This window comes from Bacillus sp. ISL-78, assembly GCF_018613455.1.
Taxonomy (GTDB): Bacteria; Bacillota; Bacilli; order Bacillales; family DSM-1321; genus Peribacillus; species Peribacillus frigoritolerans.
This window is the reverse complement of the sequence record NZ_JAGGQC010000001.1, coordinates 1-90,060: the sequence shown is the minus strand read 5'-3', so window position 1 is coordinate 90,060 and position 90,060 is coordinate 1. Positions and strand designations below refer to the sequence as shown.

81 protein-coding genes and 15 pseudogenes are annotated in these 90,060 nt (G+C 36.7%); 52 read left to right on the top strand and 44 right to left on the bottom strand.

Going from position 1 to position 90,060, the window contains the following annotated elements; genetic code table 11:
• Positions 1–580: IS110 family transposase (locus tag J7I96_RS00465; RefSeq protein ID WP_215048036.1), on the bottom strand; the 580-nt coding region annotated here is incomplete at its 3' end.
• A gap of 372 nt (positions 581–952) precedes the next feature.
• On the opposite strand from J7I96_RS00465, the gene J7I96_RS00460 reads away from it, so the two are divergent.
• From J7I96_RS00460 to nagB, 10 genes and pseudogenes are all read left to right on the top strand, one after another.
• A complete protein-coding gene (locus tag J7I96_RS00460) occupies positions 953–1,096 on the top strand; it encodes a hypothetical protein (protein WP_214922303.1) in 144 nt (47 codons plus the stop codon).
• 363 nt (positions 1,097–1,459) lie between these two features.
• Positions 1,460–3,269 (top strand): annotated as a pseudogene (ltrA, locus tag J7I96_RS00455) (group II intron reverse transcriptase/maturase).
• 365 nt (positions 3,270–3,634) lie between these two features.
• Positions 3,635–3,790 (top strand): annotated as a pseudogene (locus tag J7I96_RS00450) (JAB domain-containing protein); the annotation flags it as partial.
• Positions 3,791–4,392: 602 nt separating this feature from the next.
• Complete coding sequence (locus tag J7I96_RS00445; RefSeq protein ID WP_214922299.1) at positions 4,393–4,881, top strand: hypothetical protein; 489 nt, start codon at positions 4,393–4,395, stop codon at positions 4,879–4,881.
• Positions 4,865–5,491, top strand: a complete 627-nt coding sequence (locus tag J7I96_RS00440; protein ID WP_214922297.1) for a hypothetical protein — start codon at positions 4,865–4,867, stop codon at positions 5,489–5,491. Before J7I96_RS00445 ends, J7I96_RS00440 begins: the two co-directional genes overlap by 17 nt.
• 402 nt (positions 5,492–5,893) lie before the next feature.
• Complete coding sequence (locus J7I96_RS28315) at positions 5,894–6,025, top strand: hypothetical protein (RefSeq protein WP_285289440.1); 132 nt, start codon at positions 5,894–5,896, stop codon at positions 6,023–6,025.
• Positions 6,026–6,746: 721 nt separating this feature from the next.
• Complete coding sequence (locus J7I96_RS00435; RefSeq protein WP_214772926.1) at positions 6,747–7,424, top strand: FadR/GntR family transcriptional regulator; 678 nt, start codon at positions 6,747–6,749, stop codon at positions 7,422–7,424.
• A gap of 14 nt (positions 7,425–7,438) precedes the next feature.
• Positions 7,439–7,720, top strand: a pseudogene (locus tag J7I96_RS00430) (MFS transporter); the annotation flags it as partial.
• Positions 7,692–8,087, top strand: coding sequence for a hypothetical protein (locus tag J7I96_RS00425; protein ID WP_311315151.1), 396 nt, complete (start codon positions 7,692–7,694; stop codon positions 8,085–8,087). The pseudogene J7I96_RS00430 and the gene J7I96_RS00425, both read left to right, overlap by 29 nt.
• Positions 8,088–8,143: 56 nt before the next feature.
• A pseudogene (gene nagB, locus J7I96_RS00420) lies at positions 8,144–8,897 on the top strand (glucosamine-6-phosphate deaminase).
• 518 nt (positions 8,898–9,415) lie between these two features.
• Here nagB and moaD read toward each other — a convergent pair.
• The 6 genes and pseudogenes from moaD to moaA all read right to left on the bottom strand — a co-directional run bounded on the left by moaD (position 9,416) and on the right by moaA (position 14,633).
• Positions 9,416–9,649: a molybdopterin converting factor subunit 1 gene (gene moaD / locus J7I96_RS00415; RefSeq protein ID WP_214772887.1), complete on the bottom strand. Its 234-nt coding sequence runs from the start codon at positions 9,647–9,649 to the stop codon at positions 9,416–9,418.
• Positions 9,646–10,116 (bottom strand): molybdenum cofactor biosynthesis protein MoaE, encoded by a 471-nt coding sequence (locus tag J7I96_RS00410; RefSeq protein ID WP_214772888.1) that lies wholly within the window; start codon positions 10,114–10,116, stop codon positions 9,646–9,648. Before J7I96_RS00410 ends, moaD begins: the two co-directional genes overlap by 4 nt.
• 65 nt (positions 10,117–10,181) lie before the next feature.
• Entirely contained in the window at positions 10,182–11,474 is a 1,293-nt protein-coding gene (locus J7I96_RS00405; RefSeq protein WP_214922292.1) for a molybdopterin molybdotransferase MoeA, read from the bottom strand.
• Positions 11,475–11,491: 17 nt separating this feature from the next.
• Positions 11,492–12,508 (bottom strand): molybdopterin-synthase adenylyltransferase MoeB, encoded by a 1,017-nt coding sequence (locus J7I96_RS00400; RefSeq protein ID WP_214772889.1) that lies wholly within the window; start codon positions 12,506–12,508, stop codon positions 11,492–11,494.
• A gap of 84 nt (positions 12,509–12,592) precedes the next feature.
• Positions 12,593–13,345 (bottom strand): annotated as a pseudogene (locus tag J7I96_RS00395) (IS6 family transposase).
• Positions 13,346–13,616: 271 nt separating this feature from the next.
• Positions 13,617–14,633 carry a GTP 3',8-cyclase MoaA gene (gene moaA, locus J7I96_RS00390; RefSeq protein WP_214772890.1) on the bottom strand — a complete coding sequence of 339 codons (1,017 nt, stop codon included), beginning with the start codon at positions 14,631–14,633 and terminating at the stop codon, positions 13,617–13,619.
• Positions 14,634–15,114: 481 nt separating this feature from the next.
• On the opposite strand from moaA, the gene J7I96_RS00385 reads away from it, so the two are divergent.
• From J7I96_RS00385 to J7I96_RS27805, 26 genes and pseudogenes are all read left to right on the top strand, one after another.
• Positions 15,115–15,363 (top strand): ferredoxin, encoded by a 249-nt coding sequence (locus J7I96_RS00385; protein WP_214810094.1) that lies wholly within the window; start codon positions 15,115–15,117, stop codon positions 15,361–15,363.
• Positions 15,364–15,718: 355 nt separating this feature from the next.
• Positions 15,719–18,355 (top strand): annotated as a pseudogene (gene pyc / locus J7I96_RS00380) (pyruvate carboxylase); the annotation flags it as partial.
• 125 nt (positions 18,356–18,480) lie between these two features.
• A pseudogene (locus J7I96_RS00375) lies at positions 18,481–19,293 on the top strand (biotin/lipoyl-containing protein); the annotation flags it as partial.
• Between the two features lie 132 nt (positions 19,294–19,425).
• On the top strand, positions 19,426–19,599 hold the full coding sequence (locus J7I96_RS00370) for an aspartyl-phosphate phosphatase Spo0E family protein (RefSeq protein ID WP_214772892.1): 174 nt from the start codon (positions 19,426–19,428) through the stop codon (positions 19,597–19,599).
• Positions 19,600–19,728: 129 nt separating this feature from the next.
• A complete protein-coding gene (locus tag J7I96_RS00365; RefSeq protein ID WP_214772893.1) occupies positions 19,729–20,898 on the top strand; it encodes a sulfite reductase subunit alpha in 1,170 nt (389 codons plus the stop codon).
• Between the two features lie 270 nt (positions 20,899–21,168).
• Positions 21,169–22,278, top strand: a complete 1,110-nt coding sequence (locus J7I96_RS00360; protein ID WP_214772894.1) for an XdhC family protein — start codon at positions 21,169–21,171, stop codon at positions 22,276–22,278.
• Complete coding sequence (locus tag J7I96_RS00355) at positions 22,263–22,895, top strand: nucleotidyltransferase family protein (protein ID WP_311315153.1); 633 nt, start codon at positions 22,263–22,265, stop codon at positions 22,893–22,895. Before J7I96_RS00360 ends, J7I96_RS00355 begins: the two co-directional genes overlap by 16 nt.
• Before the next feature lie 165 nt (positions 22,896–23,060).
• Positions 23,061–23,312 carry a hypothetical protein gene (locus tag J7I96_RS00350; RefSeq protein ID WP_214772895.1) on the top strand — a complete coding sequence of 84 codons (252 nt, stop codon included), beginning with the start codon at positions 23,061–23,063 and terminating at the stop codon, positions 23,310–23,312.
• Positions 23,313–23,372: 60 nt separating this feature from the next.
• Positions 23,373–24,533 carry an aromatic ring-hydroxylating oxygenase subunit alpha gene (locus tag J7I96_RS00345; RefSeq protein WP_214922288.1) on the top strand — a complete coding sequence of 387 codons (1,161 nt, stop codon included), beginning with the start codon at positions 23,373–23,375 and terminating at the stop codon, positions 24,531–24,533.
• A 98-nt stretch (positions 24,534–24,631) separates the two neighbouring features.
• Positions 24,632–25,114, top strand: a complete 483-nt coding sequence (locus J7I96_RS00340) for an aromatic-ring-hydroxylating dioxygenase subunit beta (RefSeq protein WP_214772897.1) — start codon at positions 24,632–24,634, stop codon at positions 25,112–25,114.
• 30 nt (positions 25,115–25,144) lie between these two features.
• Complete coding sequence (locus J7I96_RS00335) at positions 25,145–26,308, top strand: benzoate/H(+) symporter BenE family transporter (RefSeq protein ID WP_251029062.1); 1,164 nt, start codon at positions 25,145–25,147, stop codon at positions 26,306–26,308.
• Between the two features lie 24 nt (positions 26,309–26,332).
• Positions 26,333–27,583 carry an NADP-dependent malic enzyme gene (gene ystJ, locus J7I96_RS00330; RefSeq protein WP_214922286.1) on the top strand — a complete coding sequence of 417 codons (1,251 nt, stop codon included), beginning with the start codon at positions 26,333–26,335 and terminating at the stop codon, positions 27,581–27,583.
• Between the two features lie 77 nt (positions 27,584–27,660).
• A complete protein-coding gene (locus tag J7I96_RS00325; RefSeq protein ID WP_214922284.1) occupies positions 27,661–28,623 on the top strand; it encodes a CobW family GTP-binding protein in 963 nt (320 codons plus the stop codon).
• Positions 28,624–28,640: 17 nt separating this feature from the next.
• Entirely contained in the window at positions 28,641–29,345 is a 705-nt protein-coding gene (locus J7I96_RS00320; RefSeq protein ID WP_214772901.1) for an isochorismatase family protein, read from the top strand.
• Between the two features lie 29 nt (positions 29,346–29,374).
• Positions 29,375–30,178, top strand: a complete 804-nt coding sequence (locus J7I96_RS00315) for a DUF3891 family protein (protein WP_214772902.1) — start codon at positions 29,375–29,377, stop codon at positions 30,176–30,178.
• A 15-nt stretch (positions 30,179–30,193) separates the two neighbouring features.
• Complete coding sequence (locus J7I96_RS00310; RefSeq protein ID WP_214772903.1) at positions 30,194–31,333, top strand: zinc-dependent alcohol dehydrogenase; 1,140 nt, start codon at positions 30,194–30,196, stop codon at positions 31,331–31,333.
• Positions 31,306–32,073, top strand: a complete 768-nt coding sequence (locus J7I96_RS00305) for a maleate cis-trans isomerase family protein (protein WP_214772904.1) — start codon at positions 31,306–31,308, stop codon at positions 32,071–32,073. Before J7I96_RS00310 ends, J7I96_RS00305 begins: the two co-directional genes overlap by 28 nt.
• 232 nt (positions 32,074–32,305) lie before the next feature.
• Complete coding sequence (locus J7I96_RS00300) at positions 32,306–33,589, top strand: MFS transporter (protein WP_251025330.1); 1,284 nt, start codon at positions 32,306–32,308, stop codon at positions 33,587–33,589.
• A 228-nt stretch (positions 33,590–33,817) separates the two neighbouring features.
• Positions 33,818–34,189, top strand: coding sequence for a DsrE family protein (locus J7I96_RS00295; RefSeq protein ID WP_214796137.1), 372 nt, complete (start codon positions 33,818–33,820; stop codon positions 34,187–34,189).
• A gap of 152 nt (positions 34,190–34,341) precedes the next feature.
• The gene (locus J7I96_RS00290; protein WP_214772906.1) at positions 34,342–34,794 is read left to right on the top strand and encodes an SRPBCC family protein; all 453 of its coding nucleotides are present in this window, start codon (positions 34,342–34,344) and stop codon (positions 34,792–34,794) included.
• 32 nt (positions 34,795–34,826) lie between these two features.
• Positions 34,827–35,708, top strand: coding sequence for an FAD binding domain-containing protein (locus J7I96_RS00285; RefSeq protein WP_214772907.1), 882 nt, complete (start codon positions 34,827–34,829; stop codon positions 35,706–35,708).
• On the top strand, positions 35,705–36,223 hold the full coding sequence (locus J7I96_RS00280) for a (2Fe-2S)-binding protein (RefSeq protein ID WP_214772908.1): 519 nt from the start codon (positions 35,705–35,707) through the stop codon (positions 36,221–36,223). Before J7I96_RS00285 ends, J7I96_RS00280 begins: the two co-directional genes overlap by 4 nt.
• Before the next feature lie 19 nt (positions 36,224–36,242).
• On the top strand, positions 36,243–38,606 hold the full coding sequence (locus tag J7I96_RS00275) for a xanthine dehydrogenase family protein molybdopterin-binding subunit (RefSeq protein ID WP_214810102.1): 2,364 nt from the start codon (positions 36,243–36,245) through the stop codon (positions 38,604–38,606).
• Positions 38,607–38,787: 181 nt separating this feature from the next.
• The gene (locus J7I96_RS00270; protein WP_251029061.1) at positions 38,788–40,143 is read left to right on the top strand and encodes an MFS transporter; all 1,356 of its coding nucleotides are present in this window, start codon (positions 38,788–38,790) and stop codon (positions 40,141–40,143) included.
• Between the two features lie 188 nt (positions 40,144–40,331).
• Positions 40,332–40,937, top strand: coding sequence for a TetR/AcrR family transcriptional regulator (locus J7I96_RS00265; protein ID WP_251025332.1), 606 nt, complete (start codon positions 40,332–40,334; stop codon positions 40,935–40,937).
• 288 nt (positions 40,938–41,225) lie between these two features.
• A pseudogene (locus J7I96_RS27805) lies at positions 41,226–41,438 on the top strand (Tn3 family transposase); the annotation flags it as partial.
• On the opposite strand, the pseudogene J7I96_RS00255 reads toward J7I96_RS27805, so the two are convergent.
• Positions 41,377–41,637: pseudogene (locus tag J7I96_RS00255) on the bottom strand (DDE-type integrase/transposase/recombinase); the annotation flags it as partial. The pseudogenes J7I96_RS27805 and J7I96_RS00255 sit on opposite strands and share 62 nt — an antisense overlap.
• 577 nt (positions 41,638–42,214) lie before the next feature.
• Between J7I96_RS00255 and J7I96_RS00250 the strand changes: the two are divergent.
• The 6 genes and pseudogenes from J7I96_RS00250 (at position 42,215) to J7I96_RS00230 (ending at position 46,652) form a co-directional block, all read left to right on the top strand.
• Positions 42,215–42,769, top strand: a complete 555-nt coding sequence (locus tag J7I96_RS00250; protein ID WP_214810103.1) for a helix-turn-helix domain-containing protein — start codon at positions 42,215–42,217, stop codon at positions 42,767–42,769.
• A gap of 634 nt (positions 42,770–43,403) precedes the next feature.
• Positions 43,404–43,724, top strand: a complete 321-nt coding sequence (locus tag J7I96_RS27800) for a hypothetical protein (protein WP_251025334.1) — start codon at positions 43,404–43,406, stop codon at positions 43,722–43,724.
• Between the two features lie 505 nt (positions 43,725–44,229).
• Positions 44,230–44,511 (top strand): annotated as a pseudogene (locus J7I96_RS27790) (hypothetical protein); the annotation flags it as partial.
• Positions 44,430–44,666: a cupin domain-containing protein gene (locus tag J7I96_RS27785; protein ID WP_309487198.1), complete on the top strand. Its 237-nt coding sequence runs from the start codon at positions 44,430–44,432 to the stop codon at positions 44,664–44,666. The pseudogene J7I96_RS27790 and the gene J7I96_RS27785, both read left to right, overlap by 82 nt.
• A gap of 276 nt (positions 44,667–44,942) precedes the next feature.
• The gene (locus J7I96_RS00235; protein WP_214772912.1) at positions 44,943–46,184 is read left to right on the top strand and encodes a CynX/NimT family MFS transporter; all 1,242 of its coding nucleotides are present in this window, start codon (positions 44,943–44,945) and stop codon (positions 46,182–46,184) included.
• Positions 46,185–46,217: 33 nt separating this feature from the next.
• The gene (locus tag J7I96_RS00230) at positions 46,218–46,652 is read left to right on the top strand and encodes a universal stress protein (RefSeq protein ID WP_214772913.1); all 435 of its coding nucleotides are present in this window, start codon (positions 46,218–46,220) and stop codon (positions 46,650–46,652) included.
• A 144-nt stretch (positions 46,653–46,796) separates the two neighbouring features.
• On the opposite strand, the pseudogene J7I96_RS00225 reads toward J7I96_RS00230, so the two are convergent.
• Positions 46,797–46,919 (bottom strand): annotated as a pseudogene (locus tag J7I96_RS00225) (IS3 family transposase); the annotation flags it as partial.
• Between the two features lie 351 nt (positions 46,920–47,270).
• On the opposite strand from J7I96_RS00225, the gene J7I96_RS00220 reads away from it, so the two are divergent.
• From J7I96_RS00220 to xerS, 5 genes are all read left to right on the top strand, one after another.
• Positions 47,271–48,578 (top strand): MFS transporter, encoded by a 1,308-nt coding sequence (locus J7I96_RS00220; protein ID WP_311315150.1) that lies wholly within the window; start codon positions 47,271–47,273, stop codon positions 48,576–48,578.
• 906 nt (positions 48,579–49,484) lie between these two features.
• Positions 49,485–49,892 (top strand): type VII toxin-antitoxin system MntA family adenylyltransferase antitoxin, encoded by a 408-nt coding sequence (gene mntA / locus J7I96_RS00215; protein ID WP_214922280.1) that lies wholly within the window; start codon positions 49,485–49,487, stop codon positions 49,890–49,892.
• On the top strand, positions 49,882–50,286 hold the full coding sequence (hepT, locus tag J7I96_RS00210; RefSeq protein WP_214772916.1) for a type VII toxin-antitoxin system HepT family RNase toxin: 405 nt from the start codon (positions 49,882–49,884) through the stop codon (positions 50,284–50,286). Before mntA ends, hepT begins: the two co-directional genes overlap by 11 nt.
• Before the next feature lie 14 nt (positions 50,287–50,300).
• Positions 50,301–50,462 (top strand): hypothetical protein, encoded by a 162-nt coding sequence (locus J7I96_RS00205; protein WP_214772917.1) that lies wholly within the window; start codon positions 50,301–50,303, stop codon positions 50,460–50,462.
• 133 nt (positions 50,463–50,595) lie between these two features.
• Positions 50,596–51,723 carry a tyrosine recombinase XerS gene (gene xerS, locus J7I96_RS00200; protein ID WP_214772918.1) on the top strand — a complete coding sequence of 376 codons (1,128 nt, stop codon included), beginning with the start codon at positions 50,596–50,598 and terminating at the stop codon, positions 51,721–51,723.
• 64 nt (positions 51,724–51,787) lie between these two features.
• Here xerS and J7I96_RS00195 read toward each other — a convergent pair whose 3' ends face one another.
• The 17 genes and pseudogenes from J7I96_RS00195 to J7I96_RS00115 all read right to left on the bottom strand — a co-directional run bounded on the left by J7I96_RS00195 (position 51,788) and on the right by J7I96_RS00115 (position 69,732).
• The gene (locus J7I96_RS00195) at positions 51,788–52,651 is read right to left on the bottom strand and encodes a class II fructose-bisphosphate aldolase (protein ID WP_096340520.1); all 864 of its coding nucleotides are present in this window, start codon (positions 52,649–52,651) and stop codon (positions 51,788–51,790) included.
• 174 nt (positions 52,652–52,825) lie between these two features.
• A complete protein-coding gene (rpiB, locus tag J7I96_RS00190; RefSeq protein WP_214772919.1) occupies positions 52,826–53,263 on the bottom strand; it encodes a ribose 5-phosphate isomerase B in 438 nt (145 codons plus the stop codon).
• Between the two features lie 146 nt (positions 53,264–53,409).
• Positions 53,410–54,369, bottom strand: a complete 960-nt coding sequence (gene pfkA, locus J7I96_RS00185) for a 6-phosphofructokinase (RefSeq protein ID WP_214748193.1) — start codon at positions 54,367–54,369, stop codon at positions 53,410–53,412.
• A gap of 250 nt (positions 54,370–54,619) precedes the next feature.
• A complete protein-coding gene (locus tag J7I96_RS00180) occupies positions 54,620–55,381 on the bottom strand; it encodes an SDR family NAD(P)-dependent oxidoreductase (protein ID WP_214748189.1) in 762 nt (253 codons plus the stop codon).
• A 130-nt stretch (positions 55,382–55,511) separates the two neighbouring features.
• Positions 55,512–56,462: a transketolase family protein gene (locus J7I96_RS00175; protein ID WP_095394096.1), complete on the bottom strand. Its 951-nt coding sequence runs from the start codon at positions 56,460–56,462 to the stop codon at positions 55,512–55,514.
• Entirely contained in the window at positions 56,462–57,292 is an 831-nt protein-coding gene (locus tag J7I96_RS00170) for a transketolase (RefSeq protein WP_082854670.1), read from the bottom strand. Before J7I96_RS00170 ends, J7I96_RS00175 begins: the two co-directional genes overlap by 1 nt.
• A gap of 435 nt (positions 57,293–57,727) precedes the next feature.
• A pseudogene (locus tag J7I96_RS00165) lies at positions 57,728–59,067 on the bottom strand (gluconate:H+ symporter).
• Positions 59,068–60,174: 1,107 nt separating this feature from the next.
• Positions 60,175–61,515 (bottom strand): MFS transporter, encoded by a 1,341-nt coding sequence (locus J7I96_RS00160; protein ID WP_214922278.1) that lies wholly within the window; start codon positions 61,513–61,515, stop codon positions 60,175–60,177.
• Between the two features lie 175 nt (positions 61,516–61,690).
• Positions 61,691–62,716: a zinc-dependent alcohol dehydrogenase gene (locus J7I96_RS00155; protein ID WP_214922276.1), complete on the bottom strand. Its 1,026-nt coding sequence runs from the start codon at positions 62,714–62,716 to the stop codon at positions 61,691–61,693.
• 492 nt (positions 62,717–63,208) lie between these two features.
• Positions 63,209–63,919: a FadR/GntR family transcriptional regulator gene (locus J7I96_RS00150; protein WP_098866208.1), complete on the bottom strand. Its 711-nt coding sequence runs from the start codon at positions 63,917–63,919 to the stop codon at positions 63,209–63,211.
• A gap of 2,139 nt (positions 63,920–66,058) precedes the next feature.
• On the bottom strand, positions 66,059–66,247 hold the full coding sequence (locus J7I96_RS00145; protein WP_214772924.1) for a cold shock domain-containing protein: 189 nt from the start codon (positions 66,245–66,247) through the stop codon (positions 66,059–66,061).
• Positions 66,248–66,685: 438 nt separating this feature from the next.
• On the bottom strand, positions 66,686–67,147 hold the full coding sequence (locus J7I96_RS00140; RefSeq protein WP_214772930.1) for a CarD family transcriptional regulator: 462 nt from the start codon (positions 67,145–67,147) through the stop codon (positions 66,686–66,688).
• Positions 67,148–67,693: 546 nt separating this feature from the next.
• Positions 67,694–67,897: a cold-shock protein gene (locus tag J7I96_RS00135; protein ID WP_096340629.1), complete on the bottom strand. Its 204-nt coding sequence runs from the start codon at positions 67,895–67,897 to the stop codon at positions 67,694–67,696.
• Between the two features lie 235 nt (positions 67,898–68,132).
• Complete coding sequence (locus J7I96_RS28690) at positions 68,133–68,261, bottom strand: sporulation protein Cse60 (RefSeq protein WP_214775012.1); 129 nt, start codon at positions 68,259–68,261, stop codon at positions 68,133–68,135.
• A gap of 286 nt (positions 68,262–68,547) precedes the next feature.
• Positions 68,548–68,838, bottom strand: coding sequence for a hypothetical protein (locus tag J7I96_RS00125; protein ID WP_034311919.1), 291 nt, complete (start codon positions 68,836–68,838; stop codon positions 68,548–68,550).
• 21 nt (positions 68,839–68,859) lie between these two features.
• A complete protein-coding gene (locus J7I96_RS00120; RefSeq protein ID WP_214922274.1) occupies positions 68,860–69,132 on the bottom strand; it encodes a hypothetical protein in 273 nt (90 codons plus the stop codon).
• 102 nt (positions 69,133–69,234) lie between these two features.
• Positions 69,235–69,732, bottom strand: coding sequence for a hypothetical protein (locus J7I96_RS00115; protein WP_214773370.1), 498 nt, complete (start codon positions 69,730–69,732; stop codon positions 69,235–69,237).
• Positions 69,733–71,240: 1,508 nt separating this feature from the next.
• Between J7I96_RS00115 and J7I96_RS00110 the strand changes: the two genes are divergently transcribed.
• Together J7I96_RS00110 and J7I96_RS00105 are read left to right on the top strand one after the other, a co-directional pair.
• On the top strand, positions 71,241–71,693 hold the full coding sequence (locus J7I96_RS00110) for a DinB family protein (RefSeq protein WP_214773372.1): 453 nt from the start codon (positions 71,241–71,243) through the stop codon (positions 71,691–71,693).
• A 193-nt stretch (positions 71,694–71,886) separates the two neighbouring features.
• A pseudogene (locus J7I96_RS00105) lies at positions 71,887–72,120 on the top strand (homogentisate 1,2-dioxygenase); the annotation flags it as partial.
• Between the two features lie 136 nt (positions 72,121–72,256).
• On the opposite strand, the gene J7I96_RS00100 reads toward J7I96_RS00105, so the two are convergent.
• The 6 genes from J7I96_RS00100 to J7I96_RS00075 all read right to left on the bottom strand — a co-directional run bounded on the left by J7I96_RS00100 (position 72,257) and on the right by J7I96_RS00075 (position 78,834).
• Positions 72,257–72,751: a carbonic anhydrase gene (locus J7I96_RS00100; RefSeq protein WP_214773373.1), complete on the bottom strand. Its 495-nt coding sequence runs from the start codon at positions 72,749–72,751 to the stop codon at positions 72,257–72,259.
• A 97-nt stretch (positions 72,752–72,848) separates the two neighbouring features.
• Entirely contained in the window at positions 72,849–73,214 is a 366-nt protein-coding gene (locus J7I96_RS00095) for a Na-translocating system protein MpsC family protein (protein ID WP_214773386.1), read from the bottom strand.
• A gap of 175 nt (positions 73,215–73,389) precedes the next feature.
• On the bottom strand, positions 73,390–76,002 hold the full coding sequence (locus J7I96_RS00090) for a DUF2309 domain-containing protein (RefSeq protein WP_214922272.1): 2,613 nt from the start codon (positions 76,000–76,002) through the stop codon (positions 73,390–73,392).
• Positions 75,999–77,522, bottom strand: coding sequence for an NADH dehydrogenase subunit 5 (locus tag J7I96_RS00085; protein WP_214773375.1), 1,524 nt, complete (start codon positions 77,520–77,522; stop codon positions 75,999–76,001). The genes J7I96_RS00090 and J7I96_RS00085 overlap by 4 nt, the downstream gene beginning before the upstream one ends.
• A 414-nt stretch (positions 77,523–77,936) precedes the next feature.
• Positions 77,937–78,077: a hypothetical protein gene (locus tag J7I96_RS00080; RefSeq protein ID WP_214773376.1), complete on the bottom strand. Its 141-nt coding sequence runs from the start codon at positions 78,075–78,077 to the stop codon at positions 77,937–77,939.
• On the bottom strand, positions 78,064–78,834 hold the full coding sequence (locus tag J7I96_RS00075) for an aminoglycoside phosphotransferase family protein (protein WP_214922270.1): 771 nt from the start codon (positions 78,832–78,834) through the stop codon (positions 78,064–78,066). Before J7I96_RS00075 ends, J7I96_RS00080 begins: the two co-directional genes overlap by 14 nt.
• A gap of 448 nt (positions 78,835–79,282) precedes the next feature.
• On the opposite strand from J7I96_RS00075, the gene J7I96_RS00070 reads away from it, so the two are divergent.
• Entirely contained in the window at positions 79,283–79,444 is a 162-nt protein-coding gene (locus J7I96_RS00070) for a hypothetical protein (RefSeq protein ID WP_214773378.1), read from the top strand.
• Positions 79,445–80,010: 566 nt separating this feature from the next.
• Here the strand turns inward: J7I96_RS00070 and J7I96_RS00065 are convergent.
• The 8 genes and pseudogenes from J7I96_RS00065 to J7I96_RS00035 form a co-directional block, all read right to left on the bottom strand.
• Positions 80,011–80,214 (bottom strand): cold-shock protein, encoded by a 204-nt coding sequence (locus J7I96_RS00065; RefSeq protein ID WP_214773379.1) that lies wholly within the window; start codon positions 80,212–80,214, stop codon positions 80,011–80,013.
• A gap of 823 nt (positions 80,215–81,037) precedes the next feature.
• Positions 81,038–81,162: pseudogene (locus J7I96_RS28685) on the bottom strand (hypothetical protein); the annotation flags it as partial.
• Positions 81,163–81,218: 56 nt separating this feature from the next.
• Positions 81,219–81,797, bottom strand: a complete 579-nt coding sequence (locus J7I96_RS00060) for a hypothetical protein (protein ID WP_214922269.1) — start codon at positions 81,795–81,797, stop codon at positions 81,219–81,221.
• 22 nt (positions 81,798–81,819) lie between these two features.
• Positions 81,820–82,017: a hypothetical protein gene (locus tag J7I96_RS00055; protein WP_214922267.1), complete on the bottom strand. Its 198-nt coding sequence runs from the start codon at positions 82,015–82,017 to the stop codon at positions 81,820–81,822.
• A pseudogene (locus J7I96_RS28680) lies at positions 81,957–82,292 on the bottom strand (Kiwa anti-phage protein KwaB-like domain-containing protein); the annotation flags it as partial. The gene J7I96_RS00055 and the pseudogene J7I96_RS28680, both read right to left, overlap by 61 nt.
• A gap of 41 nt (positions 82,293–82,333) precedes the next feature.
• Complete coding sequence (locus J7I96_RS00045; RefSeq protein WP_214922265.1) at positions 82,334–82,729, bottom strand: hypothetical protein; 396 nt, start codon at positions 82,727–82,729, stop codon at positions 82,334–82,336.
• 278 nt (positions 82,730–83,007) lie between these two features.
• The gene (locus J7I96_RS28675) at positions 83,008–83,208 is read right to left on the bottom strand and encodes a stage II sporulation protein P (RefSeq protein WP_214922263.1); all 201 of its coding nucleotides are present in this window, start codon (positions 83,206–83,208) and stop codon (positions 83,008–83,010) included.
• 166 nt (positions 83,209–83,374) lie between these two features.
• On the bottom strand, positions 83,375–84,625 hold the full coding sequence (locus tag J7I96_RS00035) for a helix-turn-helix domain-containing protein (protein WP_251029059.1): 1,251 nt from the start codon (positions 84,623–84,625) through the stop codon (positions 83,375–83,377).
• Positions 84,626–84,982: 357 nt separating this feature from the next.
• Between J7I96_RS00035 and J7I96_RS00030 the strand changes: the two genes are divergently transcribed.
• Positions 84,983–86,128, top strand: coding sequence for a tyrosine-type recombinase/integrase (locus tag J7I96_RS00030; protein ID WP_214773382.1), 1,146 nt, complete (start codon positions 84,983–84,985; stop codon positions 86,126–86,128).
• Positions 86,129–86,472: 344 nt separating this feature from the next.
• On the opposite strand, the gene J7I96_RS00025 is transcribed toward J7I96_RS00030, so the two are convergent.
• A complete protein-coding gene (locus J7I96_RS00025; RefSeq protein ID WP_214747070.1) occupies positions 86,473–86,874 on the bottom strand; it encodes a type II toxin-antitoxin system death-on-curing family toxin in 402 nt (133 codons plus the stop codon).
• A 1-nt stretch (position 86,875) separates the two neighbouring features.
• Positions 86,876–87,121 carry an AbrB/MazE/SpoVT family DNA-binding domain-containing protein gene (locus J7I96_RS00020; RefSeq protein WP_048689328.1) on the bottom strand — a complete coding sequence of 82 codons (246 nt, stop codon included), beginning with the start codon at positions 87,119–87,121 and terminating at the stop codon, positions 86,876–86,878.
• Between the two features lie 655 nt (positions 87,122–87,776).
• Here J7I96_RS00020 and J7I96_RS00015 point away from each other — a divergent pair.
• Positions 87,777–87,914 (top strand): anti-repressor SinI family protein, encoded by a 138-nt coding sequence (locus tag J7I96_RS00015; RefSeq protein ID WP_214773383.1) that lies wholly within the window; start codon positions 87,777–87,779, stop codon positions 87,912–87,914.
• 207 nt (positions 87,915–88,121) lie between these two features.
• Here the strand turns inward: J7I96_RS00015 and J7I96_RS00010 are convergent, their stop codons facing one another.
• Both J7I96_RS00010 and J7I96_RS00005 read right to left on the bottom strand, forming a co-directional pair.
• The gene (locus J7I96_RS00010; protein WP_214922261.1) at positions 88,122–89,213 is read right to left on the bottom strand and encodes a GerAB/ArcD/ProY family transporter; all 1,092 of its coding nucleotides are present in this window, start codon (positions 89,211–89,213) and stop codon (positions 88,122–88,124) included.
• Between the two features lie 156 nt (positions 89,214–89,369).
• Complete coding sequence (locus J7I96_RS00005; RefSeq protein WP_214773385.1) at positions 89,370–89,894, bottom strand: GNAT family N-acetyltransferase; 525 nt, start codon at positions 89,892–89,894, stop codon at positions 89,370–89,372.
• Positions 89,895–90,060 lie beyond the last annotated feature (166 nt).

Sequence of the window (90,060 nt, the reverse complement as noted above, 5' to 3'; positions counted from 1 at the left end):
ATGATACGTCTTTAAACACTTCCCGGAGCTCGGGAAAGACCACATCCACCCAGCGATTAATTTGGTTGATGGAGCTAACAAGACGCTTAACGATCACATCTCGGTTAGCCATAAGCACACGAAGTTTTTCAAATGATTCTGAAGTGGAACGAACGAAGGCATAGTAGCCATTCTTCACCATATCAGCTATAACAAGGGCATCTTTTTTATCACTTTTGGATTGCGTATTATCACGATTTTCTTTGTTTCTTTTGACATGGTGAGGATTGACCGTGACGACATCCATGTTTTGTTTGACTAGCCACTTTGAGAGGTTTATCCAATAATGACCGGTAGGTTCCATTCCTACTATCGTGGTGTCTAAGTTTTTCATGTGTTTTAGTTCCTTGATCCAGTTTAGTAAGCTAGTAAAACCCTCTTCGTTATTTTCAAAAGACAAAGGTTTCCCGACCACAATGCCCCGATAGTTTACAGCACGGGCCACGTGTACGTGTTGGGCAATATCCACACCAACAACTAGATGTTGATCTGTAATTCTCTCAATTAGTTGATTTTGTTTGTTTTGCATTTTAAAATTCATAGTAGGGCTTCCTCCTTAAGACTTTGAGTTAGATTGGACTCTATACTCGTATCTTACTGAGGGGCTCTATTTTTTTCAAACCTGATATTTAACGATCTACAGGAATGCTAACGAGTGCTTTAGTTGTGCGAAATGTTTCTAACTTAAATTGAGAATGGTCACATTACTCAGGTAAAGGTTAGACAGTTCCTTACGGAACTGAAGGGTTATATCGGAGAATCAAATGATAGGGTAACGCCTTGAAGGGTTCTCTCTAAGTCGAATAGCATTGATTTAGTAAGAATGACAGTGTTATAAGCTCGGCAAAAAGGCGTAAGAATTTACCGTATCAGTTCGGCTGGCGAAAGCCTACCTGCGGAGGTGGTGTAAATCATGATGCTTGAGTTGAATGAATATGGTGAGAATGTAAATAAACCTAAATTAAAGGTTGAGCTGACGAACTTCCGAATGTACGGGTCTACACGCACAATACATAGAAATGTGTATATCACCAAATGTGAGGTTAGCAGTGGATAAGTAAGACTAGCTTATATGAAAATCCATGATATGTTACAGGCATATGAACGGCTAACAGGCTTAGAGGAAGCACCTAAGTTCTTTCTATAATAGATATAATTCAACGTTGTAAGCTGATAACGTGGAGGGCTTACTCCTAAAGAAGCGTTGATAAGGAAAACACTAGTGAGAATAGCTACTGTATAACTTATCTTTGTATCAGTGAAAGTGGTGGCACAGTACCGATGAAAGGTCTAATCAACCCGAAGGGATAGCCACTAGACTAGTGAAGAATCATTCAACCATGTAAGACAGTTCTTTATCGGTTAATAAGGTTCTTGTGAGACTAAAAGAGGTTCAACTCCCAAGGGAGTCACCGACTTGTTGAAACGAAAGAAACTGAGACACAGTGAGTATTACGATATGCAACATTGTTTTGACAACTTGTGCTCAAAGTGTAGATGGTCAAAATTTCTATGGCTTAATGAAACTGATTAGTTCCAATGAAAATATACGTCTCGCTTATCGAAATATCAAGAGAAATACAGGGAGTAAAACGGCAGGGACAAATAAGTTAACGATTGACGATATTAAACTTTTATCAGTAGAAAAGGTAATTGGACATGTCAAAAATATGTTTCAAGCATATAAACCAGAAAATGTTCGGCGTGTTTTCATTCCTAAAGCAAATGGGAAAGTAAGACCATTAGGAATCCCAACGATATGGGATAGAATTCTCCAACAATGTATCTTACAAGTATTAGAACCCATTTGCGAGGCAAAATTTCATAAACACAGTTATGGATTTAGACCGAATAGAAGCACTCATCATGCGAAAGCAAGATTGGAATCACTAGTAAATATGGTGGGTCTCTATCATTGTATAGATGTAGACATAAAAGGATTTTTTGATGATGTGCATCACAGTAAATTACTTAAACAAATATGGTCACTGGGAATAAAAGATAAACCATTACTCTCTATCATATCAAAGCTATTAAAAGCAGAGATTGATGGAGAAGGTGTACCAACAAAAGGAACTCCGCAAGGAGGTATTCTATCACCACTTTTATCGAATATCGTTCTAAATGAACTCGATTGGTGGGTAAGTAATCAATGGGAAAACTTTCAGAGCAACCATGTATATAAACATAATGGAAGCAAAGTAAAAGCACTCAAGAAATCAAACCTAAAAGAATGTTACATTGTTAGATACGCTGATGATCTCAAGGTATTATGCCGTACTCGCTCGCAAGCGATTAAAATGAATTATGCCATTAAGGATTTTCTTAATACTAGACTACACCTTGAGACAAGTGATGAAAAATCAAAGGTCATTAACTTAAAGAAGAATTCGTCAGAATTCCTTGGGTTCTCTTTCCGAGTGATTAGGAAAGGAAAGACAAGGATGGGATATGTAGCTCAATCTAATATGACGAAGAAAGCAAAGTCTAACGCACTCATAAAAATTAAGGATTCTATAAAAGAAATTCAGAAAAAGCCATGTGCTGAAACAGTTTGGCGTTACAATACTGTCGTAATGGGGATACAAAACTATTACGCAGCAGCCACTCAAATTTCTGAAAATCTAAGTGAGTTGTCCTCCCATCTAAACAAGGCTTTATATAATCGATTGAAGAATATCAGAACAGAAGCTAAGTTTGATGACATGACTAACACACTACAAAAACGCTATAAAGGTTACTTACCACAATACTTTAAAATACAAGACATGGTGTTTGTGCCCATTTATGCCCAACGGCATAAAACAAACCTATGTTTTTCTCAAGAAACGTGTAACTATACTGCCCGAGGCAGAGCGAAAATACACAACAACCTCAAAGCGATTAACAAAAGAGTGTTAAGCAATGTCATGAAAAAATTCATTCCAAATCGAACGATTGAATACAACGATAACCGCATTAGTAAGTTCATAGCCCAATACGGGAGGTGTGCCATAACAGGAGTTGAGCTAGGTGCAAATGACTGGCACTGTCACCACAAGAATCTGTTTCATTTATCAAAAGATGATAGGTTTTCCAATCTGACAGTGCTTCATGAAGCAGTCCATCGACTTGTACATTTAAAAGATATTAAGAAAATCAAAATTCTAGTTAACTCCTTCGAACTGAACAAAAAACAAAAGGAAAAGGTCAATGAATTGCGAAAACAATGCGGAAACCCTACAATCTAAATTTGGTACCAAACTATGCTTCATTTAAATACTTAGAATTGAATGAATTGGACTAGTTGGAGCGCCGTATGCGATGAAAGTTGCACCTACGGTGCGAGCAGGGGGAAAAGGGAACGATAACTTCAAACCCTTACCTATCTGCATCATTAAGAAGTATGGAAAATGATCAAACAATTTTATAAAAGAATCATTCAATTGAATATATTAAGAGCGTGTTTTGGTCAATCTTTTTTCAAAACACGCTCTTTCTTTTCGTTTACCAAGGTTTTTAATATCAATTTGATCAAACTTTATCTTAAAATACAATCAAAAAAATGGATGAGTTAGGTATAACCGAACTTACCAAGGAGAAACATGCCCTTTTCCACCCATCGGGTGACCCAACTCCGAGTATGGAAGACATTGAAGTCACAAAAAGATTGGCGGAAGCAGGGAAAATTATTGGGATTGAAGTTTTAGACCATTTGATTGTTTCCCATACGGGTAAGTATGTTAGTTTAAAAGAAAAGGGGTTTTTATAATAAGAAAAAGGACGAGCAAGAGGGGGATGTTTCTCCCTTTTGTTCCCAAGGGCTTGAGTCCCTTGGGAAAAGCAATGAAGGAAATAACCAATAAATAAATGGCACACCGGTTGGATCGTCAGCTGGTGCTTCACGCATGGAGAAAAAAACATCCATTTTTCTCGATTTAGAGCAGGCATCGAGCCTGCTTGATGGTTGCTTGATGCAACCTCTAAAACTTACAGTAGCGCCTTCGGGTAGAAGGAGCAATTTGCTGAGCAAATATTCTACGCTCGTAATAAAGTCAGAATGTTATTCCTTCGCTTTCTTCTTACTTTATCTTTACCTTTACAATTTTTCCTCCAGCCTTTTTACCCGCCTGTTCCATTAGTTTCACAAACTGTTTCTTTGTCTCGGTATCCTTTTTGTTCTTTTTCTTCATATATATCCCTCGCAATTTAATATTCTTGCTAAATAGTATCGCCATGGTAAAGGAAGCTTATACATTCCCGGTTCTAAAGTGGCCCCTTCCCCACTATATTGTTAGTAAAGTGGAAAACTGGCAAAGTGACCCTAAGATATGATTCCATTTTTACAGAAAGATAGGAGAGAGGAGGGAAGGGATGTCATCATTGAACCCTTTTTTTGAGCAAATGAAGAAAAAGGATCTAAAACCAAAAGCTATTCAAAAAACATCTTCCGGAAGTAGTTCACACAAAGTAACATCGGTGAGGAAAGTCAGGAAAGACAAGCAGCATGACATTAAGTTCCCTGTCGATTATGTCATGAAGGTAAAACTACGGACCCTTTGCAAAACGTTAAATCCGATATATAAGCAAAAAACGGGAAAACCTTTGACCCAGACGGCCTGCAATACCTTATTGCTAAGGTTCGGTTTGATAAAGAGGAAGGACGTGGATTATAACATACCCTACACTGACACGAAGGAATATATGCATACCTACTTGCTGGAAACGGAATATGGCGAAAGGGGAGGATTGCATGAAGTCGCCATTTTGAAGGACATGTCCGATCGGAGGGTTGCCTATTGCATGATCCATCATACCATTGCCCGGTTAGAAAGAGGGGGTTCCATTGAAGAAATCCTATAGTCAATTCAACCTGTTATCGAACAAGCTGTTTTATGGGACAAAGGAAAAAAAGGGTTTTTTTGATTACTTTTTGCCTAAATATCGATATCTGCAAATTGAAGTACCCTATTATGAATTTTTAAGGAGAGAGGTATTCGTCGAAGACTTGAAGGATCTGTTTGAAGAGGCTCCGCAAAACCTGACACTGTATCATTTGATTGCCCTTCTGTATTTCGACTTTCTGGAACAAGTGAAAAAAGGGGCCAAATATGAACAGCTCTGTCCCTTTTTGATTTCTTCCAAGAAAAAATTCCTGGAACGGCCGATGATTGAAAAAAGGGTATTGAAGCAGGTGACGACCAACCTTTTTTCTTTCGAGCAAAGGGAAGAGGAAGTCGAGGTGACTTCAGAAGAAAAGCGAGCGGAGATCACCCTACGTATCAAGGAGTCGGAGATTTATCGGGGTGAGGTATTCCTGCATGATATTTCTTCATACTTAATGGATGAAGAGTTGACGGTCGAAGATTTACTGGTCATTTTGTTCATGGACTTTCTGAAAAGGATTAAAGAAAAGGGAAACTCAAGCCAAGTCATGAAGGCCATCTTATTGAACTTTGAGGATTACTTTTGATAAGCGATCAAAAAACTAGGCACAGCAAGGATATTGCACAACTAAAAAAAATATTTGCACTGAGTTTCAAGTGTGATGAAATCCTGCAATTAAGCGATATTTGTAACGCTACTACTTCTGAATTCATTTATAAGGACCTCTTTCGGTTTTCACGTAGTGAATAGGGAGCTTAAATTTGAACATCGAAGGAATATAGGTTTTGATGAGGAATTTTTAAATCATAACATGAGAGGACTCCAAACGGGGTTTGCTCTTTTGTTTGATTGAAATAATGTTGTCAGCGGTCTATACGGGATGTCTTTATGCTAATTAGCGATGTGCTACATCCAGGTGAAGCGTATAAATTTGGAGGCAAGAGTAAGCTAACATACGTAAATAAGTTGCCGAGGGAGGTGAGTAAGAATGAGTAATGATGCAAGAGGATCTAAAAAAAATAAACGAAATGATGCAAACCATGTGAATGCTGAGACGAAAGCCAATCAAAGACGAATTTCAGAAAAGAATAACCAAGAGAATAATAATAAGGTTCGGTAGGGACTGATTTTTTTTGATTCCACTATAAATTTCTTCTCATATAACAAATAAAGAATATAGAAAAAATTTTTCTGGAGAACTGATATATCTACATCAGTTCTCTTTCTTTCTTTATTTATCCCCCGAAAAAGAAGGTCATATTCAAAATACGAACCTCGTTAGAATATATAATGTTAAAAGTAATTTGTATAACCTTTAAGATAAAATGAAAGAGTGGTTAAACGCAAAATAAGCATCTTAACAATGCTTATTTCAGACTGTAAACAAACTCGATGAAAATCAAGTTTGTCTACATTTTTTTATGGGTTGTAGCATTTAAAAGTTAATTTCCACTGCAGGTACTCGCGTTCCGCGGGCACTCCGGGAGCCTCCTCGGCGCTTTGGCGCCTGTGGGGTCTCCCCAGTCCTGGACGCGGACCCCTTTAAAGATTTCTTAAGGGATTATTACATATGTTTTTTACTTTTTAAATTGGATGAAACCCTCAATGGATTGAAGAAATTTGCGACAATCCTGACGAATAACTGGCTAGCCGAAACCCTGCTAGATGCTTGCGACAAGGCAGCTTAGCAGACAGGAAATCAACTGGAACTTTTTTTTTCTTTCTAAGAAACTTTGTTTTACATATACTCCGTGTGCTTCAACATTCTTATTTATTTTTTCAACATACAAATGTTAAAATAACCAATGAGCCAATCATCCTACAAATTAGAGGTGTGCATATTGACCATATCTAAAACTAATCGATTATCACTTGTAGAGCAAGTGGTTTCCCAAATCGAATCGTTAATCGAATCAGGTGAATGGAAAATAGGAACTCAGATTCCCCCTGAAATGGATTTGATTCAACAGTTCGATGTCAGCAGAAATACATTAAGAGAAGCTGTACGATCACTTGTTTATGCAGGACTTTTAGTAACGAAACAAGGAAAGGGAACATTCGTAAGGTCAGCCAGTGCCTTGGGCGCTGCATTTGAAAGACGGATCCAGCAGTCAAGTTTATTAGAAACGTTAGAGGTCCGGCATGCTCTTGAAAGAGAGGGCGCCCAGTTAGCGGCATTAAGACGTGATCAAGAAGATATAGAACGATTGCGGTTTCATTTAACAGCATGCATTAAAGCTGCCGAAGCAAAGGATATCAAAGCTTACGAAGAAGCGGACATACAGTTACATAAATCGATTATGGGTTCATCACATAATGATTTATTGATTGATTTGTACGAACAAATGGAACACTCCCTGCATCAATCCATCTATCAAATCGTTGAGATGAGTTCAAATGCGAACTTTCATTTGAACATTCATTGCAAATTTGTGGATGCCATCATCGAACAAGATGTGAACCGGGCAATCGAAGCAGTGAATGAATATATTTCACAATTCAAAAAATCTTTAGAGTAAGTAAGGAGGAAATTATGGCCATTCATCAAACGGCGAATCAACTAGAACAAACTAAATTGGATATAAAACCTAAAGTTGGACTGCTAATCATTGAAATCATTCTTCTTGGGGCAAACCTGAGGGCTCCATTAACATCAGTTGGCCCACTTGTCACTTCGATTCGTGATGACTTGGGGATATCCAATACATTATCAGGATCTTTGACGACATTGCCTTTACTTTCTTTCGCTTTATTATCACCATTTGCACCTAGGGTGGCACGGCGTTTTGGAATGGAGCTTAAACTTTTCCTTTCTAGAAGAGGGGCGTATTGCTGGAGTTTTTTCACAGGAACCTGAAGACATACCCGAACATATAGCGGTAATAGACGGAACAAATTTAAATGGTATTCCTAGCTTTATTGATGGTCATATCCATGGTGCTAATGGTGCGGATGTCATGGATGCGACAGAGGAAGCATTGCAGGCAATAGCGTCTTTTTTGCCACAGGAGGGAACTACAAGTTTCTTAGCAACGACGATTACGCAATCTCCTACCAACATCGAGAAAGCTCTAGTCAATATCGCAAACTATCAAAATAAACCGGGACATGCAGAAGTGATGGGGGGACATCTTGAAGGCCCATTTGTTGAGAAGAAGCGAGCGGGTGCTCAGCCGGAGTAAATGAAGATTCAATATACTATTTGTCGCGGTGTTATTGCAAATACATGGGGATTAATATGAAAATCTTAAAAGTCAAAGATTATGAAGAAATGAGTAAGACAGCTTGTTCCATAATTTCGAAAAGAATGACATCACTTGTAAATCCCGTGCTAGGATTAGCGACTGGATCGACTCCAGAGGGACTTTATAAGCATCTAATTGAAGCCTATAACCAAGGGAAAGTATCTTTTAAAAGTGCTACAACCTTTAATCTCGATGAATATGTTGGAATAAATTCCATGAATCCAAATAGCTATCACCACTATATGAAGGAGAAGTTGTTTGGACATATCGATCTTTTACCAGAAAAAGCTCATTTGCCCAATGGAGAAGCTGCTGATTTGAGCATTGAATGCAGGAACTATGAAAACCAAATTCGGAGCGCAGGTCAAATTGATATAGGTATTAGGATTAGGATTAAACGGGCACATCGGGTTTAATGAACCAGGAACGCCGTTTGTCAGCCGAACGCAAGTCATCGAATTAGCAGAATCAACACGTAGCACCAATGCAAGATTTTTTGCAAACTTGGATGAGGTGCCAACCCAAGCGATTACAATGAGAATCGATACGATCATGGAAAGCAGACAGATTCTCTTACTTGTTTCAGGAGAAAAAAAAGCAACCGCATTTGCCAGGTTGTTGAATGGGGAAGTCTCCGAGGATTTCCTAGCTTCGATTTTACAGAAACATCCTAATGTTGTTATCATAGCAGATGAAGCCGCGTGTATATACGTAGAAAGTCAACATTTGGGTTTTATTGAGGCGTGATTCATTTGCGATTTATAGATTAGGTTTAGGTGGGAGTGGCTTCTTGAATAGGATACGCTTAGTTGGATTCTGGTGCAAATAACTTAAATGTCTTGCAATTAACCTTAAAAACTTGGACATATTGATACTGTCAATCTAAAAAATGGATGTTGTTTAGTGTGGAGAATCTAACTTTATCGAATCGAAGCATTATCAGCATGACATGATTTTGTTAACAGTGAGATGGTGAAGTAAGGGAGGGGGCGGCCAACATGCCCCCTTAAATCCATGGGATCCTTGACTCTGATATAAACGAACCCATCCTTAAATTATTTGATACGAAACTTCAACAAGGGGTAAAGTCTGTACAAGGCGAGATTGAATTCATACATAATTTTTTTTGGAGTAGCCTCATCATTCATAGATGAAAAGGATATTGAGATTCTTGTTTTCTAACAGGTCCTATTTGCACCAGAACCTTAAATACTGTTCGTTTTTGCCCGGTCCTTTTTTGTCTAAAGAATTCCCACATACTTGCATCATCCGCCACTTACTGGCGGAATGAACGCAATGGTATCCTGATCTTTTATCACTTCATCATCGGTTACAAAGCTTTCATTTACCGCTGACATCACTTGATGAAGAGTTGAAAGCTGATATTCTGTTTGAAGATATTGTTTTAATTGCTGAACAGTTATATTCTGTATATCAATTTGCAATCGGTCTACTCCGATTTCTTCTCGTATTCCCGCAAAAAATAAAACAGTAATCACAGCGATTCCCCCTTGTCTGGCTTTCCTTCTGGATATTCAGTTGTCTCTAGTTGATCCCCGATCCACTTCGTTCCGTCTTCCCAGAATTCTTTTTTCCAAATAGGGACGATTTGTTTAATTCGTTCGATTGCATACTCATTTGCTTCATAGGCTGTTTTACGATGGGGTGAGGAAACAGCGATGACAACCGCAATCTCTGTTATGTCTAATTTCCCTACACGATGCGTAATGGCTGTTATCGCATCTGGCCATGTCTCTTGAATTTCGTCGCCAATTTGACTAAGCATTTTAACCGCCATAGGTTCATAGGCTTGATATTCAAGCGACAACGTCTTTTTCCCTTTTGTAAATTCTCTTACCGTTCCAATAAAAGTTGTAAGTGCACCTGCTTCTCTTCTGGCCACCTTGTTTATCAGTTCTTCTACCAATATAGGAGTATGTACAATTTTAAATAAATCCTGATCCACTCTTCCTCACCACTTCTTTCATTATTAGTTTTCCATCAATGTCGTTTTGCTGCTATTTTGAAAACCTACGACCTGTGGGATGGGACAATGTTTCCCCAAGGCCATTCACTTCCTTGAACATCTTCTAATAAGAGAACATCGACAACCATTCCCTTTTGATAGCCTCTTGTGCCACCTGGTAAAATAATGAAGGCATTCGCTGCAGATAAGGAAGAAACTGCGCTAGAGTTATCAAATCCTGAAGAAAATGCCATCAACTTGCCTTGCTCAAAGAAAATGCTCCCCCTAACAAAACGAGTAAACGGATTTGGTTTTGAAAAATCTTCTCCTAACCACGCACTCTCTTTTTTTAAATGTGGTTGATCATTGAATAAGTATGTACGAATAACAGGACGAACAAATAACTCAAATCCAACATAGCAAGCAGAGGGGTTTCCAGATAATCCAAATATAAGTTTATCCTTTAATTGAGCAACGGTTGTGACACTACCCGGTCTCATCGCCACTTTATTAAACAGCACAGATGCACCTAATCTATCATAAATAGCCGGTAAATAATCGTAATCTCCGACTGACACTCCACCTGTTGTAAGTAACAGGTCTACTTCAGATAAAGCCTGTTTAACTGCTGTAAAACATTTTTCCAAATCATCACTTAGCTTACCAAAGTACTTAACTTCTCCTCCTGCTCTTTCAATTTGTGCAAGAATCATATATGCATTGCTGTTGCGGATTTTACCTGGTTCAAGTGGCTCCTCTACTTCAAGAAGCTCGCTTCCAGTTGCTAAGACTCCAACAACGGGCTTTTTAGCCACAGGTACTTTTTTATAGCCATACGTTGCAAGTAAGGCTACCACTCCCGGATTGATATAGGCACCTTTTTTTACTAAAACGGTACCTTTTTGTGTATCTTCACCTTGAAAGGAGATATTGTCCCCTTTCTTGTAAAAGCGTTTAATTTCAATGAATCTCTGATCATGATCTGTAAATTCTCTTGTTAATTCAAGCATCACAACAGCATTGCAGCCTTCAGGAATTTGCGCACCCGTCATAAGACGAACAGCCTCGAACTTCTTTACCTCTTCATGAAAGACGGAACCTGCTCCAATTTCCCCGACTACTTTCAATGATAGCGGATAATCAGTTGTAGCTGTTTCTGTATCCTCCGCTCTAATCGCAAACCCATCATATGGCGATCGATCAAAGGAGGGAACATCATGATCAGCTATTAAATCCTCTGCTAAATAACGACCATGTGCATCTTCAATTCCGACCGTTTCCTTTACACCATTTTGGGTATATTCCATGACTTTACAAACACAATTTTCTACAGGGATTGGGGTTCGTTTCTCTACCATCATTTTTACTCCTTCTATCATCCTAATAAACGATAATATAGATTTTTGGCAACCTGGATATCATTCGTTCCATGAATAAAAACACGACCATCTCGAAAAATAACCATACGATATTCTGGCAGTTGACAAGACAACAGATACGGATTTTGTTCGACAGTTCCATGATTTTTTAATTGCTTTTCTAATTGGTCAAAAGAATATGGAATGACTCGACTAGGTCTAATTTGAACAGTATTTCTTCCACATAATATTTCAGTTTTTGTTTGGTTTTCATAAGCTAAATAAGGATACGTTCTAAGTTTGCCACAAGATGGACAATCTTCCGTTTCTATTTTATCTAACTTAATCGAATAATGTTGATTGCTCCATACATCAAATGTCAAAAAACTATGTCTAATTGATGAAAAATCCTCTACAAGAATCTTAAATGCCTCTGCCACTTGATAAGCAGACACAATTTGTACTGCTGGGCTAATGATGCCCACTGTATCGCACGTCGCTCCTCCAACTGGAACATGTTTTAAAAGACAATGTAAGCACGGTGTTTTTCCTGGAAGAATAGCATAGGTCGAACCATAACTTCCTACACAGGAACCATAAATCCATGGCACATCCTGTTTATGAGAAAGATCATTTAAAATAAAGCGAATATCAAAATTGTCTGTAGCGTCAATGATCACGTCCACATTATGGAGTATATGTCCCAAATTATCTGATCTGGCGTCCATAACATGCGTATTAATGTCCACTTCTGAATTAATTTGGCTTAAATGATTTTTAGCCGCGATTGCTTTAGGCATCTTTGTTTTGGCATCGTGTTCGTTGTATAATTGTTGACGCTGTAGGTTACTCCATTCGACATAGTCGCGATCGATAAGCGTGAGCTTGCCAATTCCTGCTCGGACAAGCGCTTCAGCACTAGCGCTTCCCAATGCTCCTGCTCCTACAATTAATACATGCTTTTGGCTAATTTTCTCTTGCCCGTTAACACCAATATGGTTGAACAGCTGCTGCCGTGAATAACGATCTGACATTGAAATTCCCTTCCTTTCTATCTATATGTAAGTTCAATAACAATCTAATGAGAAAAAATCCGGTTCTGGTGCAAATAGGACCTGTTAGAAACATAGAATTTCAATATCCTTTTCATCTATGAATGATGAGGCTATTCCAAATAATTTTTGTGTGAATTCAATCTCGCCTTGGATAGACTTCACCCCTTGTTGAAGTTGTCCTTTTTTCAGCATATGCATCACCTCCTCTCCACAGATGATATGTTTAGCTGTTCGACGTTTTTAATCCTAGCATAGAACGGATTCACTTCTTTATAAAGCAATGATCTTGCTCCACTATGTTATTCAAGTACTTCTGTTGTCTTAGTTGCATACCATCAGGTATGCTTTTCTTTTTTCAACGCTTCAATTGCTATAGGATAAGCAGGATTCTTATCAACCGTCATGACATGAGGCTTAGAAACATGAAAAGACGCAAAGCTTTCTTGAAGAAGCGCTTTGCAGCTTTTTTGTCTCTTTTTTTACTGAGCTAAAAATCAAATCGTGTTTCCTTTGGAATCCATTGCACAATCCACTGCACGATACAGATATATCCATTGACCTTTACTTTGATATACGTTTCATCGACTCACCAGGAGTCATTTGTTGGCTTAAGATGACGCCGTACCCTTTCATCTAATTCCGGTCCATATTGATGAACCCAACGCATAACCGTTGTGAGAGCCATCGATAAGCCGCGTCTTTCATCATCTCCACTAAATTACGAAAGCTCAAGTTGTACCGCAGGTACCATCTCACTGTTAACAAAATCATGTCAGGCTGATAATGTTTCCACTTGAATAATTTTTGATTTTCCATACTATCACGCACCTTTTTTAAGATTAATAGTATCAGTATGCCCAAGATCTAGAGATTAATTGCTATTACTGCACCAAAACCTAATTTGCTAGTAAGATAGTTGAATTTGGATGGAAATCAAGTGCAAAAAACTTTACTGGATATAAAAAATCATATTGCCATGATAGAAGAAGAACTGGGCACGTACATTACCGTAAAAAATGCATTATAAGAAAGAAGAGGGAGTCAAAAAGTCAAACTCTTTGTCACCCTCCAATTAGTAATTAGATGATCATCCGCCTATATAGGACATTTCAATATTTTTCCTGGATTTTCTCGTTTCCTCGGTGCGTTCATCAGAATAACGGTCGAAACGATGATTCCAAATGCCTTTGATTCTTTCTTCTATCTCTTGATCAGTAGCTCCGCCTCTAATAAAATCCCTAATATCATGGCCGTTTCCATTAAATAAACAAGTGAAAATTTGCCCATTCGCTGACAATCTTGCACGCGTACAGGTTGAGCAAAACGATTCGGATACTGAGGTAATAAAGCCGACGTCGATATCTGTCCCTTTATAACGGTAACGCTTGGCCACTTCTCCGTAATAAGCAGCCCCCACCGGTTCAAATTCAAAATGTTCTTTTAACATTTCATATATGTGTTTCTTCGTAACAACGTCCTCCATTTTCCACCCATTTGTACTGCCGACATCCATATATTCAATGAACCTTAGCTCTAGGCCATGTTCTATACAGTAGGCTGCCATAGGAATAATTTCAGAGTCATTAAGTCCCTTTTTTACAACCATATTGATTTTTATACCAAGACCTGCATTTTTTGCGGCCTCAATCCCTCGGAGAACCGGGCCAACTCCAACATTCCTGCCATTTATTTCACCAAATAGTTCATCATTTAGACTATCTAAACTGATATTTATCCTTTTAAGGCCGGATTCCTTCAACTGTGATGCATATTTAGGGAGCAATACGCCATTGGTCGTTAAAGCAATGTCATTTAGACCATTAATTTTTGAAAGCAATTCAACAAGAATAGGTAAATCTTTTCGAAGAAGAGGCTCTCCTCCAGTTAATCTAATTTTTTCAACACCTAATTTAATGAAAATGCTGGCAAGGCGTGTAATTTCTTCATAGGTTAGTAATTCTGATTTAGGTAAAAAAACATAATCTGGACCGAACAATTCCGCTGGCATACAGTATTGGCAGCGGAAATTACAACGGTCAATTACAGAGATTCGAATATCACGAAGCGGCCTGTCTAATTTATCTTTAACTTGTTGTTTGATCATCACATTTTTTCAACTCCAGATAGAGAAATCATTTAGAATAGTCAGTATATTATGGTGATTAGAGGGCGGTAGATAAACTTCTTTTCAATGGAAAGTACACGTATGGAGAATTACTCCGTAAAAGTTCTTTTACCAGCATGTTTATTATTGAAAGGGAGGAAAAAATTTTTCACTGTACCCTTTTTTACATTAAATCTATCGCAACAAATAAGACTTTTTATGATTATCCATTTGCTCAATGTCTATATTCATTTCCAATTTTCTCGCCTATATTGTTAGTTATTAATAACTAACAATATATAATTTCTATGAAATATATGTCAAGGAATCTGACCTAAAGATAAACTTAAGTTGCGAAGTGATAATTGTGAGTGATGAAAAAAAATTCAAAAATCTCAAAAAAATGTTAGTGACCATTAACTAACACGTGGTATATTAAAATAAACTAATTTATGTAAAAAGTATAGAGGGAGGTGTGGAGTTGGAAAAATATACAATTGTAGACCAAGAAACTTGTATTGCTTGTGGAGCTTGTGGGGCTACAGCTCCCGATGTCTATGATTATACAGACGAAGGAATTGCTTATGTCATCCTTGATCAGAACCAGGGAATTAAAGAAATTCCCGAAGATCTACTTGATGACGTGATTAATGCATATGAGGGATGCCCGACAGATTCAATAAGTTTGGCTGATCATGCTTTTAATGAAAAAACAAAAGAAGTTGAATGAGTTTAGTTTTATTCGATTCCTCATACTTTGAAAATTACCTGGGCAGGAACAAGTAACCGTGGGTTTGACCTTCCCCTAAACGCTAAGATTCCACCGGTTAGCGGTGGATAATCACAGTTCTATGTAAAAGAGTAAAATTCTTATTGAAACACTAAAGAAATAAACAATCAGATAGTAACTTCAGTGTTTTATTATAATGACTAACATATAATTATTAGCTATTTATACTTTAATCAATATACCTAAAATGTTGGTTAATAATAACTAACACACCTTTCGAAATGCATTTGAAATCTTGTTGTAAACCAAAATGACAGCCCTAATAATCTATTATTTTGAGAGGAGGAACTGAACCATGGCAAGTGTAACTAAAAAAATTAACAAAGTTTTAGTAGCAAACCGAGGGGAGATTGCTATTCGCATTTTTCGCGCGTGTACCGAGTTAGACATTCGGACCGTTGCCATTTACTCAAAAGAGGATATCGGCTCTTTCCACCGGTATAAAGCAGATGAATCCTATTTAGTAGGGGAAGGTAAAAAGCCAATTGAAGCTTATCTGGATATTGAAGGAATTATCAAAATTGCAAAGGCCCATGAAGTTGACGCTATCCACCCGGGCTATGGGTTTTTATCAGAAAATGTAGAATTCGCAAAGCGTTGTGAAGATGAAGGAATTATTTTCATTGGACCGAAATTAAAGCATTTGGAGATGTTCGGCGATAAAGTGAAAGCACGTCACCAAGCAACCCAAGCTGATATTCCCGTTATTCCTGGAAGTGATGGACCGATTAAAAGCCTGGAGGAAGCAAAAGCATTCGGGCAAAAATATGGATATCCAGTCATCATTAAGGCGGCTCTTGGCGGAGGCGGCCGGGGAATGCGGGTTGTACAAAGCGAAGATAGTTTAGAGGATTCATATAACCGGGCAAAATCTGAGGCAAAATCAGCATTTGGAAATGATAAAGTATATATTGAAAAATTTGTGCAAAATCCAAAACATATTGAGGTACAAATATTAGGTGACCGGGATGGAAACATTGTCCACCTATTTGAACGTGATTGTTCCGTTCAAAGGCGCCACCAAAAAGTGGTGGAAGTAGCACCCAGCGTTTCCTTACCTGAAGACTTGCGCCATGCTATTTGCGAAGCAGCTGCTTATTTAATGAAAAACGTTTCCTATTTAAATGCAGGAACAGTAGAGTTCCTTGTTACAGATGTTGAATTCTATTTTATTGAAGTAAACCCGCGGGTGCAGGTTGAACATACAATAACAGAAATGATTACAGGCATTGATATTGTTCAATCCCAAATTTTAATTGCAGACGGCTATTCTCTTCATAGCCAAGAAATGAGAATCCCAAAACAAGAAGATATTCAGGTACACGGTTATGCGATTCAATCTAGGGTTACAACAGAGGATCCCTTGAATAACTTTATGCCGGATACTGGAAGAATTATGGCCTATCGTTCTGGAGGAGGGTTCGGAGTACGTATGGATGCAGGGAACGGATTTAATGGGGCAGTTATCACCCCCTATTATGATTCCCTTTTGGTAAAAGTAACAACTTGGGCTTTAACCTTTGATCAAACTGCGGCGAAAATGGTGCGAAACTTAAGGGAATTCCGGATCCGTGGAATCCGGACCAATATTCCGTTCCTTGAAAAAGTGGTAAAACACCCTAAATTTATCAAAGGTGAATATGATACATCGTTTATCGATAAAACACCTGAGCTGTTTGTTTTCCCGCAACCAAAGGACCGCGGGACAAAAATGCTTAGCTATATTGGAAACGTCACAGTGAATGGATTTCCAGGAGTGGCTAAAAAGAAAAAGCCCCTTTTTGAAAAAACAAGATTACCTAAGGTTCATGATTATGAACCGATTCCAGACGGAACGAAACAAATTCTAGATGAAAAAGGCCCTGAAGGAGTCGTAAATTGGATTAAAGAACAAAAGGAAGTATTGTTAACCGATACAACCTTCCGTGATGCCCATCAATCCTTGTTGGCCACTCGTGTGCGTACAAGCGACTTGATGAAAATTGCAGAACCGACTGCCCGATTAATGCAACATTTATTTTCTGTTGAGATGTGGGGCGGTGCAACCTTCGATGTATCCTACCGATTTTTAAAAGAGGATCCGTGGGACCGGTTATTGAAGCTGCGACAAGGCATGCCAAATATTCTGTTCCAAATGCTTCTTCGTGCATCCAATGCAGTTGGCTATAAGAATTATCCGGATAATGTCATCGAGGAATTTGTCGAAAAGTCTGCACAGGCAGGAATTGATGTCTTCCGAATTTTCGATAGCCTTAACTGGGTAAAAGGGATGGAACTGGCGATTGATTCTGTGAGAAAGAATGGAAAAATTGCCGAAGCGGCCATGTGCTATACGGGAGATATTTTGGATCCTTCAAGAAGAAAATACGATTTAACTTACTATAAAAATCTGGCAAAAGAGCTGGAACAATCCGGTGCCCATATATTAGGCATTAAGGATATGGCTGGTCTGTTAAAGCCACAGGCGGCCTATGATCTGATTTCCGCATTAAAAGAAACTGTTGAAATTCCCATTCATTTACACACTCATGATACAAGTGGCAATGGACTTTTCATGTACGCAAAGGCAATCGAAGCAGGTGTTGACATTGTTGACGTCGCAGCAAGCTCCATGGCTGGACTAACATCACAGCCAAGTGCAAATTCGCTCTATTATGCATTAGAAGGGCATAATCGTAAACCGCAAATGGACATCCAGGGATCGGAACAAATTTCTCATTATTGGGAAGATATCCGAAAATATTATGCTGATTTTGAGAGTGGCATGAAAGCCCCTCACACCGAAGTATATGTTCACGAAATGCCGGGAGGCCAATATAGTAACCTGCAGCAGCAAGCGAAAGCAGTGGGCTTGGAAGATAGCTGGGATCAGGTAAAGGTAATGTATTCCCGTGTGAATCAGTTGTTTGGCGATATCATCAAAGTAACGCCATCTAAAGAACTTGCTGAACTTGATTATAAAAGTAGAAAAAAAGATATTTCGCTTCTGACTGATGAAACTGTGAAAGAATATGAATGGTTTTTAGAAAAAGTTAATGCTCAGCCAGAACATACTCCTCTTCAAAGGTTGTTGGAGATATGGCCCTTTATATGGTTCAAAATCATTTGTCCGAAGAAGATATTTTTGAACGAGGTGAGACACTTGATTTTCCAGACTCAGTTGTTGAATTGTTTGAAGGCTATCTTGGCCAGCCTCATGACGGATTTCCAAAAAAGCTTCAGCGCATTATTTTAAAAGGGAAAGAACCAGTAAATGTTCGCTCCGGAGAAATTTTGGAGCCAGTGAACTTTCAAGAAATTAAAGAGATGTTGTATAGTTCATTAAAACGTCCTGTGACAAGCCACGATGTTATTGCCTATGCCTTATATCCGAAGGTGTACATGTACTACCATCAAACAGTCAATAAATATGGAGATATTTCCGTTCTTGACACGCCAACGTTTTTATACGGAATGCGTCTAGGCGAACAAATTGAGGTGGAGATTGAAAAGGGGAAAACCCTCTTTGTTAAACTTGTTTCAATTGGTGAGGCGAAAGCAGACGGTACACGTGTTCTTTATTTTGAATTAAATGGTCAGATGCGTGAAGTTCTTATTAAAGACGAGAATATTAAAACGACTGTTCAAGCAAGATTGAGAGCAGATCCCGGTAATCAAAGCCATATCGGGGCATCTATGCCAGGCACCGTTCTGAAGCTCCTTGTTGAAAAAGGACAAACCGTATCAAAAGGTGATCATCTTATGATCACAGAGGCTATGAAAATGGAGACAACCATTCAAGCACCATTCGATGGATTGGTAAAAGATATTTATGTATTAAATGGAGAGGCTATTCAATCAGGAGAGTTACTTATTGAACTAACAACATAACAGGTAAAAGTAAATTGATCAGTAAAGATAATTTTAGCCTCATTGATATTCAGAGAGAGAGAGGAGATTTCGGAATGCATTTAACGGTCTAGTGCATAATTCTATCGATAAGGAATATGAGGAGATGGGTTAATGTTGTTATCTCAAACGGTACACTTGTCAAAGAATATAAGAAAACTTAAATTTCAAATGTACAAAACCGCTAGTCATAAAGGGATAGCTAGTGAAGAGGTTTTAATGATTAGTCAGGTTTTAGACAAGGAAATTGTAAAATTCCAAAAGATTTTATTAGCGCTAACCCAGTAATATTGATGATTTACTAATGTACAGTTACTTTGCTTTTTGTATTTTTATATTAATTGTAATAAAAATATATCTGATTGTATTATACAGTGTTATTCTAGCTTTATAGAAAACCTTTTTGAGGTGAATATTATGTCAGTTAATATAGTAAAATCTGATGATAAAAAGATGCCGGCAGTATTTTCAAGGACAAATCCGTTCCAAGCGAAGGTTCTTAAAAATGTTAACCTAAACGGAGTTGGATCTGCTAAAGAAACAAGGCATATTGAGTTATCATTAGAAGGATCAGGTCTTTCGTATAACCCAGGTGATGCTCTTGGTATTGTTCCTTCAAATGACCCAGAACTAGTAGCATCTCTTATTGAGGAAATGAAATGGGATGGCGAAACACCTGTAACAATTAATAAACAAGAGGAAACTCTTTCATTAAGGGAAGCGTTAACATCATGTTTTGAAATTACCCTATTAACGAAAAAGATTTTACAACAAGCATCAGGTTTAACAGAAAATGAAGAGTTGAGAAATCTAGTTTTGGTTGAAAATGTAGACAAGCTTAAGGAATATATTAATGGACGTGACTTACTTGATATGCTGCGTGATTTTGGTCCATGGAATGCATCTGCACAAGAAATTGCGGGTCTTTTAAGAAAAATGCCACCACGTCTCTATTCCATTGCAAGCAGTTTAGCCTCTCATCCTGCACAAGTTCATCTAACGATTGGAGCTGTAAGATATACGTCTCACGGACGTGAACGAAAAGGTACTTGTTCTATACAAGTTGCTGAGCGTGTTAATGAAGGGGATACACTTCCAGTTTTTGTTCAGCCAAATAAACACTTCCATTTGCCAGAATTAGATAAGGACATTATTATGGTCGGGCCAGGGACAGGCATTGCACCATTCCGTTCCTTTATCGAGGAGTGGGCAGTTCAAAAGGCCACAGGCAGATCTTGGCTGTTTTTCGGTGATCAGCATGTAACATGTGATTTCCTTTATCAAGATGAATTGGAAAAATTTCAAGAGGATGGTGTGCTTACAAAAATAGACACTGCTTTCTCTCGTGATACAGCTCAAAAAGTATATGTACAGCATAAAATTCTTGAAAACAGCAAAGAATTATTCGAATGGTTGTCAAATGGCGCGCATTTCTACATCTGCGGTGACAAGGAACATATGGCGAAAGACGTCCGTAACGCGATGATTGATGTTATTGAAAAAGAAGGCGCAATAACCCGTGAAGAAGCTGAAGCGTATTTGACCGATATGCAAAAACAAGGCCGTTACCAACGTGACGTATATTAAAGTTTTCTGGAAATAACTCTCTCGGTGAGGATTATTTCCAGTCCTCCTTTTTACGGTGTTGAAAGTATTGGGCCTGTAAGGCTCAGATTAATAGAATTAATTAAATAATCAAAATATATTGACGGATCTAAAATTCGGATTAATAATAAAGAGTAGGAACAAAAATTACTATACTAAAATTTCATTACACCCCACGAAATGTAAACGCTTAATATTAGAGGGGATTCAACTAATATGATACTCACTGGTACTTGTTAAGGGGCGGATAATATGCAAACGATATATAAGGAAATATTACGGTGTAAGAATCTCGGTTTAAGAGGGGTTCTTGGTACGATTATTTCTACACAAGGTTCCACTTATCAAAAAAACGGTGCAAAATGTTTTATCGCAGAAGATGGAAAACTTACAGGGTTAGTAAGTGGAGGGTGCGTTGAAGGGGATATAAAAGAGATTGCATTACAGATTATTGAAGAAGGACAACCCAAAATCATTCATTATGACTTTCAGGATAAAGGGGATTTAATATGGGGATTGGGGTTAGGCTGTAACGGCAAGATAAATATATTACTTGAACCATATATTCCAACCACCTCTGAGTCGGAACTTTTTGAAGAATGGTTTAAGCAGGGAATGGATAAAACCTTGCATAGTATAATAGTGGTTGAAGCAGCGAATTCGAGTTTGGTTGGAAGCAAGTGGATAATCGATCCAGAGACTCAGGAATATAATCACATTCCATTTAAGGAAATTATTAATGATTATGTAAGTAAAAAGGATTTACAGTCCAACTACTGTAAACTGGAAAATATAGATGGTAATGAGAGATTCCAAGTATTCTATGATTCGATTTCTCCTTCTCCAAGACTTGTGGTATTTGGTGCTGGTCCGGATGCAATACCGTTAGTTCAAATGGCAAAACAGATAGAATGGCACGTCACCGTACTGGATCATCGTCCAGGATATATTAATCAAAAGAATTTCCGGGAAGCAGATGAATTAATAAATTTTAAAGCAGGAGCAATACCTGAGATAACGCTTAAAGAAAATACCTATGTTGTAATTATGTCGCATCATTTTCTACATGACCAGATGATGTTAAAGGAAGTTATCAATTCAGAGGCGGCTTATATTGGTTTGCTAGGGCCTAGAAAAAGAACTTATGAATTGGGCAAAAGCTTAGGAATAACTAATCATCCTAATTTGCATAAAATTCATAGTCCAATAGGTTTGGATATTGGATCAGTAACACCTGAAGAAATTGGGTTAAGCATTTTAGCTGAAATTTTAATGGTGTTTAGGGGAGGGACAGGAAATAAACTCACAAAAGGGATGATTAATTTCTCTAGCAAGGAGGAAGAGCAATTATTAGAAATATAAATAGTCACGTATGGGCTATTATTTTAGCTGCTGGCTTTTCGAAACGAATGGGTGAACCGAAATTGCTATTGCCCTATAAAGGAAAAGCATTAATTAGACATACCCTTGATGAATGTTTGAAATCAAAATTGGATGGAATTATTGTCGTCGTGAATCCACAGATAAAAAAACTGGTCGAAGAGTCACAAATTGATGGAGTTAATAAAGTCGTATTGAATGACTTTTCAAACGAGGGGATGTCCACTTCGGTTAAACTTGGATTGCAATCATTGCCAGATTCTGTGCAGGCGGCTATTTTTTTATTGGGGGACCAGCCATTAATGACATCTCACGAAATCAATCAGATTATAAGAGACTATCATCATCAGCCGAATTGCTCTATTATTCAAGCTGAATATCAAAACGGTAAGGGGCATCCCGTCCTATTCAAAAGAAATATGTTTCCTCCTTTATTAAATATTGACGGGGATGAGGGTGGAAAATCAGTCATCACCAAATTTAAGGAGCATGTGTATTATTCTGAGTTGAATAGAAAGATCATAACTGATATAGATACACCCGAAGATTACAAGGTTTTAATCGAGGGGGAAATGGATGATGAAAATAGAATTAAATAAGTATTCAGAATAGTGTTGACAAGTAACTTTACTCTATAATACTATTAATATAATGGAAATAGTATTATAGAGTTAGTTAGTACTAACACTCTTCAATAAGACGCGAATATTTTTTTAAATAATTCGTTAGTGTGTGCTAACTATCTTTTGTGAGGGAGGTAAAACATGTGTAAAGAATTAGTTCTTAAAAATGAATTTGCACAGGTATCGGTTCAAATAGATTACTCTTCCAATGGTGTTAGACTTAAAGTTATGGATATAAGAACAAAAAGGGTCATTTATCTTGACCCGCTAGAACTAGAAAGTCTGGCCTGGTGTGAACATAAGGATCTTCACCCCATACTAGATCCTTCTATTAGCCGCTGGAAAGGGATAGGTTCATCCGCAGTTGAGCCGGTTTTAAATTATAAATTATAAATTTGGAGACTTCTATCTCTATATTAAAAATAAAAATAATGAAAAGCAGGTGAAGGAGTAATGATTAATACATTAAATATTTCTGATTATGTTAAAGAAGGTGCTGTTCATGGCAAGATTTATACGGATCCAGCTATTTTTAAGATGGAAATTGACAAAATTTTTAGCAGTACATGGGTGTATGTAGGTCATGAAAGTGAAATTGCCAACCCGGGAGATTACAAAACAACAAAAATTGGCTCTCAGCCGGTTATTGTGACCCGCAGCGCTGACGGCAGCCAAATCAATGTTGTGCTAAATCGTTGTAGGCACCGGGGGGCATCGGTTTGCCAAGATGAATGCGGCAATGCTCATGTATTACGCTGCGCTTATCATGGCTGGACATATGCTAACGATGGGAAACTTCTTGGGGCTCCTTTCCAGGATGGGTATGGAGAGGAATTTAATCGCGAGGAAATGGGGCTTAATAAAGTTACTAGAGTAGAAAGTTACCGAGGTTTTATTTTTGCCAGCTTAAACAAGGATGTCAAACCTTTGACGGAACATTTAGGGAATTCTATGCCGTATATTGATTATGTTGTCGACTCCGGCCCTGAAGGAATCGAATTAACCGCAGGTAAACACAAGTATTACCTTAATGCTAATTGGAAGTTCCAAGTGGAAAATACAATTGATCCTTATCACTTAAGTTTTGTGCACAAGACATTTTTTGATATCATTGCGAAACGAACTGGGGAAAAGACGAAGTTTGCCAAAATGCATAAGGAAGAAAAGGTATCTGATCTTGGGAATGGTCATTCCTTATACGAATTGGCAGGAGATTTAAATATTGGTGCTCTTCCGTTTAATTTAATTATCTTCCCTAATCTTAGTATATTAGGGTCCCAAGTACGGGTGGTTCAACCTGTCTCGGTAGAAAGAACAGAAGTAATGCTTTATCCAATTATGCTGAAGGGAGCATTAAAAGAGGTAAACGCACAGCGATTAAGAACGCACGAAGGTTTTTACGGGCCAGCGGGTTTCGGAAGCCCAGATGATGTTGAAGTAGCGTTTGAACGAGTAAAGGAAGGGCTAAAAGCTGAAGGAAATGAATGGTTAGTGATCAGTCGAGGAATGAATCGGGAGCAAGTTGATGAAAAGGGGGTTATCACGGCTAATTCTAGCGATGAAGTTTCAACAAGGGCAATTTATAAAGAGTGGAAACGCTTTATGGAAGCGTAAACACATAAACGTAATGAAGAAATCTTATAGGTACTTATTGTGAATCGGCTCAAAGTCTGTTCCAGGAATAATGCTTATAAAGAAAGGAAGGGAAAAATTTGATCCAAACAAAAAATGAGTTGAAACAAATCGAGGCAATTTTATTCAAAGAAGCAAGATATATCAATGAAAATCGGCTAGATGAATGGCTGGAATTATTCACTAATAATTGTGTGTATTGGGTTCCATGTAACGAAAACGACATTGATCCGGAGACTCATGTTTCGATAATTTACGATGATCGCAAACGGCTGGAAGAACGAGTATGGAGGCTTCAAACGGGATTGGCGTATGGCCAGCAACCGCAATCCAAAACACGGCATCTTATTACAAATGTTGAAATTGTGGAAGAGTTGAAGGACAAAGTGGTTGTATCGTCTAATTTCCTGCTGGTTGAATTAAGAAGGGGAGTACAAACAATCTTTTCAGGTAGAAATGAACACCACTTGTGTTTGGAAGGAAACAATTTAAAAATTCACTTGAAGAAGATTGAATTATTAAACAATAATGAACCGCTTGGAAACCTAAGTTTTATTTTATAAGGTCATTTTACATTTAGGGGTTCTCAATTTATGGAAACGGAAACCTATCTTGTTAAGGAAGCTAAAATTCATAGAAACAAACGAAAGCCCTTGCAAGATTTGACAACAAATAATGTCTCGTCTGGGCTTATATCCGCCATGCTGGCTATGACAGGACCGCCCGCCATTATCTTGGCAGGTGCAAATGCTGGGCATTTTACGCATACACAAACCATTTCTTGGATGTTTGCTGTGTATTTTTTTGGAGGATTATTCAGTATCATCTTCCCATTAATATATAAAATACCAATTACTGGTGCCCATTCATTATCTGGTGTTGCTTTTCTTGTTACAGTCACCCCATATTATTCATTTTCAGAATTAATAGGGTCCTATCTGATTTCAGGATTGATCATTTTTATCGTTGGAATTTCTGGCCTCTATACAAAGATTATGAAATGGTTTCCTAATGAAATCATTGCCGCAATGTTAGGTGGATTGGTCACAACCTATGTCGTTCGTCTAATTACATCTGTTCATGATCTAATGATTGTTGGTTTACCAGCGATACTATGTTACTTCATTTTTATAAAATGGGTAAAACGTTTACCGGTTGTTCTTGGGGCGGTTTGTACAGCTCTGCTTATAATACTCTTTACCCAAAACATTGAAATTTCAACAATGAGAGCTGAGTATGTGTTTCCTGAAATTTTTAAACCTAAGTTCTCCATAATTGAAATCTTTACAATTTCAATACCACTGGCACTACTTATATTAAGCAATGATGCGGCCCCAGGTATCGGTGCACTTGAAAGTACAAACTTTAAACCGCCGATTAAAAAAATAGTAGCGGCAAGCGGGATCTTTTCAATGGCAACAGCTTTCTTTGGAGGCCAAAGCGCTAATATTGCAGGAATGATGTCTGCCATTTGTGCGGATGGGGAGACAGGTCCCAAAGAGAAAAGGTATATGGCATCGATTGTCTCAGGTGTAATGATTCTTTTATTTGGTATATTTGCCTGGAAGATTGTTCCCTTTATTAAAGCTTTACCTGTATCGTTTGTATCCATGTTGGCGGGATTTGTCCTCATTGGAGTACTTGGATCAAGTTTAAACATTTGCTTTCGTCATAGCCTTATCAAACATTTCTATTTTTCATATAAGTGCGCCAGTTTTAGCTTTAGTAATAGGTTCTTTAATTTCCAAATTCATTGAAAATAAGGAAGAGGGGGATACTCATTGTTAAATTTTCGTGAAAAATCTTTAGAGCTACACAGAGTAAATCAAGGGAAGTTGGGAACGGAGATTAAAGTTCAAGTAAGTAATTCCGAAGAACTTAGTCTTGCATATTCACCGGGAGTCGCTGAACCTTGTATGGAAATTTATTCAGATGAAAATAAAGTCTATGATTATACAATGAAAGGGAATATGGTAGCAGTCATCACTAATGGAACAGCTGTTTTAGGACTAGGTAATATCGGGCCAAAAGCTGCACTGCCAGTGATGGAAGGAAAATGTATTTTATTTAAAAGCTTTGCAGGAATTGACGGATTTCCAATTTGCCTTAATACAACCGATACTGAACAGATAGTTGAAACCATTAAATTCCTTGCCCCTTCATTCGGCGGTATAAATCTGGAAGATATTGCGGCACCTGATTGTTTTACTATTGAAGATCGATTAAAAAAAGAATTGGATATTCCTGTGTTTCATGATGATCAGCATGGAACAGCGATTGTAACTGCTGCCGGACTGATTAATGCTTTAAAAATAGTCAAGAAATCAATGGCTGACATAAAAGTTGTTGTTAATGGTGCCGGGGCCGCCGGGATTGCTATCGTAAAATTATTAATTTCATTTGGTGTAAAAGATATCATTATGTGTGATTCCCAAGGAGCTATTTTTAAAGACCGTCCTAACGGAATGAATGATTTGAAAAATGAAATGGCCTGCTACACCAATCTCGTTAATAAAAAGGGACAATTAAAAGATGTCATTATGGATACGGATGTATTTATTGGGGTTTCTAAAGCAGGTGTGCTCACAAAAGAAATGATTGAAAGTATGAATTCTGATCCAATTATTTTTGCTATGGCAAACCCTGATCCTGAGATCTCCCCCGTGGAAGCAAAGGTTGCGGGAGCTAGAATTATAGGTACGGGACGCTCAGACTATCCTAATCAGGTAAATAATGTATTAGCCTTTCCAGGGATTTTTCGTGGTGCATTAGAAGTGAGGGCAACCACTATTAATGAAGAAATGAAGATTGCTGCAGTCTATGCAATTGCATCTCTCATTTCCGAAGATGAGCTAGATGAGGACTATGTAATACCGAGTCCATTTAATGAACATGTTGCGCCGGCAGTAGCAGCTGCGGTCGCTGAAGCCGCAATGCAAACAGGTGCGGCAACGAAGAGGGTGGATTCGGAATATGTTCGTAAAAAGACCTGGGAGCAATCTTTAATCAGCAAGAAGTTAGAAAAGGTGTAATTTTAGTTAAACCATTAATTTAGTTAGTACTAACTAAATTAATGGTTAGATATATTTGAAAAACGGGAGGAAAAAGGATGAATAGGACTCCTGTTGTGATATTAAGCGGCTTTTTGGGAAGTGGAAAAACTACATTACTATTAAAAATGTTATCTAAATCCCAAAGTATGGGGTTGAACTATGCCGTATTAATTAATGAGCGGGGAAAGGTGGATATTGACGGGCTGCTCGTTTCAAAAAAATTTAATAATAGAAAAATAGAATCATTGCTGGGTGGGTGCATTTGCTGCAGCAAAAAAAGCGAAATTGCCCATAGTATTGATACACTATTACAAAACAAGCCCGATATCATTTTTATCGAGTTAACAGGAGTGGCCAATCCAGAAGAGGTCGCAAATACGTTAAACGAAAAGGAAATGATCGCCAAAGTAGAATTAAGAAGCATTATTACAATTGTAGATGCTGAGTTCTTTCTTAATGAAAAATCTCATGATTTCCAAGAAATGTTGCTTCATCAACTAGCATGTGCCAATCATATCGTTGTCAACAAAATGGACTTAGTTCAGCAGTGTTTAGCAGAAGAAGTAAAAAAGAATATAAGAAACAAGAATAATTCAGCACATATAGAAATTGCGGAGTTTGGGAACATCAATTTTGAACAGTTTTTAACGCGAATATCGTCTGCTAAACATATAAAACAGCTAAGTACTGATAAGGAAATGAGGCAGAAAACCAGCTACTCCAGTATGAGTACGTTGGTTTTGCCAAACGATCGGCCACTCTCAAAATCAGATATCGAACATTTTCTTACCAAACATGCCAGTCAGATCATTCGTGCCAAAGGGTTTGTTCAGATTTTCGAAGATGGGAAGACTACTCCTTATTTGGTGCAATATTCAGGTGTTAAAAGGATAGAATGGAGCCCTGAATATGCAGAACAGTATTTTTTCATTTTAATAGGGATTGACCTGGATACTATTACATTAAAAAGGGAGTGGCTGCAGATGGTCGGCTCTCAAACGAACTGGTGTAGGACCTAGCAATGGGGGGACGGAAATTGGAGAAAAGAATATGGGAGCAATATTTAGATGAAAGGGACCAAAAAATTTATTCAGGTGCAGGGTTAGGGAAGGTAAATGGACTTGGTAAGAATCCAGCGCTAGTTATTATTGATGTTACGTATGGTTTTACCGGAGAAGAAGCAGAGGATATCGAGCAGTCGATTAAGAAATATCCGACTAGCTGCGGGGCAGATGCTTGGAAGTCGATTCCTCATATTAAGAATCTATTGAATGTCTGCAGAGAAGTTAATTTACCAATCTTTTATACTATTATTGAGGGGCATAAACATAATTCTAATGAAAAAACAGCCATAAAAGGGAATGTTTTTGGACACCCAACATTAATTGAAGGTGGGAAAGGTACCCAAATTGTTGAACCACTAAAACCAATTCCGGGAGAATTTGTTATCTCAAAGAAGAAGCCAAGTGCCTTTTTCGGAACACCATTCATTTCGTACTTAGTGGATCATAATATTGATACGCTAATTGTTACTGGTACAACAACAAGCGGTTGCGTTCGGGCATCAGTTGTTGATGCGTTTTCTTACAATTTAAACGTTGTCGTTCCTGAAGAATGTGTATTTGACCGTGGAATAACAACCCATGCAATGAATCTTTTTGATATGCAGCAAAAATACGCAGATGTACTGTCCACACATGAAGTTATTACGGAACTGAAGAAAAAAGTGCAACATGCATAATTCCAAATATTAATTTTAGGGGGAAGCGTATGTTTGTTTCAAAACATGGTAACGAGATTTGGTTAATAGACCAATACCATCATGCAATACAAGCCGGGGAAGTCGCAGCCTATTGGGGAAATGATGAATTTGAGGCACCCTCTCCTTCGTTAATAACAGCTGTTGAGAAGCATGATATTGGGTGGGTTAAACCGGATAAAGAAGTTTTATTTGATCAAGAAACGGGAAGACCTATTAATTTTATCAATATTAATGTGAGGCAGCATGTCAGCTTTTATTCAAATGGTTATAAAAAAGTGTTAGAAGAGGATCCTTATGCCGGAATGTTAGTCGGTATGCATTGGATTGGTTTATATACAAGCAGATTTGGTTACGATCCAACATTTACTTATAAAATTCCTGAAGACTTAAAGGAATTCATGCAAAATGTGGTTATTGAAACACAAAAGGAATGGATCAACGTCAAAATGAAATACTGGCAATTTAACGAAAAGCGCAGTGTGTTTGAAGATAAATTATGGATGGATTATGAGTTCTTACAATTGATGGATCGAATGTCACAGCTTGTCTCGCTAAATACTCATCACGATAAAGCGAAAGCAATTCTTGGGCCGGTTCGTAAAAATCAAAATGGTGAAGGCATTCATATTTCAGTTCAACTCCCAGGTGATGGTTCGGTTGTAGTTGAGCCGTTTCCGTTTAAAGAAGAGTTTGAAACATCAGTAAGAGTGCGAAAAATCCCTGATAGAAAATATGAGAGTCACGCTGACTTGCTCCAAGAAATAGAAAATGCCCCATATGAAGTTATGTCGTGGAAAGTTAGAAAAAAATAGATTGGAGGGTATGATATGACAAGACCAAAATATGCAAAAGCAGCTGTTTTAACAGGAAAAGAACAAATGGAAATTATGGAATTTCAAATTCCAGAGACGGGAGATAACGATGGTCTTTTACTTGTAGAGTCTTGTGGAGTATGTGGGCTTGATAGTGAAGGTTATTTACATGGAGGGAATGCTGTCTTTAATCTCCCTTGTGTGATTGGTCATGAAATTGTGGGCTACATCGATGAAATTGGGCTAGAAGCAGAAAAACGATGGAATGTACAAAAGGGAGACCGAGTTATTGTTGAGGAGTATATCCCATGCGGGCACTGTGATCCTTGTTTAACTGGAAATTATCATCTTTGCTTTGACTTAAGGTATGGAGCGATGAGCATCCATAATGAGAAAACGGCACTCTGGGGTGGCTTCGCAGAATATATGTATTTGCATCCCCATTCCATTATTCATAAGGTAAGCAAAAAAGTACCTGCAGATCTATTAACTTTATTTATTCCAATTTCTAATGGTATTCATTGGGTTCAACAAGTAGGTAATACTACGGTTGGTGATACAGTCGTAATTCAGGGTCCAGGCCCAATGGGACTTGGAGCAGTAATTGGGGCTAAAGAAGCAGGTGCAGGAACCATTATCGTAACAGGGCTTGAAAAAGATTCACATCGACTTGAAATTGCCAAAGAGTTTGGTGCAACACATGTCCTCTATGCTGATAAACAAGATCTTGAAAAAGAAGTCTCGAAAATAACGAATGGTAAAATGGCTAACACTGTCATCAATGCAGCAACTACACCAATTCAATTTAAGGTATGTTTAGATCTTGCTGGATACCATGGGACCATTGTTCATTCTGGTACAGATCATTTTCTTACCAACGAAGTTATGTCAAGTAAAATAACATGGAAACTTTTAACTATTAAAGGGGTACTAGGCCGTCCGAAAAAAGCAGTAGGGGTTGCCTTAAAAATCATTGAATCTGGCCGTTATCCGTTAGAAAAAATGATTACACATGAATTTAACGTTTCTGAAGCATTTAAAGCTGTCAATACACACGCGAAAGGTTTAGATGGCTGTATACATGTAGCAGTATTAAATCCAGAAGCAAATAAGGAAGGGGAAAAAACATGTCAAAAAACTATCGAGTCGGTTTAATTGTACCCAGTTCTAACACTACAATGGAAACTGAAATTCCTGCCATGCTAAATAACCGAAAGGAATTGTTTACGGAGGAATCCTTTACCTTTCATTCTAGCAGAATGAGGATGATGCATGTCACGAAAGAGGAATTAAAAAAGATGGATCTTGATAGTGATCGCTGTGCCTTAGAACTCTCTGATGCAAAATGTGATGTGTTAGCCTATGCATGTTTAATTGCCATCATGTCACAGGGCCCTGGCTATCATGCATCCTCTGAAGATCGTTTATGTAAAGTAGTAAAAGGAAATAAAGATAATGCCCCAGTCGTTAGCAGTGCAGGTGCACTTATCGAAGGAATTAAAGAAATTGGTGCTAAGAAGGTTTCAATCATTACGCCATATATGAAGCCTCTAACGAACATGGTGATTGAATATTTAAATACGAGTGGGATTGAAGTCATTGACTCTATTAGTCTTGAAGTATCCGATAACCTAGAGGTAGGTAGATTGGATCCAATGAATCTAGTGAATCATGCAAGAAATTTAAATACGAACGGTGCGGATGCAGTTGTCTTGTCTGCATGTGTACAAATGCCATCACTTCCTGCCATCCAAATTGTAGAGGACGAAATTGGTCTTCCAGTTTTATCTGCTGCAACGGCCACGGTCTACCAAATCCTAAAAAATCTTGGTCTAACACCAGCTGTTCCAAATGCTGGGTGGTTATTAGCTGAAGAAAAATCTGTATTATCATAATTTTTATTAGGCTATTCGGTAAGTGCCTTGCTCCCCCACCTTTTTTTAATAATTGTATTATTCTAATAAAAATTTGTGGAGGGGCCTGGTTCTATTGTTAGGATAGTCTTATTTAAAGTTATTACTTACTTTGGTATTTGAAATTGCTTTAATACCTTAAAACCCTTTCCCTAATCCACAATTAAATATCAATCACTAATCTTATGGTAATTATATAAAAAGGAGAATTTATTTGAGTAAGCATGAGCCAGTCATTAAAGTTGAGCATCCTACTAGTAAAAAAACATTACCTTGGTACAGAGGGGCTACTAAATCACAATGGCATACTTTTTGGGCGGCCTTCTTTGGCTGGACGCTTGATGTAATGGATCTGATGCTGTATTCCATGGTGATTGTGTATATAATGAAGGATCTTCAGATGACTCAATCTGTTGCTGGAATAGTTGCCTCAGCAACTCTTATCGCATCAGCCTTAGGAGGAATAGTTTTTGGATTTGTAGCTGATAAATGGGGAAGAAAAAAATCAATGATTTGGAGCATCCTAATATATTCAGGAGCGACTGTATTGTGTGGTTTCTCAGAGACAGCAACTCAGTTAATGGTATTTCGGATGCTTGTTGGATTTGGTATGGGTGGGGAATGGTCTGCGGGTGCAGCCCTAGTAATTGAAACTTGGCCTGCCAAACATCGGTCTGTGGTAATGGCTTTTGTACAAAGTGGATTTGCGGTTGGTTACGCGCTGGCAGCTTTGATTTCCGCAATTGTTATTCCGATTTTTGGGTGGAATGGTGTCTTTTTTGTGGGAGTTCTTCCAGCTCTTCTGACGTTATGGGTACGCAAACATACACCAGAATCTCAAATGTGGCAAAACCAATCACGTCGCCTTTCAGCAAAAGAAACGACAAGGTTAATAATTGGAAACTATGGTTCAGTCACACTGGTTTGTATATCATTTACAATGTTTGCCATGTTAGGTTACTGGGGGTTGTTTACATGGCTACCTACTTATTTGTCTACTCCAATAGAAGAGGGTGGCCCAGGACTTGATGTTATAAAAACATCGGCATGGGTTATAGTTTCGCAGATAGGTGCATGGTTGGGGTATATTTTATTTGGATTCATTGCAAGTAAAATTGGTAAGAAATCTACCTTTATTATCTTTTTCTCTATGTCAGCGGTATCTGTACCACTATATTTATTAATAAAAAACGAGCTGACTTTACTTTTTTTTGGAATGATCGTTGCTTTCTTTGGGACGGGATATCATAGTGGATTTGCTCCGACTTTTTCTTCCTTGTATCCAACGGAAATCAGGGCCACTGCCCAGGGTGTTATATATAACGTATCGAGGGGGATCAGTGCATTTGCTCCTTTTATTATTGGCTATATAGCAATGGAAAAAGGGCTCAGTGCAGCGCTTATGTTAACAGGAGGATTCTTTGCTATATCTAGCTTAATTGTACTTTTTTTCTTAAAAGAGCCAGAAGGTCTCATTGATGAAATGGATTTGGAATAGACCTTAGAGAAATATTATTTAGATGAAAAATGACTTGAAAATTCAAAATCTTTAATCTACTATATATTTAACCTGTAACTACAATGTTTAAGTGGATTTTTAAAATGTATGTTAGTTAGTATCCACTAATATATTTGATTATATTAGTGAATTGATTTTTAAGACTATTCAGTTCGTTTTGGTTAAATAGTCTTATAGGCTAAAATAGATATAAGGGAGAGTATAATAATGGCAAAAATACTTGTGCATTTAACTCATGGGCCTTCATCGCCTACACAAGCAGATAGAGCCTTTCTTATTGCAAATACAGCTATAGAGGAAGGCCATCAGGTTTCAATGTTTTTAGCGGGGGCTGCTGTAGAACTAATTCGTGATGATAATTTAAATAAAACACTTGGAGTCGGCGAAACAGCTGTTAGGTTAAAAGATTCAGTGGAGAAAATCATTGAGGGCGGAGGAAAGATTGTATTATCGAAGGTTTCCTGTGGAGCAAGAGGTATAGTAGAAGCAGATTTAGAAGGGAAACAAGTCGAATTAGGAATGCCGAATGTACTTGTGAAAATGACAGTTGAAAATGATCGTGTTATTACCTATGGATAATCGATTCTTCGATTATAAAGGAACGTTAATTTATTATTACGTTAGTTAGTGCTAATAAGATTTTAAAGTAGGTGTTTACTAGATAGATATCAAGTAGTCTTAGAACAATCAATCATCCATTTAGACTTTTAAAATAGGGAGGAAAATATATCATGGAATTAAAGGGGAAGACAGAATTTAAACAGCCGGTAGAAGTTATTTGGAATGCGCTACATAATCCGGAAGTTTTAAAAGAGGTGATCCCAGGTTGCCAAAAATTAGAGCTTATTGGTGAAAATGAATACGAAGTAGTTATGAAGCTAGGGGTTGCAGCGGTTAAGGGTGAATATGTAGGGAAAGTAAAGTTAGAGGATATCGAAAAGGATCGTTATTATGTGTTTAATGCCGAGGGAAGTGGTTCACCAGGGCATGTAAAAGCAAAAATGGACTGCAAGCTCAATCCTACTGAAAAAGGCTGCGTTCTTGATTGGGATTGCAATGCTGAAGTCGGAGGTATGATTGCAAGTGTTGGAAGTCGTGTTTTAGTTGGTATTGCTAAATTCATGGCAGGGAAGTTCTTTAAGGATATTGAGAAAAAGTCAGGAAAAAAAACAGTGAATAACTAATTTCCTACCTGACTTACAGGGGAGGTTTAAAAATGAAACCAGCAAAATTTGAATTTTTACGACCGGCGACAATTGAAGATGCGGTTCAATATTTAGCGGATTATGGGGAAGATGCAAAGATTATATCCGGAGGACAAAGTTTAATTCCTGTACTAAATATGCGGTTATCAACACCGAAGTATTTAATTGATGTAAGTCGAATAAAAGAATTAAATTATATAAAAAAAGATAGTTCAGTTATTAAGATTGGCGCATTAACAAGACACTACGAGGTAGAAGAATCCGAATTAGTTAGAAAATATTGCCCACTGCTAACGGAGGGCATGAAAAATGTAGGCCATCCACAAATTCGGAGCCGCGGAACAATAGGAGGAAGCATTGCTCATGCCGATCCATCCGCTGAGTTACCATGCATCTTAAGTGCGCTCCGCGGAGAAATCGTGATTATTGGTCCAGATGGAGAAAGAACAGTGCCAACAGATGAATTCTTCCTCACCTATCTTCTAACATCGTTGGAACCGACCGAATTAGTGAAGGAGATAAGGTTTCCTATAATAAACGAAAATCATGGTACCGCTTTCATAGAAATGACTAGAAGACATGGTGACTTTGCTCTTGTCGAGGTGGCTTCAGTAGTTGGAATTGATGAACAAGGTAACTTTTCTTCCGTTCAATTAGCTGTTGGAGGTGCGGGACCAACCCCAATTGTCTTAGAGGACATTGAGGACTTTCTTATTGGGAAAGAACCAACAGAACATGTGATTGAGGAAGCTGTTAGTTCTATTAAAGACTATTTGGATCCTGAAGGTGATCTTCACTCCTCGGCGGAATATCGGATTCATTTAGCTTCAGTATTAACAAAGAGAGCATTACAGACAGCAATAAAAAGAGTTCCAAAGGGGATGATGGCATGACCCTAGAAAAGATTGAATTAACGGTCAATGGAAAAAAAGTAATTAAAGAAGTTGAATCGCGTCTGTTACTAGCCGACTTTTTGCGTGAAGAATTAAGATTAACAGGCACTCATCTAGGGTGTGAACATGGTGTTTGTGGGGCTTGCACAGTAAAAATGGATAATAGGCCGGTTCGTTCATGCTTAGTCTTTGCGGTCCAGGCAGATAAGGCTGAAATTGAAACTGTTGAATCGCTAATGGCGAAAGATGGTAAGCTTCATCCACTGCAACAGGCATTTTCAGATAACCATGCACTCCAATGTGGTTTTTGTACACCTGGATTTCTCATGTCTCTAGTATGTGATTTGGATAAAAATCCGTCTCAGGACGAAAATGAAATAAGAGAAATGATTTCTGGGAATCTATGTAGATGTACCGGATATACCAATATTATTAAGGCAGTCAAGCAGTATACAACAGAAAAAGTGTTAGAACAAAATGACGAAGGGCCAAAGAAAATAGCTGTAAAGTCATGACACGAAAGGATGTGAGGTGATGACAAAGTATGTTGGACAAAGTTATAAGCGAAAAGAAGATTATCGATTACTTACAGGTAAAAGTCAATTTGTCGCTGATATTAAGCTAACCGATATGGTAGAAGCAGTAGTGATTAGGAGCACGTATGCACATGCACTTATTAAAAATATTGATAAAACGGCTGCTGAAAAATTGCCTGGAGTTCAAGCCGTTATTATCGCAAGCGATATAGAAGGGAAGGTAAAACCTCTTCCTTCACTTTCAGAGTTTTCTTTACCAAAAAATTTATTAGATTCTATAAAACCTGTGATAAAACCTTGCCCTGAAGATTTGCTTGCGAAAAATCATGTAGTGTATGTGGGGCAACCAGTTGCAATCATTGTTGCTGAAGATAGATATATTGCTGAAGATGCAGCCGCATTAGTAAAAATTGAATATGAAGCTTTAAAGCCTGTAACAGACCCTTATGAGGGAATGGATGACGGTGCGCCAACTATCCATCCCCATTTAGGTAATAATATTCAAGCACAATTTGATTTATCTATTGGTAACACCAAAGATGTATTTATTAAAGCGGACCATGTTTTAGAAACGAAAATCAAAACCCCTCGGGTAACTGCTAGTCCGATGGAAACACGTGGGGTTGTCGCGGAGTATGACACAAGATTAGATAGATTGGAAGTTTGGTCATCTACCCAAGTCAATTATATGGTGCGGACGAACTTATCCAAGCTATTAAGCCTGGATGAAAACAAAATAAGAGTGATTGCTCCTGATATGGGTGGGGGATTTGGGGCAAAATGTGCAGTATATCCTGAAGAAATTTTAATTCCATATTTAGCGAAGGTTTTAGAAAGACCTGTTCGATGGATTGAAGATCGATTAGAGCATATGATGAGTACCAGACATGCCCGGGATCAAATTCATAAAGTTAAAGTTGCTTATGAAAACGATGGTACAATCTTAGGAATACAAGATGAATTTGTTGTTGATAACGGGGCATATAATCCCTTATTGTTAACTGTTTCCTATAATACTGCTGCACATATGAGAGGGCTATATAAAATTGATCATTTTGACATTAAAGGGTACTGTGTGTTGACAAACAAAGCACCAAATATTGCATATCGCGGAGCTGGGCGTCCTGAAGCTGTTTATGTAATGGATCGTGTGATTGATATGATTGCTGAACAATTAGATGTGGATCCGATTGATATTATGCTGAAAAACATGATCAAGCATGAGGATATGCCCTACGATCAAGGAATGTACTATCGGGATGGTTTCAAAGTCATCTATGATAGCGGAGATTATCCAGCCAGTTTTAAGAAAGCTCTTAAATTAGCAGATTATGAAGCTTTCCGCAGTAACCAAAAAGAACTAAAAAGTCAGGGAAAGTACGTTGGAATTGGAATATCCTCGTATGTAGAGGGAACTGGGATTGGGCCATATGAAGGGGCAATTGTTCGTTTAGATGAAACAGGAAAGTTTATTGTGAGTGTAGGATCAACTCCACACGGACAAAGCCATGAAACAACATTCTCTCAAATATGTGCGGATGAATTAATGGTGAGCCCTGATGATGTTACCGTTAGGGCGGGCGATACAGATGTCGTTCCCTTCGGTATAGGAACTTTTGCAAGCCGCAGTGCAGTAACAGCTGGAAATGCCGTTCACATAGCTTCAAAAAAGTTACGTGGAAAAATCATTGAAATTGCAAGTGTTTTATTAGGGGAAAATACTGAACAATTAATATTAAAAAATGGGAAAATATTCAATCCGATAACACCAGATAAAATCGTCTCGCTTAACGATATCATTCAAGCATCAAGACCTGGGCAAAACTGTAAACTTCCGGAAGACATGGAGCCGAACTTAGAAACTTCACATTATTTTTCACCTGAAACGGTTACGTATTCTTCTGGGTTTCATATTGCAATAGTCGAGGTTGACAAAGAAACAGGATATGTAACAATCCTAAAATATATCGTTGTAGATGATTGTGGAAGAATGTTAAACCCAATGATTGTGGCTGGACAAGTTCAAGGAGGCGTCGCACAAGGAATAGGCGCGGCTCTTTATGAGGAAATTGTCTATGATGATATCGGACAACTAATGACTGGTACATATATGGATTATTTAGTTCCTACATCCATAGAAATACCTGATGTTGTCATGGGTGAGGTAACATCTTTATCGACTAGAAATCCGATGGGTATCAAAGGTGTAGGGGAAGCAGGAACCATTTCTCCGCCAGCAGCAATTGCTAATGCTGTAAGAGATGCCTTACATCCATTAAAAATTGAAATTACCGATTTGCCATTAAGCCCAAGTCGAATTTTTCATTTAATAAAGGAAGCAGAATTTCAACGACAACAATGAACTCATTAAAGATAAGATAAAAATTCAGGGAATCAGATGGAATCTCCCTCAATACAAACTGAGATTCCATCTGTCCCTAAAGTATTAAATATTATAGCTTGAAATTTTTTCTTAGTTAGTAGATTATTTAATTCTTTTGAAAGGGCTTAAATAATTAATTAAATGAATAGGGGTGTTGCGGTTGAATCAATCTAATAATCTTAATGTAGTAAGTAGAAAACAAATGATCACAGCTATTAGTGCATCAATAGTAGGTTGGGCGTTTGATTTGTTTGATCTTTTTATACTATTATTTGTTGCACCTACAATCGGAAAATTATTCTTTCCAACAAGTGACCCGATGTTACAACTTGCAGCAACATATGCTTCTTTTGCGGTAACATTATTAATGCGGCCAGTTGGATCAGCTTTATTCGGCTCTTATGCGGATCGATATGGAAGAAAGCGAGCAATGATCATTGCGGTTGTTGGTGTAGGTGTTGCTACGGCACTTTTTGGAACATTACCGACATACGGTAAAATTGGAATAGCAGCTACGGTGTTATTTATCATTTTACGATTAATTCAAGGGGTGTTCGTAGGAGGCGTTGTAGCATCTACACATACTATTGGAACTGAGACTGTTTCTCCTAAATACCGTGGATTAATGTCTGGGTTAATAGGAGGCGGTGGAGCGGGATTAGGTGCTTTAATGGCTTCTATAGTATTTCTTGCTGTTACATCACTTTTTCCAGGGCCTGAATTCGAGGTATGGGGCTGGAGAGTTATGTTCTTTACTGGGATTATTAGTTCTATTTTTGGTATATTTATATTTAGATCACTTGAAGAGTCACCGGCATGGGTTCATGCTCAAAAAGAAAATAGTAAAGTAAATAAACCCCAAAAAACGCCCATACGGACACTTTTTAGCCGACAATATTTATTTACACTAATTGTAAATTTATTATTAACAATTGGTGGAGGAACAGCGTATTATCTTACAGCAGGATATCTTCCAACATTTCTCAAAGTGGTTAATGAAACATCATCTAACATTGTATCTACTACTTTAATCATCACTAGCATTATAATGATAATATCAACTGCATTTGGAGGGTATATAAGTGATGTAATTGGGAGAAAAAAGACATTTTTAATTTCTGGTGTTATTTGTTTATTGGGGCTCCCACTACTTTTTAAGCAGTTGGGACAAGCTACTGATGGAACCTCGATTATAATATATGCATCTATTATAGTTTTTTTAGCACAGATAACATATGCTCCAACACTTATTTTTTTAAATGAAAGGTTCCCTACTGCTATTCGCTCAACCGGTACGGGGTTATCATGGAATCTTGGTTTCGCAATAGGAGGAACAATGCCGACTTTCGTTTCTTTAGCAAGTGAAACTCCGCAAAGCATTCCTGTTGTTTTGGGCTACTTTTTTATTGGGGTGTTTATACTTTATTTAATAGGAAGTTTGATAATCCCAGAAACGAAAGGGAAAATGGTGGAATCAAATGAAAAGTTATCACAAAACAAAACAGTGACTTTATAAGTAGTCACTAATTGTCCGTAGGGACACCATATTTATTTTTGGCATAATCTTACCGCTCTCAATAAAGATCACCATTTGTTGCTCGAATTCACAATATTCACTCTATTATATATTGTGCCTCTTCTATTGACAATCAATATGCGCTTAAAATATTATTAGATTAAGCTATTAGTATTGAGGTGGTAATTTTGGTTGATAAGTTAGATACTAGTGATCGGCTCTTATATGCAGCAATTAATTTAATAGCTGAAAAGGGTTATAAAGCAGTTTCGACAAAAGAAATTGCAAAAGAAGCGTCTGTTAGTGAAATGACATTATATCGTCATTTCGGCACAAAACAAAGCGTTTTAGATGCGGCTATTGACCGATTCTATTATTCAGCTTCGATGCAAGAACTTTTTGAAAAAAATATTGTTTGGAATTTAGAAAAAGATTTGTTGATGATAAGCGAATCTTATTATAAATTAATGAAGAAAAATCAAAAAATTATTCTTATCGCATTTAAAGAAGGGAATTCAATAGAAGGATTGTTTAATCAAATTAATAAACATCCACGTCAATTAAAGGAGCATCTAATTAGGTATTTTTTAGAAATGCAACAAAAAGGAAAGATACAATTCGAAGTCAATGTTGAAAGTTTGGCGATGGTTTATTTATATATGATGTATGGAGAGTTTGTTTCACGTAATTTTGTAGATGGACATCAAATAACTTCAATAGATGCTGATAAATTTATTAAAACTGTAGTTCAGTTATTTATAAGTGCACTGAAAGTAAAGGTTAGTAATTTATAACTTAATTGTGAGTTATTGCAAACTAACGTAAAAATATAATTGGGGGAATACTTGAAAGCTTTTGGCCGGAAGAATTTTAGTAGGATGTTAAACGATTGATAATGGCGGCTGGAGTAATTGTTTATATATCTTACTTGTGATGTATCTCGATCCTGATCCATTTCTTGTTCCTAGAGCACCTAAACAAAGTGAATACAACAAATGCGAAAGCCCGATTGAAATGAAGCTTTATAATGATCTTACCTTAAATGGGTATCAGGTTTTTACTCTAAGTATAAAGTTGGGCCATATCGTCCAGAAGCAGGTATGAATGAGGACTATCCTCACTTCCAACCGGTTTTAAGTAGACCGATTAACTGGGATCTTATTCGACAACAGTATGGACAAATCATTAAGTATGCAACTGTGTCAATTTCCTTTAAATTGCTAGCTTATGAAGCTAATCTAATTCTTTTTGATTTTGGGCAGACTTCATCCTTTGGTGAACTTGCTTCTTTTTGATCATACGCATCGCTTCTATTCCACTCAAAATATTATTGGCTGTTCGAAAAGATTTCAATCCTAACATCGCACGAACACTCTTTTTAATAAAACGATGGTCTTGTTCCACGATGTTATTAAGATATTTTACCTGTCTTATTTGGATGCCTACGGGCATCTTTTTCTTTTTCTCTTTCTTCATCTCTTCAATTGCTATAGGGCTTAGTGACAGGGTAGCTGCTCTAGACCGCAAAGTATCATATAAAATGGATGTGATGTTATGCCTCAGGTCAAGGATGTTATGCTTAACGATGTCATCTGTGTACAAAAAAGGGAGATACCATTCGCCATTTACTCATGGTGTCATATAGATAATCGAAAAGTGTTTTGTATCCCTTGAAAATCGTTTTAATATGGATTCGGTAGAAGCAGTACCCACACCAATTAAAAAAAACGATAACGCAATCGTCAATTCGACTCCCCATTGTTCCCTTAGTTTTCTACAAGTAAGCAAAAAATATCTATACAAAAAATAGGGAGGGCAGTAAGTAAACTAATCGCAACGCTAGACATCTCTTAATCCGCCTGAATATTTTTTAGAACTGGTGAGGTCGATGTGATAGAAGCTCATAAGTTCATGGATATAATAAACAAAAAAAATTCCAAACTACATAGTAAATCTTGATGAATTTTTGGTATACTATAGTTAACTTTTTGTTTAATTGTTAATTATAGTTGAACTATTTGTACATCATAATATAATTATCGAGCATAGTCAATTTGAAAGGTGTGAAAATGTGAAAGAGGAAAATATTGACTTATCTAGTCATGTAGGGCTTAATCTAAGAGAAATTCGCAGAAACAAAAGGATTAGTCTTGAAGAGTTGGCGAGTTTAAGTAATGTTAGTAAATTAACGTTAGGAAAAATTGAAAGAGGGGAAACAAATCCGACAGTTAATATCCTTTGGAAAATATGTAGAGGATTAAATATTCCCCTAGTATCTTTATTAACATTCGAAGAAGATATTAAAGTACACCGATTTGTATCTAATTACCATTTCGTAGGGCATAATGATGATTGGTTTATCGACCCATTATTTAAAGCTTTTGGCACAGAATGGTATAGAGCATGCATCGAACCAAATAGTGAGTACAGTGAGCTTCATTTAGCTGGTTCCGAAGAAATCGTCCTTGTATTAAATGGCCAATTGGAGATAAGAGTAGGAGGGAAAACCCATCAATTAAACAAATGGGATGCTATTAAATTTAAAGGAGAAGAATTTCATACGTACATTAACCGCTCTAACGAAAAAGTATATCTAATGCTAGCTTTAGCCTATAAAACTCCTTAAACCAAAAGTAAAACTTCTTCATTTGAGATTTATCTGCCTAAATTGCATGTACTCACTTCCAGTAAAGTGTTCAAAGTTAGTACCGCCACAATCCATGTCGTCACAAAACGTGAATAATATGACCAGTTGCAGACGGAAATGAACTGGAACCAATAGAACCAGCCTATCCTAGTGAAGTAGTAAAACGCTATCGATATAAAGGAACAAATACAGAAGCTGGGCGTTGGGATATGCGAACCATTAGTCGAAGTCAAGGGTGTCCATGTGACGTGGAATCTGAAGCCCTAGACAAATCCACGGTCTGAGGTACACGAATCACATTTGAGGTTCTTACTTTCAGGACGAACCTGCAGAACAAGGTAAAGTCCTAAATATCCCCGGATGAGGTAGGAATAAATGTGGCAGATATGTGGAGAAAGTGGATGAACATACCCTGGGTGATCTCTTAGTACCCCGTTAGAGAACCTACCTAGTGATAAGTAACTGTACGAAAGAAGCGACTATGTTAGAGTCATTTACAAGATAGCAAGGACACAGCCAATTGAGGACTGCTAAAGAGTGAATATTCGAAAAATAGGAGCATCTTTAATAGAGTGGAGTTACTCTTGTACAACCTCAACATCATAAGGACAATATGAAATTTACTAAAACATTAATTAAAAAAATATTGGAAAGTAATAATCTAAACCAAGCTTTTGAAAGGGTTAGAAGAAATAAAGGAGTAGCAGGAGTCGATGCGAAAGATATAGAAGCTACTCGCCTATATTTTAAGGAAAATGGTGAAGAGATTATCCAACTGATTAAAAAAGGTAAATACAAACCTAAACCAGTAAGAAGGGTTCAAATACCTAAGCCAAACGGAGGGTTTCGAAACCTTGGAATACCAACTGTGACGATAGGTTCTTCAACAAGCCGTTGTACAGATGTTGACACCTATTTACGAACCACAATTTAGTCAATATAGTTACGGATTTAGACGGAACAAAAGTGCACATCAAGCCTTAGAACAAGCAAGGCAGTACATAGAAGATGGGTACAACTTCGTCGTAGATATTGACCTTAAAGGATTTAGCGACATTAATTTAGAACAAGATAGCTTTTACATATCCTCAAGAAAATATGCATTTGGATCAAAAGAGCCCTTAAATACGGAAATAGCGTAATTCCTATTCCTGAATTGGGCACGATTTTTAAAGAGCCTCAAAAGTAGATGATAATTAAGATGGAATCCTACACAAAAGAAGTATATTTTATTATATATTTTAATACATAATTGGGTGTTTGTTTAGTATCACGATTTTATCACTTTACATTTTCAAATGATATTGCAAAGGTTGGTTTAAAATGAATTTAGAAACTGATGATCCAAAACAAGTTGTTTTACAAGTTGGGGGAGTACTAAAAAAAAGTATTTAAGTCTTGAAGAACTATCAGAATTATCGGGTGTAAGTAAGCTAACGCTAGGAAATATAGAACGCGGAGAAACAAATCCAACAATAGAGATGTTATGGGAATTTTCAAAAAATTTATCCATACCACTCATGGCTTTATTCTCAACCGAAAGCAATGTGAATCTGTCTCGAGCCGGGGAAGGACTACGAATTGTTGGGGACGGAAATAACTGGGCAATTGAACCGATTTTCCAAAATGCAAATATAATATCGAAAAGTACCTTGCTTATTTACAGCCAAATAGCTCCTACCATCCAGAAAAACATCATCATAATACAACGGAACTTATAACTGTCATGTCTGGAACCATTACAATTAACGTTAATAATGAATCATATACCCTAAATCAATATGATTCAATTAGTTCTACAAATGGCACACATTCATTTGCCAATCATACCAACGATGTTGTTGTTCTCCATATCATATTGAAATACGGAATCTGAATTTCTTTTCTCCTAGCTTATCCTAATACAAGGAATGCTTCAATCCATTAGTGGACCGGGGCATTCCTTTAATTTGTTTAAAATAGTTCTATATTCAAGGGTAGACAAATCTAAATAAATATATTATAGTGTTATTTGTTGTAGAAAAGGTATATTATAATATACAAATATGTTCAGTTACGAATATTGTTCTTTCGTATATCATTCATCTTTAAAGTAAATCATAATGAACAAACTACAAAACATGAGTTTTTCAAAAAGCTAGGAGGAAATAGGATGGGTTCAATGGATCAAGTAATTAAAAAGGAGAATAAAGGTGCCATTTCAACTGTTGGCAAATCTGCAGTTTGGATAATGATTGTTGGTATTGTATTTATTGCTGCTAACTTACGGGCCCCTTTGACCTCGGTAGGGCCAATAGTTGGTCTTATTAAGGATGATATGAGTATTTCAAATACATTGGCGGGTATGGTTACCACGCTGCCATTATTAGCCTTTGCGCTTTTTTCACCTATTGTACCCAAGTTAGGACAAAAATTGGGGGTAGAACGAATTATTTTTGGTTCCATCGTCTTTTTGACTGTCGGCATTGTTATACGTTCCCTATCAGGGATTGCTGCTTTATATATAGGTACTGCTCTTCTTGGTTTGGCTATCTCCGTCGGTAATGTATTGTTACCTGGCCTGATCAAACGTGAATTTCCTGAACGCATTGGCTTAATGACTGGCGTGTATTCCATTTCTATGAATTTATTTGGAGCAATAGCTTCTGGTGTTAGTGTTCCTATCGCAATCGGATTAGGATTTGGCTGGAAAGGTGCAATGGGAATTTGGGGGATTTTAAGCTTTATATCTATTTTATTTTGGTTACCACAGATGAAACATCGTAACGTGAAAAGGGATACCGTTCATAATAAAACGGCTGACAGTCATGTGAATTTGTGGGGTTCGGCACTAGCGTGGCAAGTAACCCTGTTTATGGGACTGCAATCCATGATCTTTTATGTACTTGTTGCCTGGCTGCCAGAAATTCTTAAGCAGCAGGGATTGAATTCAAGTCAGTCTGGCTTGATGCTTTCCGTTATGCTATTGGCTTTGCTCCCATTTACCTTCATTGTCCCAGTCATCGCAGGGCGCATGTCCGGTCAACGTTCGTTAGTGACCATTACAGCGATTTTACTTTTAATCGGGACGTTTGGGTTACTATATGGTAGTTCGAATTTAATCGTTTTGTGGATCATCGCTCTAGGCATAGGAGGAGGCTTCGCATTCAGCCTATCCATGATGTTTTTCGGCTTACGTACAGAGAATGCGCAACAGGCCGCGGAATTATCCGGTATGGCCCAATCGATTGGATACCTGCTTGCGGCTGTTGGCCCAACCCTATTTGGGTTTATACATGATGCAACCAATAGCTGGACGATTCCACTTTTAATATTAGTTGGCGCATCGGTTCTACTCTTTATATTTGGTCTTGGTGCGGCCAGAGATCGATATATAGGTTCTGCCCAACAGTAAAACATATAATTTTGGAATGAAAGGATAATGAATATGTTTAATAAAATTCTTGTCGCTATAGACGAATCCGATATGAATAGCAAAGTATTGGAGGCAACGTTGAGTATTGCCAATAATGGGAAATCTCATGTAACACTAGTGAATGTTAGTAAGGAAAATGTAACAACGGGTTTAACATATGTACCAGAAGATTATCTGGAGGAAGTATTAAATGAATTGGAAAAGTCGAGTATACGAATACTGGAAAGGGCCAAAACCAAACTAATATCTGCTGGGGGAATGTCCATAGAAACAATCCATCTTAAAGGAGACCCTGCTCATCAAATTTTAGAATATGCCAAAGAACATGAACAGGAACTTATTATCATTGGCAGACGTGGACTTAGTGGAATGAAGGAATTAATGCTTGGTAGTGTCAGCCATAAGGTCGCTCAGTTATCAAAATGTCCTGTCTTAATTGTTCATTGATGAGAACATGATTAAATATTTTCTGTCTAGGGGGGCCCCCTATAATAGTTTTTGGGAACTACTCCCCCATTAAAGTGCCTAATCGTAATATAAGGTTAGCCAGGTAATCTAAACTGTACCCTTTGTAAAGGACGTTAAAAAAGGTTAGGCCACACAAAGAAGATGATTTCTGTATTCTACAGGGGTCATCTTCTTTAAATTCCTTTGGTATCTAAACCTATTATAATACGTCATATAACTTCTTATTTCCTTTTTAAGTTCTGCATATCAAAAGCCTCAAAAACATGTTCTCGCAGCAATCGATCCTTTTCTATACCGATCACGTCCTTTTTTAGAGTACTAGAATAAGTATTGAGAGATTACTTGCAAGTTTCTTAAAGTTTTTGCACCAGAATCGGTTATCAAGGGATAATAGGATATTGAAGATTCATAATTTTATTGACAACTGTCTTTCCTGTATATTAGCATTAGATTGTTGTTAGTTTGTACTAACTAACAAACTGACTAACGATCTACCATAAGGAGGTACAACATATGTGAGGAATTAATCCTAAAAAATGAGTTTGCTCTTTCTGTGAAAGTAGGGTCATTCACCGAATGGCGATAGGGGGAAGAAAAGTGTCGAATTCGGAACATGAAAATCCACTAGAAACGAATATAAAAACACTGATTCATAAGAGAAAAATTGGAATGCGCTGGTGGCTTGGAATTATCTTTATTTTTATAGGTCTGGTTTCCTATATGGATCGGGCGAACATGTCTGTTGTAGCTGTACCAATGATGAAAGAATTAAATATGAATAAGGTCCAATTCGGTTTTTTAGCCTCATCCTTTTTTCTTGGTTATGCACTTTTTCAAATTCCAAGTGGAATAATTTCTGAAAAATTTGGTGTACGACGAATTATAACTTTTGCTATGATTTGGTGGTCAATATTTACAGCGCTGACAGCTGCATTCTCTTCATATATATTCCTTAGTTTGGTTAGATTCCTTTTTGGAGTTGGAGAAGCTCCCTTGGCCCCAGCTAACGCGGTTTTTAATTCATTTTGGTTTCAAAAACAGGAAAAAGGTCGTGCAGTTAGTTTATTACTAGTAGGGCAGTTCTTTGGCCCAGTTATTGCGCCAGGGATCTCAGTTGCACTTTTAGCAGCATTCGGATGGCGAAGTGTTTTTTATTTATTTGCCATCCCGGGTATCGTAATTAGCATATTCTGGTATATCGTGAGTCGCGATAAGCCAGAAATGCATTCTTGGGTTTCTGAATATGAGAAAAATCTTATTCTTACAAATCGTGATATTTCTAATGCCGATCATAAGAGGACCCCTTGGAAAGATTTTTTAGGCAATACCCAATTTTGGGCAGTCGGATTACAGTATTTTATTGTTGTGTATATGACCACATTATTCATCACTTGGTTACCAACATACCTAATTGAAGCTCGTCACTTTTCTCTAACAAAAATGGGGGTAGCAGCAAGCTTTCCATTTCTTGCAATCTGTTTATTGATGCTAGCAGGTGGTGTAATTTCAGATTATCTTATACAAAAAGGGAAAAGCCTTATGGTAGCTCGAGGTGGATTAGCAATAACAGGTTTAATTATTTTTATTATAACGATTAATTTAGCGTCACTTACTAATAATCCATTTTTAAATGTACTTTGGTTAACAATAGCTCTTGGCTCACTTGGTCTTCCCGTAGTACAATCATGGGCAGTCGCAAACGATTTAGGTAAGCAGTTTGCGGGTTCAGTGAGTGGTTGGATGAATTTTTGGGGAAACATAGGAGCCGTACTCTCTCCAATTATATGTGGCTGGACTGCACAACAAATGGGTTGGAATATAGCCTTAATGATAAATTCTGTGCCCGTCTTGTTTGCTGCTGTCATATGGTTCTTTATTAAACCTGATAAACAGCTTGTGAAATAAAAACAGATAATCGGACGCTTTCCTTGCATAGGGAAGTGCCCATTCTCTATTTAACGGTATTTGCTTTTCGGAGACCCTTAATCCACCTTTTCGTGAAATCTATACTTTAGGGGTAAAGAATCCTAATTTGATAAGGGTTTTACATTGAAGACATATAAACAACGTGTACTCTTGACGGTTCTGGTGCCAAAATAACTCATTTATAAAAGTGTAGTTTACGGAGTTATTTCTTAGCATTCATAACCTTTTACTGCAAGAATAGTCATTATATAGAACAAAATAACGTCTGTAAGGAAAAACTGAAATAAATTGGAGTTTTTCCGATTAACAAATGAATTAAAAACACACAACATAATATGCAAACAGAACTTAATAAAAAAAGATATTTCCTAACTTATTTAACAGGATAAGGAATTCAAAAAAGGATCAGGGAATGCTGCTAAATTTCCTGATCCTTTTTTATTTAAGGGGGGTCTTAGACCTCAAGTAGATTTCATGCTTCGATAAATAAGAAAATTAATCCTAATGACTGTTGTGTAAAGAAGCATTGTTTTAACATAAATTATCTTTGACCTTCACTAAAAATTCAGGGATTTCTTTGATGGATAGCCTAAAAATGCTATCAAAAGATATAATCATGTTATTTTATAATAAACCTCGTTAGAATATAAAAAAATACCTATATTTTTATTTGTCTACAGGCTTGTAGCATTTATAACCTTTAGAAGAAGGTGATGATTAACAGTTTGTTGTAAGGGTTGAAGAAAATGATGATTTCTTTAACTTGATGATAAAGTGGGGGAGTAAACAATCCATTTATGCGTAAAATTTCAGTTTTACGAATAAATGGACATGAGAATGAATGTTTGGTATAATCTTCATATAATAATTAAGGGAGCGTGTCTTATGTATACAGAGATGTTTCAAACCATTCAAGATACTCTCATAAAAAAAATAGATCCCGTTTTCATTATTATCTTCGGTTCTTATGCCAAAAAATCTACACATAAAGACAGTGATATCGATATTGCTTTCTACTGTGAGAATCAATCGCTTACTACATATGAAGTTTTTCAGCTGGCTCAGGAATTGGCAGATATTCTGAAAGTTGAGGTGGATTTGGTCAATATCCGTACAGCATCCACGGTATTTAAAGCCCAGATATATACTACCGGTACCATTATATATTCGGCGAATGACACTCTTCTTAAAAACCTCCAAATGACTGCACTAAGCATGTACGCTAAATTGAACGAGGAACGCGAAAATATCATTAAAAAAATAGGAGAAAGTGGGACCATCTATGAAGAATGATGTGATATTGAACAAAATCAGTGTTATAGAACGTTGCATGAACCGGGTTAAGGTCGTATACGAAAACAATCCAGAAAACCTGAAGGACTATACCAAACAAGACTCAATCATACTCAATATACAAAGGGCCTGCGAAGCGTCGATCGACTTGGCTATGCATATTGTAGCTGAACAGAAATTAGGATTGCCCCAAACCAGCAGAGATGCTTTTGACATGCTTCACGGGGCTTTAATTATCGATGAAAATACGGTCAAACGATTAAAGGCCATGGTGGGTTTCAGAAACATAGCCGTTCATGATTACCAGACGGTTAATCTAGACATTTTGCAGCAAATTGTTGCGAACCATCTTGAGGATTTCACAGACTATACAAAACAAATCCTCAAATTTTAATAAAGGAGTTTTATATGAATTACAAAATCCGTGTTTATGATCTACATACAAATAAAGAAACAATCAAGGTAGATAAAATCTTTGAAACGAAAGATGCTGCTGAATCTGCTATCGAAAACCATAAACTTAAAAATCCAGAAAAATATGAGTATGTAAAAGTTCCTGTGAAAAGTTAATTATTTCACTCCTATCCTTCTGTAGGACCTTTTACGTTAGTAGTTAGTAACTTGAACATAACATTATTATGTAAACAACTATTCGTAAAAATTGAATTTTACGCATAAATTAAACTTAAAAAGGAGTCAATCAATGGCCAATACCAGACAACATCAAGTCCATGAGCAGAAATTGGAACAGCTGGTTAAGTCCATGCCTTTCTATATCGTTGAATATGTTGACAATAAATTGGATACCCGTTCCCCTTCCACCCTCTTGAATTACGTTCTTGATTATAAATTATTCTTGGAGTGGCTGATTGCGGAAGGCATTGCTGATCAGGAGCATATTAAAGATATCCCCTTATCCGTGCTGGAAAAGTTGAAATTGATCGAAGCCCAATCCTTTATAAAATTTTTAGAACGGAGAAATATCCCGATCAATAAGAAGGAAACAAAAAAAGCGGAAAAAGTATCCGTCAATCGGAAAATTTCAGCACTACGTTCCCTTTTCAAATATTTAACGACTCAGACAGAAAATGAGGAAGGCGAACCTTACTTCTATCGAAATGTTATGTTGAAAATTGAAGTGAATAAAGTGAAAGAAACGTTGGGGGCACGTGCTTCCAGAATATCGACAAAGATTTTCCACAATGATGAGGATGCCCGGTTTCTTGAATTCGTGAAACATGACTATGAAAAGGAGCTACCTGAAAAGTCCAGGAAACTCATTTACTTTAAAAGGGACAAGGAACGTGATTTTGCGATCTTATCTCTCTTCTTAGGAAGTGGAATTCGAGTGAATGAGTTATCTAACTTAAGGCTACGAGACTTGGATTTCGAGGAAAAACAAATACATGTTTTACGTAAGGGCGGAAAAAAGGATGTAGTGGCTGTCTCTCCTCCGTCCATGCAGGACATAAAAGAATACCTAGCTGTACGAACGGAACGTTATAGGGGATCAAACGAAGATACGGCCTATGTATTCTTGACTAGGGTGAATGATGGAGCCACCCCTCTTTCCAACCGCGCCATCGAGGCTTTAGTAAAGAAATACACGAAGGCCTTTAAGTCCAATAAATCCATGTCTCCACACAAACTGAGGCATACCTATGGAACGAATTTAATGGAACAATCAGGAGATATTCATTTGCTGATGACTCAACTTGGTCATACTTCAACCACAACAGCTGCCCTCTATACAAATCCTGAACAAGAGAAGGCTAAAAAGGCTGCGAAACTCCTGGGAGAGAGAAGAACAAATTATCTTGAAAAGGACTGAATGAAAAAAGAGAAGATTTTTCTAGTCTTCTCTTTTTTAGTTTTGAATGTAAATCTCGATAAAGTTACTGGTACGCTTTGTTTGAAGAACCAAATTCACGAATTTTGCCTATAACTGTTTCTTTAATCGCCTCACGACCTGGACCAATAAATTTACGTGGATCATACACATCAGAGTCTGCATTTAATACTTCACGCACTACTTTTGTAAATGAAATTTGATTTTCTGTATTTACATTGATTTTAGCTGTTCCTAACGAGATTGACTTTTGAATTTGATCTGTTGGGATACCTGTACCACCGTGTAAAACAAGAGGTAAACCGGTTGTTTTACAAATTCGTTTCATCTCTTCAAATCCTAAGTTCGGTTCCCCCTTGTAAGGTCCATGAATAGAACCTAACGCAGGTGCCAAACAATCAATACTAGTAAGCTTCACTAACTCTTCACATTCTTGTGGATCTGCGTAGATAACACCCTCTGCAATCACATCATCTTCCTGTCCACCAACAGTACCTAACTCAGCTTCAACAGATACCCCACGCTCATGAGCATATTCCACTACCATTTTGGTGATTTCCACATTTTCTTTAAATGGATGGTGAGAAGCGTCAATCATCACTGATGTAAACCCAGCTTCAATGGCAGCTTTACATTTTTCAAAACTAGAACCGTGGTCTAAATGGATCGCGACAGGAACAGTGATATTCATTTCCTCGATAAGAACTTTTACCATCGCAGTTACTACTTTAAATCCACCTACATAACGAGCTGCCCCCTCAGATACACCGAGGATAACTGGAGATTTTTCTTCTTGAGCTGCAGCTAAAATAGCCTGTGTCCATTCCAAATTATTGATGTTGAATTGGCCAACCGCATACCCTTCTACTAACGCCTTGTTTAACATCTCTTTCATTGAAGTTAAAGCCATATTAATATCCCCCTTAATAATAGACCCAAACCTTTTATTTTTTGTAAGGGTCGTTATGTAAATCAATCATACATACTATTTACAACTTATATCCCAATTTTTTGTATACGATAATTGTATTCGCCAGTGTTCTATAACCAACTATTCTATGCATAGTACATGTCAGTATTCAATTTATGCTTCATATGTTCTTATTTTATTGATACGGTTTTTATGTCTACCACCATCAAAAGGTGTTGTTAACCATATTTTTGCAATATCACGAGCTAGACCTGGACCAATCACACGCTCTCCCATAGCTAATATGTTGGTATCGTTATGTTCTCTCGTTGCCTTAGCACTAAACATATCATGCACAAGTGCACAACGTATTCCCTTTACTTTGTTGGCTGCAATGCTCATTCCAATACCTGTTCCGCAAATTAAGATCCCACGGTCCACTTCTCCTTTTGCAACCTTTTCAGCTACTGGCAGGGCATAATCCGGATAGTCAACAGATGTACTGCACTCACAGCCCATATCTTCATATTCAATATTCATTTCTTTTAACAGAGAAATAATCTCTTTACGAATATTTATACCACCGTGATCAGAAGCAATGACTACTTTCATATTTTCTTCCTCCTAAGTTACTGCGCTTGATTCCGAGAACCAAAAAGAGTATTTTTTTCACCCACTGTAGCTTTAATCGCTCCGGGCCGGGTAGGATATGTTTCCTCCTAATTTATCATGATTTACATAGATTTCTGCTTCTTCCACTATATAGATAGAGTTCGTGCTAATTGATACAAGGACATATCAATTTCATGAACTTGTTTCTCAGCTTGCTCAAAAGATTTATAGACAATTTTCCCACTATTAAAACCTACCATATTCCCGCCATGTCCATCGATTAGCAAATCGACAGCTTTTGCACCCATTTGACTACCTATCATTCGATCGTATGCAGTTGGGGTTCCTCCGCGTTGAAGATAGCCTAAAACAATAACCCTTGTATCTAACTTAAATCGGTCCCTTAATGCAACGCTGATATCCTCAGCTCTACAAACACCTTCGGCAACGACAATAATACTATGCATTTTCCCGCGATTACGCCCACATGTAATTCTTTCAAAAATATCCTCTATTCGATAGGAAGCTTCAGGAATGATAATGGATTCTGCACCTGAACATAATCCAGCCCATAAGGCAATGTCTCCAGCTCCACGTCCCATAACTTCTACAACGGAGGTTCGCTCATGTGAAAAGGCAGTATCACGAATTTTATCAATTGCATCAATCGCAGTACTGACGGCTGTATTAAAACCAATAGAGTACTCTGTACCAGCAATATCATTATCAATTGTCCCAGGTATTCCAACTACTGGAACACCTTTTTTACCTAATTTTCTAGCTCCAATAAAAGAACCATCACCACCAACGACAACCAAACCATCAATTCCATATTTATTTAATTGATTAAAAGCCGTTTTTTGTCCTTCTTCTGTTTTGAATCGTTCACTTCGTGAGGTCCGTAAAATCGTGCCGCCGCGGTGAATAATATCGCCTACACTTCCTAATGTCATCGGAGTGATATATCCTTCTAATAAACCCTCATAACCATTATGAATTCCAAATACATCCATCCCTTTATAAATTCCTCTTCTTACTACCGCACGAATAGCCGCATTCATGCCTGGTGCATCACCACCGCTTGTTAAAACCGCAATTTTCCTCATAATCGGCCTTCTTTCATTCGATATAATCGGATAAGTCTTTATTTGATTCACAAGAATGTATAATTTCTACCACTTATAATAAATTTTAATAGTAATAAACCTTAATCTTGAATGTAAAAGAGGCTGTTCTATAAGTTGACTCCTCGACTTATAGAACAGCCTCTTTTCATGATTAAACCTATTTATGTTTGCATTTATATTAACTTCTTTTGAGGCAATCGTTTTCTGTACGACTAATCATTCGGAGTGATTAGTCCATATGTTGTCCACCGTTGATATCGATATCTTCACCATTGATATAAGCTGCTTCTTCAGATGCTAGGAAAGCGATGGTAGCTGCAATATCTTTTGTTTCCCCTGGTCTTCCGGCTGGAATATTGGCAATAATGCCGTCTGCTTGTTCTTTCGGAAGCGACTTCCAAATTTCAGTGTTGATTAATCCTGGTGCTACTGAGTTTACTGTAATACCATCTTGTGCCACTTCACGAGCCATGTTTTTAGAGAAACCAAGAACCGCAGCTTTTGATGCAGAGTAGTGAGCACCACCGAATACTCCACCGCCACGCTTACCAGATACTGAAGAAAGGTTGATGATTCTTCCGTACTTTTGTTCTTTCATGACTTTCGCAGTTGCTTGAGAACATAGGAATAAACCAAACATATTGACATTGAAGATACGTTTGATATCATCTAGGGTCATATCTTCTACTGTTACTTTTTGTGAAATACCAGCGTTATTTACTAGGATATCAAGACGTCCAAATTCTTTAAGAACCTCTTCAACCATTTTATCTACAGATTCTTTGCTTGTCACATCAAGTTGAACACCTAATACTTGACTGCCCGTTTCTTCTTTAATCACGTCCACTGTCTCTTGAACGCCTTCCATATTAATATCAGCAATAACCACTGCTGCACCTTGACGAGCAAGGGTTAAGGCGATTTCACGTCCAATTCCTTTTGCTGAACCACTTCCTGTTACGATGGCTACACGATTAGTTAATTCAAACATTAATGTATTCCTCCTAGGTTAGGGAAACATGGGGACTGTTCCCATGTTTCCAATTTTAATCTTATAAACTCTTATTTAGTAAAACAGAGGGTTCTGATGTTGTTGGAAACTCAAGAACCGTCTCCGTGTTTCAATTTAAAAGTTCTTTTGCATTAGCAACTATGTTTTCTACTGTGATGCCGTTTAGTTCAAGTAACTTTTCATAAGGCGCTGATTGGCCGAATTGGTCTTGAACACCGATACGCTTTACTTTTCCTTTACCGGCTTCAGCTACTACTTCACTTACCGCACTTCCAAGGCCATTAAGGATGTTGTGGTCTTCTACTGTTACGATTTTCCCGATTTCTACGCACTCTAACACAGCTTCTTTATCAAGTGGTTTTATAGTGTGCATGTCTAATAGCTTAACTGAGATGCCTTCTTTTTCTAGTTCTCTGGTAGCTTCTAATGCTAGACGAACAGTGTCACCGTTTGCGATGATTGCAACGTCAGTTCCGTTTTGGATTTCTTTTGCTTTTCCAATTACGAACTCTTCGCTTTCATCATAGATGAATGGCATGGCGTCTCTTGTGAAACGAAGATATACAGGTCCTTGGATTTCTGCAGCTTGAGCGACTAATTTTCTAGTAGAGTTATAATCTGCACCCATAACCACCGTCATGTTCGGAATTGTTCTATATACACCCATATCTTCGATTGCTTGGTGACTCCCACCGTCATTCGCTGGAGTTAAACCACCGTGAGAGCAAGCGATTTTAACATTTAAGTTTGGATAACAAGCTTCTTGGCGAATTTGCTCAGTCATTCGTAATGAACCGAATACAGCGTATGTGCTGATGAATGGAATTTTACCAGTTGCCGCAAGACCTGCAGCTAAACCTGCAGCGTTTTGTTCAGCGATCCCAACGTTTACGTGTTGGTTTGGTAGTTCTTTAGCAAATTTAGTTGTTTTACATGATTTACCGATATCAATATCCACAACATAAATGTCTTTATTATTTTTCCCTAATTCTACAATTTCATCACCGAATGCTTCTCTAGTAGCTTTTTTTGTTTGGATGTCTTTTGCTAAAACTGTCATTATCTTAACCCCCTTGCTACTTCTGCGATTGCTTGTTCATATTGTTCTTTGTTTGGAGCAACTCCGTGCCAATCAACAACATCTTCCATGAATGAAACGCCGCGGCCTTTTACTGTGTTTGCAATAATCGCTTTTGGCCTACCGTTCTTTGAACCTCTAATCTCATCTAATGTAGCTACGATTTCTTCCATTGAATGTCCGTCGATTCTCTTAGTTTCAAAACCGAATGCAGCAAATTTAACTTCTAAATCGTGGTTTGGCATAACTTCTTCGGTTGTACCATCAATTTGAAGACCATTGTCATCAACGAATACAACTAAGTTATCTAGTTGATACTTGGCAGCTGATTGAGCGGCTTCCCAGATTTGACCTTCTTGAGCTTCTCCATCACCAACCATGGCAAATACACGGTAATCTTTCTCATCACGCTTTCCAGCTAATGCCATTCCGACTGCGCAAGATAGTCCTTGACCAAGTGATCCTGTTGAAATATCGATCCCAGGACATTTCTTCATATCAGGATGTCCTTGGAAAGGGGAACCGTATTGTCTTAAGGTATGAATCGTTTCATATGGTACAAATCCCCGCAAAGCTAGTGCAGAATATTGGATTGGACAAACATGTCCTTTTGATAAAACAAATCGATCGCGATCTTCCCATTTTGGATTTTGCGGGTCGATGTTCATTTCTCTAAAGTAAAGAGTGGTAACGATATCTGCAGCAGATAAGGATCCGCCTGGATGTCCCGATTGTGCTTCGTAAACCATTGTTAGTGCTGTTTGTCTAAGCTCGATGGCTTTTTGCTTTAATTCTTCAACACTTAATTTCATTTTTGTCACCTCGGAAGTTTTTTTATAGAATTCTCCTAGTTGTCTTATTATATCGTTGTCTACTTGTCTACTAAGTACCTTATAGGTTTAATATAAATCTATTGTTTATCCTTGTCAATACATTTTAAGAAAACCTTTTCATTAGTTTTATCAATTCAATTATTTTGCCGGCTTTACTAACATAATAGGAAAATATCTATTTTTAATATTTTTTAATAGATCAATGTCTTTGATTCTATCTGCACGTAAACTACTACAAGTACAATGTGAAATTTTGTTATTATAATCAAGTTTAATCAAATCATTTTCTTTCATTGCTTAATGACGATTATTACAATACAGGTCCATTTAAAATCACGCTTTCTATAATGATTGATATACTAATAGTAGTACCAGACAAATGAATTATATTCCCTTTGTCTAGATACCATACTTTTATATAAATATATCTAGTATTAATACAAAGATTAATCCAGCAATAGCAGTTATAGTTGAAATTACACTGTATGTTGCAAATGTCTCTTTCATATCCATTCCCATGTATTCTTTAACAATCCAGAAGGCTGCATCATTTACATTAGATGCCATACAGCTTCCGGCACCAGTTGCAAGAGTAACTAATACTAAGTTAACGTCGGGAGTTTGAGCTAACATTGGCATAACTAGACCAGCAGTCGATAAAGTAGCAACTGTTCCAGATCCTAACGCGACACGTAATAATGCTGCTACTAACCATGCAAGAATTAGTGGATTAATAGATGAACCTAAGAATATTTCTGCAATATAATCACCCACACCACCATCGATAAGTACTTGTTTTATGGCTCCGCCACCACCAATGATTATCCTAAGGCATTTATGGATGAACCACATGAATCCATCATCTTCTTAATTGGAATATTTCTTCTGATTCCCATTGTATAAACAGCAAACAAGAACGAAAGTAAAATCGCTACGGATGCATTACCTATAAATCGAATCACCATAAAAAATAAATTATCTCCTAAACCTGCTGCACCTTGAATTGCATTAACAATAGCTCCAATAGCCATTAATATGACGGGAAAGGTAGCGGTAAAAACACTAATGCCAAATCCCGGTGTATCTTCTAAATCAATATGTTTTTGTTCCTCTAATTGAGAAAGCTCTCTCTTTTTCTTGAATATTTCTGGCATTAGTTTTCCAATAAGCCTAGGATACAAAATCCCAGCAATGATAACTGTTGGAATTGCAATGATAGTACCAACAACTAATACAGTACCTACATCTGCGCCATATACTGCTGCAACAGCAGTCGCACCTGGATGTGGTGGTAAGAAAGAGTGAGTGACTAATAAAGTTGCAGCCATTGGGAGACCTAACTTGACAATCGATATATTTAACTCTTTTGAAATGGTAAAGATAATCGGAATTAATAATACAAAGGCAACTTCATAAAACAATGTGATTCCTACGATAAATGAAGCAGATACAACCGCCCACTGTATTTTCTTTTTACCAAATTTATTGATTAAAGTAACAGCGATACGATGGGATCCTCCGGCATTAGCAATTAATCTTCCTAGCATAGCACCAATTCCAAAGATAAGACCAATATGACCTAGTGTCCCTCCTAAACCGTGTTCAATTGTCGCAGCAATTGATTCCGGTGGTATTCCCAAGAACAAAGCCAAAAGAAATGAGACAATAATTAAGGATACAAAGGTATTTAGTTTAAATTTCATTATTAAGATAAGTAGTAGTAAAACACCAATAGCTGTTATTAATAATGGCATGAATAACCCTCCAAATCTATCATTTCAACATTCTTCCTCATTTACATCCAGTTAAACTTAAATTGATTCCACTCATTGTTAGGATTAAACTTTTATTTCCAGAAATGCACGTTATTATTAATTTATGTAAAATACTCTTCTAAAATAAATATTCTAGTTTGTGAATCTAGATATTAATTTCATATATAGCGCTTTCAATTTTTAATATAGTAACGGAGAAAATGGTACACAGATATAGTTATTCACAATTAACATTTAATCATTGTGTTCAGCAATATGATCTTCTCTTACCTTAATTTTTAGCTTTGTTTTCAAGTGCCCTTTTCTAATAAATCATTTAAACTTACTTAGACAATTAATCATTTCCCTAGCAGCCTCCATAATGCCTCTATACAACGAGATGATAACCCTTTCATTTTATTTATTAGAAGATGTAAGCTATTAACCTTTTCACCTGTAGATACTAGACATATTAATTTATAGGACTATTTCATTGTAAACTTGTCTACTAAGTAGATATCGTAAGTATAATTTTATATTTATATAGTGTCAACCCATATCAAATACTTTAATTTACTAATTTTTCATACCATAAACATGACAAATGGACTTTCTAATAAGTCCATTGTCGCTTTTATGGTGTCATGTCACTACTATTTAAATATAAAATCATTACCTCTTACTACCGCACGAATAGCTACATTCATTCCTGATACATCACCACAACTTGTTAAATCGGCAACTCTACCCATAACCCCCTTACATTCTTTGGGGTATTGATATATGATTTTGTTTTTGGATCATAAGAATACTTCTATAAATTATTACCAGATTCATAAATAAGTAGGATTGAATATAAAAAGGGTCATTCATAGTTGACTGCTCAACTTATGAATGACCCTTTTCCTACCAAATTATTTATTTTTACATTAAGTGTTTGTCACTTCAGAACTTTTTTTAGAACTATTTTCTAGGCTTCTCATTTGTTTTCCCTGGCAATACGAAAAACTTTTCACTTTTTTATAATCAAAATTCGATTTAAGAAAATCCAGCAACTATATAGCAATCCGCCGTAGTTTCTTAATTGTATTGATGACTCTAATCGGATTACATGTTAGCGATATTTTTTTCAACAGACGCATTTTCTCCTTTAACTAGAGACTTTCCTGATACTTTAACTAAAGTAACGACGATGATGGCACTTACTATTAAGCTTATACCTAGGAAAATCATACTTATATGGAAGTTACCTGTTAAATCTCTAATCCAACCTACAATATATGGACCAAAGAAACCACCAAGGTTACCGATACTGTTAATCAAGGCAATCGCACCACCTGCGGCTGCTCCAGTTAAGAAAGAAGGTGGGATAGCCCAGAATGGGGAGTAAGCACCGAACGCTCCACTTAAACTAATCGTTAATAATCCAAATGCTAACCATACATTTGTTTCTAGAACAAATGTAGCTGCTACCATGGCAACCGCACTTATAGATAAACATGCTGCCACATGCCAACGTCTTTCGTTCTTTTTATCAGAGTGGATTCCTACAAAGTACATCACAATCATCGCGAAAAAGTACATAGCACCAATTACCCAGCCCAATGATTGCATGCTTAAACCTGTTTGCTCGGACAGTCCATTCGTGATGGTTGGTAAGAACATTACAATTCCATAATACCCAATCATCCAGAAAAAATATCCAACAGATAAAATTAAAACATCTCGATCTTTTAACGCTTGCGTGAAAGTATAGTGTTTAACTGCCTGCTTTTCTAACTGTTCTTTAGTTGTAACATCAATTAACCATTTCTTTTCATCTTTTGTTAACCAGTTTGCTTTTTCGATTGAATCATCAAGATAGAAGTAGCAAATAACACCTAGAATAATGGCAGGAATTGCTTCTAATACAAATAACCATTGCCATCCAGAGAACCCTAACCAATCAATACCTAGAAAAAAGGTTGAAAGTGGTGAACCAATTGCATTTGCTGCTGGGATTGCAATCATAAATCCAGCAATGGCTTTAGCATGGTGCTTAGATTGATAGAAACCGCTTAAATAGTGAACCATACAAGGATAGAAACTAGCTTCAGCAATCCCTAGTAAGAAACGAGCAGTATAGAATTGCCAAGGTTCTGTTATGAAAGCCATAAGGACCGCTATAATCCCCCAAGTGACCATAATACGGCTTATCCATTTTCTAGCTCCAACTTTGCTCATCATAGCGCTTCCAGGTACTTCTAAAAGGAAATACCCAAGGAAGAAAATTCCTGCTCCTAAACCGAAAACAGCATCTGAGAACCCTAAATCTTGATTCATTTGTAGTGCTGCAAACCCTATATTAACCCGGTCTAGAATTGAAATGGTAAAGCACAGGAATAAAAACGGAATTAACCTCATTGTTACTTTTTTGGTAGTAGATTGTTCTAATTGATGTGCATTCATCCTAAACAACTCCTTAGTTCCGGACTATTTATGGTACATTGTTCATAGTTATAGCAATATAGCGGAGTAAACGTTTACAATTTTATCTACCTCTTATATTGGAAAATTCTTCTTACTGTTGTAGAGAAATTTTAACTTTTTGTTATTTTCATAGAAACTATGAAGGATTAAATCATTAAAATTTTAATAATACCTTTATCACATCTTCGAGCTTCTCATCAACAATCTTCATACCAGTCTTGGCCTCTTCGATGGGTAATATCTTTGAAATAAACAATGAGGTATCAAACATGCCAGTTGCAATGGCATCCGCCGCGATTTCAAAATCATCTCTCGTATACATATTGGAGCCGATAATCTGGATTTCTTTATTTTGAAGATAGGAAATTTCAATTTCGGGTTTCTTTCCAAATAGAGCTACTTCGGAGACCTTGCCTCCCCTTTTTACTATCCTAAAAGAATCATTCAATACTGCTTGGATTCCAACGGCTATAAATACATGATCGACTCCGTCTCCGTTTGTTTTTTTTAGTATCGTTTCAATGGCATCTACTTTTGATGTCTGAATTGGGTGGGTAGCTCCAAGTCTCTTCGCAATTTCCAAGTTGTATTCCAATGCATCTGTAATGAATATTTTTGTTGCACCTGAGTTTCTTGCTGCTAATAAAATTCCTAACCCAATTGGACCCGCGCCCAAAATGGCCAATTTATCACCAAGACCGACTTTTGCTTTTCTGACAGCGTGTATACCAACCGCTAGCGGCTCAATCAAAGCACCTTGTTCAAAGGACACATTATTCGGTAATGGTACGACCGTGCTTTCTGGAACAACTATAAATTCACCGAACGATCCTGTCCATTCTTGTGTACCTAATACTTTTTTGTTTTCACAAATATTATATTCCCCAGACCGACAGCGCTTACAAGTACCACATCCGTAATGGGGTTCTACCGTAACTCGATCACCTATAGTAACACTCGATACTTCATTTCCTACATCCACTACTATTCCTGCTAGTTCATGCCCTGAGATAACTGGGGGAACCCGAAAAGGGTGTGTTCCATGATAAGCGTGTACTTCTGAACCACATATTCCAGTCACCTTCACTTGAATTTTCACTTCATGGCTTTGTTTGATATTGGGCGTGTCAACCTGATTTACTACAACAGAATATGGTTTATCAATTACTGCAGCTCTCAAATAGACCCTCCTATCTTTAACATCATTTAGTATCTTAATAGACATGTAAAACACTTTTCATAAACACTAAAATCCAACCCTAAAGCGCTTACACTTCTTTTAAAAAAGATGGTATAAGCTTGGATATACTAAATGTTTATAGTTTACACAATCTAATCATTTAATATGTTGATTAAAAGGTGCTTTTTGTTACTTAGCGTCTTTACTACTTGTCTAACAAGTAACCTTATATTAACAGTTTACTTACAATCTATGGTTATCGTCAAGTACTTTTAATCAAAATATAATTGAGTACCTCCATTTACCAATTTGATAGGGCAATCCTGTTGATATTAACGAAAATCGGCTATTCATAAAATTGAACTAAAATACAAAAAAGGCAAAGTCTATGCAGGTAAATGACAACTGCATGGCTTCGCCTTTTCTTTTTTAAAGGAAATTCAATTTTCTAAGGTTAAATATAATGGTTTAGCATAAAGACATTTCATCTAATTAGTCAATCCAATATCGGTTATATAAATTTTGCATATGAGATGTCATGAGTTTCACTGCTTCCTCTTGGTTGTGTTCTTCAATTGCTTTAATCAGTAATTGATGTTCACGAAAGTTAACATCTCGATAATCTGGTCGAGTAACGGTACGATCACGAATAAATTGCCACATTTCTTGCTGTTTCATCGAACTAATAATGTCTGAAATGATTTTAATAAATAGTTCATTATGTGTTGCTTTTGCAATCCCAAAGTGTAATGCCTCATCTGTTTCGGGTACATATACACCCGCGTTTGTTTCTTCTTCCATCTTATTAATAATTGTATGAAGCTCCTGAATATCTTCATCTGTAGCTCTTTCAGCAGCGAATTTTATAATAAGTGGTTCGATATTCATTCTAGCATCAATAATATCCTCTGGTGATATAGAGTCTAAAACGTGATCAGATTTAGAATCCTCTGATTGAGGTTGATTACTTTGAATATAAACACCTTCGCCTTGTCGAGAATAGATAAATCCATTCAGTTCCAAAGCACTAAGAGCTTGTCTGACTGGTGCACGGCTCACACCAAATTGTTCACATAATTCTCTCTCCGCGGGTAGTTTATCACCTATTTTAAATTCTCCTGAAAGTATACTAGAAAGAATTTGATTATAAATTTGAACATATAACTTTTTACTGGAGACTGGATTGAAATTAATTGAAAACACCCCATTCTTAAATTTTTTTTATCTTACGTTTGAATTACAATCCAATTTTATTGTCATATAAAACAGTTTCCATCTCATTTTATCCTACATTTACTCACCCTACATCTAATATTGTTAAAATAAATGGAAATTAGTCTAAACGTTACCTTATTGTACAACAAACAAAGTAGACAACTATTATATTTAAAGACGCATACTTACTTTATTATAATATCTTCTTATATTCTGGGCAATATACTAACAGTTCCCCTGCTTCCGTTATTATCCATATTGAATCACTTTACATCAAAAGCAAAATAAAGCCTTTAAGAAAAATATAAAATATATATAAATACATTTTCAAATGATAACAGCCAGAACATACACATATTATTATTACTCACTAAATTAAGTTATTTAATTATGCCCTCCAATGGAAAGCAATCTATATTCATCTTGTTTTACCATTATAATTGCCTTACTTTACTCTTTTACATACTAGGACTATTTTTTTCAGTTAGTAACAAGGATTTAATCCGGATTCAGGGACGCTCATTCTCTCAATCTAATTTGTCTTGGACACGAAAGGTCTTTTCCAATAATGATTCGGTTAATACGTTCCTTTTTTCTCCCTTATCCATAACGCTCCCCGAATTGAATATTACCTTTTAATTTAGTATCTAAATATCGTAGTTTAAAGTAGCGTTCGAATATTATCCCATTCATATACAGGTTCGTTGACATTCTTGCCAGAAATGTTAACCTCAATGGTGTATTTTTTACCTCCAATAAACTCATAAAAAAGACGAGATCATCTACCAATATTATCAAACTAATAGGATGAAAGGCCGCGAAACAGCTGGAAGAGAAGAACCAATTATCGTGAAAAAGATAAAGTGAAAAAAGAGAAGATTTTATAAAATATTTATTAAATGCGAAAGCTCAAGATTAAAATAACGTGCAGGGAAGGTAGTCATAAATTGCCCTTTTAGGTTTTTTAGTTTACATAAGATAAATTATAGGAAGTTAATAGTACACAAAAAAATCATCTCAAAATGACAAGTAATCTTGTACTAGTGAGAGGAATTAAAGTGTTCAAAAAAAGTACACATCTTACACGTATCATTTCACAGAACATTCAAACTTTTCCGTTGCATAATATAGGGTACTCCTTATTTTGACCTCTGAATACGATTGTCCAGGACCATTCGCATTCAGAAAAACCTCTAAGTTCATTCCCTTAGAGGCTTTTTTTATTGAATCTCATTGTAACGAGTATTCTTAAATTTTGAGACAGAATTAAAAATTTAAATTATTTTTCAGTTTATCATATTTTAAATGATTATTAGTCCATAAATCTTAAAGCCCTATAGCTAATCTTTTATGTTCTTAATAATAAATTCTCCTAATTTCCCTAATAAATGTAATGTGTAAATAATCATTAATGCTCTGGCTACTACAAAACCATCTATAGCTAAGTCATATCCCCCTCGTAATAAGGCTTCCGAAAATCAAAAATAAATTGATATTGCCAGAGGTATTAAGAGAAAAATCAAAGCTAGTTGCGTTTTTTTATCCATAAGCGTCCCGCCTTAGAGTGTGAATTTTACAATTAATAGCATTGTTTCTGGAAATAATCCACATTTATTGTCATTTAAAAAATATCAGATGTAATAAAACCCTAAAATAAATAGCCACCCTATTAAAGAATGACTATTTATTTGATAAGCATATTCTGTTTCCTTTACTTTATTTCTTCTGTCGATGGTATATCTGCTTTATTAGTAGTGATATCTACTGCATATCCATTATGAAATCTTGAATCAAAATCTGGTCATCAATAATATCTCCTTTAACAGGAACAAGAAAAAGCTACTATTGGATCTATTAATGCGGGACCTTTTTATAGTATCTTCTTGTGGAGAGTGGGTGGTTTCTTTGTTCTTCTAGATGGCAACTTACTCGTTCGAGAAAAGTTGCTAGGGATAGAGAATTGGACAAGTAGTCTCATGGTACAAGGGACCTGGCCCCTCGTACCATTATTCGGGGAAACCATTAAAGTAAAAGGAAATGACAAAAGTATACTCAAGTACAAAGCGGTGATTATGCTTGGTCCCCCCTATGATCAGAGTTCATATTTACAAAGGGGTAGGAGATCAATTAAATTTTAGAAACGTTTTCTGCTTGAGAGCCACGTTGTCCTTTTAGAATATCAAATTGTACACGTTGCCCTTCATCAAAGGAATTAAAACCATCACCAGTAATCTTTACTATTGTTATGTAAATAAAATAAAAAATGGTTTCCTGGTCTGGAAACAATTTTTGTAGTTGACCATATGGTGTTACCAATTCGTTTTTCTCTTTTACGTAAAGAAGATAAACAATTACTATTCACTGTCTCAGTAGATGTAAAAAATTCTTAAAGATAGAGGTGAGATTGATTGTTTTTTCTTCTAGAAATAATGACTTAAATAATATATTGTATACCTAAAACAATGAAAGCCCTACCTCTCTTTCATCCTTACGGCTCCTTGTCCGTGCCAGTGTGAATCAGGATTGCAAAAATCAAGTGACTATTTTATCGAGTTATTTGATGAAACTTCAAACGTTCGTAAAAGAAATTTAAATAATAAAAGTGGATTAGATTGTAGAAATAACAAATGAGGTTAATGTTCTAAAGGTGAGTTGGAGAAGTTGAATGTCTTTGAAAAGATTTACTTTTATAAATATATTCCCAAAAAATTCAGGATATTTTCGGGAGATGTAATACATTATCTTAAATTAACCTTAACAGAAACTTTTTATTTGATTTTCAGTAATCCCTTTAATTAATCCCAGTTCACTAATCAAAAATTCATGTGCGTTATCTAACATTTTTTTTTCGCTTGTATTAAGTGCTTTTTCTTTCTTCATACGCATTAAATCACGTACAACTTCAGTACATTCTTGTAATTTACCCGTTTTTATTTTGTCCGTGTTCACTTTATACCTTTGTTTCCACGGCAGTAATCTATCTGATTCTCCATGATGAAAAATGTTTATGATGTGTATTAATGCAATTATGTCAGTAACAGGGCGTATACTTGAACTCAATATTTTACCCGTAGGAATCATGACTTGCATATTACCAATTAACATTTTTATGACATAATACTGTTGTTTTTCCCCTGAGATTTCCTTTTCTTCTATGGCTTTAATTATACCTACTCCGTGCATTGGATAAACAATGTTATCGCCAATTTGAAACAAATAATCCACCTCCATATATGGTAACCTTCTTAAGCTTAACATATATATTATTTTTTATCAAATTTTTAATAATACCATAAATTTATTTTCAGTGTCAACTACTTTTTCCTTATAAATCAGAAAAAGCAAAAACAATAGGAATCGTGTTGGATTACCAATAAAGGGAAGGTTAATTTTCCCGCGTATATTCTGAAACCTCTACTAACCTTAATATTATTATTCTATATAAAACCTGCCTTGTTCAGCAATCGCTACCCGTTACTTTAAGTGCAATTCATCACAATCTTTATTTTAACATAAATACTCAATACGCCTTGATAGTCCATTAGAATCGAAGCAGAAAATATCCTTCAAGTATCTCATAAAAATAAGAGTCATTTTATAAGCCACTCTCATTAAATTAGGATGATTATATGCTACACTTGGTTTACCATTTGATTTACTGTTTTCATGTCCCCTACTCCTTTACGAGTGGGGGTTCTTTGTTTCACAGAAAAAAGAAAAGCAGACTCCCATAAAAGAGCCTGCCTTCCCTGTTTTGTAAAATTAAGCAGCTTTACGTACGTTTGAAGCTTGAGGTCCACGTTGACCTTGCTCCACATCAAAAGTCACTGCTTGACCTTCATCTAAAGTTTTGTAACCTTCGCCTTGAATCGCTGAGAAATGAACGAATACATCGTCTCCACCTTCACGTTCGATGAATCCGAAGCCTTTTTCGCCATTAAACCATTTTACATTACCTTTTTCCATTTGTATTGCCTCCTAGTGTGTAAACACACACAATGTAATACTACCCTTGCTCTCAGTGATCTTCAAGATGAAAAGTTACAAATCCTTTACACCGAACAAAAATAATTCTTTTTAATCATAACATTTTTTGTAAGAAATGTCAAGATGAAGAAAAAACACAAGCTCACTATTTCTTTATGATAATCATTGCCGTATATTTTGTATCAGGATTCATTTCCCTATTCTGTGTGCATGCTTACAGCAAGAGGAACAGCTTGTATTTAACATCTATCAGCTTTCCTTCCTCTAATGAGCCAAGAAAATCATTAACTACCCGAATAAGTTCTGCGAAGTCTGTACTTTGAAAACCTTTTGCCTCATACATAAATTTATCCCTCACTTCATCTTATATTTATACACAAAAGGCATATTCTCCTATAAGAACTCCTTTTATTTAAATTCCTTTCACCCGTCTTATTTGTTTGTAATATTTATGTACTTTTGTTTTTCAACTATTCTGCCCCGATAGCTGCATAAAGAAAAAGCTGTCATAAAGACAGCTCCGATCTTCAGCTAACGCACCCGTTAGTTGCATAAGAAAAGGAGCTACTGATTAGCTCCTGTTAATGAAGTAAAGAACCCGTTCGCACAATAAGTGATATTGAATTTTTTTACATTAAACCTATTACTACCCCAATAATTGAAAAAGAAAATACTAATAAAATCAATAAGATTATTAAAGGAGCTATCTTCTTTAGAAATCCTTCTTCTTTGTTTTTAAAACTTATATAACTAAAAACCAGGCTAAGTACACCTGTAATAATAGAACTAAAAAATAATACTTTTAGGAAAACAACCATCATACCTTCAGGTTTATCAGGAGCAAATTCATAAGCAATAAACATTGTTATTGCACTTATAATGCTTAATATCGCAGATCTTTTGCTGTATTTTTCGTTCATTTGTTTTAAACTCCCTCATCTTTAACTAAGAAACCTTAAGTTAAACAATTTTTTATATGAAAATATTATAATTCCACAAATCACAGTTACTCCTACAAATGTGAATAAGTAAAGAAAAGGAGAATTTACCTTACCAAAAACTACTTCATTTTGAAGTGTTTCTACTTTATCCCATGCACTTGCAATATCTGGTTTATAGTTCCTTGTTTCTATATATCCGACTAACATCATACCGACTAAATAGATTATATGAATTGCAATTGAACCAATAAATGCTTGAAAAACCAGCTTCATTTAGCCCCTCCTTTACAACCTCATACTACCATAATAACCCATATGTGTTAATGAACTAAACTGCCCCGTTAGTTGATTATCTAGTTCCCTTAAGACTCCCTTCTAATGAAAAACGTCAACAAACTCTCCCAAAGGAGAATCAAATACTGTTCTTTTTTGTACTATAAATTCAATGGGTTCCCCTTTATTACTTTCCTTGCTGGGATTGGATGGAATTTTTCCTTCATACCAACTGTGCTTTCCATCAAAAGTTTTTTTAATCTCTTCGTCCCCCTTAAAGTAAATTTCAAAACCTCTTAAGGGTTTATTATTGTCAATTTCAAAGTAGTCCAACAACTCTTTTTCGCTGGGTTCAGAAGATAACTTCATATAAGCAACCGCAGTAGGTTGACCTCCACTCCCCCAAGGTCCACCACCATATGAAACTCCATAGTCGAACCCTTTTTCAATAATCTTTGTCTTGGTTGGAAGTGTGTAGGAGTAAAACTCATTTGCAAATTCCTCAACCGTTTGTTTATCTTCACTTAGTAAGTCATAAAAAAAGAATCCTACTATCGAAAAAACTAATGCACCAATCCACCATCTATATCTTTTTAACATTAAACCACTCCAATCTATCCATCCTAACTTGCTATCTCCTATACAGAGTGTAGCAAATAATCGTCAATCATTCTTTAGAGACAATTATTCTCTTTTTTAACTAACCTGCCCCGTTAGTTCTTTAAGAATTAAACAAATTTATTATTTTTTAAATGACTTTATTGTAAATAAAACAACTTTATTATATCTGCACATCAATCTGATCAAACAAATATAAGTAGAATACTTACCAGAGCTATTTGTGTAGCTTTGTAAAATATAATAAAGTTTGATTAAAATCATTTCTTATCTATCCTATAAAATAAACAAAAAAAAGAGGCCTCCATTAAGTTCAATAACTTAATGAAAGACCTCTCTTCTTATCTTTCCAGGTTTTATCGGTCACTTTTTCGGACACTTATGAATTAAATCAAGCTTATAAACCCATTCATATCAGGATTTATAACACTTAATTACATCATGCCGCCCATAGATTGTGGAGTTTTACATGAGAACATCATACAATCTAACCTTAATTAAAGCATACAACAAAACATTCGTTCCCCACTAAAATATTCACTCAACAATATAAAATAATATCGTTTTCGGCACCCATTCGGCACCTTTTTGGTGCCCAGGTTTTTTTTTCTAATAAACGGATCGTTAGCAAGTAGCTATTGAGTTATTCCACAAACGCGCCCGATTGTTTAATAAAGCCTGGGTGATTATTTGTTTAATTTATAACCATCATATACAGCTTCCCAATTAAGAGGTTTAGCCATTCTATTTTCAATTTGTCCTAATGGCTTAAAACCATATTGATTATAAAGAGAATGAGCATCCTTTGTAGCAAGTTGGAAACTTGTTCCTTTTAATTTAGGATGTTCTATGACTACACACATTAACCATTTGCTAAGTCCACGTCCTCTACACCTTTGCTTCTTTTCGAACTAAGTGATCCGCTGGCAAAAGTTGTTCTAAAGCTATCATTTCTATTTGATCACCATTCATCTGTTTAGTTTTGATCACCATTCATCTGTTTAGTTTTGATTAACATTTCATCCACCCCATTTACACCTCTGTAACTAAATTATACAAAAAAAGACTGTCAGAAAATCCGAATTTTTTGAATTTGTCGACAGTCAGAGAAGCATGGTATCTCACGCTTTTTTTAAGAGCTTTCCTATTTATTACGTATTAATTGTCTAATAAGTAATAACAAACAGATTCCTTATTAAGTTCTCATTGATAACTAATAAAGACACCTTCCTACGAGAAAGCGCCCGTTTGTTAAAAAACAAATAACATTAAAAGAACTCATATAGGGGTCCTACAACATGCCCATCAACCTAACGGAGTAGGTTAACCCCAAAACGATAAAAATGAGCTTTATTACTATCCTTTTAAATATAGTACACCTGTACGATCCTCACTGCTGTATACATCGTTATACTCAGAAGGCTTAATGCTACCTAATCCATCTATATGTGCATTATGGAATTTTTGATATTTGAAAGGGGGAAAAAGGTATGACTAACTTAGTGTTCAAACAATTTGGGATGACAAGAGGTTATTTTATTAAAAATGTAGAATCAGTTTCGAAGGAAATAGCAAATGTACAGCTAGATGGTTTTAACAACACGATTCAATGGCATATCGGCCATGTATTAACGGTTACTGAACAGTTTATGTTCGGCTTCCCCCACAAAACGACCCATCTTCCGGCAAACTATATCAAATTATTTGGGAACGGCACAAAGCCGGCTGATTGGAAAGACGATGTACCTACCGTAGATGAGCTTGTTATACAGTTGAAAGATCAGTTAGTTCGTCCTCAACAAATTCCTGCTGAACGATTAAATGAAACGCTGGAAAAACCATTTATGGGACTTAAAACCTTTGGAGAATTAGCCGGTATGCCGTTACTGCACAAAGCAAACCATTTGGGACGAATTCAAGCGATGAAGCGCGTCATTCATTGAACATATAGGAGTAAAGAATTAATATTGAGGACTTTCGGGAATGAGCAAATTGATTAATGACAATAAAGATGTTTATTTTCAAAAGCATGATTGCCGCATTCTTCGGATGAAAAATGCGGCCTTTTCCAAAAAATGAAGGTTTCATTGAACGGAAATTGGAGATCAATGAGGAAGACCTACAGGAGATTACAGGCCTGCCGCCTATGTACACAGCAATGTGGACAGTAATGAAGTACTTTATTATGTGGACGGTGACTTTATGAGTCGCCACGGTATTGAAGAGGGATCGATTACCCTTCATCCAAGCGGTCTACCACATCCAGGAAAAATTGAAGCAAGTATAGGAAAAAAAAACACGGGAACTTGCTGTTATGGTCGATACATTCAGACCGCTGTATTCATGAAAAAGGCACATGAGTTAGTATGAGCAGCTGGCTATCAAAATAAATTCAATAATAGTTTAATTACTGTAACAATAATTAAACTACAAAACAAAAAGTCTTAATCCCTATAATTGAAGGAATTAAGACTTTTATTTCATTATATACATAAGCAATAGTTTCTTAGAAAATTTCTGATAGCTCTTCATTCCCCTGATCAATATATAATTCTTTGACCTTAACCTGTGACGGCAGCAGCGGATGATTGCGTATGATGTTGACAGTTTTTTGTACGCTATCCGTTAAAGTTTTGTCTCCATGTAGCCATACACTTACCGTACCCTCAGGAAATTCCGGCATGCAATTTTCAAAAAGATAATCTAATGTTTGAATCTTGTCCTGTAATTCTTTGTTTTTATATATTTTGTTCATTATATCCCCAGTATTCTTTTGATAATCATTTGTGGAAACCACAACAATTTCTTCAACATTATCCTGATACACAGCAATAATGATGTCCCTCATTAAATCGTCGAAGGGGTATGAAACGACTGGCTGATATGTTTGTAAAATGATCATGTTTTCTGGATTGACATTGGTTTCTTCTTTAATGAATCGTTCTAATTTCTGCTCCATTCCAATCACAAATAGTACTTTTTTCTTTTCATCTCTAGACATCAAATTCACCCCATAAATGTTTTGAATTTTGTTCCAAATAAGTTTCCCGACTCTTTCTTATATGAAAAATGCGCGAGTCCGAACATATCCTTTGTTTTTAACATAATTTGCTTTGCAGGTCACTGGAAAGCTTAAAGACCATTACTCGTTCTCCAGTTTGTGTACTAAGATCGGTGTGAAAACTTACTACTTCTTCCCCTGTTATCGTTAAGATAATTTCCTTTAAATCACCCAGACCGGATTCCACTAAACTATTGCGATGTTCTTTTACTGATAACAATCCTTCTTTATCCAGACATACTGTATATTCAGCAGCAGTTAATATTCCGCTCAGTATCACAATCACCATATTCCGTATGATATCTGATTTAACAGATACAGAACCTCTTCCAAGATAATTTTTCTCCCAATGTGTTAAAGCTTTGCTAATCTCAGCTTCAATCGTTCCTTTTGATTTATCCATACCGAATCCTTTTCCTTTATTCAAAGTTACATTCATAGATAAACTTCCTATAATATTCTAAAAATAATCTTTACTGCCCATTGTGATGACTTTCTTTCTGAAAGCTACGTACCATTGCTATAAAACCAGAAAGAAAGCAGCCTTTACACAAGTATATATAAATCTGGGAAAGAGGTTAAGACCAACTCTCCCAGTGTCCTTCCGGATCAATGGACGCAAGCCGAATCCATCCGTTTTTCACTTTTTGCTGAAAGGCATGATCGTGGTTCAGTATCCGTTTCACATACTCCCTCGGTGCTTGGATGACCACCAGTAAACGCAGTGGCTCATGATATGCCTCTTCATCCGATTTCATTACAGACTGCCAGGGAAGTCCAGTTAATAAGTCACTGGCGTTCCCCTGCATGACTCCGAGACCGGCTGTGACGGTTTGGGTTGTTTTATTCCCACTGCCATAATAATGAGGTGCCACAGTAGATGCATAATATTGCAGGTTAATCCATTGAGCTACCGTTGCCGGTCCTGAAATAATATTGGCCAGGATAGCACCGTTTTTATCCTTCTTCCATTTATAATTATTGAGGAAAACTCTTCCGCCCAGATTGCAGCCTTGTGTCAGCCGGCGTTCCCCAATGATAAATGCGGCGTTACGCGCCAAGCCCCATTCCGGACGCACCTCACTCCAATCTTCTGAAAGACGCTGCGCCTCAGTCGTCGGATTCTTGAAATTATTTCCAATATTTGGCAAGTGTACAACCCGCTCGGCAGTGGCTTTCTCACGGACCTTTGGCAACGCGGCTTGAACACGAAGAAATGTTTCTTTAGCTTCTTCTGACAGTTCTGGAACATAAATCCAGCGCAATTCATCAAGTGTGGTAATATGCTCGGCAGCTGCAAAAACGGTATCTTTCGGAATCATAATTCCCTCTTTTTCAAGGCTCTTCCTTACGTTTGGAAGATTACATAAGGCTGCCAGCACCCGCGCGTTGAATCCACTTGATGCCCCTCCGCAAGCGCCACAGTCGAGTGCGGAACTATATGGATTGTTCGTGCTATGACTTCCATGTCCGCAAATAACCACTAGTGGTGCAAAGTGATCGGTCAGCCCCATCATTTTTAGAGCTTGACGTACATAGTGTACTTTTTCTTTCACCGAAAAGCCAATTGGCAAACCTGTTTCCAATGTATCCGTATGGTCAAGCGAGAGTTCCGTGGATGGTTTATGCAGCCATGTTTCGTACAGTTTGCTTAATGTCCGCCCTGCACTTCGCGGAACAAAGCTGCGAGCCAGCGTTTGTAGACTTAGCCAGGGACCGCTAATCTCCGGTAGCACTAGACTGGAAACCAGATTATGTTTCATTGTTTTAAACGTATCACCTAGTGAGCTGGCCGCTTGATGCCTTTGTTGATAGGATTCAGAATCCTGTGAAAACTCTTTTATGCTGTATTGCGGTTTAAACATTACCGGCAAAGAGTTATGCGTGTGATTACTGCCAAGCTCGCAGGTTTCAATCGGTAATCCGAAAAAGCCTGCTGTTCCAAAAGTCTCAAAATCACCTGCTGTTTCAAGCTTTCGGCGAAAAAGCTCTGATCGCACATCAATACAAAATACAAATTGGGCGAGTGCAGGTTTTACGTTTTCAGCAGCTCCAGCAGGCTGTTGGCGTGTAATCATTTTCTTTAATTGGTCTTCATATGTTTTTTCCCAGGCTTCAAGCCAAAGCTGATTGCGTAGAATCTTATCAAAACGATAAGCAAGAGTCAAACGTGCCTTTATTTCTGTAGAAGATAATTGTGACCAAGCATCAATTGGCAGGTTTCCCCATTCGGCCCAAACTGCAATCAATGGTTCTAAATGAACTTTTTCTTTCCTTTTTTCAGGTAAGGGAAGAGAGGGTTTAACTAAGGCCCATTCCAGACAAATTCGAACAGCTAAATAATCAAAAAGCAGTGAACTTTCTTCAATTGATTGCTGTGAGCGCCAAAGCATCATACCACCCCAGCCTGGTAAAGCAAGGAAATGTGCCTTAAAATAGTCTTGAATTTCTGAAAAAGGAATTTCGAGTTCGAGCAAAACTTCCATTAAGGCAGCATCAGCTTCTTCCGGCAGCTCACTTAGTTGTTTACGTATCTTACGGCTAAGTGCCGGATCATGCCTGACTAGTTTCCGCCACGCATGATAAAAACCTTCTTCTCGATTGGGCATAGACCAGACAGCCTGGGACTCATTCAAAAACAATTTACACCACTTGATCATATGGCGGTTAAGTTCGTGAGCTGCATTCACCCTTCCCAGCTGTTCCAAGCGCTGGCTATAAGTTTTAACCGAGTGTTTTTCAATCATTTGCGATGCAAAACGGTTAAGTTTTCTTGCAATACTTTTTATCTCAGGTGCTTCCAAAACGCTGGAAGATGGTTGAGTCTGTAAAAGTGCAGTCCGGCAGAATCGCTCTGCTGCCTCACGCGGCAGCTCCAAAGATTGTGAGTTTAACCACTGTTGAAGTCCTTTTTCTAATAAATCCTGATGAATCTGGCCTCGATTCCGTGCAGACAGAAATACGGAATCATTGGGGTAAATATCTACATCACAAGTATCCTTAAGCCACCGTGCTGTTTTTTCAAAGGGTTGTCCCTCTAAGCCTATCCAGGGGTTGCGTGCTGCAAACGTGGTAATTGGCCCAAGCGGTGCAATGACGCTGCTGGCGGATTTCACCAAGTCAATAAGATCAAAATCAATGATATCGGGCAGATTTCCCCAATGTAATGTTTTTGCTATTGTTGTATTCATCGTAAATGACCTCCTCCAAAGAATGATTTTGTCAAATACTTAGGATGACTTTCGACCAAATCATTTTGAGGCTCACCCAATCGTACAAGCCAAAGATAAATGACAGCATAGGCAGTTGATGAACGATGACGAGCCAGCCAAACACCTGCAGTACTTCCGGCCAATAGGATAATCAAGAGCAAAATGGCCGCCGGTGCCTGTGCTTGAATTCCTTTTGGGATTGAATCCTGTAACACATCATAAAAAATATCATGTACCAAACTGTATACAACTGCCGCTGCAGTAATCAGAGAAAATCCTGCAATACGCCCAACACGTCCGTACCCAAAAGCCACGAGCTTAGTCCAGGCCAAAGAAACCGACCATCCTAACGTAAGAGCGCTTATCAATTGATAACTCTCTCCAGGAGAAGACAGCCAAATAACTAGTGCGACCATGAGGCCTAAAATACCGCCAGTGATGGTCCATAATAATGACGCTGGCTGGTGCGTCCCAGAGTCAGGCACCGCGTCGTGATGAAGCGCAGAGCCTGACTGTAAGAAAAGGGTTGATTTGAATAGACCATGTAAAACAGCGTGGATAATGGCTGCCAAATATGCACCTAATGCACATTGGATTAACATGAACCCCATCTGAGCAATCGTAGACCCTACCAGCTGCCGTTTATAATCAACGTGAACCAACATAATTCCGGTCCCTATGATGACTGAAACACTGGACAATAGAAGCAAAACAAGTTGAGCTATATCTCCGGTAAAAAGCGGTGAGAACCGAGTCAGGATAATTCCGCCTGCATTCACTAATCCCGCATGCATTACCGCGGATACAGGAGTTGGAACCACTACTGAATCTAACAGCCAGCGTTGAAAAGGCCATTGTGCTGCTGGAATCACGACAGCCAGGATTAGCAGAAGATTAATACAAGTCCTTTCCCATGAATCAAGCTGTGCAAGACTACTTTTGGTGAGGATGAGCGATAACTCCCATTGCCCTGTGGCTTGGGTTACCCATATGACAGCTCCCATTAGGAAAAACCAGCCTAGTGCAAATAGACGGCCAGATTGCTTAGCTGCGTTTCTAGCCACACTCCACTCTTTTTTTAATCTTATAAGCAGTGTCAGTCCCAGGAGTGTAACCCCCCAGCAAACCAGCAACAGGCGAAGATCATTACTCAGCCAGGCACCTGAATCAACAGTAGTAGTAATAGTCAGTAGGGCAAAATATTTTCGATAGGCACGATCACCGAGTAAGTAACGAACAGAATAGCGCTGCACGATAAAACCAATGGTTAGAACAAACAATGCCAGCAGCCATGATAAAGAATCAAACCGCCAAGGGCCATAAATCATGGTCTCCTTGGTCGTTACAAGGGCCAGCAGGGCAGCAATCGGGGGCAACAATGTGATACCGACATGAAACCGCACAAAAGACAGCGGAACCCTTGGATATAACAGCAATAGCGCGCTGAACACCGATATTGCAAGCAATACGAAAAATATTTCTGGCAGAGAAATTAACATTCTACTTCCCCCTATCAATGGATGGAAGAAACCCACATTCCGAAAAGATGATTCTGACTATTTCCTTCATTACACCCATTCCTTTCTGTTTATTTTCAAAAACAAAAAACCGACAATTTTTAAGCATAATGGTCAAAACCATTAAACTTTGAAAATTGTCGGTTTACTTTTAACGGGCCCAATCAGGCCTTTTAATCGTCTACCTAATTATATAATCTTTCTTCCTTCCAATAAGGAAGTATATTTACAGTTTACCCTCATTATTATAGATTTACTTTTTCATCGTGCCAATAGATCGTTATTAACCTTATGCTAAAGTAATCTATTTATTTAGAGAATCAATTAAACAATTTATTTATGATGGTAATGTTACTATTTATCATACATTCTGTCAAGTTAAAATTTGCTCCAAACTTACTTATCGTGAATTTCAAGGAACGAGAACCTCATTTCCATCGCGCCCGATTGTTGAAGATCGTTCTTAAGCTGATCTTCATCAGCTTTATTGAAGAAAAGCCCCCGTTTCTGGAACAAGGTGAAATTAAAAAAATTCATATAGTCCTTCATCAAAATATTGAAACTCATTCTTAGATACTCTATAACGTGTATAGCCTTCATAAAAAGACTTTCTGTACTCATCATTATTTATAAAACTTCTAATTGCTAAGGATTCATCATACCGAGGGTCACCAACTGTCATTCCTGATACATCAATAAATATTCTCACTTCTCCATCTATCACAAGAACATTGTCAGTTGTACAATCTCCATGAATTATTGTTTGTTTTACTGGTAATGGTTTATTTGACTTTAATTTCTCAAGAAGTTGTTGACTACCTTCTGTTTGTCCATGTTTTACATAACTTTCAGCCTTCACCAACTGCTTATCTAACCAATCAATTTTTTGACTCAGTAAATCAATTGTATCAGTCTCGTGAAGCTGATGAAGAAAGTGTCCAAAACTTCTAATTAACGCTTTCTTGTCCTCAATATTCTTCGCTTGTTTTAAAGCAGATGTTAAAGTGATTCCGTTCTCAAACGACATTATTAAATGACTACTATCGTTATCCTCGATATAACCATAATAACTGGGAACTCGAATCAACTTTTTGTTATTCAACTTTTTTAACACCATTGCCTCTGCTTTTAACCATTCACGATATTTTTCTTTAAATGAACTTTTAATTAGGTACGAACCATCCTCCGTATTGATTTGACGTACATCAGAGGTACAACCTTGTTCAGCCAGTGAGTTAACTTTATTTATTTCACCTATTATCCTCTCAATATTTTCACGTAATTGTGTGTTCATTTCTACACTGTACTTTCTCAATTCAGTAATTAAACAAACTGTGTAATGATACTAAAGTTATTTAATAAACTAGTTGTACTATTTAAATTGGATCTCTTGAAGAATAATAAAGTTGTTTAATTCGAGAGCCAAATAATGAAAATTAGCTGTTTCTGGCATTTAATCAATGTATATTATGGCGGTATAATATTGTACTTAAACTAATGGTGCTTGAGTTAAAGAAGAGTTTGCGGCGGCAGGCTCTTTTTTTCTTATTGAAGTAACGGAGCAGGTTAGCTTAATAAGGAAATCGTAAAATATAGAAATAAAACTAGGCTGCTGATACAATAAAGGTTAAAATGAATATGAACCTGTGATTTTGTCTCACATTTTCTTTTTTTCAAAAAGAGGATATTGAATTTTAAGGGGACATAGAAATTATGGGTGTAAAAAAAGAAAAAGGTACCTAGTGACTGTTGAAGGTAATGGTGAAATTCATCAAGTGGTAATCATTGCCGAGGATTTAGAAATGATGTATTGGGAAGTTCACAGACTTTATGGATACCTATTGAAAGATAAAGATGGGAAAGATATTGGAAAAATTTCATTTGAAGAAACTATATTAACTTGAATATCGAAGGCACTCAAATTTGGTGTCTTTTTTTTGTTAACCTTTTTACTTCAGTACCGTCAGACTTTTCTAGCCTGATTCATTATTCCATGAAAAGTAAACGAAGAACCACACGAGATATCCCGCCATACCTTTACAGCTGTCCAGTTTACTTTTCAAAGAACAATGATTTACAAAGTTAAAAACGTATTGTGTGTGAGAATGCGTTAATACTTCACTTTTTATTGTAATCATAAGCGATAAAGCTATTCACCCAACGGGTGTGGTTTGTTTAGGATATGGAGTTGCTGTGGCAGCTCCCTTTCTTATGGAATTAAAAGGCAAGTTAGTGAAATAAGAAAGAATAAAATGTAGTTGTATTCGAAAAATAAATAACTATACCTTCCGCATATTGTCAATCCAGTATGTTATACTGTAAACAAACCTTTGAAGCTTTAAATCTTTTTACATTACCTTTACCATCTCCCTACTCGAACGTTGAGTAGGGTTTTTTATTGAATATTATACAGAGAGCATAAAAAAAACAGGCTCTATGTAAAGAGCCCGTTTGTATAATCGATTTAAGATTAAGCAGCTTTTTGAACGTTAGCAGCTTGAGCTCCACGAGCACCTTGCTCAACGTCAAACGTAACATTTTGACCTTCGTCTAAAGATTTGAAGCCTTCACTTTGGATTGCAGAGAAGTGTACGAATACATCGTCTCCATTTTCACGTTCGATAAAGCCAAAACCTTTTTCTGCATTAAACCATTTAACTGTACCTTTTTCCATTTTTGTTGCCTCCTAGTGCGTTACCACACATTGTGTTACTATCCTTGCCCAAAGTGAGTATTAAGACGAAAAGTCGATATTCATACTATCCTTTACACCGAACAAAAATAATTCTTCTTTATCATAGCAGGAAACGAAAAAAATTGCAAATCATTGGAATTTTTAGTGAAAATTCGCAAAGAAAAAGAAGAGCAATATGAATTTTAAAACAAGAAAACATGACTCTTTGGGAAGTCGATGCTTGCGCAACAAGCAGAAAAAGGATTAATCTCCCATAAGTGCTAACCCTAAACGGTGCGACATTCGTCGGAACACCTTGGTCGTTGGAGCCAGACTAACGGATAGGCTCTATGGCCCATAGTTCAAAGACCTTCTTCACCAGCATTATTAAAACAGTATAGACTGCCTAACCCACTTTCATTCTCTGTGGTGCAGCGCTGAGTTTGCACTGCATGGGTGGCTAACGGGTGCAAGAGTTTAAGATCTAGCTGCCATGATGGAAGCTTTTTTTATTCGAACTAAAGGGGTAGCATTCCGTCTTATATGCCCACCTTTCATTAGAAACCTAGATTAAAACTCTATAGTTTACTATTTTTTACTACATTAACTAATTCTACCTACGTTTTAGTTTAACATAAATCAACCTTTCCTTTACTCAACAATCTGGCCCTTTAATGGAATAGTGAAAAAGGATGATTCACAAAAGTTATTCAACCTTTTGGAAACATCCTCGATTTTTGCATTATTTATATGTTATTTAAGGTAACTCATATACCCTCACGAAATATAAGGGATTAAAAATCACTTTATAACATCAGGTTAATTAAATCATGTTGCCCATTCTGCCTGCACCTGCAGGTTCTGGTTTGTTAGCAACAACTGCTTCTGTTGTTAAAAACAGAGCAGCAACAGAGGCTGCGTTTTGAGAGCAGAGCGTGATACTTTTGTTCGTCAATCACGTTTCATTACTTTCTTAATCAATTAAATCGTAATTTTATGGATGCTTAATGATTTCTTGGTATCGAATCCTTTTTTCTTACTAAATATATTTTATAGCTAAGTACCCTTGTCCTTACTCTTTCCCCTTCTATATTTTTAAGGTCATATATATCAAAATCAGATATTAAAACCTCATTTTTTTCAGTCAGGAAGACATTGTATTTAAAAAACAAAAATAGTGGATTTAAATAGACTAAACTATTTTTCACATATATAAACCCTAATAATGAAAATAAACCTAAATTAACTAAAAGGCTGTTAGCTTTTGTTATATCTATTGACAAAATAGGTACTAAGTATGTTACAACATAACTTAATAAATTATCTTCGGTATTATATATACCTACAAATTGATGCTTTTCATTTAAGCTTATTCTCAAAGTAATGAAAATTGATACAAATGAAAGAACAATTAAGATAGTTAATACATAACTAAAAATGGATGGAAGAAAATTATTAAACAAAAAAATATCTTTAAGTTTCTTCCAGCTAGTAAAATATTTATAGTTATCAACGATGAGTAAAACGTATAGAGGAAAAAAGGATGATACATATAAACCTATACGGAATAGGACTGTAATCATTGATATTCACGCTTCCTTCTCCTTAAACTCCTTCATCAAATCCATCACGGTTATTAATCCATGTTCTATAAAATGAATCTCCCATAAGCCTGGTTATATCTAACATCTGTGATTTATCCTCATATACCAATCTTGTATTTTCGTCTTCTAACTCTATATTCAAACCAAAAATATCAATAACTTGGATAACATTTTCAAAGTTCTCAAATACTTGGTGCATTCTATTCTCTTCATTGCCAATTTAGTTAACGCTCTTGTTACCCTTCCGTCTGACAAACAGTCTTCTCGAAATTGTTCGAAATTTGTAATACGGTTTGTTCTACTCACAAGGTCAAGTGTCTGATTAGCCTTTTCATGATATTGATCTTGGATAGAGAAGATTCTTTCTAGGGAAATGTGATTTAAAATTAACATCTCTTCACCAAAAATAACAATGTCCACATTTGGATCTATACCGAGCAATGTGTCATCTAACTTTTGAAAATCTCCATTAGTGAATTTACCAAAAAAACCACCTTTTAATCTGTTAAACTTTGTTACTCTTCTAAAAGGATATCGCCTTCATCAGTTATTATTTTCAAACAATAAAAAGTTAACTTCCCTACTTCTTCAGGTGGAACTTCTTGACGATTTACAAAGTCCTCATTAAGGCTTTCTAGTATATCATTAAAGCTAGTCACTTCTTTGGGAGTATACGTTTCAATGCACCCTTCGATTGTGCCGATCGGACTAAATGGACGTTGTTCAACTTCCTGTATTCTTTCTACTGCAGATTTAACAATATCCTTTATTTCTATTTGTAAATCCGGATGAATTGTTGGTGAATAAGAATGATATCTACGGTTAGGTCTTTTACGTGTAAAATACAACCTCATATCTAAATCCTGATCATTTAATCCGTTAAGGATGTTTACTAAATTCACTATATCCATTTATCACCAGCTCCTTTTACCGCACAATTCGACAAAAGAGACTATTTTCCTGCAAACTAAACACAAGACAAATTTAGAACGTTTACTTGTTGCGAACTTGTATGGCTCCATGCAGGTTTTCAAGAAACATAAAAACGCCTACCCGATGGATAGACGCCTCAACATAAGAGGGAATAAGCAGTAAACCCTTCCTTGAATAGTTACGGAATTTCACTAGACATCTCAATCTGGGTCAACGAACTTACCATCCTCTTTAATAATTAGTTATTTAGCAATGTTTATTCATCTAAGTCTTTATTTTTAAGTAACGGCGTAAAGGATTCCGTGGTATGGGTGTGGTAAATAAATACAGAAGGATTTTTATTTGAAGCAGTTATGCTTTCCTCATTGTTTTTAGAAATGGCATAAATTCCTTTATGATAAGACTTTAAAATGTACTGATTTTCTCCAAAAAGGGAAATCCAAGCAATTATTGTCACTGAAGCAATAACGCTACTCCTTGGTTAATCTTGGGGGCTGCCCAATATAAGTACCTCATGGCGTCAGTCCTAGTATAAAAATCCCCCAAAGATTGGATAAAACCCGCTCACTAAGCATATTAAGGTCTTAGAACGTGCCCAAATCCCATAAAAAAATTTTATATAGTTATTTTGTTATCGACGATAATTTTTGCTCAACCCATTTACTGATACTAATCCCTTCTTGTTCAGCTAAATCTGAAATTGCTTCTAACAATTCGATAGGTAATTCAAAACTAGTTTTTTTATTTGGACTACGTAATATCAAAGTATCATCTTCATGGAGCATTTCTCCATTGGTTAAATACGGTAAAATATCAGCAATACCGAACACCTCGGATATTAACGGCTTTTCCCCGGCTCTGACGTAGAATAAGACAGTGTCATTTTGTTCTCTAACTCGAATGTTTTCCACTCCCCATATTTCATATAAATAGTCAATGAAGGGATAAAATACAACTTCGTTTTTTGGTACCTGAAGCTCAACATAGCCTTTATAATCCAAAGTAGGTTGGTGGATCGAGTATGATGGCTTTAAAGTATAAGTTTTCATTCCTTCTTCATACGTCAACCACTTTTGGATATTGGGTAGATAGAAACCAAATACATTTTCTTCATTACGAACCACACGTGCCTCTAGTATTTTAGACGAATGAAATCTTTGATACAAAGCAATGTCATTTTTTGAATCATAATATTCATATTTTTTTGGTCGCTGAGTTTCTGATGGTTTGAGTGATTTTTCTGCTTCCTGATAGGCTGTTTCCGAAATTACATACGTGATTCTTTCATCACCATAAGGGACAGCCTTAGCTTTTATCGAACCATCTTGTATATACTTATATATACTTTGTACAGATAATCCCAATTTCTTTGCAACCTCATTGGGACTCATGCCAGTAGGTAAAGATTGCTTTTCATAAACTAATCGATCCACTTCTGCTTTTTCATAACGGGCCTCTTTATGTAATCGATGTGGGTCCAGAATTTTCATGATTTTCTTCTGCTTTCCATAATGGTAGACCGTTGCCTTGGATACGCCTAATAAGTCTGCTACTTCTTTTTGGGTATACCATTCCACTTTATTCGCCTCCCACTCTTCTGGAGTATCCGTTCCTGTTATGGGAACATCCCACTGGTTGCCATTCGTCAATTCCTCATGATACAAGACCGCTTCCGCCTGGCCAAATTTCACCCGATATTGGAGACGGGGGTGTTCGATCACTTCCAAAATCACGCCTTCTTTTTTTTCAAATTGTTTAAAGTAGTAAAAACTCTCTGGGTCTTCTTCTTCCGTACAAGTTTGGAGAACATATACCGTTTCCCCCACTTCATAAGAGGCTGTCTGCATTTTTTTTACATGGTTTAGTTTTTTCATGATTTGTCTCTTCACCCTTTTTATTTTATTGCTATATGTATATATATCTCAGGATTAACTATTCATTTATATATCTATTATAATATATAGCATTGACTTAAATAAGTATAATTTTAATTTCCTTTTATATTATCATTATATATTTAATATTTGAATCCTATAATATTATTATAATTTTAAAATCTAATTATATACTAATTATGGTTGACCTAAATAAATGGAGGATTTATTTAGGTCTTTTATAATTAATTACCTCTTGTCATTTGTTATAATGTAAGTAGGATTCATTAAAGGGTATGTATTAAATATAGACGTTATCTTATCAATAGTTGATTTATAAAAGTGAGGGATACAGGTATGCATGAACTGATGGGAAAAACGAAAGAGCTTCAGAGCCGTGCATGGAAAAAGAACCTTTCAGACATTTCGATCCATACGCTACAAGAACGACTAGATACGACAGAAAAGAATGGGCAAGAACCGTTTTCCGATTTTAGCGATCTAGACATGATACAGTGGTTTCTTCATAGGCGAGAACATTTAAAACGGCAACATGAAAAGTCTGCCCGCACCACCCAAGCCTATGAGCGTGAACTTCTTCAATTTATTGAGCAATTACTCATCTATTCGGTCGAAATCAATATAGACTTGGAAAAAGTGGTGGAGGGTTCACTCTTTAAATCTCTCTCTACCCGGCACATTCGAAGATATCAGGAATGGTTATCGGAAAAAAGCCCCTATGTCTTAACAAAAGGAGCGTATTCCGTTGCCGCCTTATCCAGAAAGACAACCATCATTAAAAGTTTTTTGAAATTCCTGTTCAAATCAGGCTATATCAAGGAACCCATTCATGAAGGTTTCTTTAAGGTCAATATTCGTAAAGATGATCGGCCGAACCGTGATTTGGGACCAAAGGAAGTCATTCAGCTGCTTGATTACTTCAGGGAAATCAACCACCCCATCGTTTTTTCGATTATTCATATCCTAACGATGACAGGCATGCGTAATGAAGAGTTTACAAGACTCCGAGTCAAGGATCTTCAATATGATTCCATTACTAGCACGTATTTTTTAGAGGTCCTAGGTAAAGGGAATAAAAGAAGGCAAATCCCATTGAAAGAAAAAGGAATGATTAGCATTCGACTGTTCCGTTCAGCTAGAGGAATAGACGATTTAGAGACAGCAGAAGGAGGCGAACCGCTCTTTACGACCAATACCGGCCGTGCCTACTCTCCCTCATATTTGTCTCAATACATCACAAAAGCCATTAAAGAGAGTGGATTGCCCTTTTTGAAGTTTCGTTCTGCTTCCATTGGTCCTCATACCTTTAGGCATGCTTTTGCTATCATTTCTCACTTAAATGGAGTGGACGTCTATCAGATTATGAAGAGTCTGGGCCACGAGCAGCTCTCCACTACAGAAATTTATTTGGAGAAGGTTTTTGAAAAAGAACGCCATGCGATTCATTTGTGGAAATCAGATGTGTTTGGGGAGTATATATAATAGAAGAAAGTCGTCGTATTCAGAGGAGTTTTTGCTGAATTTTAAACTCTCCTTGAGTGGCGCGCTCTTAAAAAATCCGTTTCGAAAATGGTTAAATATTGAAGATGTGAAAAAAGGTCGAGATTTAATAAAAGATACTTCCATACCTTGCAAGTAGTATATTCAGACGTATGATTAAAAGGGGAGAACAAGACATCTGGATGACTTGTTCCCCCCTCTTTTTGAATAATCATATTCCTAAGCCTAACGTGAATACATATCTCCATCTTTAGTTTTTCTAATGATATAAGACCAACCTTCGGTAGACCAAATTAACGTTTAATATTTATGAATATTGATCCCTTTTATATAGCCTTTATGTTCTCTTTGATAATTCCTGCGATAGCTTTAAAATCATACTTATGGTTGACGACATCTACAACAAAATCCTGTTCTTCCTCTATTCCCATTATCCATTGATAATGATTAATCTTCAGAAACATAATAAGGGAAGCGAGTGCTGTCCTTTTGTTTGCGTTGTGGAACGCATGATTTTTTGAAATGGATTCGAATAAGGCTGCAGCCTTTTCATGAATAGATGGGTAAGCATCATTCTCGAAAACAGTTTGTCTGGGTCTGTTTACTGCAGAATCAAGGAGACCGGGATCTTTCACTCCGATTTGTTCAGTAGGAGAATAAACTTTTATTTGAATGGCATTGATAGCAATAATTTGATTAGTGGAAAGATAGATAATATCAAACGTCATATTATCTATCCACCAATCCCTTAAATGCTTCGTCATGTTCTTTAATAACGTCTGATAACATTTCCATAAATTCTGCATCTACACCTTTAGGTAATTTCACATTTTTATTTTTCCTTAAAATGATTTCTTCACCCTTAAACTCAACCTCTAATTCGTCTCCAAAAGCTAAATTTGCTGTTTTCAACATTTCAACTGGGAACGTAATACCCAAGCTATTGCCGACTTTAGTTAATTTCCTAATAGCCAATATACATTCCTCCTTCAAAAGAAAGTTATAATTGTTACTACTATTATAACATTGGTCGTTATGATTTATACTACTTTTATCTGAAACCTTTTATTAATTACTCGAAAAGGCTTGCTTAGACCTTTAAAGCGACCTTATTCTACAAGCTGAACAACCTCCATTATTTCTAGGACATGGACCTACTTTTCAATGATAGTCTGTCACTGATACCCAAATTTGAGGGGGTATTTACAACGATTATTTAATGTTTCCCCTACCGTCCCTTTATTGTTTCGCCGTTGCACAATGTTTTTACCTCTAAAGTTCATAAAAAATTATAGGTTGATACATCCGTTCATTAAAGGAGAAAGTTCAAGATAAGAGAAGGGAATTATAACAGTATGGAATAGGTGTAATAGTAGTTGTATAAGTGTAAAAGGAATGTCAAATGTATACTATAAAATGATACCCTCAAAAGAATTAACTATTAAACGTAATGTTTTAAGGGCAAGTGACAAAGGAAGGAGAATTGTTTTGGCTATAATATACTTTTCGCTAGTGCAGAAATTGCTAAGAGTCAATTCCATTCTATCTTGATACATTTGACATTGATCAATTATTAGATAAAACGGATAACTGGTAAAGAAAAGCATGCTCTAAATAAAGGAGGATAAACATGACAGCAAAAGAAAATAATGATCAAGATCTTCCTGAAGAATGGGTTGAGTTAGTAAAAATAGCAATGAAATCAAATATAACAAAAGAGGAATTTAAACGATTTTTGGAAGAAAGATCAAAAATCAATAAAAATTGACTATTTTTTACATCGTTCGAATAATCAGAACGGTGTTTTCAGTGCTCTAGTAGTCTGAATACTTAATTAACTGAGGAGTTCTAGGAACTTATTTGTAGAGTTGACACAAACTTACTGTGATGATTAAAGTTTTGTGTCATAACTCAATTTTTTAAAAAATAAATGTTATTTTGAAAATTATTCCACTCTTCACAATATGGAAATTTGTTATAAAGATTTCTTTAATTTTTTTATGTTTATGAACACCAAAAGAAGAGGCAAGTATAAAACAAAGAAGCACACGCTGTATGGATTGATTATTTTATATAAAATATATAAGGAATCGGCATCGAAAAAATATATATTGATAAGTAATATGAGTATGGACATTACCCATAACGGGTACTTTTGCTGGACATTAAATAAGCGCTTATAACCCCTGCTGGCAGCCCACAAAGGAATGACCATATTGGGGATAATAACAATGGCCCACCAAGAAACCATTATGTACTCGAACCGTTGAATGAAGGGCAATTCAATAACACTGGTCATTGTTAATGTTGGCCAAAGAGTAATAGCCAACTGTTTTTCTGAATAAAAGACTTCCGAAGTAAAATATAGTAATAACATCAATAACGTCGTAGCCAAGGCTCCTCCTTGAGCATACTTTTGTGATTTTTCACCATTTTGAATGAATGGATAATACATCAGGATCACTTCAAAACCAATCATTGATAATGAAGTACTTATAGTTCCTTTTATTATTTCCAATAAAGTATGGTCAAAAATAGGGAGGGATTGTGTAAAATCAGCGTATTTAAAACCATAAAAAGGTACAAATATCAGCCAGTATGAAACGATTACAGTTAAAAAGGTAACACCCGTAATGGTTTGGAACCCTCCCGTAATAATATAATAAATCAGGAACAGGAAAACCATAGCAAATACCCATGAAGGTACCTCTTCAAACATCCAAATATGTATGACATTTATATAGCCGATTATGACCGTCATTCCAAGGACAAAAAAGTAAAGGATAAATAAGAGACTGAAGAAATTCCCAAACCATTTACCAAATGCATGATTATTAGCAGAAATGATATCACCAGGAACAAGACTGAAAATTTTATATATCAGCCAAATTAATATATGAACAATGAGTCCGGCTAGGAGTAAGGAAATCCAGCCATCCGTTCCCGTCGCCTTAGCTAAACTTCTTTGAAAACTCAACACGCCTAATCCTGTTTGCAGGGAATGCACTAAAAAAAACACATAGAAAGGCGCGACCTTATACTTATCATTAACACTAGCTTGGTTCATATAGGACCCTCATTATCACCCATATTTCTCATTTTTATAATCTGGCTTTTACAAGTGAAATTTATTCATAAAGATACAAACTTAAAGTACACAGTATGACTAAACTACGCTTGATGAACTAACCTGCCTCTTTAGTTTCATAAAGAAAAAGCTGCCTTAAAGACAGCTCTGATCTACAGCTAACGTTAGAACCATCAAATCCTCATCAAAATAGTGCCCATTATACTTTAAGGCATTTCGTTCTGTACCATAGACCTCAAATCCCAAAGACTTATATAGTTTCTTTGCGGAGTCATTACCAGATACAACAGTTAAATTTATTTGTTCCAATCCATCAGAATTCTTCGCCCTACTTATAAGTTCATTCATTAATGATTTTCCTAAACCCTGACCTCGATTGCCTGGAGCTATGTACATTCCAAAAACATTCCCTTTATGTCTGGTTTTGAGATTGTTTTCACGTATAAAAGTAACAATTCCAACTAAAGATTCTCTATTATCAAAAGCACCTAAAATGTACTTGTCCCTTATTGGTTTAATTCTCTCCTTTACCGTTTCTAATGAAAATCCCACCTCTCTCTCATATGTTGAACCAAATGCTTCTGGGTTAATTTTCAATGCATTCAATCGCACTTCCTGGTATAAATGGGCATCGGACTCTTTTAAAATACGAATATTCATTAACTACTCCCTCCCTTTAGTTCCATAAGAAACTCCTATGGCGGCGCTCCTCGCCGCCACCATCTACTACGAAAATCTAAACTCAAAATAGAGTCTAACCCATTAACCCCTTGACAATAATGGAAAATAACAATACAACCAGGCTGAACTTTTTTTGGTGGATCTT

What these genes read in the sequence shown, in the direction of transcription:
- J7I96_RS00460 (WP_214922303.1), top strand. Translation starts at nt 953, where the DNA reads ATGATGCTTGAGTTGAATGAATATGGTGAGAATGTAAATAAACCTAAA.
- J7I96_RS00445 (WP_214922299.1), top strand. Translation starts at nt 4,393, where the DNA reads ATGTCATCATTGAACCCTTTTTTTGAGCAAATGAAGAAAAAGGATCTA.
- J7I96_RS28315 (WP_285289440.1), top strand. Translation starts at nt 5,894, where the DNA reads ATGAGTAATGATGCAAGAGGATCTAAAAAAAATAAACGAAATGATGCA.
- J7I96_RS00405 (WP_214922292.1), bottom strand. Translation starts at nt 11,474, where the DNA reads ATGGTAGAGAAACGAACCCCAATCCCTGTAGAAAATTGTGTTTGTAAA.
- J7I96_RS00400 (WP_214772889.1), bottom strand. Translation starts at nt 12,508, where the DNA reads ATGTCAGATCGTTATTCACGGCAGCAGCTGTTCAACCATATTGGTGTT.
- moaA (WP_214772890.1), bottom strand. Translation starts at nt 14,633, where the DNA reads ATGATCAAACAACAAGTTAAAGATAAATTAGACAGGCCGCTTCGTGAT.
- J7I96_RS00370 (WP_214772892.1), top strand. Translation starts at nt 19,426, where the DNA reads ATGTTGTTATCTCAAACGGTACACTTGTCAAAGAATATAAGAAAACTT.
- J7I96_RS00365 (WP_214772893.1), top strand. Translation starts at nt 19,729, where the DNA reads ATGTCAGTTAATATAGTAAAATCTGATGATAAAAAGATGCCGGCAGTA.
- J7I96_RS00360 (WP_214772894.1), top strand. Translation starts at nt 21,169, where the DNA reads ATGCAAACGATATATAAGGAAATATTACGGTGTAAGAATCTCGGTTTA.
- J7I96_RS00350 (WP_214772895.1), top strand. Translation starts at nt 23,061, where the DNA reads ATGTGTAAAGAATTAGTTCTTAAAAATGAATTTGCACAGGTATCGGTT.
- J7I96_RS00345 (WP_214922288.1), top strand. Translation starts at nt 23,373, where the DNA reads ATGATTAATACATTAAATATTTCTGATTATGTTAAAGAAGGTGCTGTT.
- J7I96_RS00335 (WP_251029062.1), top strand. Translation starts at nt 25,145, where the DNA reads ATGGAAACGGAAACCTATCTTGTTAAGGAAGCTAAAATTCATAGAAAC.
- J7I96_RS00325 (WP_214922284.1), top strand. Translation starts at nt 27,661, where the DNA reads ATGAATAGGACTCCTGTTGTGATATTAAGCGGCTTTTTGGGAAGTGGA.
- J7I96_RS00315 (WP_214772902.1), top strand. Translation starts at nt 29,375, where the DNA reads ATGTTTGTTTCAAAACATGGTAACGAGATTTGGTTAATAGACCAATAC.
- J7I96_RS00310 (WP_214772903.1), top strand. Translation starts at nt 30,194, where the DNA reads ATGACAAGACCAAAATATGCAAAAGCAGCTGTTTTAACAGGAAAAGAA.
- J7I96_RS00305 (WP_214772904.1), top strand. Translation starts at nt 31,306, where the DNA reads ATGTCAAAAAACTATCGAGTCGGTTTAATTGTACCCAGTTCTAACACT.
- J7I96_RS00295 (WP_214796137.1), top strand. Translation starts at nt 33,818, where the DNA reads ATGGCAAAAATACTTGTGCATTTAACTCATGGGCCTTCATCGCCTACA.
- J7I96_RS00290 (WP_214772906.1), top strand. Translation starts at nt 34,342, where the DNA reads ATGGAATTAAAGGGGAAGACAGAATTTAAACAGCCGGTAGAAGTTATT.
- J7I96_RS00285 (WP_214772907.1), top strand. Translation starts at nt 34,827, where the DNA reads ATGAAACCAGCAAAATTTGAATTTTTACGACCGGCGACAATTGAAGAT.
- J7I96_RS00280 (WP_214772908.1), top strand. Translation starts at nt 35,705, where the DNA reads ATGACCCTAGAAAAGATTGAATTAACGGTCAATGGAAAAAAAGTAATT.
- J7I96_RS00275 (WP_214810102.1), top strand. Translation starts at nt 36,243, where the DNA reads ATGACAAAGTATGTTGGACAAAGTTATAAGCGAAAAGAAGATTATCGA.
- J7I96_RS27800 (WP_251025334.1), top strand. Translation starts at nt 43,404, where the DNA reads ATGAAATTTACTAAAACATTAATTAAAAAAATATTGGAAAGTAATAAT.
- J7I96_RS00235 (WP_214772912.1), top strand. Translation starts at nt 44,943, where the DNA reads ATGGGTTCAATGGATCAAGTAATTAAAAAGGAGAATAAAGGTGCCATT.
- J7I96_RS00230 (WP_214772913.1), top strand. Translation starts at nt 46,218, where the DNA reads ATGTTTAATAAAATTCTTGTCGCTATAGACGAATCCGATATGAATAGC.
- mntA (WP_214922280.1), top strand. Translation starts at nt 49,485, where the DNA reads ATGTATACAGAGATGTTTCAAACCATTCAAGATACTCTCATAAAAAAA.
- hepT (WP_214772916.1), top strand. Translation starts at nt 49,882, where the DNA reads ATGAAGAATGATGTGATATTGAACAAAATCAGTGTTATAGAACGTTGC.
- J7I96_RS00205 (WP_214772917.1), top strand. Translation starts at nt 50,301, where the DNA reads ATGAATTACAAAATCCGTGTTTATGATCTACATACAAATAAAGAAACA.
- xerS (WP_214772918.1), top strand. Translation starts at nt 50,596, where the DNA reads ATGGCCAATACCAGACAACATCAAGTCCATGAGCAGAAATTGGAACAG.
- J7I96_RS00195 (WP_096340520.1), bottom strand. Translation starts at nt 52,651, where the DNA reads ATGGCTTTAACTTCAATGAAAGAGATGTTAAACAAGGCGTTAGTAGAA.
- rpiB (WP_214772919.1), bottom strand. Translation starts at nt 53,263, where the DNA reads ATGAAAGTAGTCATTGCTTCTGATCACGGTGGTATAAATATTCGTAAA.
- pfkA (WP_214748193.1), bottom strand. Translation starts at nt 54,369, where the DNA reads ATGAGGAAAATTGCGGTTTTAACAAGCGGTGGTGATGCACCAGGCATG.
- J7I96_RS00180 (WP_214748189.1), bottom strand. Translation starts at nt 55,381, where the DNA reads ATGTTTGAATTAACTAATCGTGTAGCCATCGTAACAGGAAGTGGTTCA.
- J7I96_RS00175 (WP_095394096.1), bottom strand. Translation starts at nt 56,462, where the DNA reads ATGACAGTTTTAGCAAAAGACATCCAAACAAAAAAAGCTACTAGAGAA.
- J7I96_RS00170 (WP_082854670.1), bottom strand. Translation starts at nt 57,292, where the DNA reads ATGAAATTAAGTGTTGAAGAATTAAAGCAAAAAGCCATCGAGCTTAGA.
- J7I96_RS00160 (WP_214922278.1), bottom strand. Translation starts at nt 61,515, where the DNA reads ATGAATGCACATCAATTAGAACAATCTACTACCAAAAAAGTAACAATG.
- J7I96_RS00135 (WP_096340629.1), bottom strand. Translation starts at nt 67,897, where the DNA reads ATGGAAAAAGGTAATGTAAAATGGTTTAATGGCGAAAAAGGCTTCGGA.
- J7I96_RS28690 (WP_214775012.1), bottom strand. Translation starts at nt 68,261, where the DNA reads ATGTATGAGGCAAAAGGTTTTCAAAGTACAGACTTCGCAGAACTTATT.
- J7I96_RS00125 (WP_034311919.1), bottom strand. Translation starts at nt 68,838, where the DNA reads ATGAACGAAAAATACAGCAAAAGATCTGCGATATTAAGCATTATAAGT.
- J7I96_RS00120 (WP_214922274.1), bottom strand. Translation starts at nt 69,132, where the DNA reads ATGAAGCTGGTTTTTCAAGCATTTATTGGTTCAATTGCAATTCATATA.
- J7I96_RS00115 (WP_214773370.1), bottom strand. Translation starts at nt 69,732, where the DNA reads ATGTTAAAAAGATATAGATGGTGGATTGGTGCATTAGTTTTTTCGATA.
- J7I96_RS00110 (WP_214773372.1), top strand. Translation starts at nt 71,241, where the DNA reads ATGACTAACTTAGTGTTCAAACAATTTGGGATGACAAGAGGTTATTTT.
- J7I96_RS00100 (WP_214773373.1), bottom strand. Translation starts at nt 72,751, where the DNA reads ATGTCTAGAGATGAAAAGAAAAAAGTACTATTTGTGATTGGAATGGAG.
- J7I96_RS00095 (WP_214773386.1), bottom strand. Translation starts at nt 73,214, where the DNA reads ATGGATAAATCAAAAGGAACGATTGAAGCTGAGATTAGCAAAGCTTTA.
- J7I96_RS00090 (WP_214922272.1), bottom strand. Translation starts at nt 76,002, where the DNA reads ATGAATACAACAATAGCAAAAACATTACATTGGGGAAATCTGCCCGAT.
- J7I96_RS00085 (WP_214773375.1), bottom strand. Translation starts at nt 77,522, where the DNA reads ATGTTAATTTCTCTGCCAGAAATATTTTTCGTATTGCTTGCAATATCG.
- J7I96_RS00080 (WP_214773376.1), bottom strand. Translation starts at nt 78,077, where the DNA reads ATGAATTTTTTTAATTTCACCTTGTTCCAGAAACGGGGGCTTTTCTTC.
- J7I96_RS00075 (WP_214922270.1), bottom strand. Translation starts at nt 78,834, where the DNA reads ATGAACACACAATTACGTGAAAATATTGAGAGGATAATAGGTGAAATA.
- J7I96_RS00065 (WP_214773379.1), bottom strand. Translation starts at nt 80,214, where the DNA reads ATGGAAAAAGGTACAGTTAAATGGTTTAATGCAGAAAAAGGTTTTGGC.
- J7I96_RS00060 (WP_214922269.1), bottom strand. Translation starts at nt 81,797, where the DNA reads ATGATTACAGTCCTATTCCGTATAGGTTTATATGTATCATCCTTTTTT.
- J7I96_RS00055 (WP_214922267.1), bottom strand. Translation starts at nt 82,017, where the DNA reads ATGCACCAAGTATTTGAGAACTTTGAAAATGTTATCCAAGTTATTGAT.
- J7I96_RS00045 (WP_214922265.1), bottom strand. Translation starts at nt 82,729, where the DNA reads ATGGATATAGTGAATTTAGTAAACATCCTTAACGGATTAAATGATCAG.
- J7I96_RS00035 (WP_251029059.1), bottom strand. Translation starts at nt 84,625, where the DNA reads ATGAAAAAACTAAACCATGTAAAAAAAATGCAGACAGCCTCTTATGAA.
- J7I96_RS00030 (WP_214773382.1), top strand. Translation starts at nt 84,983, where the DNA reads ATGCATGAACTGATGGGAAAAACGAAAGAGCTTCAGAGCCGTGCATGG.
- J7I96_RS00025 (WP_214747070.1), bottom strand. Translation starts at nt 86,874, where the DNA reads ATGACGTTTGATATTATCTATCTTTCCACTAATCAAATTATTGCTATC.
- J7I96_RS00015 (WP_214773383.1), top strand. Translation starts at nt 87,777, where the DNA reads ATGACAGCAAAAGAAAATAATGATCAAGATCTTCCTGAAGAATGGGTT.
- J7I96_RS00010 (WP_214922261.1), bottom strand. Translation starts at nt 89,213, where the DNA reads ATGAACCAAGCTAGTGTTAATGATAAGTATAAGGTCGCGCCTTTCTAT.
- J7I96_RS00005 (WP_214773385.1), bottom strand. Translation starts at nt 89,894, where the DNA reads ATGAATATTCGTATTTTAAAAGAGTCCGATGCCCATTTATACCAGGAA.